This window comes from Escherichia sp. KTE172 (assembly GCF_000408845.1).
Classification (GTDB): domain Bacteria; phylum Pseudomonadota; class Gammaproteobacteria; order Enterobacterales; family Enterobacteriaceae; genus Escherichia; species Escherichia coli.
Genome location: NZ_KE137316.1, coordinates 555,151 through 670,493, shown reverse-complemented (window position 1 = coordinate 670,493; position 115,343 = coordinate 555,151). Strand labels below are relative to the sequence as shown.

Below are 115,343 nucleotides of genomic sequence, written 5' to 3'. Positions count from 1 at the left end.
TACCGACCAGGGCGCGTGCTGGTTCGATGGCAGGCACACCCTGCGGCTTTTACAACCGCAGGGTAAACTGTTGTTCAGTGAAATCAACTGGCTTGCTGGTCATTCGCCGGATCAAGTTCAGTAATTTCATAGTTACCGGAAAGCAGCGGCTTACAAAGAATTTTATAACCGTCGTGATCAAACCCGGCGGGTGTCCGAATTAACGTTGTCGCTTCTTCCAGCGAATTAACCGCCCCCAGCCACAGCCAGTTTTGAATAATATGATATTGAGTCATTTCCGGGTGCTGTTCTTTCAGCGCCACCGCCCCTTGCCAAGGCCAACACACCACCCGCAAACGCTCCAGAGACTGGCGCAAGCGTAGCGCATGTTCCTCATGGCTCTCTTTACCGCAACACGCCCCGGCGCAACGTTTTAATGCAGAACGAAAACAAGCACGCCCGCGGCTTAACGGTTCCAGTCCCAGCAGGCCATAGCAAAGTTTTTGTTCATCAGCGATGGTCTGCAATGCTTGCAAAGCTGCGCGCCTATTGGCAAACAGGCCAAACAGGTTGGGGGCTCGTGAAAAATCCACCTCTTTGGCATACACCACATCGACGCGCTTTTCATTTAATTGCAGGGCACAGAGCTGGCGATTGCGGCGCAACCGTTTATTAAACAGCGGCTGTTGTTCTTTGATTAATCGCGCTTCAAGGAGCAGAGCGCCGATTTCGCCTGCGGTGCAGATCCAGCTAATTCGCCGGGATTGCCGTAGCATGGCGGCTTCATCCGGGGTGCGTAAATGAGAAAGGACGCGGCTGCGGATGTTAATGCTTTTGCCGATATAGAGCGGCATGGTGTCGCTTTCGCCATGAAACAGATACACCCCTGGTCGGGTGGGTAAGTCATTAAGGAATGAACGTAAATGTTCGGGATATTCATAAATTGCCGCAGCTTCAAATTCGAGCCGCGGAGAAGTTAAACGCCGTACCACTGTTGACTCCGAATGCTGGTTATCTATCCAGTGTAACAGGCGGGGAGCGATTAAAAAAGAGGCGGGTTGATGACAAAGGTTACACCGTGAGACGTGCTACGCCTGTCAGGCCTATTCGACTCCTGCAATGTATTGAATTTGCATAGTTTTGTAGGTCGAATAAGGCGTTCACGCCGCATCCGGCGTGAACAAAGTACTCTTTTTCGCACAAACCAATATGTGCAAATTATTACTTTTTCCAGAAATCATCGAAAACGGTAATTGGCGGACGGCGTTTATGTTCGGTTTTCAGATACCAGTTCTCTATTGTTCTGGCGACCTGTTCAGGTAGGTTTTTCCCTTCCAGATAGTCGTCGATATTGTCATAGGTCACGCCGAGTGCCACTTCATCTGGCAGAGAAGGGCGATCATCTTCCAGATCGGCCGTTGGGGCTTTCTTATAAAGGTGTTCCGGGCAACCTAATGCCGCCAGTAACTGTTTACCCTGGCGTTTGTTGAGACGATACAGCGGATTAATATCCGTACCGCCGTCACCATATTTAGTGAAGAATCCGGTAATGGCTTCTGCTGCATGATCGGTGCCCACCACGACACCGCTGGTCATACCCGCAATGCTATATTGTGCTTTCATCCGCTCACGCGCTTTTTCATTGCCACGAACAAAATCGCTCAGTTCAATGCCCGCTTCGCGCAGCGCCTGTTCGCTGGCCAATACCGCGCCCTTGATATTAACGGTTAATACGCGATCCGGTTGAATAAAGGCAATGGCATCCTGGCAATCTTGTTCGTCAGCCTGAACACCATAGGGCAGGCGTACGGCAATAAATTGCAGTGATTCGTTGCCAGTTTCCTGGCGCAGCTCATTAATCGCCATCTGGCACAGCTTTCCGGCAAGCGTGGAGTCCTGACCGCCGCTGATCCCTAGCACCAGTGATTTAATGAACGGATAAGTTTGCAGGTAGCTTTTCAGAAAATCGACACTACGACGAATTTCCTCTTCAGCATTAATCTGCGGTTTTGCGCCCAGCGCCTTTATTATTTGTTGTTGCAATGTCATTGAACCCCTCCAGACAGAAAAGACAAAACTTCCTTAAAGCTAACCCGTTGCTACTGAAACGACAAGCGACAGCGGGCTGAATGGTGGTTAAAACGTCATACAGGAATCCTCTGAAAGCGGAGCCGTTTCGTTCACGGGCTTGAAAAAGCGCCCAATGTATTCCAGGCTTATCTAACACGCTGATAAACAAGAGGACGGAATATGAACAAGAATATGGCAGGAATTCTGAGTGCAGCGGCGGTATTAACCATGCTGGCGGGTTGTACGGCTTATGATCGTACCAAAGACCAGTTTGTACAGCCTGTGGTGAAAGACGTCAAAAAAGGCATGAGCCGGGCGCAGGTTGCACAAATTGCGGGTAAACCTTCGTCTGAAGTGAGCATGATCCATGCTCGTGGTACTTGCCAGACCTACATCCTGGGTCAACGTGATGGTAAAGCAGAAACCTACTTTGTCGCGTTAGATGATACCGGACATGTCATCAACTCCGGTTATCAGACCTGTGCTGAATACGACACTGATCCACAGGCTGCGAAGTAATCACTTCGCCTGAAAGCTTGAGTTACAACGGAAACCGGCCATTGCGCCGGTTTTTTTTGGCCTGAGTTCTTAATTATCTTCGCGAATTATTTGCCCGAAATGTGAAGAGGGTCATAACCGCAGGTCAAGGAGAGACAATTTATAAGGTCAAAGAAATACTATTGCTCAGGTCTATACCGTATACTCCTTTCAGCCACAAAAAAAGTCATGTTGGTTTCGCAAGTTACCCAGAGCATGGAAGCAGGTTAAGGCTTGCGGAGTGTCTGGCTGACAGATAATCGTCGATGAGGGCAGTTTTATGGAAAAGAAACACATTTATCTGTTTTGTTCTGCGGGCATGTCTACCTCTTTACTGGTATCAAAAATGCGCGCACAGGCAGAAAAATATGAAGTTCCGGTCATTATTGAAGCATTTCCGGAAACACTGGCTGGTGAAAAAGGTCAGAATGCCGATGTCGTGTTATTAGGGCCGCAGATTGCTTATATGTTGCCCGAAATCCAGCGTTTGTTACCCAACAAACCGGTTGAAGTAATTGACTCGCTGCTTTATGGCAAAGTCGATGGTTTAGGCGTGCTTAAGGCTGCGGTTGCAGCGATTAAAAAAGCCGCAGCAAATTAATTTATTTTAAATTTTCCCGTCAAAGAGTTATTTCATAAATCAATACCGTAATATTTAAATTGCGGTTTTTAAGGGTATTTTTCTATGAGTAATGTTATTGCATCGCTTGAAAAGGTACTCCTCCCTTTTGCAGTTAAAATAGGAAAGCAGCCACACGTTAATGCAATCAAAAATGGCTTTATTCGCTTAATGCCGTTAACCCTTGCGGGGGCCATGTTTGTATTAATTAACAACGTTTTTCTAAGCTTTGGGGAGGGGTCGTTTTTTTATTCCTTAGGTATTCGCCTGGATGCCTCAACCATTGAAACACTTAATGGTCTGAAAGGTATTGGCGGCAACGTATATAACGGAACATTAGGGATAATGTCTTTAATGGCACCGTTCTTTATTGGCATGGCGCTGGCAGAAGAGCGTAAAGTCGATGCGCTGGCGGCTGGGTTGTTATCCGTTGCAGCATTTATGACCGTCACCCCATACAGTGTCGGTGAGGCCTATGCGGTTGGCGCAAACTGGTTAGGTGGGGCGAATATCATCTCCGGGATTATTATTGGCCTGGTGGTGGCAGAAATGTTTACCTTTATTGTCCGCCGCAATTGGGTCATTAAATTGCCCGATAGCGTACCTGCTTCAGTATCGCGTTCCTTCTCGGCTTTAATTCCCGGCTTTATTATTCTTTCCGTGATGGGGATTATTGCCTGGGCGTTGAATACCTGGGGCACCAACTTCCATCAGATCATTATGGATACCATCTCAACCCCACTGGCATCGTTGGGTAGCGTGGTGGGCTGGGCCTATGTGATCTTTGTTCCACTGCTCTGGTTCTTCGGTATTCATGGTGCGCTGGCGCTGACCGCACTGGACAACGGCATTATGACGCCTTGGGCGCTGGAAAATATCGCGACCTATCAGCAATATGGTTCCGTCGAAGCGGCGCTGGCAGCCGGTAAGACCTTCCATATCTGGGCCAAGCCGATGCTGGACTCCTTTATTTTCCTTGGGGGCAGTGGTGCGACTTTAGGTCTGATCCTGGCTATCTTTATCGCCTCTCGCCGTGCTGATTATCGTCAGGTGGCAAAACTGGCGCTGCCGTCCGGCATCTTCCAGATTAACGAACCGATTCTGTTTGGTCTGCCAATTATCATGAACCCGGTGATGTTTATCCCGTTTGTACTGGTACAACCGATTCTGGCGGCAATCACCCTGGCAGCGTACTACATGGGCATTATTCCTCCGGTGACCAATATTGCACCGTGGACCATGCCAACCGGTCTGGGAGCCTTCTTTAACACCAACGGTAGCGTCGCCGCATTGCTGGTCGCACTCTTCAACCTTGGTATCGCAACGTTAATTTATCTGCCCTTTGTTGTGGTGGCTAACAAAGCACAAAATGCGATTGATAAAGAAGAGAGCGAAGAAGATATCGCTAACGCCCTGAAATTTTAATCGATGCCGGTACGGGTAATCGTGCCGGTAAGAATAGAGAGGAACGATGTATGATGGATCTCGATAATATTCCCGATACGCAAACGGAAGCTGAAGAGCTGGAAGAAGTGGTGATGGGGCTTATCATCAACTCCGGACAAGCGCGCAGCCTGGCGTATGCGGCACTGAAACAGGCGAAGCAGGGCGATTTTGCCGCAGCAAAAGCCATGATGGATCAGTCACGGATAGCATTGAATGAAGCGCATCTGGTACAGACGAAACTGATTGAAGGCGATGCGGGCGAAGGTAAGATGAAAGTGAGTCTGGTGCTGGTCCACGCTCAGGATCATTTAATGACGTCCATGCTTGCGCGTGAACTGATTACCGAATTAATTGAGCTTCATGAAAAACTGAAGGCATAAGGAGTCGATGATGCAGCCAGTGATTAACGCGCCGGAAATTGCCACTGCCCGAGAACAGCAGTTGTTTAATGGCAAAAATTTCCATGTGTTTATCTATAACAAAACTGAGAGTATCAGCGGACTGCATCAGCACGACTATTATGAATTTACTCTGGTATTAACCGGGCGTTATTTCCAGGAGATTAACGGTAAGCGCGTGTTACTGGAACGGGGCGATTTTGTTTTTATTCCGTTAGGTTCGCACCATCAAAGTTTTTATGAGTTTGGTGCCACGCGCATATTGAACGTTGGGATCAGTAAACGCTTTTTTGAGCAGCATTACCTGCCGTTGTTGCCTTATTGCTTTGTAGCTTCGCAGGTATACCGAACCAATAACGCTTTTCTCACCTATGTGGAAACAGTGATTTCTTCATTGAATTTCCGCGAAACAGGGCTGGAAGAGTTTGTTGAGATGGTTACTTTTTATGTCATTAACCGTTTACGTCATTACCGCGAAGAACAGGTGATTGATGATGTACCGCAGTGGCTGAAAAGTACGGTAGAAAAGATGCATGATAAAGAGCAGTTTAGTGAATCGGCGCTGGAGAATATGGTGACGTTGTCAGCCAAATCACAGGAATATTTGACGCGAGCGACTCAACGATATTATGGCAAAACACCAATGCAGATTATTAATGAGATCCGTATTAATTTTGCCAAAAAACAACTGGAAATGACCAACTATTCCGTGACGGATATTGCGTTTGAGGCCGGTTATAGTAGCCCGAGTTTGTTTATTAAAACGTTTAAGAAATTAACGTCCTTTACGCCTAAGAGCTATCGTAAGAAATTGACTGAATTTAATCAGTAAGTCGTTATACCTGACAATTCACATATCTGTCCTGTTGCTGGATTATTTATGTCCGGGGGGGCAGATATGCCAGATATCAGTATTCTGTACTGAAGGGAGAAATTATGAGCCAGAAATTAAAAGTCGTCACTATTGGTGGCGGGAGCAGCTATACCCCGGAGTTACTGGAAGGATTTATTAAGCGTTATCACGAATTGCCGGTCAGCGAATTATGGCTGGTGGATGTCGAAGGTGGTAAAGCTAAACTGGATATTATTTTTGATCTCTGCCAACGGATGATTGATAACGCTGGCGTCCCGATGAAGCTTTATAAAACGCTGGATCGCCGCGAAGCATTGAAAGATGCTGATTTCGTTACTACCCAACTGCGCGTAGGCCAATTACCGGCGCGCGAACTGGATGAACGTATTCCATTAAGTCATGGTTATCTTGGTCAGGAAACTAACGGCGCGGGCGGTCTGTTTAAAGGTCTGCGTACCATTCCGGTGATTTTTAACATCGTAAAAGATGTCGAAGAACTTTGTCCGAATGCATGGGTGATTAACTTCACTAACCCGGCGGGAATGGTCACTGAAGCCGTTTATCGTCATACCGGATTTAAACGCTTTATCGGCGTGTGTAATATTCCGATCGGCATGAAGATGTTTATTCGCGATGTTCTGATGCTGAAAGACAGCGATGATTTATCTATCGATCTGTTCGGCCTCAACCATATGGTGTTCATTAAAGATGTGCTGGTAAATGGCAAATCACGCTTTGCCGAATTGCTTGATGGTGTGGCATCCGGGCAGTTAAAAGCATCTGGCGTTAAAAATATTTTCGATCTGCCATTTAGCGAAGGTTTAATTCGTTCTCTAAATCTGTTGCCGTGTTCTTATTTGCTTTATTACTTCAAGCAAAAAGAGATGCTGGCTATTGAAATGGGCGAATACTACAAAGGCGGCGCACGAGCACAGGTAGTACAGAAAGTCGAGAAACAACTTTTTGAGCTGTATAAAAACCCGGAGTTGAAAGTTAAGCCGAAAGAACTGGAACAGCGCGGTGGGGCTTATTACTCTGATGCAGCGTGCGAAGTGATCAACGCTATCTACAACGACAAGCAAGCTGAACATTACGTTAATATCCCGCATCATGGGCATATTGATAATATTCCGGCAGACTGGGCGGTAGAAATGACCTGTACGCTGGGGCGCGATGGCGCGACGCCACATCCGCGCATTACGCATTTCGATGATAAAGTGATGGGGCTGATTCACACCATTAAAGGCTTCGAGATTGCTGCCAGCAACGCTGCACTTAGCGGAGAATTTAACGATGTGTTACTGGCGCTAAACCTTAGTCCGTTGGTGCATTCCGATCGCGATGCTGAGCTGCTGGCACGCGAGATGATTCTGGCGCACGAGAAATGGCTGCCAAATTTTGCCGACTGCATCGCAGAGCTTAAAAAAGCACATTAACCGAGGCTGATTATGGAACGCTTATTGATTGTTAATGCCGATGATTTTGGCTTAAGCAAAGGTCAGAACTACGGCATTATCGAGGCCTGTCGCAATGGGATTGTCACATCGACGACGGCGCTGGTGAATGGGCAGGCTATTGACCATGCGGTGCAGTTGAGTCGTGATGAACCGAGTCTGGCCATAGGGATGCACTTTGTCCTTACTATGGGCAAGCCACTGACAGCTATGCCGGGGTTAACCCGCGATGGTGTGCTGGGAAAATGGATCTGGCAGTTGGCAGAAGAAGATGCTTTACCGCTGGAAGAAATTACTCAGGAGCTTGCCAGTCAGTATTTGCGTTTCATTGAGCTATTTGGACGCAAACCTACGCATCTTGATAGCCATCATCATGTGCATATGTTCCCGCAGATTTTCCCGATTGTTGCCAGGTTTGCGGCTGAAGAGGGGATTGCGTTGCGGGCGGATCGTCAGATGGTGTTTGATTTGCCGGTCAACCTGCGCACTACCCAGGGATTCAGCAGTGCATTCTACGGTGAAGAGATCAGTGAGTCGCTGTTCCTGCAAGTGCTTGATGACTCCAGTCATCGCGGCGAGCGCTCTCTGGAAGTGATGTGTCATCCGGCGTTTATCGATAATACGATTCGCCAGAGTGCTTATTGCTTACCTCGGTTAACGGAACTGGATGTGCTGACTTCAGCGTCGTTGAAATATGCGATTGCTGAGCGTGGTTATCGGTTGGGTAGTTATCTTGATGTGTAAGTAAGGTGGTAAGGTCACTCCCCAGGGGGCGTGACCTTATCCATATTTACGCCGGAATTTTGTCAATCTTAGGAATGCGTGACCACATGCGGTGTGCTGCCATCAGCGTTAACAGTTCATCCATAAAACTACCATCGGCGCTGTCAGCTTCCACAATCCCTTCTTCACCCTGGTCAGCGACCTTGATTGTTGCTTTAAACTTGCGCGCGTCTCCCGCCAGCGCAATCGGTTTAAGGTGTTTGTAGGCTTCCATCAGGTAGTAGTTGGCATCGCCGTTGTCAGCGATATCCGCGATATTGCCGCAAGGGACAATAACCGCATCGACCGTCAGCGAAGGTGCACCGGCAAAGGTAGCGGCTATAGGCAACACCGTACCGTCATCCGCAGTCACTTCACCCATTCGGGAGTAGAGCAGTTTGGCATGAACGCCTTTGGCCTTCAGCGCCTTGAGAATGGCCAGAAGGTCTGCCGATCTCACTTCATCATTAAGTAAAATCGCTACCACGCGACCTTTCACATCACCGTCAGGAATGGCGTACAAACTTAAGGATGGATCCTTTTTCAGACCGTTGACGTCCGGAGGCGGGGTGATATTCAGCTGGTCGTCCGTCAGCTCGATACCGAGATTTTTCGCCACCGCCTGGGCCAGAGTGAGATCAATATGCGCCAGCTGGTCAACAACGCGCTCACGAATATACGGACGAACTACTTTGCTTAACTCAAAACTGAAACCATCGACAATATGGCGCTGCTCGAATGGCGTCTGACTTAGCCAGAACAGACGCGGATGGGAATAATATTCGCCAAACGATGGACTGCGCTCGCGAACTTTATTTCCTTCCACGCGTTCCTGGTATGATTCAAAACCGCCACGTTTCGGCCCCGGCGGTGTTTCGCGCGGCCAGTTATCGTTGATCGAGTTCGGTTCATAATTCGCCGGGTTAGTGTCGATCCCCATACGATGCATGCCGTCACGCTGGAAATTATGGTAAGGGCAGGTCGGGCGGTTAATCGGAATCTCATGGAAATTCGGCCCACCAAGACGACTGATTTGTGTATCGGTATAGGAGAACAAACGTCCCTGCAACAGGGGATCGTTGGTGAAGTCCAGACCAGGAACAATATGACCTGGATGGAATGCTGCTTGTTCGTTTTCGGCAAAGAAGTTATCCGGATTGCGATTGAGCATCATTTTGCCAACACGCTGAACGGGTACCAGTTCTTCCGGGATGAGTTTGGTTGGATCGAGAAGATCGAAGTCAAACTTGAATTCATCTTCTTCAGGAATCAACTGGAAGCCCAGTTCGTATTCCGGAAAATCGCCTGCTTCGATGGCTTCCCACAACTCGCGGCGGTGGAAGTCCGGGTCACGTCCGGTTAGTTTTTGTGCTTCATCCCAAACGAGTGAGGCTTTACCTGCCAGTGGTTTCCAGTGGAAACGTACGAACGTTGCCTTCCCTTCGGCATTAATCAGGCGGAAGGTGTGAATACCGAAGCCTTCCATGGTGCGGTAACTGCGTGGGATCCCGCGATCCGACATCGCCCACATCACGTTGTGCAGAGTTTCAGGTTGCAGAGAAACATAATCCCAGAAAGTATCGTGGGCGCTTTGCCCTTGTGGGATTGCCCAGTGCGGTTCTGGTTTTACCGCATGAACAAAATCGGGGAATTTATGCGCATCCTGGATAAAGAAGATTGGCGTGTTATTGCCAACGAGGTCAAAAATACCCTCTTCGGTATAGAACTTGGTGGCAAAGCCACGGATATCACGCACGGTATCGGCAGAGCCAGCACCACCCTGAACGGTAGAGAACCTAACAAATACTGGGGTGATTTTGTTCGGATCTGAGAGGAAATCCGCTTTGGTGATATCGCTTAAGCTTTTATATGGCTGGAAATAACCGTGAGCTGCTGATCCACGTGCATGAACAATACGTTCCGGGATGCGCTCATGGTCAAAGTGGGTGATTTTCTCGCGCAGAATAAAATCTTCCAGCAGCGTTGGACCACGGCTACCGGCACGCAGTGAGTTTTGATCGTCGGCGATGCGCACGCCCTGATTAGTGGTCAGCGCATAATTTTCACTGCCTTTGCGTACGTCTTCCAGAGAATTAAGTTTTTCGTTACGCGTATCAGGGGCTTTCAGGCTCCCTGGGGCGGTAGGTTGTGCACCTGGCGGTGTCGGTTCAGCCGCTGGACGATGAGATCCGTCCTCAGGTGCCAGTGAGTCCATCCCCGGTTTCGCTTCGCTGGAATCGTGTTGTGGTGACTGGTGCTGATGTGGGTTCTTTTCGTTATGTTGCGACATTGAACTCGTCTCCTTAATTTATTACTGAAAGGGCCGCTGTTTTGGTCAAAAAACTCTCTAACTATAGACCACCAGCCAGATCCCGCTTCGGAGGCTATTCTGGAAACGGTGTTATGAAATACACGCAAAGCGGGACGTACAGGGGCTAAATCGGCTAAACTACAGTTTTTCTGATTTTTAATATGCGTTTAGTGAAGCCAGTAATGAAGAAACCGCTCCGCCAGCAAAACCGCCAGATTATTAGCTATGTCCCACGCACGGAACCCGCGCCGCCAGAACATGCGATAAAGATGGATTCGTTTCGTGATGTCTGGATGCTGCGTGGCAAATATGTTGCGTTTGTACTGATGGGAGAGTCATTTCTGCGCTCACCGGCGTTTACTGTGCCTGAATCCGCCCAGCGTTGGGCAAATCAGATCCGCCAGGAAGGGGAAGTGACTGAGTAAAGATTACGTACCTCCCGGTTTTGCCGGGAGTTACATGGCCTGAAATTCTGTATTTCATTGCTACATTCATTCAAACCACCTGTAACAAAAAGCTGCCTTTGACGATCTATTGCTATAAATAAGTGATCTTTTTTCTTTAATTGTTTATTTATTTTATAATAGTTAAGTTTAGCTAATCAGGATGAGCTATTTTTGATAGTTCATCCTGTGGCGTTGCCATTAAACTTATATTGTAAATTGCTTAGATTCAAATGAGATAATAATTTTGTTGATAATATGAGGTGGGAGATGTTTTCTACAAACTTAATACAGAGTGATTATGGTAATTTAAATATTAAAAACCTTGCCTTCGACTCTTTTAAAGAAAGACTGCAGTCTACCATGACAGCACTCACTTTCTTTATATCAACGGGTCAATGTGCCTGCGATGAAATAGCAGAATCAAACTTCAATTATATGATTGCCTATATGTCTAACATTAACTATGATGCCTCAAAGCCAGGAGCGCCAGCACTTAGTTTTGATACATATCTGCAGGACAATGTTAAATATAGAGTGATAATTAATAATCTTTATGGTAGTGAAATTAGGATAAGAGGTATTAATGAGAATTTTGTTGGGATGGATTTTACTTGTGAATTCCGACCAGAAAAAATGACCAATTTGATCAATATAAAAAACAGGTTGGTTATTCACTATTTAAAAACGATATACTATGAACAAAATTATATACATCCTGTTGGGAGCATTTTTGCTGCGATTCAAAAAAATGAGAGTCTCCTAAAGTTTCCTTCGGTAATATCAATACTTAATGTCAATCTTCTTTTTAATCCACTGAATCTTCCGGGAATGGGAAGTGGTGTGCTTGAAGAGATTATGAGTATTTCAGATAGTTCACTTAGAAAACGTCTTGGGTATGAGGTTTTAAGCTTTTCGCTACAGGCACATTCATTGAGTCAGGAATGTATCGATAAGTTAGCCATTTTTTTCGCTGACGATCTGTTTAAATATGAGTCAGTATGCATCGCCGCGATGGAACATTTAAAAAGTAAGGCAACGGCTCCTATACAAAACGGACCGTTGCCAGCATAAGAATTAACGGTGTGCCAGTTCGGCGTCGTCTTCGCTATCCAGAATGGCTTTATCGGTTTGCTTCAGCCACTGGCTGGTCAGCGTGCCAGCGGTCATCGAGCCACTAACGTTTAGCGCCGTACGCCCCATGTCGATAAGCGGTTCAACGGAGATTAACAGCGCCACCAGGGTAACTGGCAGGCCCATCGCAGGCAGCACAATCAGTGCGGCGAAAGTTGCACCACCACCGACACCGGCAACGCCTGCGGAACTAACGGTAACAATACCGACCAGCGTCGCAATCCACATCGGGTCCATCGGGTTAATGCCAACCGTAGGCGCAACCATCACCGCCAGCATCGCCGGATACAAACCGGCACAGCCGTTCTGACCAATGGTTGCACCGAAAGAGGCGGCGAAACTGGCGATGGATTCAGGAACACCCAGACGACGCGTTTGTGCTTCCACATTCAGTGGGATAGACGCAGCACTGGAACGGCTGGTAAAGGCAAACGTCAGTACTGGCCATACCTTACGGAAGTACTTCAGCGGGCTCACGCCATTAATACCCAGCAGAAGGCCATGCACTGCAAACATAATCAGAAGACCGAGGTAGGACGCGACAACGAAACTTCCCAGTTTGATGATGTCTTGCAGGTTAGAACCTGCAACCACTTTGGTCATCAGCGCCAGAACGCCGTAAGGGGTCAACTGCATGACCAGGCGAACCAGCTTCATTACCCAGCTTTGCAGGGTATCGATAGCGGTTAAGACGCGTTCACCTTTCGGCGCATCATCCTTCAGCAGTTTCAGCGCAGCTACACCGAGGAATGCGGCAAAAATTACCACGCTGATAATTGACGTCGGATTGGCTCCGGTCAGATCGGCAAACGGGTTTTTCGGGATAAAGGACAAGACCAGCTGCGGAACGCTCAGGTCAGAGACTTTACCAACATAGTTACTTTCAATGGCGTTCAGACGTGCAGTTTCTGCACCACCCTGAACCAGACCTTCAGCCGTCAAACCAAACAGGTTGGTGACCAGCACACCGACCAGCGCCGCAATCAGCGTGGTAAACAAAAGCGTACCGATGGTCAGAAAACTGATTTTGCCTAACTGAGATGCGTTATGCAGACGGGCAACCGCGCTCAGAATAGAGGCGAAGACTAACGGCATAACGATCATTTGCAGCAGTTGAACATAGCCGTTACCAACAATGTTAAACCACTGTACAGAATCTTTAAGTACCTGGCTGTCAGAACCATAAATGGTATGCAGGGCAAGGCCAAAAACCACACCCATCACCAGACCCACCAGCACTTTTTTCGCCAGACTCCACTGTTTATGGCGGGTCTGAGCCAGCGCAAACAGCAGTACAACGAACACCACGATGTTCGCAATTAATGGAAAGTTCATCCCCGTTCTCCTGATCTTATTATTTCTATCACTGCGTAGCAGTCATAGTGTTGGCGCAAGATTAACAGAACTGTGAGCTGGCTCTTATATTCAAATGGAATTGCTTATTCCAGAAAGGTGATTTTTGCCTTTTTAGTATTCAACCTGATGCTTAATAAGCCGATGAAACTGGATCTGCAAAGTATTGATCATTTGCGATGACCAACGAACAGCGCTGTTTTCGGGTAATGAATGGGGCATCCATACCGACCAGACAAATAATGCCATGCAGATAAAACGTTCCAGTTGGTTGCCCTTTTGGGGAACCAGGATAGGCAAGCGGAAACGCCAGCGGCATGGCCAGAGCAGGGGAACACCGGCGGGTGTCAGCATATCGGCAAGTATGTGGCTCAAATAACCCAGCACCATTCCTTGTAGCGCATCAGCCGGAATGAACCAGCTTTCAGGAACCTTAAGGTAAAAGGTTGCCAGCAGCGCAAATACCGCCAGCAGACTGTGGGTAAAACCACGATGCCCAAAAGCGCGGGCGATCGGTTTTGATATCCACTTTAATCGCTGCCCAAGAAACGACTTTGGGTGATCGATGTCCGGTAACAAACACGTCAGGATTGCGGAAGGGACAATATGCCACCAGTCACCCTGTGCCAGCACGGGCGTCAGCTCGGCATTTTTGGCAAATACCGCACAAGCAATAGAAAAGAGAAGGTGACCTTCCGCCGTCATGATAAAACTCACTAAACTGTCGATACGTACAGTATAGGATTTTTATACAGTGCGCGGAAGTGGTGACGGTGTAACTCTTTCTCTTAAATTGACGATTAATCCGTCAGTTGAATGCAAATTCAGATAAAGAACCAGGGGCAGCGTGATCACTGCCCCTGGTCATTAACCGAGAAGGTCTTTTGCGGTGAGTTCTGTCAGTGATGAGAGTTTGACGTTTGCTAATACAAAACGTGGATCATTTTGCGCTTCTGGCGCAGGAACGACGATGGAACGCATGCGGGCTGCTTTAGAGGCGATCATGCCATTTACTGAATCTTCCAGCGCTACGCAGGTCAGTGGGTCAACGCCCAGTTTTGCTGCGCAGTCGAGATATACTTGCGGATGCGGCTTGCTGTAAGGCAGTTTTTCAGCCGAGGCGAGGGCATCGAAACTGTCGCGTAAGTCAAACATGGTCAACACTTTTTCCAGCATATGTAGTGGTGACGCGGAGGCCAGTCCCACCAATAAACCTTGTTCTTTGCATAACGCAACGGCTTCGCGCACGCCTGGTAATAATGGACGTGTCTCTTCAACCAGTGAAATGGCACGGGCAATAACCCGTTCTACTACTTCCTGACGGCTTGGCCCATTCCACGGTTGCCGGGCGTACCAAAGATCGACCACCATATCGATACGTAAACCTAAGGTGTCCGGCAGCTCGTTACGACGGGAGATATCCACCCCCAGGCTTGCCATCACATCCAGTTCGGCTCGATCCCATAAAGGTTCTGAGTCGATAAGTAATCCATCCATATCAAAAATTGCAGCAAGAATCTGACGCGGGGTTGACATTACAACCTCTCCTTTAGAGCATTATGTGTAAGGTATTAAGCCGTGCTTATGATTAAGCGCCTATCATATCGCCTTTAAAGAATGGGCGAAAACAGATATCTACAGGTAAACTAAGTGAAACGACGCGTCTTAATCAAGGAGAACTCATGACGTATCAACAAGCTGGACGCATTGCTGTTTTGAAAAGGATTTTGGGTTGGGTGATTTTTATACCTGCATTGATCTCTACACTGATTTCTTTGCTGAAATTTATGAATACCCGGCAGGAAAACCAGGAAGGCATTAATGCGGTCATGCTCGACTTTACTCATGTCATGATCGATATGATGCAGGCGAATACGCCTTTTTTGAATCTGTTCTGGTATAACTCCCCGACGCCCAATTTTAATGGTGGCGTGAACGTTATGTTCTGGGTGATTTTCATCCTGATTTTTGTCGGACTGGCGTTGCAGGATTCCGGTGCCCGGATGAGTCGCCAGGCGCGCTTCTTGCGGGAAGGTGTTGAAGATCAACTCATTCTGGAAAAAGCCAAAGGGGAAGAGGGGCTAACGCGTGAACAAATTGAGTCACGTATTGTTGTGCCGCACCATACTATTTTCCTGCAGTTTTTCTCGCTGTATATCCTGCCGGTTATTTGTATTGCTGCAGGTTATGTGTTCTTTTCTCTGCTGGGGTTTATTTAATCAAAAGGCCGCACGGAGCGGCCATTATCCTCAACCCGTATCATGCTGCTAATAATCTATCCAGTGACTGCTGAGCAATAACCAAATGCTGACCGCCAAATAACCTTGCACGATTTAACAGCGTGTAGAGTTGGTAAACCGGTTGACGTTCAAGGAAATCGGCAGGTAGCGGGGATACTGACTGATAGCCGTCATAGATTTGTGGCGGCTGTTCAGTATGCAGCGGTAACATCGCCAGGTCGCACTCTCGGTCACCCCAGTAGCAGGCCGGGTCGAAAATGTACGGGCCATCCGGACCCAGCGCACAGTTGCCGGACCATAAATCGCCGTGCAACAGAGAAGGCTGCGGTTGATGCGAGGCCAGACGCTGCTGAATATGCTCGACGATGGCATCGATATTGCCGAAAGCGATCCCTTTTTCTGCCGCCAGTTCCAGCTGCCAGCCAATCCGTTGTTCAGCAAAAAAAGTTGACCAGCGACGTTGCCAGGTGTTGGGCTGGGGAGTTGTGGAGAGCGCGTTATCGAAATCGAGGCCAAATTGCGGTTGGTCGCTCCATTGATGTAAACGCGCAATTTGCTGACCAAGAATAAATGCGCTATGCGCATCCAGCGGGCGAGGTGGGAGATAGTCCATCACCAGAAAACTGTAGTCACGGTCAGCGCCAACTGCCCAAACCTTAGGCACGGTGACGGTTTTACTACGCGACAGTAACTCCAGTTGGTCGGCTTCGGCGGTAAAACCGGGAAGCAGTTCCCTTTCATCACATTTGACGAAAAAGTCACGTCCTGCATAGCGCAAATGCCATGCGGCATGGACTTCTCCGCCAGGCAGTTCATTACGCAGTTCGATTTCGCCTTCACCTAACTGCTCGCTCAAAAGACGACTGATTGCCTGCCACATGATGTCTCTCCCATGTTGTCTGCCAGATCATAAGGTTAGCGCAAGAATGCGGTGTAAAAACACGAGCTAACGCACACCACAGACTGATTATTGCCCAAAAACCATTTATTTTCTGTTGCTATTCCATTCCTCCCAGGTCGTGATGGTGATTTCAGGATCTTTGCCGGTTGCACTTTGGGTAAGCCCCGAAACCAGTTCTCTAATTTCTTCTTCACTTTGGGTACTGATAAGTCCAAAAGTGTTAGTCCCCAGCTCATGGATATTTCCATCATCATCCGTCATGGTGAGCAAAAAACCGTCGCGAGTCAGGTAATTATTCAACTCGTTAATTTCAGTCAATGTATCCTCGTGCAACATGACGGTTATGACATAACGGACAAGATCGCCACTGGCCATAGTTCACCCCTTTGTTATCACATGACTTTTGAGCATAGTCGGAGAAACGCGTTGCCGACAGGTTGGTGGTGATTCCCCCAATGCAGGGGGAATGTTTCAGTTAGCGGGAAAGGTAAGCGTAAATTTTTTGTGTATCGTCTTGGGAGCACAGGCGTGTTCCCTGATTGAGTGTGGCTGCACTCCCCGCAGCTACGCCAAAACGGACCATCTCTTCAAGAGAGGCATTTTCTGCCAGTTTCAGTGTCATCGCGCCGACCATGCTGTCACCAGCGCCAACGGTGCTCTGGCTTTTCACCGGTGGTGGCACAACCTGAATGCAGTTTTCACTATCAACGCCCAGCGCCCCTTGTGGACCCAGGGAAACGACAACTCGTTTGGCCTTGCCGCTATTAACGATTTCCTGCGCGGCTTTGCGGACATCGTCTGGCTGGGTGAGTTCGCGATTCACTAGCGCACTGAGTTCTTTTTGGTTAGGCTTAACCAACTCGATATTACCAATCGCCAGTGCTGCACTTAACGCTTCGCCAGAACTGTCGACGATGCAGCGAATCCCTTGTTTTTGCGCAGCGGAAATCAGTTGGGTTAATTTTTCCAGCTTCACACCTGGCGGCAGGCTTCCGCTTATGACCAGAATGGCCCCGGATTCAATTTCCAGAACTTGCTCTTCAAGCTGGCGAAACTCATCTTCATTTAATGCCGCGCCTGGCATAACAAAACGATACTGCTCACCGCTTGCTTCCACATGTACGTGTAAATTCTGCCGGGTCCAGTCTTTGGCTTCTACAGTAGCGACGGGGACATTTTCATCTGCCAACAGTGAAACCAGATGTTCGCCGGTCGCACCACCCGCCGGGAAGATCGCTGTGGCACTGCCTCCAAGATGGGCAATGGCGCGGGCGACGTTGATGCCGCCGCCTCCGGGTTCGAATACTGGTGCGGTACAGCGCAGCTTTCCTTCGGGATAAATTTGCGGGGTAATTGTTGCGCTATCGAGAGAGGGCGCAAGTGTCAACGTATAGATACGTACCATCATTTCCTCCTATAGGCTGATTTCAGTCTGGCACCGAATCAGCGGAAAGTGAAGAAATTAACAATATGATTTATTAGAGCTTTATTTAAAATTTTGCAGATAAATATATATAAATAAAAATTTGTTTTCGCCACATGCTTATTCAAAAAATGAAATAAGAATACATTGCTAAGTTATTCGCGCCTTTTTATAATTCGTTACCTTTCCAGGGACGCTAATCTTTGATCCTTAAGAAAGTTTCCGGGACCGCGAAGGTCTCTTTTTTTGTTGTACGGACTCTTGATAAATGAAGCTTTTGAAGACAGTTCCTGCCATCGTTATGTTGGCGGGGGGCATGTTTGCGTCACTGAATGCAGCTGCCGATGATTCCGTTTTTACTGTCATGGACGATCCTGCCAGCGCTAAAAAACCTTTCGAAGGTAATCTGAACGCAGGATATCTTGCACAATCAGGCAATACGAAAAGCTCCTCACTTACGGCTGACACCACCATGACCTGGTATGGACAAACCACTGCCTGGTCGCTGTGGGGGAACGCCAGTAATACTTCTTCTAATGATGAGCGTTCTTCAGAAAAATATGCGGCGGGCGGGCGTAGCCGTTTTAATTTAACTGATTATGACTATTTATTTGGGCAGGCAAGCTGGCTGACAGACCGTTATAACGGCTATCGAGAGCGCGATGTGTTGACCGCGGGTTATGGTCGCCAGTTTTTGAATGGCCCGGTACACAGTTTCCGCTTTGAATTCGGTCCAGGTGTGCGTTACGACAAATATACCGATAATGCCAGTGAAACCCAGCCGCTGGGTTATGCCTCCGGGGCTTATGCATGGCAGTTGACTGACAACGCTAAATTTACGCAGGGTGTTTCCGTCTTTGGCGCGGAAGACACAACGCTGAACTCCGAAAGCGCATTAAATGTTGCTATTAATGAACATTTTGGACTGAAGGTGGCTTACAACGTCACATGGAACTCTGAACCTCCAGAGTCTGCACCGGAACATACCGATCGTCGGACAACCTTATCGCTGGGCTACAGCATGTAAAATTATCTGCCGGACCGTGTTATGCGGTCTGGCTGTCTTCGTTTGTCACTGCTCAGCCCCAAATCATTGCTGCCCAACGTAGCAACAACATAGCGCCACAGATTGCCAGTAGCACCACCACCATCTTCCAGTGTTTTTTATCAAAGCGTTTAGTCGGCATACCAGTGTCCTGCATATCTCTTGTGCGTGATAACGGAGTGTAACAAAAGGGACAGGCATCAAGGGATTTTTTGTTATTACAGCCGTCGGGTGGCGTTGTACACCTGATCACTGTTTTTGCGGTTTATGAAAAAAATAAAATTATGTATCGATATATAAATGTCTGGTTATAAATACGTCTTTAGTTCATCAGCACTAAAACTCAGGCTTTGGCTGATTACGTTTATAGCAGCATAATATGTTTCTACAGTTTTATAATGATTATGATGAATGGCTATATGAACAGCTGACATGTTGTCATGATTTTTAGCGGCCAACAATGTGAATAACTGACATTGACTAAAAGAATATTTTTTTGCAAAAGTACCCAGCGTTGATATATAAGATAACACGACGTCTTTATTACCCTTGCTCATGGCGATGTATAAAGCAGGGGTTCCATGTGCTGTTGCGCCTTTTAATAAATCCATGATGTTAATTTTGCTGAGGTTATATTTAACAGCGATTCCATAAACTTTAGAGAGGAACCGTGTGACACACAAAGGGTGATTATTTTCCATTGCGGCATATAATCCTGGCTCACCATCACGTGTTTTCATTGCTAAAATATCCATCACCATTTTTTTGCTTAAAAGCTCTTGTGTTATTGGAGTGGTTAATGCATTCAGAAAGATATCGATTATTTCATCGAATCCATACAACATGGAGATATAGAGTCCAGGTGTTTCGTTAGCACTTTTAGTTTGCAGTAATTTAACTAGATTATCTTCATGAATGATATGATTATCTACCAGTGACTGAATTTCTTGCATAAATATTTTTACGTTGTCAGTATGTCCGTTCATCATAGCCAGAAATAAAGCAGGTGTACCAACGCTATTCTGCGCAGTTATTATTTCAATGATTTCTTTTTCAGGGAGTATGGGTAACTGTTTGAATAATGTAATAAGCTGTTGAGTCTGGCCTGTGGCCATTATTAACAACATTGCCGATGGATGTATAGGGGCAAATGGCATTCGTGATGCAATACCCGCGAAAATAGCCCCTGGAACTCCCTCAGGTAATAGGGGCAGAAAAGCAATTGCACAGTTGCGAACATACCTATCAGCCCAGGTCTGAGCATCGGGACCTGAACTGATGAACTTATCGAGCGAGAGAAAGCCCCGTGCTGTCCTGTGGGTGCCTCTGACGGCAACGTTGGTATCGTTCGGGTCGTAAACGGACACAACATAATTTAATTGCCCATACGCTGACTGCTTTATTCGTAGCCTTACTGACAAAGTATGATTGTCTATATATAAAATCGCGGACATATGACTGACATTGTTTGCCATCATTCGACAGAAGAAAATATCTAAAGCGAAGCCAAAATCCTTACTCGCGATAACGCGACTCCCTGCAGGAGGATGGCGAAGTAATGATCTGAACTCCGCGTCCCGGACTAAGGGAACATGCTGCTGTATGGATTCAACGGAGGAGTAATGTTTAATCAGATTGACTTTGCCTTTTCCATTTCTCAGTGAATCAAGTGCGTATTGCAATGACAGATGGCGACAAAAAATAGCGTCAGAAGGAGATTGCGAAAAAAATGCACTACCATTGAGATTTACTGTTGGTTGTATAGTTTTTTCTCTATGGATTTTTTTAGACAGTTTCATACAATGGTTACGATTTTCGGCAGTTAACTGTTCCTGTTCAATATAATCCAGTATGCTTCGCAAATGGTTAGCTTTAATAGGCGTGGTTTCCAGTAATAAGGAAATGATTTCTTTTTTATAGTGTAATGTAATGAGTATATTTTCTGCATGGATGGGTGAAGTGGCAAAGTTAATGGTAAAAAGGGCAGTGGAATAACAATTTTGTGATATTTTTCGACAGTTTGCGGTAAATTCCTGAGTAACACAGTATGACAGCATCGAACTTAAGTCAGAGGTATCAAGTAGGGTGATGAGTTGGCGCGCAAATTGATTAATAGGCTCTGATGAAGGCGTTGGTATGTCGCTATCGATGTGCATTCTATGAGGAGACTTATAATGAGTTCTGATAATAATGTCGTTTTGACTCATAATCTATTCGCCTTATATATGTCTGGAGGTTTTGAGGATGATGATTAATTATTATCGCCAGAACGAAATGTGCACGAAAAATTGCTATAAGAATTGTGTCACTTTTATCATTGTGATATGACCACTTCGTCATTAATCTTATGATCGTTTAAATAGTACCGCCAAATCACGCAACGAACTTTGCTGGATTCAGTTTATGCTGCTGCAAATCCGCTCGCAGTAAACCTTTCAGACGCTCCGTGATGTTATCAGTGGTTCTTTAAGCGTTTTGCTGGTGTACTCACTACAAACGAATTGCGAATCGAATCAATGTGAAACGGAAAGGTACAATCTCCCTTTTTTTAGTGTTAACATCGTTCAACCGGGTGGAAGGTGAGAGGTTAATGTCTTTCATTTGTGTACCTGATTGCGAACCAATTTAGCATTTGTTGGCTAGATGGTTTCGCAATGAACTGTTAATAAACAAATTTTTCTTTGTATGTGATCTTTCGTGTGGGTCACCACTGCAAATAAGGATATAAAATGCCTGTTATAACTCTTCCTGATGGCAGCCAACGCCATTACGACCACGCTGTAAGCCCCATGGATGTTGCGCTGGACATTGGTCCAGGTCTGGCGAAAGCCTGTATCGCAGGGCGCGTTAATGGCGAACTGGTTGATGCTTGCGATCTGATTGAAAACGACGCACAACTGTCGATCATTACCGCCAAAGACGAAGAAGGTCTGGAGATCATTCGTCACTCCTGTGCGCACCTGTTAGGGCACGCGATTAAACAACTTTGGCCGCATACCAAAATGGCAATCGGCCCGGTTATTGACAACGGTTTTTATTACGACGTTGATCTTGACCGCACGTTAACCCAGGAAGATGTCGAAGCACTCGAGAAGCGGATGCATGAGCTTGCTGAGAAAAACTACGACGTCATTAAGAAGAAAGTCAGCTGGCACGAAGCGCGTGAAACTTTCGCCAACCGTGGGGAGAGCTACAAAGTCTCCATTCTTGACGAAAACATCGCCCATGATGACAAGCCAGGTCTGTACTTCCATGAAGAATATGTCGATATGTGCCGCGGTCCGCACGTACCGAACATGCGTTTCTGCCATCATTTCAAACTAATGAAAACGGCAGGGGCTTACTGGCGTGGCGACAGCAACAACAAAATGTTGCAACGTATTTACGGTACGGCGTGGGCAGACAAAAAAGCGCTTAACGCTTACCTGCAGCGCCTGGAAGAAGCCGCGAAACGCGACCACCGTAAAATCGGTAAACAGCTCGACCTGTACCATATGCAGGAAGAAGCACCGGGTATGGTCTTCTGGCACAACGATGGCTGGACCATCTTCCGTGAACTGGAAGTGTTTGTTCGTTCTAAACTGAAAGAGTACCAGTATCAGGAAGTTAAAGGTCCGTTCATGATGGACCGTGTTCTGTGGGAAAAAACCGGTCACTGGGACAACTACAAAGATGCAATGTTCACCACGTCTTCTGAGAACCGTGAATACTGCATTAAGCCGATGAACTGCCCGGGTCACGTACAAATTTTCAACCAGGGGCTGAAGTCTTATCGCGATCTGCCGCTGCGTATGGCCGAGTTTGGTAGCTGCCACCGTAACGAGCCGTCAGGTTCGCTGCATGGCCTGATGCGTGTACGTGGTTTTACCCAGGATGACGCGCATATCTTCTGTACTGAAGAACAAATTCGCGATGAAGTTAACGGATGTATCCGTTTAGTCTATGATATGTACAGCACTTTTGGCTTCGAGAAGATCGTCGTCAAACTCTCCACTCGTCCTGAAAAACGTATTGGCAGCGACGAAATGTGGGATCGTGCTGAGGCGGACCTGGCGGTTGCGCTGGAAGAAAACAACATCCCGTTTGAATATCAACTGGGTGAAGGCGCTTTCTACGGTCCGAAAATTGAATTTACCCTGTATGACTGCCTCGATCGTGCATGGCAGTGCGGTACAGTACAGCTGGACTTCTCCTTGCCGTCTCGTCTGAGCGCCTCCTATGTGGGCGAAGACAACGAGCGTAAGGTACCGGTTATGATTCACCGCGCAATTCTGGGGTCGATGGAACGTTTCATCGGTATCCTGACCGAAGAATTCGCTGGTTTCTTCCCGACCTGGCTTGCGCCGGTTCAGGTTGTTATCATGAATATTACCGATTCACAGTCTGAATACGTTAACGAATTGACGCAAAAACTATCAAATGCGGGCATTCGTGTTAAAGCAGACTTGAGAAATGAGAAGATTGGCTTTAAAATCCGCGAGCACACTTTGCGTCGCGTCCCGTATATGCTGGTCTGTGGTGATAAAGAGGTGGAATCAGGCAAAGTTGCCGTTCGCACCCGCCGTGGTAAAGACCTGGGAAGCATGGACGTAAATGAAGTGATCGAGAAGCTGCAACAAGAGATTCGCAGCCGCAGTCTTAAACAATTGGAGGAATAAGGTATTAAAGGCGGAAAACGAGTTCAAACGGCGCGCCCTAACCGTATCAATGGCGAAATTCGCGCCCAGGAAGTTCGCTTAACAGGTCTGGAAGGCGAGCAGCTTGGTATTGTGAGTCTGAGAGAAGCTCTGGAGAAAGCAGAAGAAGCCGGAGTAGACTTAGTCGAGATCAGCCCTAACGCCGAGCCGCCGGTTTGTCGTATAATGGATTACGGCAAATTCCTCTATGAAAAGAGCAAGTCTTCTAAGGAACAGAAGAAAAAGCAAAAAGTTATCCAGGTTAAGGAAATTAAATTCCGTCCTGGTACAGATGAAGGCGACTATCAGGTAAAACTCCGCAGCCTGATTCGCTTTCTCGAAGAGGGTGATAAAGCCAAAATCACGCTGCGTTTCCGTGGTCGTGAGATGGCGCACCAGCAAATCGGTATGGAAGTGCTTAATCGCGTGAAAGACGATTTGCAAGAACTGGCAGTGGTCGAATCCTTCCCAACGAAGATCGAAGGCCGCCAGATGATCATGGTGCTCGCTCCTAAGAAGAAACAGTAAGGCCTTCAAGTAGCACTGTCTGTGGAGCCTTTGGGCTTCACAGGCATTGTTCGCCTTTGTTTCGTTTATTAACAATGCGAAGTGGAAGTTATTAAAATGCCAAAAATTAAGACCGTACGCGGTGCTGCTAAGCGCTTCAAAAAAACCGGTAAAGGTGGTTTTAAGCACAAGCACGCTAACCTGCGTCACATTCTGACCAAAAAAGCGACCAAACGTAAACGTCACCTGCGTCCGAAAGCCATGGTTTCCAAAGGCGATCTGGGCCTGGTAATCGCGTGCCTGCCGTACGCATAAGCCGTTAACGTTTTTAACTTTTTAATTAGAATATAGATACAGGAGAGCACATATGGCTCGCGTAAAACGTGGTGTTATTGCACGCGCACGTCACAAGAAAATTTTGAAACAAGCTAAAGGCTACTACGGTGCGCGTTCTCGCGTATACCGCGTTGCCTTCCAGGCTGTTATCAAAGCTGGTCAGTATGCTTACCGTGACCGTCGTCAACGTAAGCGTCAGTTCCGTCAACTGTGGATTGCGCGTATCAACGCAGCAGCACGTCAGAACGGTATTTCTTACAGCAAATTCATCAATGGCCTGAAAAAAGCCTCTGTTGAAATCGACCGTAAGATCCTGGCTGATATCGCAGTATTCGACAAAGTAGCGTTCACCGCTCTGGTTGAAAAAGCGAAAGCAGCTCTGGCATAAGCCAGTTGAAAGAGGGAGCTAGTCTCCCTCTTTTCGTTTCAACGCCATCAAAACATTGACTTTTATCGCCGTAGCCTTTTCAATAAAGGTCTTTTGAAAAGTACCAAAAGGTAACGCAAGCAATGAATGCTGCTATTTTCCGCTTCTTTTTTTACTTTAGCTCCTGACTCCAGGAGGCTAGCGCGTGAGAAGAGAAACGGAAAACAGCGCCTGAAAGCCTCCCAGTGGAGGCTTTTTTTGTATGCGCGTTTTGAAAAAATTAAGTCCAACGAACCAGTGTCACCACTGACACAATGAGGAAAACCATGTCACATCTCGCAGAACTGGTTGCCAGTGCGAAGGCGGCCATTAGCCAGGCGTCAGATGTTGCCGCGTTAGACAATGTGCGCGTCGAATATTTGGGTAAAAAAGGGCACTTAACCCTTCAGATGACGACCCTGCGTGAGCTGCCGCCAGAAGAACGCCCGGCAGCCGGTGCGGTTATCAACGAAGCGAAAGAGCAGGTTCAGCAGGCGCTGAATGCACGTAAAGCGGAACTGGAAAGCGCAGCGCTGAATGCGCGTCTGGCGGCGGAAACGATTGATGTCTCCCTGCCGGGGCGTCGTATTGAAAACGGCGGTCTGCATCCGGTGACCCGTACCATCGACCGTATCGAAAGTTTCTTCGGTGAGCTTGGCTTTACCGTGGCAACCGGGCCGGAAATCGAAGACGATTATCATAACTTCGATGCTCTGAACATTCCTGGTCACCACCCGGCGCGTGCTGACCACGACACTTTCTGGTTTGACGCTACCCGCCTGCTGCGTACCCAGACCTCTGGCGTGCAGATCCGCACCATGAAAGCTCAGCAGCCACCGATTCGTATCATCGCGCCTGGCCGCGTTTATCGTAACGACTACGACCAGACTCACACGCCGATGTTCCATCAGATGGAAGGTCTGATTGTTGATACCAACATCAGCTTTACCAACCTGAAAGGCACGCTGCACGACTTCCTGCGTAACTTCTTTGAGGAAGATTTGCAGATCCGCTTCCGTCCTTCCTACTTCCCGTTTACCGAACCTTCTGCAGAAGTGGACGTCATGGGTAAAAACGGTAAATGGCTGGAAGTACTGGGCTGCGGAATGGTACATCCGAACGTACTGCGTAACGTTGGCATCGACCCGGAAGTTTACTCTGGTTTCGCCTTCGGGATGGGGATGGAGCGTCTGACCATGTTGCGTTACGGCGTCACCGACCTGCGTTCATTCTTCGAAAACGATCTGCGTTTCCTCAAACAGTTTAAATAAGGCAGGAATAGATTATGAAATTCAGTGAACTGTGGTTACGCGAATGGGTGAACCCGGCGATTGATAGCGATGCGCTGGCAAATCAAATCACTATGGCGGGCCTGGAAGTTGACGGTGTAGAACCGGTTGCCGGTAGCTTCCACGGCGTGGTCGTTGGTGAAGTGGTTGAGTGTGCGCAGCATCCGAACGCTGACAAACTGCGTGTGACAAAAGTGAATGTCGGCGGCGATCGCCTGCTGGACATCGTCTGCGGTGCGCCAAACTGCCGTCAGGGCCTGCGTGTGGCGGTAGCGACCATTGGTGCTGTTTTGCCGGGCGATTTCAAAATTAAAGCGGCGAAACTTCGTGGCGAACCGTCTGAAGGGATGCTGTGCTCCTTTTCTGAGCTGGGAATTTCTGACGATCATAACGGCATAATCGAGCTGCCTGCAGATGCGCCGATTGGCACCGACATCCGCGAATACCTGAAACTCGATGACAACACCATCGAAATCAGCGTGACACCAAACCGTGCCGACTGCTTAGGTATCATTGGTGTTGCGCGTGACGTTGCCGTGCTGAACCAGCTGCCGCTGGTTGAACCGGAAATCGTTCCGGTTGGTGCGACCATCGACGACACGCTGCCGATTACAGTCGAAGCGCCGGAAGCCTGCCCGCGTTATCTTGGCCGTGTGGTAAAAGGCATTAATGTTAAAGCGCCAACTCCGCTGTGGATGAAAGAAAAACTGCGTCGTTGCGGGATCCGTTCTATCGATGCAGTTGTTGACGTCACCAACTATGTGCTGCTCGAACTGGGCCAGCCGATGCACGCTTTCGATAAAGATCGCATTGAAGGCGGCATTGTGGTGCGGATGGCGAAAGAGGGCGAAACGCTGGTACTGCTCGACGGTACCGAAGCGAAGCTGAACGCTGACACCCTGGTCATCGCCGACCACAACAAGGCGCTGGCGATGGGCGGCATCTTTGGTGGCGAACATTCTGGCGTAAATGAAGAAACGCAAAACGTCCTGTTGGAATGTGCTTTCTTCAGCCCACTATCTATCACCGGTCGTGCTCGTCGTCATGGCCTGCATACCGATGCGTCTCACCGTTATGAGCGTGGCGTTGATCCGGCACTGCAGCACAAAGCGATGGAACGTGCGACCCGTCTGCTGATCGACATCTGTGGTGGTGAGGCTGGTCCGGTAATTGATATCACCAACGAAGCAACGCTGCCGAAACGTGCAACCATCACTTTGCGTCGCAGCAAACTGGATCGCCTGATTGGCCATCATATTGCCGATGAGCAGGTCACTGACATTCTGCGTCGTCTCGGCTGCGAAGTGACCGAAGGCAAAGACGAGTGGCAGGCAGTTGCGCCGAGCTGGCGTTTCGACATGGAGATTGAAGAAGATCTGGTCGAAGAAGTCGCGCGTGTTTACGGCTACAACAACATCCCGGATGAGCCGGTACAGGCAAGCCTGATTATGGGTACTCACCGTGAAGCTGACCTGTCGCTCAAGCGCGTGAAAACGCTGCTCAACGACAAAGGCTATCAGGAAGTGATCACCTACAGCTTCGTTGATCCGAAAGTGCAGCAGATGATCCATCCAGGCGTTGAAGCCTTACTGCTGCCAAGCCCTATTTCCGTTGAAATGTCAGCAATGCGTCTTTCCCTGTGGACCGGCCTGCTGGCAACCGTGGTGTACAACCAGAACCGTCAGCAGAACCGTGTGCGCATTTTCGAAAGTGGTCTGCGTTTCGTACCAGATACTCAGGCACCGTTGGGCATTCGTCAGGATCTGATGTTAGCCGGTGTGATTTGCGGTAACCGTTACGAAGAGCACTGGAACCTGGCAAAAGAGACCGTTGATTTCTATGATTTGAAAGGCGATCTTGAATCCGTTCTCGACCTGACCGGTAAACTGAATGAGGTTGAGTTCCGTGCAGAAGCGAATCCGGCACTGCATCCGGGGCAATCCGCAGCGATTTATCTGAAAGGTGAACGTATTGGTTTTGTTGGGGTTGTTCATCCTGAACTGGAACGTAAACTGGATCTTAACGGTCGCACTCTGGTGTTCGAACTGGAGTGGAACAAGCTCGCAGACCGCGTGGTGCCTCAGGCGCGCGAAATTTCTCGCTTTCCGGCGAACCGTCGTGACATCGCGGTGGTGGTCGCAGAAAACGTTCCCGCAGCGGATATTTTATCCGAATGTAAGAAAGTTGGCGTAAATCAGGTAGTTGGCGTAAACTTATTTGACGTGTACCGCGGTAAGGGTGTTGCGGAGGGGTATAAGAGCCTCGCCATAAGCCTGATCCTGCAAGATACCAGCCGTACACTCGAAGAAGAGGAGATTGCCGCTACCGTCGCCAAATGTGTAGAGGCATTAAAAGAGCGATTCCAGGCATCATTGAGGGATTGAACCTATGGCGCTTACAAAAGCTGAAATGTCAGAATATCTGTTTGATAAGCTTGGGCTTAGCAAGCGGGATGCCAAAGAACTGGTTGAACTGTTTTTCGAAGAGATCCGTCGCGCTCTGGAAAACGGCGAACAGGTGAAACTCTCTGGTTTTGGTAACTTCGATCTGCGTGATAAGAATCAACGCCCGGGACGTAACCCGAAAACGGGCGAGGATATTCCCATTACAGCACGGCGCGTGGTGACCTTCAGACCCGGGCAGAAGTTAAAAAGCCGGGTCGAAAACGCTTCGCCCAAAGACGAGTAATCTGATCTAACTAAAAAGGCCGCTCTGCGGCCTTTTTTCTTTTCACTGTCGAAGAGTCACCGTAAAATCAACGCCATGACACTTCAGCAGAACGGATACCATGCTGACACTTGCCCGCCAACAACAGCGACAAAATATTCGCTGGTTATTATGCCTGTCAGTTTTGATGCTGCTGGCGCTTCTCTTAAGCCTTTGCGCCGGTGAACAATGGATTTCGCCCGGTGACTGGTCTACTCCTCGTGGCGAACTGTTCGTCTGGCAAATTCGCCTGCCACGTACGCTGGCTGTATTGCTGGTTGGTGCGGCGCTGGCTATATCCGGCGCAGTAATGCAGGCGTTGTTTGAAAATCCTCTGGCAGAACCTGGACTACTTGGCGTCTCTAACGGCGCAGGCGTAGGGCTTATCGCCGCGGTGTTGCTTGGGCAAGGGCAACTCCCAAACTGGGCACTAGGGCTGTGTGCGATTGCTGGCGCGCTTATCATCACTTTAATACTCTTACGTTTCGCCCGTCGTCATCTTTCGACCAGTCGGTTATTGCTGGCTGGCGTTGCATTAGGGATTATCTGTAGCGCACTAATGACGTGGGCTATCTACTTTTCCACCTCTGTTGATTTACGTCAGCTGATGTACTGGATGATGGGCGGTTTTGGCGGCGTAGACTGGCGGCAAAGCTGGCTGATGCTGGCATTGATCCCCGTGTTGTTGTGGATCTGTTGTCAGTCCAGGCCGATGAATATGTTAGCACTTGGCGAGATCTCGGCGCGGCAACTGGGTTTACCCCTGTGGTTCTGGCGCAATGTGCTGGTGGCAGCGACCGGCTGGATGGTTGGCGTCAGTGTGGCGCTGGCGGGTGCTATCGGCTTTATTGGTCTGGTGATCCCCCATATTCTCCGGTTATGTGGTTTAACCGATCATCGCGTATTACTTCCCGGCTGCGCGCTGGCAGGGGCGAGCGCATTGCTGCTGGCTGATGTTGTAGCGCGCCTGGCATTAGCTGCCGCAGAGCTGCCTATTGGCGTGGTCACCGCAACGTTGGGTGCGCCGGTGTTTATCTGGTTATTGTTAAAAGCAGGACGTTAGCCGCAAAAAGACGGTCTATGATTAAAAGCTAAGATTTTTACTGACCACACCCAGGAGAAACGATGCAAGATTCCATTCTGACGACCGTAGTGAAAGATATCGACGGTGAAGTGACCACGCTGGAGAAGTACGCCGGTAATGTGCTGTTGATTGTCAATGTCGCCTCAAAGTGTGGCTTAACGCCGCAATATGAGCAGTTGGAGAATATTCAGAAAGCCTGGGCCGATCGTGGTTTTGTGGTGCTGGGATTCCCGTGCAACCAGTTTCTGGAGCAAGAACCGGGCAGCGATGAAGAGATTAAAACTTACTGCACCACTACATGGGGGGTGACGTTCCCGATGTTCAGTAAGATTGAAGTTAATGGCGAAGGACGCCATCCGCTGTATCAAAAATTGATTGCCGCAGCGCCGACCGCAGTCGCGCCGGAAGAGAGCGGATTCTATGCCCGTATGGTCAGCAAAGGTCGTGCACCGCTGTACCCTGATGATATTTTATGGAATTTTGAGAAATTTTTAGTTGGCAGGGACGGATTGGTAATCCAGCGTTTTTCCCCGGATATGACGCCGGAAGATCCCATTGTGATGGAAAGCATTAAACTGGCGTTGGCGAAATAATGTCTATTGTGATGCAGCTACAGGATGTTGCGGAATCAACCCGCCTTGGGCCGCTTTCTGGCGAGGTTCGGGCAGGGGAGATCCTGCATCTGGTGGGGCCGAATGGCGCGGGTAAGAGTACCTTACTGGCGCGAATGGCCGGAATGACCAGCGGTAAGGGAAGCATTCAGTTCGCGGGGCAACCACTGGAAGCATGGTCCGCAACAAAACTCGCGCTGCATCGCGCCTATCTTTCACAACAGCAGACGCCGCCGTTTGCAATGCCGGTCTGGCACTACCTGACACTGCATCAGCACGATAAAACGCGTACCGAACTACTGAATGATGTCGCAGGGGCGCTGGCTCTTGATGACAAACTCGGACGGAGCACCAATCAACTTTCCGGCGGTGAATGGCAACGCGTACGTCTTGCTGCGGTGGTGTTGCAAATCACACCACAAGCCAATCCCGCAGGCCAATTGCTGCTTCTTGATGAGCCGATGAACAGTCTTGATGTTGCGCAACAAAGTGCGTTAGACAAAATTCTGAGCGCGCTGTGTCAGCAAGGACTGGCGATTGTGATGAGCAGTCACGATCTCAACCACACATTGCGTCATGCGCATCGGGCATGGTTGCTAAAAGGTGGAAAAATGCTGGCCAGTGGACGCAGGGAAGAGGTGCTCACGCCGCCAAATCTGGCGCAGGCCTATGGGATGAATTTTCGCCGTCTGGATATCGAAGGTCACCGAATGCTGATTTCGACCATTTGATTTCATTAGTATCTTGAAAATCGGGTAATTACGACGCTAAATTAATGCAAGAATAAAAAACAGAGGAACCGTACGGAATGCGTTTCTGCCTTATTTTGATCACAGCACTGTTTCTGGCCGGGTGTAGCCACCATAAAGCACCGCCGCCAAATGCCAGACTTTCTGATTCGATTACCGTTATTGCCGGTTTGAACGACCAGCTACAGAGCTGGCATGGCACGCCGTATCGTTATGGTGGCATGACGCGGCGCGGTGTGGACTGTTCGGGATTTGTGGTTGTGACGATGCGCGATCGTTTCGATTTGCAGCTGCCCCGAGAAACCAAAGAACAAGCCTCTATCGGCACGCAAATTGATAAAGACGAGTTGCTGCCTGGTGACCTGGTCTTTTTCAAAACGGGCTCCGGACAAAATGGTTTGCATGTAGGTATTTACGATACCAACAACCAATTTATCCACGCCTCTACCAGCAAGGGAGTGATGCGTTCCTCACTTGATAATGTCTATTGGCAGAAAAATTTCTGGCAGGCGAGACGAATCTAGTATGTCGAAAAATGGACGGCGATGATACATCGCCGTCCATTTACTCCAGAATACAGTAGTATTTTGCAGACAAAAATTCCGTAAATGGATTATTCGTTTATAATCAGGATAATCTAAAAAAAGGACCCCTGAAAAAGTGGTTAACATGGAACAAATGAAAGTTACTCCTTCTGTAATTGTTATGTCTTATGGCCTCATCCCTTTTAGCCGGATACTGAAAAACATCCTTCGAGAGGGACGGTTACCATGAAGATTTTTTTGGAGAATCTTTATCATTCTGATTGCTATTTCCTGCCGATAAGAGATAACCAGCAAGACCTTGTCGGCGTTGAGTTAATTACCCATTTCTCCAGTGAAGATGGTACGGTTCGTATCCCGACGAGTCGGGTTATAGCGCAACTTACCGCGGAGCAACATTGGCAATTATTTTCAGAGCAGTTGGAATTACTAAAATCATGCCAACACTTTTTTATTCAACATAAACTCTTTGCCTGGCTTAATTTAACGCCACAAGTGGCTACTTTATTATTAGACAGGGATAATTACGCAGGCGAACTATTAAAATATCCGTTTATTGAACTGTTGATTAATGAGAATTACCCGCATCTCGATGAAGGAAAAGATAATCGCGATCTTTTGTCCTTATCGCAAATGTATCCCCTTGTGTTAGGTAATTTGGGCGCAGGCAATAGCACAATGAAAGCGGTTTTTGATGGTCTTTTCACCCGCGTCATGCTGGATAAAAGTTTTATTCAGCAACAAATCACGCACCGCTCCTTCGAACCGTTTATTCGTGCGATCCAGGCGCAAATTTCCCCATGTTGCAATTGCATCATCGCGGGGGGCATTGATACGCCAGAAATAATGGCACAGATTACCCCCTTCGATTTCCATGCTCTCCAGGGATGCCTGTGGCCTGCCGTTCCCATAAATCAGATAACGACGTTGGTTCAGCGATAACCCTCCTGTTTGCTGGTGTTTAAGACGAGAGTAACCGTCTACACTATCAAACAGGAGGATCTATGACCCTGTCTTTTGTTACCCGCTGGCGCGATGAATTGCCAGGAACCTATACAGCACTTTCCCCTACGCCTTTAAATAATGCCCGGCTGATTTGGCATAATACCGAACTCGCTAACACGCTGAGTATTCCATCGTCGCTGTTTAAAAATGACGCAGGTGTCTGGGGCGGCGAAACCCTACTGCCTGGTATGTCACCACTGGCGCAGGTTTACAGTGGTCATCAGTTCGGCGTCTGGGCGGGCCAACTGGGTGATGGGCGCGGCATTTTACTCGGCGAACAACGGCTTGCTGATGGCACTACAATGGACTGGCATCTGAAAGGTGCTGGCCTGACGCCTTATTCGCGAATGGGTGATGGACGGGCGGTTTTACGTTCGACGATACGAGAAAGTCTCGCCAGTGAGGCGATGCATTATCTGGGCATTCCGACGACCCGCGCGTTAAGTATCGTCACCAGCGATTCGCCAGTGTATCGGGAAACGGTGGAGCCAGGCGCGATGCTGATGCGTGTGGCACCAAGTCATCTGCGCTTTGGTCATTTCGAACATTTTTACTATCGCCGCGAGCCGGAAAAGGTTCGTCAGTTGGCTGACTTTGCCATTCGTCATTACTGGTCACATCTTGAAGATGATGAGGACAAATACCGTCTCTGGTTTAGCGATGTTGTCGCACGTACCGCATCGCTAATTGCCCAATGGCAGACGGTCGGCTTTGCTCATGGGGTGATGAATACCGACAACATGTCGCTGCTGGGGCTGACGCTTGATTACGGGCCGTTTGGTTTTCTTGATGATTACGAACCCGGTTTTATTTGTAATCACTCGGATCATCAAGGGCGTTATAGCTTTGATAATCAACCTGCTGTCGCGTTGTGGAATTTACAGCGTCTGGCGCAGACATTGTCACCATTTGTTGCCGTAGATGCCCTGAATGAGGCCCTGGACAGCTATCAGCAGGTTTTGTTGACGCATTATGGACAACGGATGCGGCAGAAACTGGGCTTCATGACGGAGCAAAAAGAGGATAACGCGCTACTGAATGAATTATTCAGTCTGATGGCGCGAGAGCGCAGCGATTATACCCGCACATTCCGCATGCTGAGTCTGACCGAGCAGTACAGCGCGGCGTCACCGCTACGTGATGAGTTTATCGATCGTGCGGCATTTGATGACTGGTTTGCCCGTTATCGGGTACGTTTGCAACAAGACGAGGTTACCGATAGTGAGCGTCAGCAGCTGATGCAAAGCGTTAACCCAGCTCTGGTGTTGCGCAACTGGTTGGCGCAACGGGCGATTGAAGCGGCAGAAAAGGGTGATATGACGGAATTGCACCGCCTGCATGAGGCGTTGCGAAATCCTTTCAGCGACAGAGATGATGACTACGTCAGTCGTCCACCTGACTGGGGTAAACGGCTGGAAGTCAGCTGCTCGAGTTAAAGGCTACTTGGTCAACAGCAGCTTGCCAGCCTGAGTTTTACGGAGCAGATATTCTTGCCCGTCATGATCGATAATCAGTTTGCCATCCGGACCTAACAGTGTCTGGCTGGTAATTCGCCGGATGGGCTGCGGGGAAGCGGTCTTGTGATTGGCATCCGTTTCAGGCGTGAGTTTTCTGCTATCCGTATAACGCATAAAAATTAATAATAATTGATATAACAATGATTCTTATTATCAATATTATAGCGGGCCAGAGCAAGCAGTAATGTGTTGAGAAGACAACAAGTTGCGCAGAAATGCCCATTCCGTCAGGAATGGGCACGCATTCAGAAGCGGGTATCTACCGCAGAGGCGAGTTTTTCGACCAGGCGTTCGGTATCTTCCCAGCCCAGACACGGGTCGGTAATCGATTGACCGTAAGTGAGCGGCTGACCGCCGACGATTTTTTGCGTTCCTTCGCGCAGGAAACTTTCCGCCATAATTCCAGCAATCGCCGTAGAGCCATTGCGGATTTGCTGACAAATATCCTCACAAACTTCTAACTGGCGACGGTGCTGCTTCTGGCAGTTACCGTGGCTGAAATCCACCACCAGATGTTCAGGTAAATCAAACTCGTGCAGCGTATCGCAGGCTGCGGCGATATCATCGGCATGGTAATTCGGTTTTTTGCCGCCACGCATAATAATGTGGCCATACGGGTTGCCGCTGGTCTGATAGATGGTCATCTGACCATTTTTGTCTGGTGAGAGGAACATATGGCTGGCGCGGGCAGCGCGGATAGCATCCACAGCAATCCGCGTGTTGCCATCGGTACCATTTTTAAAACCTACCGGACAGGAGAGTGCCGAAGCCATTTCACGGTGGATCTGACTTTCGGTAGTACGTGCGCCAATCGCACCCCAACTGATTAAATCAGCAATAAACTGACCGGTCACCATATCGAGGAACTCAGTCGCGGTAGGGACGCCCAGCTCATTTACCTGTAAAAGTAATTTGCGCGCCAGCTCCAGACCGTGATTTACCCGATAGCTGCCGTTTAAATCCGGATCGGAGATTAGTCCTTTCCAGCCGACAACAGTTCGTGGTTTTTCAAAATAGGTGCGCATTACGATTTCCAGCCGTGACTGGTACTGGTTGCGCAGCGACTGCAGACGGGTGGCGTACTCCATTGCAGCGGTGAGATCGTGGATCGAGCAGGGGCCAATAATGACCAACAGTCGCTTATCTTCACCATTCAGTATTTTTTCAATTCTGCGGCGGGAGTCGGTGACATGGGTGGCGACGCCAGGCGTTACGGGATACCGTAGCGCGAGTTCGGCGGGCGTTACCAGGCTCTCAATACGCGCAGTACGGAGTTCGTCAGTTCTGTTCATTACAAGTCTCAGAAATTTGTTGCTTCTACGGCAGGACTACCGGGAAGTGATGCGCATCACGATAAACCAATCGCAGCTGATTTCAAGTGCGAGGTGTGTCACACCTCGCCGGGTGGTTAGCATGATAACAAAAAAATAAGCTAATGCACTAGTTCTCTAGTACATTCGGCGGCTAAGGCCCATGATATCGAGGATCTTGGTGGCAATCTCTTCTACCGAATAATTGGTACTGTTAATCCACGGGATCTGATTTTTACGGTACAAGGCTTCTACTTCCGCGACTTCCATCCTGCACTGACGAAGCGAGGCATAGCGACTGTTCTCCCGACGTTCTTCGCGAATCGCCGCCAGACGTTCCGGGTCGATAGTCAGGCCGAACAATTTATGCTGAAGCGGTTTGAGCGACGCGGGTAGCACCAGATTATCCATATCGTCGGCAATAAAGGGGTAGTTTGCCGCGCGGATACCAAACTGCATTGCCAGATACAGACTGGTGGGGGTTTTACCACAGCGAGAAACGCCGAGCAGGATCACCTGAGCCTGGTCCAGATTGCGCAACGAAATGCCGTCATCGTGGGCGAGGGTGTAATCAATCGCCGCAATGCGCGCATCATATTTATTGAGATTATTAGGGTTAAGGCCGTGGGTTCGGTGAGCAATCGGCGTTGGATCCAGTTTCATCTCTTGTTGTAGCGGGGCAACCAGCGCCTGAACGATATCCTGGCAAAAGCCCTCACTTTCCAAGATGATGGCGCGAATCTCCGGCAACACGATGGAGTAGAAGACCAGCGGGCGCACACCTGTCTGGTGATAAATTGCGTCAATCTGATCCTTCACTGCCCGTGCACGGCTCTCATTTTCGACAAACGGCAGCGTAATGCTGCTGATAGTGACGGGAAATTGTGACATTACTGCGTGTCCTAATACCTCCGCAGTTATTGCCGTACCATCAGAAATATAAAAAACGTGGCGATCAACAGCATTATCCATTTTGTTCTTCCCGTGATGCAGACATAATTCTATGAAAGCATAAATTAAAAACGCACAGAAGCGTAGAATGTTATGTCTGGTTTATAAAATGAACCTTCAATTTTATTATTTATGAAAACAGCATTTCATTTTTATGGTTTCGTTTATACCGATGGTTTATGTGGAAATTGTCGAATAGAGCAGGTTTGCGCAACGCTGGGATCAGTCTTAAAAAGTAAAAAAATATATTTGCTTGAACGATTCACCGTTTTTTTCATCCGGTTAAATATGCAAAGATAAATGCGCAGAAATGTGTTTCTCAAACCGTTCATTTATCACAAAAGGATTGTTCGATGTCCAACAATGGCTCGTCACCGCTGGTGCTTTGGTATAACCAACTCGGCATGAATGATGTAGACAGGGTTGGGGGCAAAAATGCCTCCCTGGGTGAAATGATTACTAACCTTTCCGGAATGGGTGTTTCCGTTCCGAATGGTTTTGCCACAACCGCCGACGCGTTTAACCAGTTTCTGGACCAAAGCGGCGTAAACCAGCGCATTTATGAACTGCTGGATAAAACGGATATTGACGATGTTACCCAGCTTGCGAAAGCGGGCGCGCAAATCCGCCAGTGGATTATCGACACTCCCTTCCAGCCTGAGCTGGAAAACGCCATCCGCGAAGCCTATGCACAGCTTTCCGCCGATGACGAAAACGCCTCGTTTGCGGTGCGTTCCTCCGCCACCGCAGAAGATATGCCGGACGCTTCTTTTGCCGGTCAGCAGGAAACTTTCCTCAACGTTCAGGGTTTTGACGCCGTTCTCGTGGCAGTGAAACATGTATTTGCTTCTCTGTTTAACGATCGCGCCATCTCTTATCGTGTGCACCAGGGTTACGATCACCGTGGCGTGGCGCTCTCCGCCGGTGTTCAGCGGATGGTGCGCTCCGACCTCGCATCTTCTGGCGTGATGTTCTCCATTGATACCGAATCCGGCTTTGACCAGGTGGTGTTTATCACTTCCGCATGGGGCCTTGGTGAAATGGTCGTGCAGGGTGCGGTTAACCCGGATGAGTTTTACGTGCACAAACCGACACTGGCGGCGAATCGCCCGGCTATCGTGCGCCGCACCATGGGGTCGAAAAAAATCCGCATGGTTTACGCGCCGACCCAGGAGCACGGCAAGCAGGTTAAAATCGAAGACGTACCGCAGGAACAGCGTGACATCTTCTCGCTGACCAACGAAGAAGTGCAGGAACTTGCAAAACAGGCCGTACAAATTGAGAAACACTACGGTCGCCCAATGGATATTGAGTGGGCGAAAGATGGCCACACCGGTAAACTGTTCATTGTGCAGGCGCGTCCGGAAACCGTGCGCTCACGCGGTCAGATCATGGAGCGTTATACGCTGCATTCACAGGGTAAGATTATCGCCGAAGGCCGTGCTATCGGTCATCGCATCGGCGCGGGTCCGGTGAAAGTCATCCATGACATCAGCGAAATGAACCGCATCGAACCTGGCGACGTGCTGGTTACTGACATGACCGACCCGGACTGGGAACCGATCATGAAGAAGGCATCTGCCATCGTCACCAATCGTGGCGGTCGTACCTGTCACGCGGCGATCATCGCTCGTGAACTCGGCATTCCGGCGGTAGTGGGCTGTGGTGATGCAACAGAACGGATGAAAGACGGTGAGAACGTCACTGTTTCTTGTGCCGAAGGTGATACCGGTTACGTCTATGCGGAGTTGCTGGAATTTAGCGTGAAAAGCTCCAGCGTAGAAACGATGCCTGATCTGCCGTTGAAGGTGATGATGAACGTCGGTAACCCGGACCGTGCTTTCGACTTCGCCTGCCTGCCGAACGAAGGCGTGGGCCTTGCGCGTCTGGAATTTATCATCAACCGTATGATTGGCGTCCACCCACGCGCACTGCTTGAGTTTGACGATCAGGAACCGCAGTTGCAAAACGAAATCCGCGAGATGATGAAAGGTTTTGATTCTCCGCGTGAATTTTACGTTGGGCGTCTGACTGAAGGGATCGCGACGCTGGGTGCCGCGTTTTATCCGAAGCGCGTCATTGTCCGTCTCTCTGATTTTAAATCGAACGAATATGCCAACCTGGTCGGTGGTGAGCGTTACGAGCCAGATGAAGAGAACCCGATGCTCGGCTTCCGTGGCGCGGGCCGCTATGTTTCCGACAGCTTCCGCGACTGCTTTGCGCTGGAGTGTGAAGCAGTGAAACGTGTGCGCAACGACATGGGACTGACCAACGTTGAGATCATGATCCCGTTCGTGCGTACCGTAGATCAGGCGAAAGCGGTGGTTGACGAATTGGCGCGTCAGGGGCTGAAACGTGGTGAGAACGGGCTGAAAATCATCATGATGTGTGAAATTCCGTCCAACGCCTTGCTGGCAGAGCAGTTCCTCGAATATTTCGACGGCTTCTCAATTGGCTCAAACGACATGACACAGCTGGCGCTCGGTCTGGACCGTGACTCCGGAGTGGTGTCTGAACTGTTCGATGAGCGCAACGATGCGGTGAAAGCACTGCTGTCGATGGCGATTCGTGCCGCGAAGAAACAGGGCAAATATGTCGGGATTTGCGGTCAGGGCCCGTCCGACCACGAAGACTTTGCCGCATGGTTGATGGAAGAAGGGATCGATAGCCTGTCTCTGAACCCGGATACCGTGGTGCAAACCTGGTTAAGCCTGGCTGAACTGAAGAAATAAAATAAATCCCCGGCGGCGTTCAGTCGCCGGGTTTATGTGATCCCCGAAGATGAAACTTATTCAATCTCTTCACAGACATCCTGAGTTAATCTCCGCATAATATCTTTCCTTAACAAAAACTTTTGTATTTTACCTGAGGCAGTGCGCGGTAGTTTTTCGATTACCACGATATGTTCAGGATATTTATATTTCGCGACCCGTTTACGGCTAAAAAAAGCCACCACCTCTTCCAGCGATAATGAATGATGCGGTGCTTTCAGCACGACATAAGCGCATGAGCGTTCACCTAAACGTTCATCGGGCATCGCAACCACACAGGCATCGTGAATTTTAGGATGCTGCAATAAAATATCTTCTACTTCACGGCTGCTAATATTTTCGCCGCCGCGGACAATAATATCTTTCTTGCGCCCGGTTATTTTTATATAGCCGGCCTCATCCATGCAGCAGAGATCGCCGCTGTAATACCAGCCTTCTTCATCCAGGGCACGGGCGGTTAATTCAGGTTCATCAAAATACCCCATAAACACATTGGGGCCACGCGAGGCTTCTTCACCTTCGCAACCTGGCGGTAAGGTCTTGCGTGCGTCATCGACCACTTTAATCTCAACACCTGCGGCAGCGTAACCATCGGTGTGCATAAAGCGCGACAAAGGATCGTCGAGATTCACCACTGCGTGCGGCGAACTTTCTGTGGAACCATAAACACTTAATAATTTAATGCCGCGCTGCTGGCATTCACGCGCCACTTTTTTGGGGATTGTGGTCCCGCCGCAAAGAAAGAAGCGCAGCGCTGAAAGGTCAGCGGGTTGTTTCTCCAGTAAATTCAAAAGATCATAGACAAACGGCGTTGCGCCGAGCATACAGGTGCAACGCTGCTGCTCAAGCAGCGCGAGACACGCATCAGGAGTGAAAATATCTAACAACACGCTGCGAGCGCCAATTAAGAATGGTGCCGTTACGCCATGCAGAAAGCCCGTTGCATGACCAAGTGGCGCAGGCATCATAAAGACATCCTGCCAGGTCAGATTCAACCGCGCGCAATAAGCCCGCTCACTGGCGAGAATATTGTTATGCGTTAGCATCACGCCCTTTGGCAGACCCTCGGTTCCGGAGGTAAACAGCACCGCGGCTAATTCATCGCCGTGGACCGTTATCGCCGTGGTTAGAGGAGTATTGTCGGCGATAATCTGACTTAATGAGAGAGCAGAGGTGGCGGGAGCCAGTTTGTCCACGCCGACAAGTTGTTGTAGTTGTGGAAGCTGATTTTGCAGCGGCAGGATTAAATCTACCGGACGCGTTTGTTTAAACAACGTCGGAGCAAAGAACATTTTTGCCTGACACTTATTGAGCACCCATACTAGTTCTGCTTCCCGCCAGGAAGGCAACAGCGGTACGGAAACCGCACCGATTTTCAGGCAGGCAAGATAGATAACGGTAAATTCACACCAGCCAGGCAGTTGAAATGCGATGCGATCGCCTGATTCAATACCCTTCGCTAACATCCAGTTTGCCAGACAGCTCGCGGCGTGATCGAGCGCGCTATAGGTGTACGATGCTCCATGATTATCGACCACGGCAATTTTGTCTGGCATCGCACGAGCGGTCTGCTGCCAGTAATCGGCCAGCGAAGCATCGCCCCATAGCCCTTGCTGACGATACGCCGCACGACGTTGTTCGTTAAACGTTAATGTCACTTTCATTTTGGACTCTCGAGACAGAACATCAGGCCCGAGATGCGGGCCTGTGGGATGCATGATTAGCCGTAGCGAAAATCAATACCGAAGGTGCCTGCGGGATATTGCCACTGTTCGAGAATAGTGTTGCCGCACAGCACCCGACAGGTGCCGCACTCCAGACAACCGGCAGAATCAAAATGAATGTTGCCGGCGTCATCCTGCTTATAAAGTCCGGCAGGGCAGGCTTTCATTAATTTACGGAATTCATTGATATCGGGATTTGCCGCCAAAATGATATGCGGGTGGCCCTCATCAACATGGAATTTATTGACGCCTAATTTGATGTCGACGTTAACCGTAGCGTTCTGGCTCATAGCGCGGTTGCTCCCTTAATGCCATCTTTCAGCAAGTTGATCAGCCCAATTTTTTTCGCGTGTCCCATGATCATTTTGCGTACCGGCTGGTTTGGTTTGCCGTCAATGGTGAACATATCGTTCATGATGTCGGCGACCATGCGCGGATACTGACTAAACAGGCGCGGATTTTCCATCAGCGCCGGGATCTTGCGGAAATGCTGCATATCGCGCATAACACAACTTTGTTCCAGCTCACGTTTGTATTGCGCCAGACTGCTGGCGGAGAAATCCGCGCGTTCTTTGGCGGCAATCACTGTTGTGGCGGTAGCCTGAGCTGATGCAATGGCTAAATCCATGCCGCGAACTGTAAAACCCAAATTCAGGCAGAAGCCTGCGGCGTCACCAACGATCATCACGCCATCGTTAACCAGCTGCGGCACCATTGCCAGACCGCCTTCCGGCACCATATGCGCGGAATATTCAAGCAGTTTGCCGCCGCTAATCAGCGGGCGAATGGCGGGGTGTTGTTTAAAATCTTCCAGCATTTGCGGCACGCTTTTTTGCGCATGGGCGATATCACCCAATCCACAAACCAGCCCCAACGATATGGAATCCTTATTGGTATAGAGGAATCCGCCACCCATCAGGCCGTCAGAAGGGGAACCGGCAAACAGCCAGGCGGCACCTTCCTCGCCCGTAATATTAAAGCGATCGTTGATCTGTTCTGGTGTGAGGCCAATAACCTCTTTAACACCAACAGCGTAATGATGCGGATCGGAAGCGGAAACCATTCCCAGCGAGCGGCCAAGCATCGAGTTAACGCCATCAGCCAGAATCACCACATTCGCTTCAAGAACATCATCCCCGGCCTGCACGCCAGTGACCTTGTTTCCTTCACGAACCAGCGCATCGACGCGTACGCCCGGGATAAACTGCGCGCCCGCCTGCTCGGCTTGTTCCATCAACCACGGGTCCAGACGATTACGCAATACGGTATAAGACGCGTGTTGCGGAACATCTGGTTGCTCGCGGTGAAAGTCGAGGGTAACGGCGCTTTCTTCGGTTAAGAAGGAGATTTTCTCGCGTGTGACCTTGCGTTCTACCGGCGCTGATGCTGCAAAGCCTGGAATAATCGCTTCAAGTGTGTGGGCATAAAGACGCCCGCCGGTCATGTTTTTACATCCGGCACTGTCGCCGCGTTCTATCACCAGGACATCCAGCCCGGCTCGCGCCATGACCAGTGCGGCAACGCTACCGGCAACGCCCGCACCGACCACAATGGCATCAAATTTGTCATCCGACATGCGTTATGCTCCCTTCCCGCTGCGTTTACAGCGGGAGATGTGGTTGAAAGGGGAATTAGCGGCTCAACTGGCTAATCAGGGCAGGGACGACTTTGTAGATATCGCCCACCAGACCGTAGTCGGCATAGTTGAAGATTGGCGCATTTTTATCTTTATTGATGGCGACAATCACTTTTGCGCCGTTGCCGCCAACCATATGCTGGATCTGCCCGGAGATCCCCAGCGTCAGGTAGAGATCGGATTTCAGCAACACGCCGGAGACACCGATATAACGTTCACGCTCCATCCAGTTCTCGCCTTCGGCAATTGGACGTGAACAGCCGACTTCAGCATTCAGCACCGCCGCCAGTTCGTGGACCATTTTCAGGTCATCCTGCGCTGCCAGACCACGACCGACGCCAACCACACGTTTTGCTTTGCTCAGGTCCACGCTGCTTGCCGCTTTCGCACGGCGTTCGCGACAGAGAATTTCATGACGCGGGGCAACATAAGGTACCGTTTCTGTCGGGCACTGATGAGCGGTATCACTGGTGCACGGTTCCTGAACACCGGGTGCAAGGGTAATGATCGCCAGCGGGCTGTTGATCTTTTCCTGTGCGAACGCTAACCCGCCATACATCCGGTGTTCGGCGCAAATGTGACCATCGACAATATCCACCGCAGTGGCATCGTTCACCAGCGCCGCATTCAGTTGCACACTTAACCGTGCTGCCAGAGCTTTACCGCGTTTCGTCGCGGCCAGCAGCAACATAGAAGGATGTTTATCTTTCAGCAGGGCAGCAATGCTTTCGGCGTAATTTTCAGTACGTTGCAGCGCATCATTTTGCTCAAGAACATAAATACATTTTGGACCATAAGGCATAACTGCCTGCGCCTGGTCGGTATTTTGTACAATGGCATACACCTGTTGGCCCCATTGCTGCGCGCCGCCAAACAGTTCAGCATAACGTTCAGGATTATCGCTAAAGACCCAGACGCTGTTTAATTGACTCATCGTTTCTTCTCCGTAGGCTTCAGTTCAGGGCTTTCTTCAGATATTCCGCCAGCTCGGCAATGGCCTCCGGCGAATCGTTATCGAGAATGATGTGCTTACGTTCTGTTTGCGGCGGTACGCGAATGCCGGTCAGCTCAGCAAGTGGCGCGCTCTGGCTCCAGCCAATGTCACTTGCCTGCCACTGATTTATCGGTTTTTTACCCGCGCCGAGAATGGCTTTCATCGAAGGAATGCGTGGCATATTAATATCGGAGGTGACGCAGAGCACGGCTGGAACAGAGAGCTCAATAACTTCAACATCATCTTCAAGCGTGCGTTCAATCACCAGTGTATTGCCCTGACGCTGAATAGCACTCACTGCATTAATCACCGGAAGTTGCAGAATTTCTCCGACCAGCAAGCCAACCTGCTGGGCATAAAGGTCGCCGGAACCTTCACCAAAGATCAGTAAATCGAAGCCGATCTTTTCAACTGCTGCCGCCAGCGCCTTTGCGGTATCGAGAGGCAGTGCATGTTCAAGTTGCGCATCCTGCACCAAATACAGGCTATGCGGCCCGCGGGATAGCACGTCTTTACGCACTTTCGAGTTCTGCAACAATGAGCCGCCAATGGTCAGCGCGGCTATCTCATCGTCATCTGTTGCAATCTGGCTTGCAGCTTCAATGGCATTGAGATCGAACTGGCTGATTTTGGCGTCGGCATTGTCGAAATTCAGGGTATATTCTGGAGTGACAACAATGTCCTGTTCTTCAGGCACCAGCTTAAAGCAGGTTATTATTTTCATGATTTCTCCTGTGAGTCGCATACGGAACCATCTCCGATGGAAGGTAAAAATGGTCTGAAAATAGTGTGCGATAGCGGTGCGGGGTTTTCGACGGAGCAAGCTGTTTTCCTTGCCAACAATCTTGCAAAAAAAATGCGATCGCTAAAACAAAAGTGCAATTTGCGGCAATATAGTTATTCCATGACCGTACAATCTTGCATTCAGTGTAAATAATCTTGTTTAGCTCTCGCTAAACGCGGTTGTATAACCGCAATACACGCCGTATTTTATCCGGCATATATTGTTTTTGCTTGCTCATGGAATAGGGAGGTTGTCATGTATCAACGCTGTTTTGATAACGCCAGCGAAACGCTGTTTGTCGCCGGTAAAACGCCACGGCTTTCACGTTTTGCATTTAGCGATGATCCAAAATGGGAGTCCGGACATCACGTTCATGACAATGAAACTGAGTTGATTTACGTCAAGAAAGGGGTAGCAAGGTTTACCATCGATTCTTCGTTATATGTCGCGCACGCCGATGACATTGTGGTGATAGAACGTGGCAGGCTGCATGCGGTGGCCTCTGACGTTAACGATCCGGCAACGACGTGTACTTGTGCGCTGTACGGCTTTCAGTTTCAGGGGGCTGAGGAAAATCAGCTACTGCAACCGCATTCTTGCCCGGTAATTGCCGCAGGGCAGGGAAAAGAAGTCATTAAAACCTTATTTAATGAGCTAAGTGTGATTTTGCCGCAAAGTAAAAATAGCCAAACATCTTCGTTATGGGACGCCTTTGCCTATACGTTAGCAATTCTTTACTACGAAAACTTTAAAAATGCTTATCGTTCGGAGCAGGGATATATTAAAAAAGATGTTCTGATAAAAGATATTCTTTTCTATCTGAATAATAACTATCGCGAAAAAATCACTTTAGAGCAGTTATCGAAAAAGTTTCGTGCCAGCGTCAGTTATATTTGCCATGAATTTACCAAAGAGTATCGCATTTCCCCTATTAACTATGTTATTCAACGGCGTATGACGGAAGCGAAATGGTCACTCACTAATACTGAATTATCACAGGCAGAGATCTCCTGGCGTGTGGGTTATGAAAATGTCGATCACTTTGCCAAACTGTTTTTGCGCCATGTCGGCTGTTCGCCCAGCGATTACCGCAGGCAATTTAAAAACTGTTTTGCGGAACAAGAAATCTTATCTGAATTTCCTCAACCGGTAAGTCTTGTTGGATAAATCTGGCGGCGCAGTTTGTTAAGAAGCTGCGCCGCCTGCAGATTATTTGTTCTGATAATCTTTCAGGATCTGCCGACCCGCTACGTAAATCATAATTTCGTCTGTACCGCCGCCGATACGTTCACAACGGACATCACGCCAGAAGCGAGAGACGCGCGCCTCATCGGTATAGCCCAGACCGCCCATGATTTGAATCGCATCATCAATAACTTCCATTGCGGTACGTGCGCAGTACAGTTTTGCCAGCGCCGCGCTGGTGCGCAGTGACTGATGCTGATCGGCTTGCCATGCCACTTTCAACACCATGTTGCGCATGTTGTCGATCTTAATCGCCATCAGCGCCAGTTTTTCCTGGATCATCTGGTTATGACCAATGGGTTTACCAAAAGCGATACGCTGGTTGGCATAGCGGGCGGCATCTTCAAAGGCACACTCGGCAAAGCCGGTGCTGCGCGCGGCGTTGATCAGGCGCTCCATCTCAAAGTTATACATCACATTGAGGAAACCCATTCCTTCTTCGCCCACCATGTCGCTCTCTTCAACTTCCACGTTGTCGAGATAGACTTCGCAGGTGCTGAGCATATGCCAGCCGATTTTATGCAGCGGGTTAATCTTAATGCCGGGCTTACTGGAGTCGACCCACCACAGGGTGAAGGCTTTTTTGGGATCTTTCGGTTGCGGATCGCGCGCCAGCACCAGCATATACGGGTACTCTTTCGCACCGGTAATAAAGGTTTTCTGGCCGTTGATGTAAACCTTGCCGTTTTTACGCGTGTAAGTGGTGGTGGCGCTGTTGTTATCTGAGCCTGCGCCTGGTTCCGTCAATGCCAGGGCATAGGCGGGATCACCCGTTTCCAGGGTGCTTTCCGCCGTTTTACGTAGCTGCTCTGCAGAACCGAAACGGCGCATACTGTGAATACATTGACCGTTGGTGATCAAAAATGCCGGGGCACCGCATTTTGACACTTCCATCAGCGCCAGCATTTGGGTGACGTAATCCGCAGGGATACCACCAAATTCTTCCGGCACGCCAAGCATGGAAATACCGTTATCCGCCAGTGCCCGCATAAATTCACGCGGGTATGTCCCGTTTTGATCGCAGGTGCGGAAATACTCTTCCGGAAAGTTAGTCGTAATCAGTTCGCGAATACTGGCCAGCAGCAGTTCTTGTTCTTCAGTTAAAGAAAAATCCATCGTGATACTCCTGTTAATGAGCCGCTTCAGGCAGGACAAAACCCATCGCCGCATCGATAAATAATCTTTCGTCCATCAGTTTGAGTTCTGGCGAAATCACTGGGGTGAAATCCATTTTGTCGAGAATATCTTTTTGTAAATCGACGCCAGGGGCGATTTCGATTAAATGCAGGCCGTCTTCTTTCAGCGTGAATACTGCGCGCTCAGTGATATAACGAACATCCAGCCCTCGCTCGAGAGCGATTTTTCCGCTGAAAGTAATTTCCGGTAGTTCCCGAATAAATTTCTTCACCCGTCCTTCCTGGACGATATTTAATTTGCCGTCGGTAATTTCTGTTTTTAAACTGCCCGCAGTTAATGTGCCGCAGAAAACGATTTTCTTCGAAGTGGCACTGATATCAATAAATCCACCGGTGCCCATGATTTTGCCATTGAATTTATGCACGCCGACGTTACCGTGCTGGTCGACTTCAGCAAAACTCAAATAACAAACATCCAGACCACCACCGTGATAAAAATCAAACTGGGACGTCATATCCAGAATGGCGCGGGTATTCACGTTCGCGCCAAAGGCGATACCCTGTGAAGTAATTCCGCCAATCGGACCTGTTTCTACCGTCAGAATAAAGTCATCAGCACAACCTTCTTCCCGGGCGACCAGGCCAATGCCGTCAGCAATACCGACGCCGACATTCCCCACCGCGCCTTTACGCATTTCGAATAATGCGCGCCGTGCAACTAATTTACGTTGGTTTAGGGGCAGGCTAAGTTTGGTGCTGTCATCAAGGGTGAAGTCACCAGAAATAAAGCGGTTAACCGGCGCACCGCCATACAGTTGGGTTTGATCCGGATCGACCACCACAATATCCACCAGATAACCCGGAATACGGACAGATTTAGGATGCAGCGTGGCTTTCTTAACCATTTTCTGCACCTGCATCATCACAATACCGCCGTTATTGTGCACCGCCTGGGCAATAACCAATGCGTCGAGATACATCACCTCATCTTCAAAAGTGGCGTAGCCTTCGCTGTCGCAGGTGGTAGCGCGAATGAAGGCAATATCTGGCGCTATCGCTTTGTAATAGAGATATTCTTTGTTTTCAAACTCGACCAGTTTAATCAGGTCTTCTTTAGTGACTTCATTCAGTTTGCCGCCTTGCTGGCGTGGATCGACAAATGTTCCGATGCCAATATCACTAATAATACCAGGCTGGTGGGCTGCGGCGGCGCGTAAGGTTTGTGTAAGTACACCTTGTGGATAGTTATAAGCAATAATTTTATTTTGTTCTGCGAGATCAGAAATACGCGGCGATTGTCCCCAGTGACCGCATAATGCCCATTTCACCAGACCTTCTTGCGCCAGCGGACTAATACCACGGTCGGCGCGATCGCCAAGCCCTGTCGGACTAATAATCGATAAATTACGTGGCGTTTGAGTCTGTTTATATTTATCAGCAAGAGCTGTAATTAACGTGGTGGCTTCCAGAATACCGCCGCCAGCGCCTAACACACAAAGTGTTGCTTCGTCGGGAATATAATTCACCGCTTCCTGTGCCGACAGGACCGGCACTCGTCCATTAATACGAGGTGGTTTTACAGGTTTCATTGTTAATTCCTGATTCAGGTGTGATTTTCCCTACGCCAGATGGAGAATTAGCGCACAGAGACTCACGAAATATTTTTATTAAATACGGTTAAATATATTTTTTTAGTTCGGCGGGGGAGGATGTTCCCGCCGAAATATTATTGCTTATGCCTGGTGTAAAATAGTTAATACCGTGCGCAAATCATTTACCGAGATTTGCCCTGGTGCAGAGGCCTTTTTTACCGCACCAAAAGTTGCCGCCGAGCCAAATACTTCACCAGCCAGACGAGAAATTACGCCAGTTTTTGCCATTGACATCGTGATGATTGGACGATCGGCATACTGCTCCTGCATCTCCAGGGTCGCGGCAAGCAACGTCAGCACATCGCTGGTACTTTGCGGCATCAGCGCAATCTTAGGAATATCGGCGTCGAAGGACTGCATTTTGCGCAGACGGGCAATGATTTCTTCGGCTTCCGGCGTTTTATGGAAGTCATGGTTGGACATGACAACTTTCACATCATGCGCGTGGGCGTAGGCGACGGTTTCTTTAACCTGATCATCGCCGGTAAATAACTCCAGATCGATCATATCAACCAGGCCGCTGTCGATGGCTGCACGATTGAGTGCAATATAAGCCTCGGTGGAAATCGCCTGCTCGCCGCCTTCTTTGGCACTGCGGAAGGTAAACAGCAGCGGTTTTTCTGGCATGGTTTTACGGAGAATTTTTGCCGCCGCCATGACAGAATCCACATTGGAGAGGTCGGCATAGTGGTCAACACGCCATTCCAGAATATCAAAGTCCGCTTCACGATAGGCGAGAGCTTCAGATTTCACGCTGGCGATATCTTTCGCCATCAGCGAGACGATGATTTTAGGTGCGCCCGTACCAATGACGAGATCTTTTACAGTTACGGTTTTCATTTTTTACCCTTTCTGCACGCGGTCAGCCTGTCAGGCACCGAACCCCATGACCTGTTTAACATATTCCAGAGGGAAATCTTTGCCAGTCCATAACGTGAACTGTTCAGCCCCTTGCCACAACAACATGCCGTATCCATCAATCGTTTTGCAACCAGCTTGTTGCGCCTGCTGCAATAACTTCGTCATATGCGGGTTATACACGCATTCAGTGACCAGAAGTCCCGGATGTAACAGACTGATATCATTAACCAATGATTCATTCTCAAGGGGTTTCATACCCACTTTTGTGCCATTGGTTAAAATGTCGGCGGAAGCCAGGGCTTCAGCAAAGGCTTGCTGATCGGCGAGATCGGTAACCGTGACGACACAATCGGTGTTTTCGTTAACCCGCTGCGCGAAGGCGAGGGCTTTATCGAAGAACTCATCCCGACGGTTAAAGAGTTTAATTTCTTTTAAACCTTCAATTGCCCCCTGCGCGCCAATCGCCGTTGAGGCACCTCCGGCCCCTAACAGCACCATCGTTTTGCCTTTGATATCAAAACCGCTCTCTTTAATGGCGCGAATATGGCCCGTGCCGTCGGTGTTATAGCCACGCAGATAGCCATCATCATTAACGATGGTGTTGATGGCACCCACCAGTTTGGCCGCTGGCGTTAATTCATCAACATATTCACACGCCAGTTGTTTGTTCGGCATTGATACACCAGTTCCGCGCATTTTGAGGGCTTTTAATCCTTCAATTGCTCCGGGAAAACTATCGTTATCCACTTCAAAGGCCATATAGGTAAATGACAATCCCGCTTTTTCTAAGGCTTTATTCTGCATTTCAGGCGATAAACTGTGGCGGATGGGATAGGCCATCAGCCCAATCAATTCGTATTTTGCGGTAACATCCATAATTAACTCCTTTAACCTCTATGCTTAATTGTGTTTAACCGGGTGCTAAATTTACGCTCGCCAAACCGCACATCATTTTCAGGAATAATGAAAACGCGGTAATAGCGGATAAAGACAATAATTGCGGTAATCAGGGCCAGCAGCGCGAAAGTAAAATCGAGAGCAATGATATATTGCAGGCCGATGTTCGACAGATAACCGGTAATCAGCGGAATAACAAAATTAGCCAGTCCACCCATCATCATATATATACTGGTGACTTTGGCTTTGCTTTTTGGGAAAAACTCTGACATGACCGAAACGCCGAGCTGTAAAATGCCGCCAGCTGCTGAGAAACCGATAACAAAGGCTCCGGCATTACACACCAATGGAGAAGGGTACAGGTAGATAATGGCAGCTGTTATTGTTGCCAGTGCAGAGTTAAATACATTAGCCCAGATGGGCCGGACCATTTTTTTCAGCAGTGCGGCAAAAATAAAGACACAGACCAACGAGCCCATACTGTAATAAGAGATGGTTTTTAATGCCTCAGCTTCTGACATACCAGCAAAAGCCATCGCATATTTGGGCATCCACACCACAATCACATAAAAGGTCGAGAATGCGGCTACACCGAACAGTACTGATGAAACACCTTCCAGCCAGACTAACGGTTTGCTGTTCATTTGCGGTAATTCATTAGCTACGCTGGCGTCCACCAACTGGCTGGGGAATTTGCTTTTCAACAGCATCAGTGTGATCAGTACAAACAGAATACCCGGAATAATCAGCCCATAGCCGTACCAGATGTTATTGAGCAACATATAGCTCACCAGCATTGGGTAGAACATTTGCCCGAATGACACCATCGCTTTAACCAGTATGACCGCCGAACCAGAGGCTTTCGGAAAGCATTCCATGAGCGCGGGGTAGCCACCCGTATCCAGCGCTGAATTAGCGATACCTACGCACACTGCCAGACCGTAGGCGAGAGTTAAATTCGGGCAAGCGGGAATACCAAAGAAGAATAGCAGATACATTATTACTGCCATTAATATCACCGCCCGACGACCAAACTTATCGGAGATCACACCGAAGAATAAAATACTGATCAATCGCCCCAAACCGATACCGGAAATTAAATAGGCAATGCCCGCGTTGTCAGTGGAAAACTTTTCTGCCAGAGATGACATATTTTGGGCAAGCGTAATAACACTAATGCCGTGCAGGAAATAGCTGAAGTAAATACAAAGAACAGCCAGGATAAATGGCGTGCTGAAAGCCTTATTTTGAGACATTTTCACAGCTCCTTGCTGAAAGATAATTTCGTTACCGTACGTATTGTTCTCCGACGGTTTACATAATTACTATACTGAAGATGATTTTCCCTGGGTACATGGCATAAAGTTTATGTTTCCAGGAATATTGCATGTCATAGTTTGTTTTTGATCGCGATTTTCCTTAGTTAGCGCAGAAATAGTTATTTATCCGTAAGATCTTGCATGACCTGAAAAGAATATTGCATTACCCACCCGGAGCGACATTTTCCTTTAGCGAGTGATGCCGCGTTTCTTTGCGGCTGCGTAAGCCGATAAACAGTGCCAGTAAAAAGCCGATGGCAGCGATGGCGGTATCGAACCACATAATATCGGCAATACTTCTTTGGGACAGATGAGCCGTAATCAACGGAATGGTAAATGTTGCAATACTGCCCGCACTGTAATAGATCCCTGTAGCTTTACCTTTAGCATAGGGGAAACGTTCAGCCATTAACGTCAGGCCAATTTGCACAACACCTCCAGCAGAGGTAAAACCAATGACAAAAGCAAATATTATCACCACATAAAATGTGGGATGCAGGCAGACGGTAAACAGAGCAATAAATGAGATAAAGGTGTACAGCATCAGTAATGTTGTTGGGCGAACGGTATTACGAATGAGTGGAGCGGTAATAAATACACAAAGCAGCGAACCCACGGTGTAGATACTAAGTAGTTTGATCGACATAGTGTATGACATGCCTGCAACAAATTGTCCGTACTGTGCCAGCCACTGGCTAACCAGATAAAACGTTGCCATTGAGATATAACCATATAAGGTATAACTGGCTAAATCGATAATTGAACAGCGATGTTCCGTAGATCTGGTGGTTTTCTTTATGACAGGTAAGCGACGACCCGGATGGGGTGGGAACGTACAACGGTATAAAAACAGAGCGTTAATAAACATAATGCCTGCAGCAATCATAAAGGACCAACCGAACCACAGTTCAGCCCACACTAACAGGCTAATGATTAGCGGTAACAAAAATTGTCCGCTGGAAACAAATGCTTTAATTAAAATATTGGCTGTCCCCGGTGAGCGTGGAAAAGCTTCCATCAAACTGGGATATGTGCCTGCATCGAGAAAACTGTTTGCCATTCCCGCCAGAAAGCCCAAAACATAAGCGATAATAATGTTATTGGTGTGCAGGATGCCAAAAAAGAAGGCCATATAGCAGCACATCCCGAGCATGATAAAAGGGCGGCGACCAAAGCGATCGGATAATAATCCTGCAAAAAGCAAGACACTTAATCGACCAATACCCAGCGATGAGATAACTATTGAGACGCCTGCGGCATTAGTCTGCCAAAGCGTCTCCAGCGAGGCCATATTCAGGCTCATCAAAATGACGCCCATACCATGCACCAGGTAATTAAAATACAACCCCAGTGCGGTAGGGAAATAGGGATTTTTCATAGGTTCTACTTAGCAAAGGTGCTTTAAAAAGTGAAGCGATGTTGTGTCAGCATCCGTTCATTATTGTTGTAACAACGACAATTCCTTTCTTTGGAAAATTAACAAAGGCGCTCCAGATCGTGTGCATATAATTCAGCGGCTACCGATTGATAGATCTTCCAGTCAATAAAATTGCCATCAGGGTAGACTTGTTGAAACGCGGTTAAGTCGGGGAAAAAACGCATGGTGTTGTTGCCGATGCGGTTATTTATTTTCTCTATGATGGCATGAAGATGTTTTTTTCTTTGCTGACGCATAGCCAACAGTTGCTCGACTACACGATCAGGAATGGCGTATTTGCCATTTTCCCATTGACGCCAGCTTTCACTGTCACCGGTCTGGGCAATCCAGGTCGCGCATTCATCAATAGTCATGGCAAAAATATGGCGGAGTGCCTGGAGTTCATAAGCGTTCATCGTGTAATGGCTGCATGAAATAAACAATAAAATATAAATAACATTATCAGCCTGCTGACGGCTTGAAGAGAGTCACAGTATCTTGTGCAACATTATTGGAAAGCGTGAGGGGCGAGGTAGCGAAGCGGAAAAATGTTAAAAAAAAGCCCATCGTGGGAGATGGGCAAAGACTACACACAGCAATTCGTTGTTTCACTCAGGGGATTTCCATGCTTATAAATCAATATGTTGATTTATAACCGTGAGCTAATAGTAGGCATACGGACTTTTTGCGTCGATCAGATTCGTCTCATTAGTTTAAAAACTGTAAAGAATTTGCGACAGGTACTACCAGCTGAATGGCGGTAAGCAGGAAAATATGGGGAAGAGCAAGCAAATATCAATTAGCAGGGGTTAACAATCAGGCGGCAGAGCCGCCTGATGAGAAATTACTTATTCGGTTTCTCGATTTCGCCAAGTTCTTCGAGAACTTCTTCCGGTTGGTCAGTCGGCGGTGGGACTTCTTCCACCCACGCGGCAAAAAGACGCCAGGAAACGGCTAACAGAACCGGACCAATAAACAGGCCGATCATCCCGAAAGCAATCAAACCACCAATAACGCCAGAGAGAATCAGGATCAGCGGTAAATCGGCACCCATGCGAATTAACATTGGGCGGATGACGTTATCCAGCGTGCCAACCACACCGCTCCACACTAACAATACCGTTCCCCAGGTGGTATCGCCAGTCCAGTAGAGCCAGATAATCGCCGGAATCAGTACCGGCAACGGTCCAAGCTGGACAAGGCAGGAGAGGATCATTAACACCGTGAGCAAAGTTGCATAAGGTACGCCGGATACGGCGAGGCCGATACCGCCAAGCACTGCCTGTACTAACGCTGTCACCACAACACCCAGCGCCACCGCGCGGATAGCTTGTGCCGCCAGCAGCACGGCGGCATCTCCACGAACGCCTGCCAGACGGGTTGCAAAATGGCGAATGCCTTGCGCCACTTGTTCACCGCGCCAGTACAGCAGGGCGCTGAAGAGAAGCATCAGCGCACAATGCACCATAAAGCGCCCGATATGCGCCGCCTGCCCAACGAACCAGGTGGTGGTGGTGCCAATATAAGGACGGACTTTTGCCATGATCGCCGTCCCCCCCATATCCAGCAAGTTGTGCCAGCCTGCATACAGCTTCGCGCCAATCACCGGAATGGTATTAAGCCACGCCAGATCGGGTAACGTCATGTCACCGCTGGAAATGGCTTTAATTAGCGGGCCGCTGCCGTCGACGATACTGTTAACCAGCAAGGCAATAGGGATGATAAACACCATCACTAATAACAGCGTCATCACCAGAACGGCGAGAGACCGGCGACCAAACATGATCTTTTGCAAACGTAACAATACCGGCCAGGTGGCGATAACCACCGTACCAGCCCATGCAAAGCCGAGAATAAAGGGTTGTACAATCCACAGACATGCCACAATCATGATGGCTAAAAAGAGCACCGAAAGCAGAATTTGTGCGACATCCCTGGGCTGACGAACATTTACCATAACTACTTTTCACCTTTTTTGTGCGTCAAATCGTCGACGCGACGTGAACACGCGAAACTCACCTGCATAATGATGAGCAATTTCAGCGGTTTTTAACAGGCCGATTCTGCCCTTAATTCTGATGGGCGTGTTAGAAAAAAATGTGGTACAACAACTCAGGCAACACGCAAACGATTTACTCGTCGTATTTCAAGTTGCATGTGCTGCGGCTACGTTCGTTCACCCCAGTCACTTACTATTGTAAGCTCCTGGAGTTCACTCGCTTGCCGCCTTCCTGCAACTCGAAATCCATAGAGTAAATAAACATCACCTTTCAGTGCGCTATTGCAGCCGCCTGAAAGAATAGTGTATCGACCTACATCACAGACCGCAGGAAAGGGTCAATATAATGATTCCACAGATTTCCCAGGCACCCGGCGTCGTTCAACTGGTGCTTAATTTTTTGCAAGAGCTGGAGCAACAGGGGTTTACCGGCGATACGGCGACAAGTTATGCCGATCGTCTGACAATGTCGACCGACAACAGTATTTACCAACTTCTCCCCGATGCGGTGGTATTTCCGCGTTCAACCGCAGATGTGGCGCTGATCGCCCGTCTTGCCGCGCAGGAACGCTATTCATCGCTGATCTTTACCCCCCGCGGCGGCGGCACCGGCACTAACGGTCAGGCGCTCAACCAGGGGATTATTGTTGATATGTCCCGCCATATGAACCGCATCATCGAAATTAACCCTGAAGAGGGCTGGGTGCGCGTTGAGGCCGGGGTGATAAAAGACCAACTCAATCAGTACCTGAAACCGTTCGGCTACTTTTTTGCGCCGGAGCTTTCGACCAGCAACCGGGCAACGCTCGGCGGGATGATCAATACCGATGCATCCGGTCAGGGATCGCTGGTCTATGGCAAAACGTCAGATCACGTACTTGGCGTACGCGCGGTGTTGTTGGGGGGCGATATTCTCGATACGCAATCTTTACCCGTCGAACTGGCAGAAACGCTGGGTAAAACCAATACCGCAATCGGGCGAATTTATAACACGGTTTATCAACGTTGCCGTCAGCAACGCCAGTTAATCATCGACAACTTCCCCAAACTTAACCGCTTTCTTACCGGTTACGATCTGCGTCATGTCTTTAACGATGAGATGACCGAGTTCGACCTGACGCGCATTCTGACGGGTTCAGAAGGGACGCTGGCCTTTATTACCGAAGCGCGGCTGGATATTACGCCCTTGCCTAAAGTGCGCCGTCTGGTGAACGTCAAATATGACTCTTTTGACTCCGCGCTGCGTAACGCGCCGTTTATGGTTGAGGCGCGGGCGCTTTCGGTAGAGACGGTGGACTCAAAAGTGCTGAATCTGGCGCGGGAAGATATTGTCTGGCATTCCGTCAGCGAGTTGATTACCGATGTGCCTGACAAAGAAATGCTCGGGCTGAACATTGTGGAATTTGCTGGTGATGATGAGACGCTGATTGATGAGCGAGTAAATGCACTCTGTGCGCGGCTGGATGAACTTATCGCCAGTCAGCAAGCAGGTGTGATCGGCTGGCAGGTATGCAGTGAGCTGGCAGGTGTTGAGCGTATTTATGCGATGCGCAAAAAAGCTGTCGGCCTGCTCGGTAATGCCAAAGGAGCAGCCAAGCCAATTCCGTTTGCTGAGGATACCTGCGTACCGCCGGAACATCTGGCAGATTATATTGCTGAATTTCGCGCGCTGCTCGACAGCCACGGCTTAAGCTACGGTATGTTCGGTCACGTCGACGCAGGTGTCTTGCACGTCCGTCCGGCACTGGATATGTGCGATCCACAACAAGAGATTTTGATGAAGCAAATCTCTGATGACGTGGTGGCGCTGACTGCGAAATACGGTGGCTTGTTGTGGGGCGAGCACGGCAAAGGTTTTCGCGCTGAATACAGCCCGGCGTTTTTCGGTGAGGAACTTTTTGCAGAACTGCGCAAAGTGAAAGCGGCATTTGACCCGCATAACCGACTCAACCCTGGGAAGATTTGCCCGCCAGAAGGTCTCGATGCGCCGATGATGAAAGTGGACGCGGTGAAGCGCGGTACATTCGATCGGCAGATCCCCATTGCGGTACGCCAGCAGTGGCGCGGTGCGATGGAGTGTAACGGCAACGGTTTATGCTTCAACTTTGATGTCCGTAGTCCGATGTGTCCGTCGATGAAGATCACCCAGAACCGGATTCATTCACCGAAAGGGCGCGCAACGCTGGTGCGTGAATGGCTGCGCTTGTTGGCGGATCGCGGCGTTGACCCACTCAAACTGGAACAAGAACTGCCTGAATCCGGCGTCAGTTTGCGGACGTTAATTGCCCGCACGCGCAATAGCTGGCATGCGAATAAAGGCGAATATGACTTCTCCCACGAAGTCAAAGAGGCGATGTCGGGCTGTCTGGCCTGTAAAGCTTGTTCGACCCAGTGCCCCATCAAAATTGATGTGCCGGAGTTTCGCTCTCGTTTTCTGCAGCTCTATCACACCCGTTATTTACGCCCTCTGCGCGACCACCTTGTCGCTACGGTCGAGAGCTACGCACCGCTGATGGCACGCGCGCCGAAAACCTTTAACTTCTTCATTAACCAGCCGCTGGTGCGCAAACTCTCGGAAAAACATATTGGCATGGTTGATTTGCCGCTGCTGTCGGTCCCCTCGCTGCAACAACAAATGGTGGGGCATCGCTCGGCGAATATGACGCTGGAACAGCTTGAAGCTCTCAATGCAGAGCAGAAAGCGCGCACGGTGTTGGTGGTGCAGGACCCCTTTACCAGCTATTACGATGCGCAAGTGGTGGCGGATTTTGTCCGTCTGGTCGAAAAATTAGGTTTCCAGCCTGTGTTACTGCCATTTTCGCCAAATGGCAAAGCCCAGCATATCAAAGGCTTTCTTAATCGTTTTGCGAAGACGGCGAAAAAGACGGCGGATTTCCTCAACCGTATGGCGAAGCTGGGGATGCCAATGGTGGGCGTCGATCCGGCGCTGGTACTTTGTTATCGCGATGAATATAAACTGGCGCTGGGCGAGGAACGTGGCGAGTTTAACGTCTTACTGGCGAATGAATGGCTGGCAAGCGCACTTGACTCACAGCCAGTGGCTACAGTCAGCGGTGAATCATGGTATTTCTTTGGTCACTGTACCGAAGTTACCGCTTTGCCGGGCGCGCCAGCACAATGGGCCGCGATATTTGCCCGTTTTGGCGCGAAACTGGAAAATGTCAGCGTGGGTTGCTGCGGCATGGCAGGGACTTACGGACATGAAGCGAAAAACCATAAAAATTCGCTCGGGATCTATGAGTTATCCTGGCATCAGGCGATGCAGCGACTGCCGCGTAATCGCTGTCTGGCGACCGGATATTCCTGCCGTAGCCAGGTAAAACGGGTCGAAGGCACGGGGGTACGCCATCCTGTGCAGGCTTTACTGGAGATTATTAAATGATATGGAAACGAAAAATCACCCTGGAAGCACTGAATGCCATGGGTGAAGGAAACATGGTGGGGTTGCTGGATATTCGCTTTGAACATATTGGTGATGACACCCTTGAAGCGACAATGCCAGTAGACTCGCGGACAAAGCAGCCTTTCGGGTTGCTGCATGGAGGGGCATCCGTGGTACTGGCCGAAAGTATCGGTTCCGTTGCCGGTTATTTATGTACCGAAGGTGAGCAAAAGGTGGTTGGTCTGGAAATCAATGCTAACCACGTCCGCTCGGCACGAGAAGGGCGGGTGCGCGGCGTATGCAAACCGTTGCATCTCGGTTCGCGTCACCAGGTCTGGCAGATTGAAATCTTCGATGAGAAAGGGCGTTTGTGCTGTTCGTCACGATTAACGACCGCCATTTTGTGACGTTGTCACCAGAAAAGTGTGACGCATATTGCTTTTGGTTATTATCTGCACAGTAAACGGTGGTATACTGTGCAGGTCTTGTCTAAAAGCGAGGATGCTATGTCTACTCAACTTGATCCCACCCAGCTGGCCATTGAATTTTTACGCCGTGACCAGAGCAATCTTTCACCTGCCCAATATCTCAAACGTCTGAAACAACTAGAACTTGAATTTGCTGACCTGCTTACTCTCTCTTCTGCTGAATTAAAAGAAGAAATCTACTTTGCCTGGCGTCTGGGCGTGCATTGATCCTGACTTAATGCTGCAATTTCGCCAAATCGACCTGGATTAACCTCCGTCCAGGTTCGATAACCTTCTTAATACTGCTTATCTAACCGCCTGATATTGTTCAAAAATAATACTAATCGCAGTTTGTGTTAAAACGACGGCTTAGCTTTATGAGATTATTCTTATCGCCCCTTCAAGAGCTAAGCCACTGAGAGTGCCGGAGATAAGCGCCGGATGGGGTAGAAACCCTTAAGCCTGTGTCGCACAGACTTAAGGGTTTTCTTATTTCTGAACGCTGCACTTTTTTACCTATCTCTTAAATAGTCATTTTCAATACAACTTTTTCTTTTTCATCACAGCCTTAATGCTCCTTAGATAATAATCATTATCTAACAATGAGATACCTAATTCTTAGCGTGCCTGTTAACCCACACATCAGGGTCTATGCTTATTAAAAGCAAGAAAAAAGCATGTTTTACGGTAAAGCCCCTGCGTTTGCTGGGTTGAACTGATAATCATTATCACTAACATGCTGTTATACGCTGAAAGCGATGAAGTGAGGTAAATCGATGGACATGCATTCAGGAACCTTTAATCCACAGGATTTCGCCTGGCAGGGCTTAACGCTGACACCCGCAGCCGCTGTCCACATACGCGAGCTGGTGGCAAAGCAGCCGGGTATGGTCGGCGTGCGCTTAGGCGTGAAGCAAACGGGCTGCGCGGGCTTTGGCTATGTGCTCGACAGTGTTAGCGAGCCGGACAAAGACGATCTGCTGTTTGAACACGACGGTGCGAAGCTGTTTGTCCCGCTGCAAGCGATGCCGTTTATTGATGGCACGGAAGTCGATTTCGTTCGTGAAGGACTTAATCAGATATTCAAATTTCACAACCCTAAAGCCCAGAATGAATGTGGCTGTGGCGAAAGCTTTGGGGTATAGGCGGTACTATGTCTCGTAATACTGAAGCAACTGACGATGTCAAAACCTGGACCGGCGGCCCGCTGAATTATAAAGAAGGATTCTTCACCCAGTTAGCCACCGATGAGCTGGCAAAGGGGATAAACGAAGAGGTGGTGCGCGCAATTTCGGCGAAGCGTAATGAGCCGGAGTGGATGCTGGAGTTTCGTCTCAACGCCTATCGCGCATGGCTGGAGATGGAAGAACCGCACTGGTTGAAAGCGCACTACGACAAGCTGAATTATCAGGATTACAGCTACTACTCAGCACCATCGTGCGGTAATTGTGACGACAACTGCGCGTCTGAACCCGGCGCGGTGCAGCAAACTGGCGCGAACGCCTTTTTAAGTAAAGAGGTGGAGGCGGCGTTTGAGCAGTTGGGCGTTCCCGTGCGGGAAGGCAAAGAGGTGGCGGTGGACGCCATTTTCGACTCTGTTTCGGTTGCCACCACTTATCGCGAAAAACTGGCGGAGCAGGGAATTATTTTCTGTTCCTTTGGCGAGGCGATCCACGATCACCCGGAACTGGTGCGTAAATATCTCGGCACCGTGGTGCCGGGGAATGACAACTTCTTTGCCGCACTTAATGCGGCGGTAGCCTCTGACGGTACGTTTATTTATGTGCCTAAAGGCGTGCGCTGCCCGATGGAACTTTCCACCTATTTTCGCATTAACGCGGAAAAAACCGGGCAGTTTGAGCGCACCATTCTGGTGGCCGACGAAGACAGCTACGTCAGCTACATTGAAGGCTGTTCCGCTCCGGTGCGTGACAGCTATCAGTTACACGCGGCGGTGGTGGAAGTCATCATCCATAAAAACGCCGAGGTGAAATATTCCACGGTACAAAACTGGTTCCCTGGCGATAACAACACCGGCGGTATTCTCAACTTCGTCACCAAGCGTGCTTTGTGCGAAGGCGAAAACAGCAAAATGTCATGGACGCAATCAGAAACCGGGTCAGCGATTACGTGGAAATATCCCAGCTGTATTTTGCGCGGCGATAACTCCATTGGTGAGTTTTACTCAGTGGCGCTGACCAGCGGTCATCAGCAAGCGGATACCGGCACCAAGATGATCCACATCGGTAAAAACACTAAATCGACCATTATCTCGAAAGGGATCTCTGCCGGACATAGTCAGAACAGTTATCGCGGCTTAGTGAAAATCATGCCGACGGCAACCAATGCGCGCAATTTCACTCAGTGCGACTCAATGCTGATTGGCGCTAATTGTGGGGCGCATACCTTCCCGTATGTCGAATGTCGCAATAACAGCGCACAACTGGAGCACGAGGCAACAACATCACGTATTGGTGAAGATCAACTGTTTTACTGCCTGCAACGCGGGATCAGCGAAGAAGATGCCATCTCGATGATTGTTAACGGTTTCTGCAAAGACGTGTTCTCAGAACTGCCGCTGGAATTTGCCGTTGAAGCACAAAAACTCCTCGCCATCAGTCTTGAACACAGCGTCGGATAAGGAATAAACATGTTAAGTATTAAAGATTTACACGTCAGCGTGGAAGATAAAGCTATCCTGCGTGGATTAAGCCTCGACGTTCGTCCCGGCGAAGTTCACGCCATTATGGGGCCAAACGGTTCGGGCAAAAGTACCTTATCGGCAACGCTTGCCGGGCGAGAAGATTATGAAGTGACGGGCGGCGCGGTTGAGTTCAAAGGCAAAGATTTGCTTGCGCTGTCGCCGGAAGATCGTGCAGGTGAAGGCATCTTTATGGCCTTCCAGTATCCGGTGGAAATTCCCGGCGTCAGTAACCAGTTTTTCCTGCAAACGGCACTTAATGCGGTGCGCAGCTATCGCGGCCAGGAAACGCTCGACCGCTTTGATTTTCAGGATTTGATGGAAGAGAAAATCGCTCTCCTGAAGATGCCGGAAGATTTATTAACCCGTTCGGTAAACGTTGGTTTTTCCGGCGGCGAGAAAAAGCGCAACGATATTTTGCAAATGGCGGTGCTGGAACCGGAGTTATGTATTCTTGATGAGTCGGACTCCGGGCTGGATATTGACGCATTAAAAGTGGTTGCCGATGGCGTGAACTCGCTGCGTGACGGCAAGCGTTCATTCATCATTGTTACGCACTACCAACGCATTCTCGACTACATCAAGCCTGATTACGTCCATGTGCTGTATCAGGGACGAATTGTGAAATCCGGCGATTTCACGTTGGTCAAACAACTGGAGGAGCAGGGTTATGGCTGGCTTACCGAACAGCAGTAACGCGCTGCAACAGTGGCATCACTTGTTTGAAGCCGAGGGTGCAAAACGCTCCCCGCAAGCACAGCAGCATTTACAACAATTGCTGCGTACCGGACTGCCGACACGGAAACATGAAAACTGGAAATATACGCCGCTGGAAGGGCTGACCAATAGCCAGTTTGTCTGCATTGCGGGAGAGATATCCCCACAGCAGCGAGATGCCTTAGCGTTAACGTTAGACGCTGTGCGGCTGGTATTTGTCGATGGACGTTACGTGTCAGCACTGAGCGATGCAACTGAAGGCAGCGGATATGAAGTGAGCATTAACGATGACCGCCAGGGGTTACCCGACGCTATTCAGGCGGAAGTGTTTCTGCATTTGACGGAAAGCCTGGCGCATAGCGTGACGCATATCGCCGTGAAGCGCGGTCAACGGCCGGTAAAGCCATTGCTGTTAATGCATATAACCCAGGGCGTGGCAGGTGAAGAGGTGAACACTGCCCATTACCGACATCATCTGGATCTGGCGGAAGGTGCCGAAGCAACGGTGATCGAACATTTTGTCAGCCTTAATGATGCTCGTCATTTTACTGGGGCACGGTTCACTATCAATGTCGCAGCGAACGCCCACTTGCAGCATATCAAGCTGGCGTTTGAAAACCCGCTCAGTCACCACTTTGCCCATAACGATTTGTTGCTGGCAGACGATGCCACCGCATTTAGCCACAGTTACCTGCTGGGTGGCGCAGTGTTACGACACAACACCAGTTCGCAACTCAATGGCGAAAACAGCACGCTGCGGATCAATAGCCTGGCGATGCCGGTGAAAAACGAGGTGTGTGATACCCGTACCTGGCTGGAACACAATAAAGGTTTTTGTAACAGCCGACAGTTGCACAAAACTATCGTCAGCGACAAAGGCCGCGCGGTATTTAACGGTTTGATCAACGTCGCGCAGCACGCCATCAAAACGGATGGTCAGATGACCAACAATAATCTGCTGATGGGCAAACTGGCGGAAGTGGATACGAAACCACAGCTGGAAATCTATGCAGATGATGTGAAATGCAGCCACGGCGCGACGGTGGGGCGTATTGATGACGAACAGATGTTTTATCTGCGCTCGCGCGGGATCAATCAGCAAGATGCCCAGCAGATGATCATCTACGCCTTTGCTGCTGAACTGACGGAAGCACTGCGTGATGAGGGGCTTAAACAGCAGGTGCTGGCCCGAATCGGTCAACGACTGCCAGGAGGTGCAAGATGACTTTTTCCGTCGACAAAGTGCGGGCCGACTTTCCGGTGCTTTCGCGTGAGGTAAACGGTTTGCCGCTGGCTTATCTCGACAGCGCCGCCAGTGCACAGAAACCGAGCCAGGTGATTGACGCCGAGGCCGAGTTTTATCGTCATGGCTACGCGGCGGTGCATCGCGGTATTCATACCTTAAGCGCCCAGGCGACCGAGAAAATGGAGAACGTGCGCAAGCGGGCATCGCTGTTTATTAATGCCCGTTCGGCGGAAGAGCTGGTGTTCGTCCGCGGCACGACGGAAGGGATCAATCTGGTCGCCAATAGCTGGGGTAACAGCAATGTGCGGGCGGGCGATAACATCATCATCAGTCAGATGGAGCACCACGCTAACATTGTTCCCTGGCAGATGCTTTGCGCACGCGTTGGCGCAGAGCTGCGTGTGATCCCGCTCAATCCCGACGGTACGTTGCAACTGGAGACGCTACCTACGCTGTTTGATGAGAAAACTCGCCTGCTGGCAATTACTCATGTCTCCAACGTGCTGGGAACGGAAAATCCGCTGGCGGAAATGATCACGCTTGCGCATCAGCATGGCACAAAAGTACTGGTGGATGGCGCTCAGGCGGTGATGCATCATCCGGTGGACGTTCAGGCGCTGGATTGCGATTTTTACGTGTTCTCCGGGCATAAACTGTATGGCCCCACTGGGATTGGCATTCTTTATGTCAAAGAAGCCTTGTTGCAGGAGATGCCGCCGTGGGAAGGGGGCGGTTCTATGATCGCCACCGTCAGCCTGAGTGAAGGCACTACCTGGACCAAAGCACCTTGGCGGTTTGAAGCCGGTACACCCAATACCGGGGGCATCATTGGTCTTGGCGCGGCGCTGGAGTATGTGTCGGCGCTGGGGCTTAATAATATAGCCGAGTATGAACAGAATCTGATGCACTACGCGCTATCACAGCTGGAATCTGTACCGGATCTCACTCTCTATGGTCCCCAGAACAGACTTGGCGTTATTGCTTTTAATCTTGGTAAACACCACGCCTATGATGTTGGCAGTTTTCTCGATAATTACGGCATTGCTGTGCGTACCGGACATCACTGCGCTATGCCATTAATGGCCTATTACAACGTTCCTGCCATGTGTCGGGCGTCGCTGGCCATGTATAACACCCATGAAGAAGTGGATCGTCTGGTGACCGGCCTGCAACGTATTCACCGTCTGCTGGGATAACAGGGAGGCACTATGGCTTTATTGCCGGATAAAGAAAAATTGCTGCGTAATTTTTTACGCTGCGCCAACTGGGAAGAGAAATATCTCTACATTATTGAGCTGGGCCAGCGTCTGCCAGAATTACGCGACGAAGACAGAAGCTCACAAAATAGCATTCAGGGCTGCCAGAGTCAGGTGTGGATTGTCATGCGCCAGAATGCGCAGGGAATTATTAAATTGCAGGGCGACAGCGATGCGGCGATTGTGAAAGGGCTTATTGCGGTCGTCTTTATTCTCTACGATCAGATGACGCCGCAGGATATTGTCAATTTCGATGTGCGTCCGTGGTTTGAAAAAATGGCGCTCACTCAACATCTCACCCCATCTCGTTCACAAGGTCTGGAAGCGATGATTCGCGCAATTCGCGCCAAAGCCGCTGCACTTAGCTAAACTAAAGGAACAGCTTTCATCCGGTTGGCTCACATTGCCGGATGGTCAATGTTTACACTGACCTGCACAGGAGTGTTTTGGTTTCAGGTGAACATAAGCGCCATCCGACGTTTCAGCGTGAGTCTCCGGCAAATACAGGAGGTTTACAATGAAACGCGCGTCTTTGCTTACACTCACGCTTATCGGCGCTTTTAGCGCCATCCAGGCTGCCTGGGCGGTTGATTATCCGCTACCTCCAACCGGAAGCCGACTGGTTGGGCAAAATCAAACGTATACGGTGCAGGAAGGGGATAAAAACCTTCAGGCCATCGCCCGACGTTTTGATACTGCGGCAATGTTGATCCTTGAAGCCAATAACACTATCGCCCCGGTGCCAAAACCTGGTACGACGATAACTATTCCTTCGCAACTGTTATTACCTGATGCGCCGCGTCAGGGGATTATCGTTAACCTTGCAGAGCTGCGCCTTTATTATTATCCGCCGGGAGAAAATATCGTGCAGGTCTATCCGATAGGTATTGGTTTGCAGGGGCTGGAAACGCCAGTGATGGAAACGCGTGTGGGGCAGAAAATCCCTAACCCAACCTGGACGCCTACGGCGGGCATTCGTCAGCGTTCTTTGGAGCGTGGCATTAAATTACCGCCAGTCGTTCCTGCCGGGCCAAATAACCCGCTAGGACGTTACGCACTGCGCCTCGCGCATGGTAATGGCGAATACCTCATTCATGGCACCAGTGCGCCGGACAGCGTCGGTTTGCGCGTCAGTTCAGGGTGTATTCGCATGAATGCACCGGATATTAAAGCCTTGTTCTCCAGCGTGCGGACGGGAACGCCGGTGAAAGTGATCAACGAACCGGTGAAATATTCCGTGGAACCGAACGGGATGCGTTATGTTGAAGTACATCGACCACTATCGGCAGAAGAACAGCAGAACGTTCAGACAATGCCATACACACTGCCAGCAGGCTTTACGCAATTTAAAGACAATAAGGGTGTAGATCAGAAATTAGTCGATAAAGCGTTGTATCGTCGGGCAGGGTATCCGGTTTCGGTGAGCAGTGGAGCAACTCCCGCAGCCAGCAATGCGCCTTCAGTAGAGTCAGCGCAGAATGGTGAACCAGAGCAAGGGAATATGTTACGCGCGACGCAGTAGCGGTAAATGGCAGGCAAAAAAAATGGCGCACAATGTGCGCCATTTTTCACTTCACAGGTACTATTACTTGCGGTATTTAGTAGCCATGTTGTCCAGACGCTGGTTAGCACGAGCTGCGTCATCTTTAGCAGCCTGAACGTCGGAACGCATTGCGTTCACGTCGTTGCTCAGCTGGTCAACTTTAGCGTTCAGAGTCTGAACGTCAGAAGACAGCTGATCGATTTTAGCGTTGCTGGAGCAACCTGCCAGCAGAGTAGAACCCAGGATTACCGCGCCCAGTACCAGTTTAGTAGCTTTCATTATTAATACCCTCTAGATTGAGTTAATCTCCATGTAGCGTTACAAGTATTACACAAAGTTTTTTATGTTGAGAATATTTTTTTGATGGGAAGGCACTTATTTTTGATCGTTCGCTCAAAGAAGCATCGAACGCTGGGTTTTAGATAAAAAAATTGAGAGAAAACAGGATGCTTCCATCGGATTCATCTTAGATAAAGTGAGATTATATAGTGAAATCCGATTTGATTTTTTATTGCTTCTGGTTATCGATTAAATAAAAAAAGCGCCCATCAGGGCGCTTCGATATACAAATTAATTCACAAAAGCAATATTACAGGACGTGAACAGATGCGGTGTTAGTAGTGCCGCTCGGTACCAGTGCACCAGAAACCATAACTACGACGTCACCTTTGTGTGCCAGACCGCTCTGCAGAGCCAGTTCTTTACCCAGACGGTAGAAATCATCAGTAGAAGTGATCTCTTTAACCAGCTGCGGCACAACGCCTTTGCTCAGTACCAACTGATGAGCCGTTTTTTCGTTGGTGGTCAGTGCCAGGATGGTGGCATCCGGGAAGTATTTACGTACTGCGCGAGCAGATTTACCGCCCTGGGTAGCAACCACGATCAGCGGGGCATCCAGTTTTTCAGCAGTTTCAACGGCACCACGGCATACCGCTTCGGTAATGCGCAGTTTACGGTTGTCATTGTTGAACTCGAGACGGCTGTTCATCACGCGGTCGGTACGTTCGCAGATGGTCGCCATGATAGAAACCGCTTCCAGCGGGTATTTACCTTTTGCGGATTCACCAGACAGCATCACTGCGTCAGTACCGTCGAGGATGGCGTTTGCAACGTCACCGGCTTCTGCGCGAGTCGGGCGTGGGTTTTTGATCATGGAATCCAGCATCTGGGTCGCAGTGATAACGACTTTACGTGCACGGATACATTTTTCGATCATCATCTTCTGGGCGAAGATAACTTCTTCTACCGGGATTTCTACACCCAGGTCGCCACGCGCAACCATGATGCCGTCAGAGGCTTCGAGGATTTCGTCGAAGTTGTTGAGGCCTTCCTGGTTTTCGATTTTGGAGATGATGTGGATGTTTTCGCCGCCGTGCGCTTTCAGGTGCTCACGGATTTCGATAACGTCAGAACGCTTACGAATAAAGGAAGCAGCGACAAAGTCTACGCCTTGTTCGCAACCAAAGATCAGGTCCTGTTTGTCTTTTTCAGCCAGTGCTGGCAGGGCAATGGAAACGCCAGGCAGGTTCACACCTTTGTTTTCACCCAGGTCGCCGTTGTTCAGCACTTTACAGATAACTTTGTTACCTTCAATGGCAGTAACTTCCATACCGATCAGACCATCGTCAACCAGTACGGTGTTGCCAACAGACAGGTCAGTTGTGAAACCTTCATACGTTACCGCAACCATTTCGCTGTTGCCGATAACAGATTTATCAGTGGTGAAAGTAAAGGTCTGACCCGCTTTCAGAGAAACGTCGTTACCGCCTTCCAGTTTCATGGTGCGGATTTCCGGACCTTTGGTATCAAGCAGGATAGCGGCGGTTTTACCAGTTTTGCTCATCACGTTGCGCAGATTCTGAATGCGCTGACCGTGTTCTGCATAGTCACCATGAGAGAAGTTCAGACGCATAACGTTCATGCCAGCGTCCAGCATTTTAGCTAACATCTCTTCAGATTCGGTTTTCGGTCCGATGGTGCAAACAATTTTGGTCTTTTTCATGACAGTCTTAGTCTTTAAGTTGAGAAGGATGGGAGAAACTTGCTTTCTGGGCGCACTGCCGGAAAGCGAATCCGGTATTACGAAAGTGGTGGTGCCTCGCTCTAAGGATAGGTGACATCGAAAAAGCGTGCAGAGGAATGTGTGCTTGTGTCTCAGCCCAACGTGAGTGCCTGTTTTTGAGTCGTTGAGTTCTACAGTCCAAAGTGCTGAAACCATTCAAGAGTCAATTGGCGCGCATTATACGCTGAAATTAATCCAAAAGGAAAACAAAAACAGCGTTTCAAAAAATATACAACTTGTAAGACAATAAATTGTTATCAAAGATTTAACGTTCCAGGGAAAAGGTTACGCAAAAACTTCGCTGTTTGCGCAACGTCTGGTGCCGGGGTTGTCACTGTGAAGATAAGTGAAAGTTCATCCGGTGTATAAATACATCATCGCTCAATTGCTACAGTTAAAATAATTTATCGCGTTATTTGTCTGATTTTGTTTGATTTTTGTCTAATTGGTTAGATTGATATATGCTGATAGTTGGCATGATAAATAGGTATAAAGAATGGGAAATCGGACAAAAGAGGATGAACTGTACCGAGAAATGTGCAGAGTTGTCGGTAAAGTTGTGCTGGAAATGCGCGATCTGGGGCAGGAACCAAAGCATATTGTTATCGCAGGCGTATTACGTACAGCATTAGCCAATAAACGCATTCAGCGCAGTGAGCTGGAAAAGCAGGCGATGGAAACCGTCATTAACGCACTGGTAAAATGACCATTCAGGATGAGGCGGTAAGCTTCATCCTGATATTCTTGCTTCAGTTGCGGTCAAGTTAATCATTCTAAATAACAACTGCTGAAATTATACGAATTTCGGTATGTATTTTAATTTATAACGATAATGTTATTTTTATTTTCTGCAATGAACGTCACAAATAATTGTCGCTTAAGTTAAATTTATTTCAAATGATAATAAATATCAGTTCACTTATAATTTCTTGCTTTGTGATTTTAATTGATAACGATCAATGTTAAGGGCCCAGAATAATCACATTATTTTTTCTCCTAACCATAAAGGATTAGTTTATCAGCGTTAAATCTTTTCTCATACACTATCGGGTTAGGGAAAATATCTGGTGTTGGGGACAGAGTCAGCAGCGTATTAGTTGAATGCTTAATATCAGTCTGCTGAATTGTCAGCACTGTGTTTGCGAAGAGGATGCGAAATAAATGAACCCGGTTGATCGTCCACTATTAGATATTGGCTTAACGCGATTAGAATTCTTGCGTATATCAGGAAAAGGCCTCGCTGGTTTAACAATTGCCCCTGCGTTACTGTCACTTTTGGGTTGCAAACAGGAAGATATTGATAGCGGCACAGTAGGGTTGATAAATACACCCAAAGGGGTGCTGGTGACCCAACGTGCTCGATGCACGGGTTGCCACCGCTGTGAAATCTCTTGTACCAACTTCAACGATGGTTCAGTAGGGACATTCTTCTCCCGTATCAAAATCCATCGCAATTATTTCTTTGGCGACAACGGGGTTGGCTCTGGCGGCGGCCTGTATGGCGATCTCAACTATACCGCGGACACCTGCCGTCAATGCAAAGAGCCGCAATGCATGAACGTCTGCCCGATTGGTGCGATTACCTGGCAGCAGAAAGAAGGCTGTATTACCGTCGATCATAAACGTTGTATTGGCTGTAGCGCCTGTACTACGGCATGCCCGTGGATGATGGCCACCGTAAATACCGAAAGTAAAAAATCCTCGAAATGTGTGTTATGCGGTGAATGCGCATACGCCTGCCCAACAGGGGCGTTAAAAATTATCGAGTGGAAAGATATTACTGTGTGAATCTTGCAAAGGAAAAAATCATGGCTAACGGTTGGACAGGTAATATATTAAGAGTCAATCTTACGACAGGAAATATTACCCTCGAAGATTCCAGTAAGTTTAAAAGTTTTGTCGGTGGTATGGGCTTCGGCTACAAAATTATGTATGACGAAGTACCGCCAGGCACGAAACCTTTCGATGAAGCGAATAAATTAGTCTTTGCTACCGGCCCATTAACTGGATCTGGTGCCCCCTGCAGTTCTCGCGTAAATATCACCTCACTTTCTACTTTTACCAAAGGAAATTTAGTCGTCGATGCCCATATGGGGGGCTTTTTTGCAGCGCAAATGAAATTCGCCGGATACGACGTCATTATTATCGAAGGGAAAGCGAAATCACCGGTATGGCTGAATATTAAAGATGACAAAGTTAGCCTGGAAAAAGCCGATTTCTTATGGGGAAAAGGTACGCGCGCAACGACGGAAGAGATTTGTCGATTGACCAGCCCTGAAACCTGTGTGGCGGCTATTGGTCAGGCTGGGGAAAACCTTGTTCCTCTCTCTGGCATGTTGAATAGCCGTAACCACAGCGGTGGTGCAGGAACTGGCGCAATAATGGGTTCGAAAAACCTTAAAGCGATTGCGATTGAGGGGACGAAAGGGGTCAACATTGCCGATCGTCAGGAGATGAAGCGTCTCAACGATTACATGATGACTGAACTTATCGGTGCGAATAACAACCATGTCGTGCCAAGTACGCCGCAATCGTGGGCAGAGTATTCAGATCCCAAGTCACGTTGGACAGCACGTAAAGGGCTGTTTTGGGGCGCGGCTGAAGGTGGTCCGATTGAAACGGGGGAAATTCCGCCAGGCAATCAGAACACGGTCGGCTTTCGTACCTATAAATCCGTTTTTGACTTAGGTCCGGCGGCAGAGAAATACACAGTAAAAATGAGCGGCTGCCATTCTTGCCCGATCCGTTGTATGACCCAAATGAATATTCCTCGAGTGAAAGAGTTTGGCGTGCCTGGCACAGGTGGTAACACTTGTGTAGCAAACTTTGTCCATACCACCATCTTCCCAAACGGGCCGAAAGATTTTGAAGATAAAGACGATGGTCGTGTGATTGGTAACCTGGTTGGTCTGAATCTATTCGATGACTACGGCCTATGGTGTAACTATGGGCAGCTGCATCGCGACTTTACTTATTGTTACAGCAAAGGGGTGTTCAAGCGTGTTCTACCAGCTGAAGAGTATGCGGAAATTCGCTGGGATCAACTGGAAGCGGGTGACGTTAACTTCATTAAAGATTTTTACTACCGTCTGGCGCATCGTGTGGGTGAGCTGAGTCACCTGGCTGATGGTTCATATGCCATCGCAGAACGCTGGAATTTGGGTGAAGAGTACTGGGGCTACGCGAAAAATAAACTCTGGTCGCCATTTGGCTATCCGGTTCACCATGCCAATGAAGCGTCAGCGCAGGTCGGTTCCATTGTTAACTGTATGTTCAACCGTGACTGCATGACGCATACCCATATCAACTTTATTGGTTCCGGCTTGCCATTGAAACTGCAACGTGAAGTGGCGAAAGAACTTTTTGGTTCTGAAGATGCTTACGATGAAACCAAAAACTACACGCCAATCAATGACGCAAAAATTAAATATGCTAAGTGGTCGCTGTTGCGGGTCTGTTTGCATAATGCCGTCACCCTGTGCAACTGGGTCTGGCCAATGACCGTTTCGCCGCTGAAAAGCCGTAATTACCGGGGCGATCTGGCGCTTGAAGCCAAATTCTTCAAAGCGATCACTGGCGAAGAGATGACTCAGGAAAAATTAGATTTAGCTGCAGAGCGTATCTTTACGTTGCATCGCGCCTACACGGTAAAACTGATGCAAACCAAAGATATGCGTAATGAACACGATCTTATCTGTTCCTGGGTATTCGACAAGGATCCTCAGATCCCGGTCTTTACTGAAGGTACGGACAAAATGGACCGTGACGATATGCATGCTTCGCTCACGATGTTCTACAAAGAAATGGGCTGGGACCCACTGCTTGGTTGTCCGACCCGTGAAACATTGCAGCGTCTGGGGCTGGAAGATATTGCCGCCGATCTGGCAGCACACAATCTACTGCCTGCGTAAGGAATGGGTGAGATGAACCATCAGGATGAATTGCCGTTAGCGGAAGTCAGCGAAATTGACGAGGCGAAGCGGCAATGGTTGCAGGGGATGCGTCACCCCGTTGATACGGTAACCGAACCAGAACCTGCTGAAATCCTGGCAGAGTTCATTCGTCAGCATTCTGCTGCTGGGCAGCTGGTGGCGCGCGCCGTGTTTCTCTCGCCACCCTATTCGGTTGCAGAAGAGGAACTGTCAGTTTTGCTGGAAAGCATTAAGCAGAACGGAGACCACGCGGATATCGCTTGTTTGACGGGAAGCCAGGATGATTACTATTACTCAACGCAGGCCATGAGTGAAAACTACGCGGCGATGTCTTTGCAAGTTGTGGAGCAGGACATTTGTCGCGCCATTGCACACGCCGTTCGTTTTGAGTGCCAGACGTATCCTCGTCCTTACAAAGTCGCCATGCTGATGCAAGCGCCATATTACTTCCAGGAAGCGCAGATCGAAGCCGCGATCGCCGCGATGGATATTGCACCTGAATATGCTGATATACGGCAGGTGGAGTCATCGACGGCGGTGTTGTACTTGTTTAGCGAGCGATTTATGACCTATGGCAAGGCGTATGGCTTATGCGAATGGTTTGAGGTAGAGCAGTTTCAGAACCCCTGAAATTTCAGGGAGATGTCATGGATAGGGTGGACAGTTGCAGCCACTGCATTAGGGGATAATCAGATGTCCTTCACTCGACGCAAATTTGTTCTGGGGATGGGAACAGTAATCTTTTTTACTGGTTCTGCGTCTTCTCTGTTAGCGAACACGAGGCAAGAAAAGAAAGTTCGGTATGCCATGATTCATGACGAGTCACGGTGCAATGGCTGTAATATTTGCGCCCGCGCATGCCGTAAAACTAACCACGTCCCCGCTCAGGGAAGCCGTTTATCGATAGCACACATTCCAGTCACCGATAACGACAACGAAACGCAGTATCACTATTTTCGCCAGTCATGCCAGCACTGTGAAGATGCTCCTTGCATCGACGTATGCCCGACAGGGGCGTCGTGGCGTGATGAGCAGGGGATCGTGCGGGTAGAAAAATCGCAGTGCATCGGCTGCAGTTATTGCATTGGCGCTTGTCCTTACCAGGTTCGCTACCTTAACCCTGTCACTAAAGTGGCAGATAAATGTGATTTCTGCGCTGAGTCCCGACTGGCAAAAGGCTTTCCGCCCATTTGCGTCAGCGCCTGTCCGGAACATGCATTGATCTTTGGTCGCGAAGATAGCCCAGAAATTCAGGCGTGGTTGCAGGAAAATAAATACTATCAATATCAGCTACCTGGTGCCGGGAAACCGCATCTGTATCGCCGATTCGGTCAACATTTGATTAAAAAGGAAAATGTATGAACCCGTCGCAACATGCTGAACAGTTTCAGAGCCAGTTGGCGAACTATGTGCCACAATTCACTCCCGAATTTTGGCCGGTGTGGTTGATCATTGCCGGACTATTGCTGGTTGGGATGTGGTTGGTGCTGGGGCTGCATGCCTTGCTTCGTGCTCGTGGCGTGAAGAAATCAGCCACCGATCATGGTGAGAAGATTTATCTTTACAGCAAAGCGGTCAGATTATGGCACTGGTCGAATGCGTTACTCTTTGTATTGTTGCTGGCAAGTGGGCTGATAAATCACTTTGCGCTGGTGGGCGCAACTGCGGTTAAAAGTCTGGTTGCGTTGCATGAAGTTTGCGGATTTTTGTTACTGGCATGCTGGCTCGGCTTTGTTCTGATCAATGCCGTTGGGGGTAATGGTCACCACTATCGCATTCGTCGTCAGGGTTGGCTGGAGCGAGCGGCAAAACAAACGCGATTTTATTTGTTTGGCATTATGCAGGGGGAAGAACATCCTTTCCCGGCAACAACCCAGTCTAAATTTAATCCCTTACAGCAGGTTGCCTATATTGGTGTCATGTTTGGATTGCTGCCGTTGTTACTATTGACGGGGCTGCTGTGTCTCTATCCGCAAGCCGTGGGAGATGTGTTTCCTGGCGTAAGATACTGGTTATTGCAGGCGCATTTTGCTCTGGCATTTATAAGCCTCTTTTTTATCTTCGGTCATCTTTATCTTTGCACCACGGGGCGTACGCCACACGAAACCTTTAAAAGCATGGTCGATGGCTATCACCGGCACTAACGAATGATCATTACACGAGCAGGCCTGCGAGAATGGCGTATCGGAGCGGTGATGTATCGCTGGTTCCTGCGCCATTTCCCACGCGGCGGTAGTTATGCCGATATTCATCATGCACTGATTGAGGAAGGATATACGGACTGGGCGGAGAGTCTGGTTGAGTATGCGTGGAAAAAATGGCTGGCGGATGAAAACTTCGCGCATCAGGAAGTTTCTTCTATGCAAAAACTGGCCACAGATCCCGGAGAGAGAGCATTTTGCAGTCAGTTTGCCCGCAGCGACGATCACGCTCGCATCGGCTGTTGTGAGGATAATGCCAGAATCGCAACCGCTGGGTATGCCGCGCAAATTGCCAGTATGGGTTATAGCGTGCGGATTGGAAGTGTCGGCTTTAACAGTCACATTGGCAGCTCCGGTGAACGCGCACGGGTTGCTGTAACCGGTAATTCTTCGCGGATAAGCAGCGCTGGAGATAGTAGTCGGATTGCGAATACTGGAATGCGAGTACGCGTTTGTACATTGGGTGAACGATGTCATGTCGCCAGTAATGGTGACCTGGTGCAAATCGCCAGCTTTGGCGCAAACGCCAGAATTGCCAACAGCGGCGACAATGTACACATCATTGCCAGCGGTGAAAATTCAACGGTAGTGAGCACGGGCGTGGTCGACTCAATTATTCTCGGGCCAGGGGGAAGCGCCGCACTGGCATATCATGACGGCGAAAGAGTTCGCTTCGCCGTCGCCATTGAAGGTGAAAACAATATTCGAACCGGAGTCCGCTATCGTCTTAATGAACAGCATCAGTTTGTTGAGTGCTGATAGCTTTACCTTTAATCAAACGAAAGACGCCGACGAGCACGGGATGCAGGCTTTACGACCGCCCGAGCCATCGCCTCACCAATTTCTGCACATGCCGTAAGTCCCTGAACGAAAGGCTGGTCGTGCATCAACCAGGGCAACGCGCCGAACGCTACGCGTCCACGAATATCTTCGGGTTGCTGTAACGTATAATCTTCGCCAACATCAGGGATTTCATCCCCTGTTTTCTGTAATTGTTCGCGTAGTCCAGGGAAAGGAATATCTTTCACTTTAAGCGGACGCTGTCCGCGGGCATCAATAAAAACGTCAAACGAGTAGCTGTTGTCTTCCGTTTTCAGGACGGTGCGCGACTCATTAATTTCCATTTTGTAGTCTTCACCGAGGGCGAGAATATGAATGATTCCCGCTTCACGTAAGGCAAGTAGGCGACGAATAGACTCTGAAGGGATTGCCGCATAATTATCGATGAAAACCCTGGCAAGGCCTTTACTGAACCGTTTATGGTCGTGTTCATTCAGATGAGGAACAATTTCCTGTACGGCTTCATGCAGGCGCAGAATGACATAACGCCAGGGAACAGTATGTTTTTCTCGTTTATTGCGTTCGACTTCCTGGAGATTTTTTTCTGCCCAGTCAAATGGGTCGCGTTGTTTGCGCTCGGCAAACCAGGCTTGAGCAAAGGAATCAACATTCAGGCTCTCTAAGGCTATGCGTTGGCTCCAGTCTGGATCAGCAAACTTGATTTCCTCTACTATCAATCTAAATACCCGATCCAAAAGGCCCTCTTCGCCTTTTTGAATCTCAGCATTTAATGCCTGATCAGTGACGATGTGTAAGGGCTCGTAGGGAATAGGGCAATAGAAATCGGCTTCGGGTAAAATACCCGTGCGCGACATTAACGTAATATTTAGCTTTTCACTTGCGTTATCGCGGTGAAAAATGACGTGTTGTTTATCATCTTCAATGAACGAACCATGCTGAATAGCCACTGCCATTGCCGCATCTAGTCCGCTCAAGGATGTTCCCATAATACCCACGTTACACGCATCGACCTTTGCTTCCATCAGGCCTGACCACGGGCTGGGAAAATACGTTCTGGTTGCTTCTTCTTCATCAGGCCAGACGTGACCCGTCGCGATCACTGCTAAATCAAACGTCTCGCTGGGTAAATCCTGATTTGTAGCGAGCATGACGCCAGCATTTATAATTTGCAGATCGGTAACCTGGCATGATTCATAAACAGCCACTGCAAATTTTTGCTGTCGTGCCTGGTCTACTAATCGTAAAAATTGATCGCGGAAATATTCGCCCAGCAGAATTCGCGGTAAAAACTGACGATCGTGCAAGGTTTCTTTTTTAACGCCATAACGCTGGAGATGGCTGGCTTCTTGCTTTTGTAGCCATTCGAGATACGTACAATAAATCGGCGGTATTTCAATACTGGCAATATTTGCCAGCATCATTTTTGAGTTTTCCTCATCACTGTATGGCATCCCGACACCGGCTTCATCAGCCTGCTCGAAGATAGAAATAGAAAGTGGAGTTTGTTGCTGTAGAAGCGAGAATAAGGTGTAGATCCCCGTAGGCCCGGCACCCACAATAGCAATTTTTTTCATTGTTACTTACCTGTACGCATTCTTTCGAATTTAGTGTTATCAGATAAGTTTGGTTGAGATTTTTAGAATTTGAGAAATTTCAGACAGGGATGAAAAGGGCGCTAACCGCCCTTGATTAAATTCTGTCAGGCGAGTTTTGCCTGATTGATTTGACTAAGTGGCTCATTGACATCGAAAACTTTGGCGACAACTTCCTCAACGCCGAGATTTTTCAGTCGGGCAGTATGTTTTTCCAGATAGGCAAGGGCGCTTTTTTCATCAGTAAAAAGGTAGATCCCACCGGCTTCGTGGTTCTTTTCACTTTCTGTCCATACCTTCCACAGAAAACCAGGTTCCTGATTAATCGACTCAGCAAGCGGTTCAAGCTGCTCAACCATTGCGTCGCCAAATGGGCCATTAAAAGCAAAATGAAGTTGTAACAAAGTTGCCATAGCGATTCTCCTTCTGATAACGCATACGAAGACAGTGTAAATCTTTTAACGTATTGGATACAGAGAAGAAACAGAGGGAAAAAGGAGAAGACCAGATTAAGAAAATCTGGTGCGTCCGAGTGGACTCGAACCACCGACCCCCACCATGTCAAGGTGGTGCTCTAACCAACTGAGCTACGGACGCAGGATGGTGCGTTCAATTGGACTCGAACCAACGACCCCCACCATGTCAAGGTGGTGCTCTAACCAACTGAGCTATGAACGCAACGTTGTAGGTGACAACGGGGACGAATATTAGCGGCAGAGTGGGAAGGTGGCAAGAGGCAAAACGTAATTTTCTGCGCTATTTCGACCGTTTGCAGAGCTTTTAAGCAAATTGGCTATATTTTGTTGATTTGCAAGGGCGATTTTTATTCAGGATCGCATTTACATCAGATACAACCCAATAATCCGTGTATCAGAGTTTAAACAGAGTTGTTTGCCACCATCTCAAAATCTGTCGTGGATAAATCCTCCGTAGCCTTTACACTTAGGTAGCAATAAAGGCACACAGATGCAGCAAAGGAATAAATCATGGGATCTGATGCGAAAAACTTGATGAGCGACGGGAACGTGCAAATTGTTAAGACCGGCGAGGTCATTGGCGCGACGCAACTTACTGAAGGTGAGTTAATTGTTGAAGCTGGCGGAAGAGCCGAAAATACCGTGGTCACGGGGGCTGGCTGGTTGAAAGTGGCAACCGGTGGGATCGCCAAATGCACACAGTACGGCAACAATGGCACGCTATCGGTCAGCGACGGTGCCATTGCCACAGATATTGTTCAGTCCGAGGGAGGCGCAATTAGTCTCTCTACGCTCGCTACGGTTAATGGCCGCCATCCCGAAGGTGAATTCAGCGTTGATAAAGGTTATGCCTGCGGTTTGTTGCTGGAAAATGGCGGTAACCTGCGTGTACTGGAAGGCCATCGCGCGGAAAAAATTATTCTCGATCAAGAGGGTGGCCTGTTGGTCAATGGGACAACCTCAGCGGTCGTGGTAGATGAAGGTGGTGAATTGTTGGTGTATCCAGGTGGGGAAGCCAGCAATTGTGAGATTAATCAGGGCGGCGTTTTTATGCTGGCGGGGAAAGCCAGTGATACATTGCTTGCTGGTGGCACCATGAATAATCTCGGTGGTGAAGACTCTGACACTATTGTTGAGAATGGATCCACTTATCGTCTGGGGACGGATGGTCTTCAGCTCTACAGTTCCGGTAAGACGCAAAACCTGTCCGTTAATGTGGGTGGTCGGGCTGAAGTGCATGCCGGTACGCTGGAAAATGCGGTAATACAAGGTGGGACAGTCATCCTGTTGTCACCCACCAGCGCGGACGAAAATTTTGTCGTAGAGGAAGATCGCGCACCGGTTGAACTGACCGGTAGTGTTGCATTACTGGACGGCGCTTCAATGATTATTGGCTATGGCGCAGATCTGCAACAATCAACGATTACTGTACAGCAGGGCGGTGTATTGATTCTCGACGGCAGTATGGTAAAAGGTGACAGTGTCACTTTCAATGTTGGTAACATCAATCTAAATGGCGGAAAACTGTGGCTAATCACTGGTGCGGCAACGCATGTGCAACTGAAAGTGAAACGCCTGCGTGGAGAGGGAGCCATTTGCCTGCAAACCAGTGCGAAAGAAATTTCACCTGACTTCATCAATGTGAAAGGGGAAGTTACTGGTGATATACACGTTGAGATAACAGATGCCAGTCGGCAAACTCTGTGTAACGCACTGAAACTACAGCCAGACGAAGACGGGATTGGCGCAACGCTCCAGCCTGCGTAAAAACACAGGCGCAACCCGTGAAGTTTGCGCCTTGTCTTTACTAGCGAGCTGCTCGTTGCAGAATGATGGCTGACGGCAGACGTTGCAGGAACCGCATACGCAGCATCATCATAATGGCTGCCGACGTCAGGCCAATAATAAAGCCTATCCAGAAGCCTGCTGGCCCCATAGGTTCAACGACCAGATCGGTCAGTGCCAGAATATAGCCGCTTGGCAAGCCCAGCACCCAGTAAGCCGTAAAGGTGATATAGAAAATGGAACGCGTATCTTTATAACCACGCAAAATCCCACTGCCAATCACCTGGATAGAGTCAGAAATCTGATATACCGCCGCCAGCAACATCAAATGCGCAGCCAGCGTTACAACCTCGGGATTGTCGTTGTACAACAGGGCGATTTGCTCCCGCAGTGAAACCGTGAAAATGGCCGTCAGGGTTGCCATACAGACACCCACCATAAGCCCGGTCCGCGCAGCGGTTTGCGCATCCAGCGTTGAGCCCTGACCCAGACGATAACCTACGCGGATAGTTACCGCTGCCGCCAGCGACATTGGAAGCACAAACATCAGTGAACTAAAGTTCAGGGCAATCTGATGTCCTGCGACATCAACAATACCGAGCGGAGACACTAACAGAGCCACGACGGCAAACAGCGTTACTTCAAAGAACAGCGCCAGCGCAATTGGCAAACCGAGTTGAATCAGTCGTTTCATAACCGCAGGATCGGGCTTCGCGGTGCCTTTTTCGTTACGAATATCGCGCATGGAGCGGGCGCGTTTAATGTAAGAAACCATGGCAAGGAACATGACCCAATACACCGCCGCAGTAGCCACGCCACAACCAACGCCACCGAGCTCAGGCATACCGAAATGACCATAAATAAAGATATAGTTCACCGGAATGTTCACCAGCAGGCCGATAAAGCCCATTACCATACCCGGCTTGGTTTTTGCCAGACCTTCACATTGGTTACGGGCAACCTGGAAGAACAGATAGCCCGGCGCGCCCCACAACAACGCACGCAGATAACCCACGGCTTTGTCCGCCAGAGCCGGATCGATGTTTTCCATGGAGCGGATAATGTAACCTGCATTCCACAGCACCAGCATAATGAGAACGGAAACAAAACCCGCCAGCCAGAAACCTTGTCGCACCTGATGCGCAATGCGCTCACGTCGACCGGAACCATTTAATTGCGCGATAACCGGCGTTAATGCCAGCAGCAGTCCGTGACCAAAGAGGATCGCCGGAAGCCAGATAGAAGTACCGATAGCGACCGCCGCCATGTCGGTGGCACTATAGCCGCCCGCCATCACGGTATCGACAAAACCCATCGCAGTTTGGGCGATTTGCGCGAGAATCACCGGGATTGCTAATGCTAATAACAGACGCGCTTCACTGATATACTTCTGCACGTGAACACCTTTTATTTGTAGTTATATGAGAGACTAAAAAGCCGCCTGAATGGGCAGCAAAAAGAAGAAGCAGGGGAAATTCAGTCTATTGTAGCGAGGATTTATTAATTCTCCAGTGAAAAAATAGTCATTCTTACCCCTTCACTGGTAAGGGCGTTTTCCACCTGCTATTGTGCTGAACAGAATGTCTTAACTGATTTCAGGAGTTGTAAGTATGTTTACGGGGATTGTACAGGGCACCGCAAAACTGGTGTCGATTGACGAGAAACCAAATTTTCGCACACATGTGGTGGAGTTACCCGACCACATGCTGGACGGTCTGGAAACCGGTGCTTCCGTGGCGCATAACGGTTGCTGCCTGACCGTGACGGAAATTAACGGCAACCATGTCAGTTTTGACCTGATGAAAGAAACGTTACGCATTACCAATCTTGGCGATTTAAAAGTGGGGGATTGGGTAAACGTTGAGCGTGCGGCGAAATTCAGTGATGAAATTGGCGGACACTTAATGTCAGGTCATATTATGACCACCGCTGAAGTGGCGAAAATATTAACCTCGGAAAATAATCGCCAGATCTGGTTTAAAGTCCAGGATAGTCAGTTGATGAAATATATTCTGTACAAAGGATTTATTGGCATCGACGGTATTAGCCTGACCGTCGGTGAAGTCACGCCAACGCGTTTTTGCGTCCATTTAATTCCGGAAACACTGGAACGCACGACTCTTGGGAAGAAAAAACTTGGCGCACGCGTCAACATTGAAATCGATCCACAAACTCAGGCAGTGGTAGATACGGTAGAACGAGTGCTGGCGGCACGAGAAAATGCCATGAATCAACCAGGTACAGAAGCCTGATCTGAAATCGCCCCCGGAGAGGGGGCGATAGAATAGCCTTTAGCGAGCCACTCGAAGGCCGTTTTCAACACCGCGTGAGAACACGACCTGCCAGAGCTGAATATCACGGGCGCGGAAAGCACCCGCACAGGCATTCAGATAATAGGTAAACATCCGTTTAAAGCGTTCACTGTAGTTATCCGCAATTTCTGGCCATGCGGCGAGGAATCGTTCATACCACGCCATCAACGTAGTATCGTAATCAGCACCGAAGTTATGCCAGTCTTCCATCACAAAGTGGGGTTCGCTGGACTGAGCAATCTGGCGTACAGAGGGCAGGCAACCGTTCGGAAAAATATATTTATTAATCCAGGGATCAACATTCAGATCGGTTTTTTTCGAACCGATAGTATGGAGCAGGAATATGCCTTCCGGTTTCAAATTACGATCCACCACCGCAAAATAGGTATCGTAATTTTTCGGTCCGACGTGCTCGAACATCCCCACAGAAACAATACGATCAAACTGGTCGTTCAGGTCACGATAATCTTGCAGCAAAATGGTGACATCCAGGCCTTCGCAGCGTTCCTGAGCCATTTTTTGCTGTTCGGCAGAAATGGTGACGCCAACCACGCTTACGTCATAATTAGATGCCATGTAGTGCGCCAGTCCGCCCCAGCCGCAGCCAATATCCAGTACGCGCATCCCTGGTTTTAACTGCAATTTTTCACAAATCATTTTGAGCTTCGCCTGCTGGGCAGATTCCAGATTATCGGCATCTTTCCAGTAAGCGCAGGAATATTGCATGAAGGGATCAAGCATGCGGCTGAACAAGTCATTACCCAAATCGTAATGCTCTTTGCCGACTATCCAGGCACGTTTTTTACTCTGCAGATTGAAGAGACGAGCGCCGGCAATACGCAGCGTGTCTTTGAAATGATGGGGGAGTTGGTTCTCGAGACCTGCGCGTAAGACTTTGCTAAAAAACATATCCAGTCGGTCACATTCCCACCAGCCATCCATATAACTTTCGCCTAACCCCAACGATCCTTCCTGCAGAACGCGTTTAAAAAAATCGGGGTTTTTCACATGAATATCCGCCGGGGCAGAACCGTTAATGGCTATACCGGCACGGCTAAGTAATTCGTTGGCGATACGGTACCAGTTGTCATCCGGTACACTGACTTCTTCTATACACGATGAACTCATAGTTTCTCCATCACTGGTCGGTGATCAGAACCTTAAAACAGCGTAGACGCTTTTTGGGCTTTGTGAGAAATCTCGCAGAAAAAACCGCGAGTCTATAATCCGACGTAGAACAGAGGGAAAGGAGGAACCCTTGCCGAAATGACCATTCATAGCGAGTCGGGAACGATCCTGTCCCCGTAAAAACATAATATTTATCGTAGCTTTAACAACTCGAAATTAGTATAGGCCGCTAATTTCAATCATACAACAAAATTTTGTTAGCAGCCTAAGTATAAGCATATCGATATAGATCAGTGTGATTCGCTATGAGCGACTTCGGCATTGCCATGATTCTGGCAGTCTACTTCTTCACAACGTTGCATCATGTAACCCAGAGCAACCAGCACTACTGTTGATAACATCACGCTGGTGGTGGTGAGCAATGGCGTGCTGATACTGATAAGCCAGGAAACTACCAGACTTGCGAGGAAGCACAGACCCAGTTGTAGAGTGTTCTGCAACGCTGCGGCGCGACCAGTTGCATGTGGGAAGGGACGCAGCGCCTGGGCGACAACAATCGGGTAGATCGCGCCATTGGCAATCGCCATCACACAGAATGGGATCAGGATTTCGACTAGCGACACATGGCTAATGAAGCCCGCAGCCCAGGTCGCAATGACGCTGACAGCAAACAGTACCAGCAACCACGGTAATAACTGCTTGCCTTGCCATTTCTGCAGTGCGGCGCGACAGCCATAACCACCAATCAGAAACGCGATAGTTTGCGGGACATAACTTAAACCAATAACTGCCGGGCTGTAGCCCATTTCACTAAGGATGAACGGTGAGCCGGTCAGCCATGCAAAAAAACTGGCTGAACAGGCCGCATATATCAGCACGTTGCCGCGATAGGTTTTAGAACGTAGCAGGTCGGTAAAGGTCAGACCATCCTGACTATTGTTACGGGCCTTCGTCGTGGGTTTGAGCCAGAAAATAGGCAGAATCAGCACCACGGTAATGGCAAACAGGGTGGCGAAAATCGCCTGCCAGGAAAAATGGACCAGCAGCCAGCTTCCTAACAGAGGAGCCAGTGCCGGAGATAGACCCACCAGCGGCATGATGGTCGCAAAAATACGGTTAACTTTCTGTGAAGGATAATAATCCGTCACTAACGCTTGCCAGATAACCGCCGCGGCGCAGACACCCACAGCCTGTACAAAACGCAATACCAGCAGCGTAGCGGCGTTTTCTACCCACAGCATCCCCAGACTACCTAACGCAAAAATTGTCAGGCCGATTAATAATACCGGTTTACGACCATAACGGTCGGAGAGCGGCCCCCACAGAAGCTGGGCTGCGGCAAAACCGGCAAGGAACAGACTAAGGCTGGCACTGACAGCAGACGCAGGCGTTTGCAGGTCGGCCTGTATGGCGGCGAAAGCAGGCAGATACATATCGGTTGCCAGAAAACCGAGTACGCTCAAACCCGCCAGCCAGACTAAAAATCTTTTCCCAGGTTGCATGTATATTCTCTAAATCTCTCAATTAAACACCGCCGCAAAGTGTAGGGAGTGAAATTAGTGTTGTGAAACGGTAATATTTGATGACTGGTTTCAAAAATTTTGCAGGCAGACTATGTGGTCAGAATATTCACTCGAAGTTGTTGATGCGGTAGCGCGTAATGGTAGTTTTAGCGCTGCGGCACAGGAGTTGCATCGCGTTCCTTCTGCGGTCAGCTATACCGTGCGTCAGCTGGAAGAGTGGCTGGCGGTGCCGCTGTTTGAACGACGTCACCGTGATGTGGAACTGACCGCTGCCGGGGCGTGGTTTCTCAAAGAAGGGCGCTCTGTTGTCAAAAAAATGCAGATCACCCGGCAGCAATGTCAGCAGATAGCGAACGGCTGGCGCGGTCAGTTAGCTATCGCAGTGGATAATATTGTCAGGCCAGAACGTACACGGCAGATGATCGTTGATTTTTATCGCCATTTTGATGATGTCGAACTTCTTGTCTTTCAGGAAGTGTTCAACGGTGTCTGGGATGCGCTTTCCGACGGGCGCGTGGAACTGGCGATTGGCGCAACACGCGCGATTCCGGTAGGCGGTCGTTATGCCTTCCGGGATATGGGGATGCTAAGCTGGAGTTGCGTTGTTGCCAGTCACCACCCGCTGGCGTTGATGGATGGCCCGTTCAGCGATGATACGTTGCGCAACTGGCCGTCGTTGGTGCGCGAAGACACCTCGCGAACGCTACCTAAACGTATTACCTGGTTGCTGGATAACCAAAAAAGACTTGTCGTGCCTGACTGGGAATCATCGGCAACCTGTATCTCGGCAGGATTATGCATAGGGATGGTGCCAACACATTTCGCCAAACCGTGGCTTAATGAGGGTAAGTGGGTAGCACTAGAACTGGAAAACCCCTTCCCGGATTCGGCATGTTGTCTGACATGGCAGCAAAATGATATGTCGCCTGCGTTAACCTGGTTGCTTGAGTATCTCGGCGATAGTGAGACGCTGAATAAGGAGTGGCTGCGGGAGCCGGAAGAGACTCCCGCAACGGGTGATTAACGACGATAGTCGCGGAACGGGCCGTCAGCCACGGAGCGGCGTTCAATCAACCGCGGATGCACTTCAATGGATTGCGGTTCTTCGCGTTTATTGACGATACGATCCAACAGCATGTTGAACGCCGTTTCGCCCAGCGAATCTTTTGGCTGATGGATCGTGGTCAGCGCCGGCGTAAAATAGCGGGCGTTGCGCACGTTATCATACCCGATCAGCGAAACATCCTGCGGGACACGCAGACCCATTTCATCAGCAGCACAAAGTGCGCCCATTGCCATGATATCGCCACCACAGAAGACGGCAGTAGGGCGATGCGGCTGCGACAGGATTTGCTGCATGGCGCGATAACCAGATTCGGGTTCAAAGTCACCCTGCACAATCCAGCTTTCCGGCACCTTGATCATCGCTTCTTCCATCGCCTTCATAAAACCGGCAAGGCGGCCTGCGCCGGTGTTACGTTCCAGCGGGCCAGGGATAACGCCGATTTCGCGGTGACCGCGTTCAATCAGATAACGCCCGGCCATGTAGCCGCCTTCGAACGCGTTATCAATGACCGCATCGGTGAAGTCAGCTTTTGCTTCACCCCAGTCCATCACCACCATTGGGATATGGCGATACTCTTCCAGCATCGCCAGCAACGGCTCTGGGTACTCAGAACACATCACCAGCAGACCATCGACGCGTTTTTGCGCCATCATCGACAGATAAGCCCGCTGTTTCTCAAGATTGTTCCACGCATTGCCCAGAATCAGGGTGTAACCTTTCTGGAAGCAATTTTTTTCAACCGCTTCAATGATCTCGGCAAAATAGGCCGCTTCGCTGCTGGTCGCCAGCAAACCGATAGACTTGGTGTGGTTAACCTTCAGACTACGCGCCACCGCGCTAGGGGAGTAGTGTAATTCTTTGATCGCTGCCCACACGGCGTTGCGCGTTTCTTCAGCGACGAAACGTGTTTTGTTGATCACGTGTGACACAGTTGTAGTGGAAACGTTTGCTCGTTTCGCTACATCTTTTATTGTTGCCATTCCATTTCACTCCAGACCCTAACTTCAGCTCCTGCAAAATCGCAAGGTAAACGTTTGCCTTTACACACCTTACGCACAACAAAAGTGTTGCGGTACGCCGGAAAAACGACACGGAGCGTCAGGAAGGGGTCAATGGCCAGTACGCAAATAGTGTAAGCGTGGAATTTTGGCCGATCTTGACGAAAAGGGGAAGTGGTAAAAACACTTATCATTATAAATGACGGGAGATTTTTTCATCACAGTGTGTAAAAATGCGTAATATCACTTTTTGTGTGGTAATAAAAAAGGAGAAAACTTGATGAGCACCGACCTTAAATTTTCACTGGTAACAACGATTATCGTCCTCGGTTTGATCGTGGCCGTGGGTTTGACTGCCGCGCTGCACTGATTTCCTCTCGAGGGAGCGCGTTCTCCCTCGCATCTCCTTCCTGTTTGTTAGCAAAATGGCAAAAGTGTTTTCTCTTTTTGTTATTTTCATTTTTTTGTGATTGCTGTCATGCTTTCGCCACTTTAATGAATATCGCGTAATGACGCGAAGAGGTGGAGATAAGGCATGAAAATTAACTATCCGTTGCTGGCGCTGGCGATTGGCGCGTTTGGTATCGGGACAACGGAGTTCTCGCCAATGGGCTTATTGCCCGTCATTGCGCGCGGTGTGGATGTCTCGATTCCCGCTGCCGGAATGTTAATCAGTGCCTATGCAGTTGGCGTAATGGTGGGCGCGCCGCTGATGACGCTTCTACTTTCTCATCGTGCCCGCCGCAGTGCGTTGATTTTCCTGATGGCGATTTTCACGCTCGGCAACGTACTTTCCGCCATCGCGCCGGATTATATGACTCTCATGCTTTCACGCATTTTGACCAGCCTGAATCACGGAGCATTTTTTGGTTTGGGTTCAGTTGTGGCCGCAAGCGTGGTGCCAAAACATAAACAGGCCAGCGCAGTTGCCACTATGTTTATGGGGTTAACCCTGGCAAATATCGGTGGCGTTCCGGCAGCGACCTGGTTGGGCGAAACCATCGGCTGGCGGATGTCATTTCTGGCAACGGCGGGGCTGGGCGTGATTTCAATGGTAAGTCTGTTCTTCTCATTACCTAAAGGTGGCGCAGGGGCGCGACCTGAAGTGAAAAAAGAGCTGGCGGTATTAATGCGTCCGCAGGTGCTGTCTGCATTGCTGACGACGGTACTGGGAGCTGGTGCAATGTTTACCCTCTACACCTATATCTCTCCGGTACTGCAAAGCATTACCCACGCAACGCCGGTGTTCGTCACGGCAATGCTGGTGCTGATTGGTGTCGGATTCTCTATCGGTAACTATCTCGGCGGCAAACTGGCAGATCGTTCAGTTAACGGCACGTTGAAAGGCTTTTTGTTGCTGCTGATGGTGATTATGCTGGCAATCCCGTTCCTGGCCCGCAATGAGTTCGGCGCAGCTATTAGCATGGTGGTGTGGGGAGCTGCAACCTTTGCGGTCGTACCGCCGTTACAGATGCGCGTGATGCGTGTCGCCAGTGAAGCGCCAGGTCTGTCTTCATCAGTCAATATTGGTGCCTTTAATCTTGGAAATGCTCTGGGAGCAGCTGCTGGTGGTGCGGTAATTTCCGCTGGGCTGGGATACAGTTTTGTGCCGGTGATGGGGGCGATTGTCGCGGGACTGGCATTATTGCTGGTGTTTATGTCAGCCAGAAAACAACCTGAAACAGTTTGCGTTGCCAACAGCTAATTAAATAAAAACGCAGAAGGATAACCTTCTGCGTTACAGTTGCTGGCAACGTGCGATTTATCTTGCCGGATGCAGTGTTAACGCTTCATCCGAGTTGGTATGGTAAGCGAAGCGCATCAGGCAATGTTGCATTTGCCATCAGTTATTATGCAGCGAGATTTTTCGCTACGAATTCCCAGTTCACCAGCGCCCAGAAGTGCTCCAGATAGCCAGGACGTGCATTGCGATAGTCGATGTAATAAGCGTGTTCCCAGACATCAACGGTCAGCAGCGGAGTTGCATCGGTGGTCAGTGGAGTACCCGCGTTAGAGGTTGAAACGATAGCCAGTTTGCCATCGCTGTTTTTCACCAGCCAGGTCCAGCCAGAACCAAAGTTTTTGATCGCTGCATCAGTAAACTGAGCTTTGAAATCGGCAAAGCTGCCAAAAGATGCGGCGATAGCTTCAGCGACTTTTCCAGTCGGTTCGCCACCCGCGTTCGGTGCCAGGCAGTTCCAGTAGAAAGTATGGTTCCAGACCTGAGCTGCGTTGTTGAATACACCACCTTCAGAGCTGCGAATAATCTCTTCCAGTGATTTACCTTCAAACGCGGTACCTTTGATCAGGTTGTTCAGGTTAGTGACATAAGTCTGATGATGCTTGCCGTAGTGATACTCGATGGTTTCCGCAGAAATGTGCGGTGCCAGAGCATCTTTAGCATATGGTAGTGCAGGTAATTCGAATGACATTGCTACTCTCCTTTATTATTAATTTGCATACGTACAATAGCCTTATTGTGCGTATGGATAGGGTAGCAAATTAAAAGGTGAGACAAAAGATGAACTTACCCTGTTGCCGTAACAACAGGGTAAAGTTTTAGCGAAGTGTTTTTGGGGTCATTACCCGACGAGCGCCAACATAGTGGCGCTGCCAGTAGTCTTCACTGAGAGAAGTGATTTGAATTTCCTGACCCGTGCGCGGTGACTGAATAAATTTGCCGTTGCCGACATACACGCCGACATGATCGGCTGTACCGCGTCCCTGAGTACGGAAAAAGACCAGGTCGCCGTTTTTCAGTTCACTACGTTCGATTGGCGCTGCATCGCGCAGGTGATACATTTCATTCGCCGTACGCGGAATACGAATTTTCACCAAATCTTTATAAGCGTAATAAACCAGGCCGCTGCAATCAAAACCGGTACGCGGTGAGCTGCCACCCCAACGATATGGCTTACCAATTTGCTGCATCAGTTTATTCATTGCCACTTTCGTGGCTTTTTGCACCTTCGCTTTGTGCGCGTCGGCAAGAGTTCCTGACGCGGCATTTTTGACTTTCACACAATGCGATTTATAGCCCTTACGTTTGGTACACTTTTCGGTAAAGCTGGCTGAGGCCGTTTTATTGACGGCGTGTTTGCTGCGAGTTTTGGCGTTTTTAGAAGCGGTAATGGAAGATTTTTTAACGGAAGAAGCGGTTTTGCTTTTGATCGTACTTTTACTGGCGGCTTTTTTCGCTGTTTTCTGGCTGGCTTTCTGGGTCTTTTTGGTGGTTGCCGTGCTTTTCTTTTTATCTGCTTTTTTGGTGATATGAGTAGTAGCAGAACTCTCCCTGGCTTGCTTTGAAGCATGGGCCATAGGCGTTAAAGGCAGGGTGGTAAAAAGTAAAGCACAGAGCGTGATCGAAATACGGTTTATCCGCGCCACTGAGCGTCCCTCTGTTAAGGCAGGTCTATCATGCCTGCGTCTGATTTACAAAACTTGATGATTCTAATGCATAGAAGAAGAGAAAGTTAATAGCTTTTATTGTTAAAAAATACGTTTCGTCGGCGAGCGCAAAAAAATGCAGCAGTGAAAGCTAAAAATGGTCATAAATACGCCAGTTTGCCTTGCGTCAGGGAAGAAACGAATATTTGAAATGCAACAAATAGAGCAAAGGGATAAAATAGCAAAAGCGTGATGAAAATGTTATTTTCCGATGCCGCACTGACCCGCTACAATGTCAGATTACTGCCGTAAAGAAGTTTGAGGAAGCAAGACAATGAGCACCACTATCGAAAAAATCCAACGCCAGATTGCTGAAAACCCGATCCTGCTGTACATGAAAGGTTCACCGAAACTGCCGAGCTGCGGTTTCTCTGCCCAGGCAGTCCAGGCGCTTGCCGCATGTGGCGAACGTTTTGCCTATGTTGATATTCTGCAGAATCCGGACATTCGTGCGGAACTGCCGAAATATGCTAACTGGCCGACCTTCCCGCAACTGTGGGTTGACGGCGAGCTGGTCGGCGGTTGTGATATCGTGATCGAAATGTATCAGCGTGGCGAACTGCAGCAGCTGATCAAAGAAACTGCCGCTAAATACAAGTCTGAAGAGCCGGACGCGGAATAATCCGTCCTGCAGTACTGACGGATGCGAACGGGCATCCGTCAGTTCTTTATCTATCCCCAATCCAGCCCTTGTGGCGAACTTGAAAATCCCGCCTCACGCAGCAGCGTAAACATCGGCGTTTGCCGGACCGGTAGATCATTCACTTCTGTTAGCGTAAAGCGCAGCCGTGGTTCGCGACGCAGTGCGGTGGTCAGCGCCTGGAAAATCTCTGGGGCGAGTAATTCATCTTTTTCCTGCCAGACCAGCATTTTTTTGCCGCCTTGCGCCAGATAGAGTAACAATTTGCCGCCAGAAACGACCACCAGCGCACCCGCCCGACGCGTTGGAACCAGCGTTGCCGGATGTGCAGGCCAGGGCAGAAGATTTCCCCACACATTAGCCGGATCGTTGGCGGAGAGCGCCACTGGTGTATAGTGGCGCGTTTGCGTGGCTTGTGTCGCCAGATCGCGCAATCGGTCAATAGTCAGACGTTCAGCGAATTGCGCACCCCCCAGACCTTCTACAAAACGACCTCGCATAATTCGCCCGGAGTCTTCCATACTTCGACAAAGCGTTTGCATCGATGGAAACCCGCCAGGGATATTTTCGGCTATCACCGCCTGACGACTGATGATGCCGTAGCGGTCGAGCATATTTTCCGCCAGCGCCAGCATCCTTTCGGTATCGTTTAGTGGCTCCACCTGCAATAACGACCAGCGTCCAGCAAGATTTGGTGTGTTGTAAGATACCCGCGGCGAGACGGGTTGTGCATAGACAGGACGCCCACGACGAGCCCGGTGACTGCGGCGAGTTGAGGTGCGTGCGTTGGAACTGCTGCGGGTGAGAGCGCGTAACGGTGCCCAAATATCGCTGGTGATGACGCCTTGCCAGACCAGCGCCCATAACGCCTCTTGCAGTGCCGAGGGATCAACCGATTCGCCGATTTTATCGCGTATCCGTTGGCTGATTTGTTGTGCAAACCAGGCTCCTCCGTCAGCCAGAACAGCGATTATCGCTTGCTGCAGCGCCGAACGATTCGCCTGATCCGCTTCGGCGGAAGTGAACGATTCTGCGGCATATTCCTGTAGATGCAGTGCCACCAGACCGTCATCTTCACCCAGCTTTTTTTGCCCCGACCAGATAACCGCACCGGTTGCCAGTAATTCATCGAGCATTTCTGGCGAATAGTCGCGTACGCGGGCAGGCAGGATCTGGCTTTCCCAGAGTGAGGCGGGTAAACCGACTCCGGCAAGCTGTTCGATCACCCGCATGACGCCATCCACGCCCTCATAAACGCCTGGTGATGTTGAGGCAAAGAGTGCCGGGCTACCATCGGTGGCGGGTAATACGCCCTGACGTTCCAGCAGCAATCGCGCATAGGTCGTGGCCGCAACGGGACGTGTCGCTTCTCTGGCGGCTTGCAGCGAGCGCAAACGCAGACGACGAAATACTTCATCGCTCACCCAGATGTCTTGTTGCAGATTCATCACCAGCCCCTGTTCGCGCAGTTGCTGAAGTTGCTCTTCGACAATGGCAATACCGAGACTAAACTCATGAGCCAGTTGTTCAGACGTGACCAGAGCATGAGCCCGGAGATAGCGCAGAAAGAGGTCGCGAAGCGGGTAACTGACTCGGTGCAAATAAATCTCTGGCAGTGACTCTGGTAGTCGTACGCCGAGGGCATCGCGCAGCCTGGCGGCATCATCCATACAGGCAAGACGCTCCTGCCCGCTAATCATCGTCGGGAAGATTCGTTTTACTGCAAGAAGATTTTCCAGATACGACGCAATCTCTCCACTGCTGCCTGTATGCCGTTGCGCCAGGTCTTCAACGGTCATTGGCCCCAGTTCGCGCAGCAGGTCGAACAATCCTTCTTCACCTTTCGCTCTTCTGCCAGGAGCCAGTCGTTGCAACTCTTCTTCCACCTGGCGAATGACCTGTGGGTCGAGTAATTCCCCCGGATCGACCTGTCCGAGTAGATTGCGCAGTAACTCGCTGTCCAGCGACAGTACGGATGCCCGGCGCTCTGCCAGCGGGGCGTCGCTCTGGTACATAAATTCCGCGACATAGCCGAACAATAAACTGGCAGCGAAAGGCGAAGGCGTAGTGGTCGTTACATCGGATATTTGAATTTCGCCACCGTTCAGGCGACGCATCAAACGTTCCAGCGCGGGAAGATCATAAACATCTTGCAGACATTCGCGTAGGGTTTCGAGAATGACCGGAAAATCTGGATATCCCTGAGCGATTTCCAGCAACTGACTGGCGCGCAGCCGTTGTTGCCAGAGCGGGGTGCGATGGCCCGGCGTGCGGCCCGGCATTAATAATGCCCGCGCGGCGCATTCGCGAAAACGGGCGGCGAAAAGTGCCGAGCTGCCTACCGCCTCGCGGACAATTTGCAGCAACTTTTCTGGTTCAAACAAAAAAATCGCGGCATCGGGCAATTTACCATCGGTGTCAGGAATGCGCGCAACAATGCCGTCATCACTGGCAACCACAGACGCGTCAGCGCCCCATAGTGCATGTATTCGCCCGGCAATCGCCAGCGCCCAGGGTTCATGCACCCGTCTTCCATAGGGAGAGTGCAAAATAATACGCCAGTCACCAATTTCATCACGGCACCGTTCGAGGACCAGATGACGACTCCCCGGAACGATGCCCGTCGCGTTGCGCTGCTCGTCAATCAACCCCTGAATATTGGCGATCGTATTTTCTTCTGCCAACCACGGGGGAATAGTCCCGGAAAAGAACGCGCCATCCGCCAGTAAATGGAGAAAATCGCCGATCATCTCGCCTAATTCTGCCGGACGTCCGTTACCTTCACCACGCCAGAAGGGGAGCCGGGCAGAACGACCCGGAGCAGGAGTCACAATCACCTGATCGCGGGTGATTTGCTGGATCCGCCATGAGGTAGCGCCGAGAGTGATAATGTCGTTCACCCGCGACTCATATACCATCTCCTCATCCAGTTCACCCACCCGCCGCGAACCGGCCTGTTCTTCACCTTCGGGTAATAACACGCTATACATGCCACGATCCGGAATGGTGCCACCGCTGGTAACCGCCAACAGCTGAGCGCCAGGTCGGGCGGTCAATATCCCGGTCTCCCGGTTCCAGACCAGTTTGGGGCGAAAAGCAGAAAAATCGCCAGAGGGATAGCGCCCGGAAAGCATATCCAGCGTGGCGTCAAAAACACGTCTTGGCAGATCTTTCCACGGTGCGGCACGGCGTACGCGGGAGTACCATTCGTCTACCTGTAATGCATCCATCGCCGCGGCGGCAACGGTTTGCTGCGCAAGGACGTCGAGTGGATTATGCGGTGGTGTCAGGTTTTCCAGCCTGCCTGCGAACATACACTCTACAATGACTGCGGAATCGACTAAGTCACGCCGGGTTCGGGGGAAAAACAGCCCTTTGGAGATACCTCCTACCTGGTGTCCGGCACGTCCAATGCGTTGTAACCCACTGGCAACAGAAAGCGGCGTTGCCACCTGAATCACCAGATCCACCGCGCCCATATCAATCCCCAGTTCGAGACTGGAGGTTGCGACCACACAGCGTAATTCACCCGATTTCAGCGCCTGTTCGGTGATTGCTCGTTGTTCTTTAGAGACGGAGCCGTGGTGTGAGCGGGCAATAAAAATGTCGCTACTTTGTACACGGTTAGAGGTTGCGCCGGAGGTCGACTCGAAATGGGCCGCATCAACGGCGATAGACGGGGAACGCTGTAAGCGTGCGGCGTAAAGCTCATTTAATCGTGCCGTCAGTTTTTCCGCCAGTCCCCGCGAATTAGTAAAGACAATGGTCGAGCGATGGCGCAACACTTCATCAAGGATACCCGTTTCAATATATGGCCAGATGGAGCCTTCCCGGCCAGCATGGCTGTCTTCGCCAGTGCCGCTGGCGACCGATGAGACATCATCCATATTGGCGACCGGTACGACAATCCGTATCTGCGGATGGCGCATTGCGGGCGGGTTGACTACCGTAACCGGGCGATCGCCGCCAAGAAATGCTGCCACATCGCTGGCTGAACGCACAGTGGCAGAAAGGCCAATTCGCTGTGCTGAGGTGTGGAGCAGCGCATCGAGCCGCTCCAGACTTAACGCCAGATGCGCACCACGTTTACTGCCTGCTACCGCGTGGACTTCATCAATAATTACCGTTTCGACGCCGCGTAGCGTTTCGCGCGCGCGGGAGGTCAGCATCAGATAGAGTGATTCGGGTGTGGTGATCAGAATATCCGGCGGATTACGGGTGAGTTTGCTGCGTTCCTGTGCAGGCGTATCGCCAGTACGGATCCCCACGCGAAGATTGACTTCCGTTTCGCCGCGCCGCCGCCGTTCATCGGCAATACCCTGTAACGGGATCTGCAAGTTGCGCTGAACGTCGGTGCCAAGGGCTTTTATCGGTGAAATATAGAGGATGCGTGAGGTTTTACGTTTATGCGCCTCGCGGGTATCTTCGCCGCCTTCGCGGAAGAGCTGATCGAGGGCGTAGAGAAATGCTGCCAGCGTTTTCCCGGAGCCAGTCGGTGCAATCACCAGCGCATGTTCGCCTCGCGCCGCCACATGCCAGGTTTGCGACTGGACAGCGGTCGGCTGTTTAAAGGCGCGAAGAAACCAGTCGCGGGTTGCCGGTGAAAACACGTCCGGCAGGGGCGATGAAAGGTTTGGATTATCTGCCATTAACGCTATTCCCCGTGAATATCATGCATGATGCGTGGAATAGCCTCACTATAGATGCCTGAATCATTGCATGTCATCAGGCATCGACTCGATTACACTTCTTCGGCGGCAGGTAGCGGCCAACCTCCCAGACGTTTCCAGCGGTTGACGATTTCACAAAACAGCACAGCAGTGCGTTCGGTGTCGTACAGCGCGGAGTGCGCCTGGGTGCTGTCGAAGTCCATGCCAGCGGTCTGGCAAGCCTTTGACAATACGGTTTGTCCGAGTGCCAGCCCGGCCAGTGCAGCAGTGTCAAAAGTGGCGAAAGGGTGGAACGGGTTACGTTTCAGTGAGGCGCGTTCTGCGGCGGCCATCATAAAGCTGTGATCGAAATTGGCGTTGTGCGCCACCATAATGGCGCGGTTACAACCGCTCGCTTTAATACCTTTACGCACAACTTTAAAAATTTCGTGCAGCGCCTCGTATTCGCTGACCGCGCCGCGATCGGGATCGTTCGGGTCAATGCCGTTGAAGGCGAGGGCCTCTGGCTGCAAATTTGCGCCGACAAATGGTTCGACGTGGAAATGTAATGTGGTGTCCGGCATCAGCCAGCCTTGTTCATCCATTTTCAGGGTGATGGCGGCAATCTCAAGCAGCGCATCGGTTTTGGCGTTAAATCCGGCTGTTTCAACATCGATCACAACAGGATAAAAACCACGAAAACGGTCGCACAGACCGGTAAGTTGAGCGTTATCGGACATCTGATTCTCTTAATACGGATAAATTGCAGCGCGCATTATGACAAATATTACTTGTCGATGCAGTAAAGATGCGGGCGCGATGAGTTCACGCCCGGCAGGAGATTAGTTGCCCAGACCGCGACCGGCGTCTTTCTCTTCGATTAATTCAATTTTGTAACCGTCCGGATCTTCCACAAACGCGATAACCGTAGTACCGCCTTTTACCGGACCCGCTTCACGGGTGACGTTACCCCCGTTTTGACGGATTTTTTCGCACGCTTCAGCGGCGTTATCAACGCTAAGCGCGATGTGACCATAAGCAGTGCCGAGTTCGTATTTATCCACGCCCCAGTTGTAGGTCAGTTCAATCACCGCTTCTTCGGTTTCCGGGCCGTAGCCAACAAACGCCAGTGAGTATTTGTATTCCGGGTTTTCGCTGGTACGCAGCAGTTTCATGCCCAGCACTTTGGTATAAAAATCGATGGAGCGTTGCAAATCGCCAACGCGCAGCATGGTATGAAGAAGACGCATCTTTATATCCTCAAAATGGCTAACAGATTCAAAATGTTGTTTTAGTATAGCGGCGGCTTTACGCCGCTCGCAATGTTGGATTACAGCGTCGGGTAATCCGTGTAGCCTTCCGCACCGCCTCCATAGAAACTTTCGGCACGCTGTGGGTTAAGCTCAGCTTTGCGTTGCAAGCGGGCGACCAGATCCGGGTTCGCAATCCAGTCACGACCAAATGCCACCGCATCAATTAACCCTTTGCCGATCAGCGTTTCGGCTTTTTCTACCGTGTATGCACCTGCGCCGATAATCGGACCGTGGAAACGGGCGCGTACTTTTTCGCGGAACGCATCAGTATACGGTTCACCCCCCGCCCAATCTGGTTCTGACATATGCAGATAAGCAATGCCGCGTTTACCCAGTTGTTCAATCAGATACAGTGCATCGGCTTCTTCATTCGGGCCGTTATCTGTGTTCTGGAAAGTACCGATTGGCGAAACGCGAATGCCAATGCGATCGGCACCCCATTCTTCAATCCCTGCATCGACCACTTCCAGCACCAGACGTGCGCGATTTTCCACGCTGCCGCCGTACTGATCGGTACGATGGTTTGAAGAAGGAGAAAGGAACTGATGCAGCAAATAACCATGAGCAGAGTGGAGCTCTACCAGATCAAAACCGGCTTCACGCGCGTTAGCAATGGCCTGACGGAAATCATTGACGATACCCGGAATCTCTTCCAGTTCAAGCGCACGCGGCATGGATGTTTCAACACGGATCGCCTGACCATTTTCATCGCGCAGAGAAGTACGTGTTCCCGCGCTAAGTGCGGAAGGCGCTACCGGTGCCTGACCGCCAGGTTGCAGGCTGGCGTGAGAAATGCGTCCGGTGTGCCACAGCTGTACGGCCATATGACCATTTTCAGCATGAACGCCAGCGGTAATTTTTTTCCATGCGGCAATTTGTTCCGGACTATGGATGCCAGGTGCACCAGCATACCCTTTTGCCTGGGCAGAAATTTGCGTGGCTTCGCTAATAATCAAACCGGCACTGGCACGTTGGCGATAGTATTCCGCCATCAACGGGGTAGGGATGTCACCCGGTTCAATACTGCGCAGACGCGTCAGCGGTGCCATAAAAATACGGTTTGCCGCCGTGATCGCGCCCACTTTCAGTGGGGAATACAGTTTTTCAGATGACATAAAGGCTCCCGGTCGTCTGGTGATAAAAAATGCCTGCTAAACGGCAGGCGTCGCAATAATGGTTTTTACATGTGCCAGCGCGTTTTCCAGTGGCTCGGAATTGCGCGAAATTTTGGCCTGCAGATTCGCACCCAGCCATAGTGCGTAAAGCACTTGTGCCTGTTGCAGCGGTTCGCCACAAAAGGTTAAACAATGGCTATCACGGCCATTTTCCAGCGCCTGCGAGAGCAGAACGATCACGCCGCGAGCGCCTTTATCCATCGCGCTACGCATATCTTCTGACAGATCGCACACTTCGGCAGAGAGTTTTACTGTCAGGCAACCACTGATGGTTCCATGTTGGCAAAACTGGTTCAGTGTTTGCTGGTAATAAGCCAGTATGCGGTCGCGGTAGTTACCTTCGCCGGATTGCAGCAACTCAGTCAGTCGCTGGTGATATGCGGCGTAATGGCGCTCAAGCATGGCAACGCCAAACGCTTCTTTAGAGCGAAAGTAGTGATAGAAGGACCCTTTCGGCACTTCAGCGGTTTTTAGTAATTCGCTTAGCCCCATCCCGGTGAATCCACGTTGCAGGCAAAGTTGCTCGCCCGTTGCCAGGAGATGTTCGCGAGTATCATGTTCGGTGTGTTTGTTCATGCGTTGGAGTGTAGTAGACCAGTCGGTCTAGTGCAAGCAAAGTTGCTACTTTGGGCATTAACAGCTTCAATAATGGTAATAATCTTATTTTGAGGAGGGCGAAGTGGCGGAGCAATTAGAGTTCTTTCCCGTCCAGAGCCCGTGCCGGGGAATTTGCCAGTCTGACGAACGCGGGTTTTGTCGCGGCTGTTTTCGTAGTCGGGATGAGCGTTTTAACTGGAATAAAATGAGCGATGGCGAAAAACAAGAGGTGCTGCGCCTTTGTCGGCAGCGATTAATGCGCAAATTACGCGCAAATAAGCCAGCGTCATCAGACGAACCGGAGCAACCATCACTCTTTTGAGCCTAATCTTGCGTATACTCCTCTCATATCTGATAAGAGGAAGCGATTATGGTTCAGCGTATTACTATTGCGCCGCAAGGCCCGGAGTTTTCCCGTTTTGTGATGGGCTACTGGCGATTGATGGACTGGAATATGTCCGCCCGCCAGCTGGTCAGTTTTATTGAAGAGCATCTGGATCTCGGCGTGACCACCGTGGACCATGCTGATATTTATGGTGGCTATCAGTGCGAAGCGGCGTTTGGCGAGGCGCTGAAACTTGCACCTCATCTGCGTGAACGGATGGAAATCGTCAGTAAATGCGGTATCGCGACGACCACGCGTGAAGAAAACGTCATTGGTCATTACATCACTGACCGCGATCACATCATTAAGAGCGCCGAACAGTCGCTAATTAATCTCGCGACCGATCATCTGGATCTGCTGTTAATCCACCGACCAGACCCGTTAATGGATGCCGATGAAGTGGCGGACGCGTTTAAACATCTGCATCAGAGCGGCAAAGTGCGCCATTTTGGCGTATCGAACTTTACGCCTGCGCAATTTGCGCTTTTGCAATCACGCCTGCCGTTTACCCTTGCCACTAATCAGGTGGAAATATCCCCGGTACATCAGCCGTTACTGCTGGATGGTACGCTCGACCAACTGCAACAACTGCGTGTTCGTCCGATGGCGTGGTCCTGCCTTGGTGGTGGTCGTCTGTTTAATGATGATTATTTCCAGCCGCTGCGTGATGAACTGGCTGTGGTGGCAGAGGAGTTAAACGCGGGCTCGATTGAACAGGTGGTTTACGCCTGGGTATTACGTTTACCGTCGCAGCCGCTGCCAATTATCGGCTCAGGTAAAATTGAGCGCGTACGGGCAGCTGTCGAAGCAGAAACACTGAAAATGACCCGTCAACAATGGTTTCGTATCCGTAAAGCGGCACTGGGTTACGACGTACCGTAAGCACTTTTAGGAATAGCCGCCGTTCAAAAATGTGTCACTGGTTTACACTTATTCAGGAATGCACAATGAACGGAGGTCCTATGAAACGTTTTAGTCTGGCCATTCTGGCGCTGGTTGTTGCGACCGGCGCACAAGCTGCCAGTGAAAAAGTCGAGATGAACCTCGTCACGTCGCAAGGGGTTGGGCAGTCAATTGGTAGCGTCACCATTACTGAAACCGATAAAGGTCTGGAGTTTTCGCCCGACCTGAAAGCATTACCCCCCGGTGAACATGGCTTCCATATTCATGCCAAAGGAAGCTGCCAGCCAGCCACCAAAGATGGCAAAGCCAGCGCCGCGGAATCCGCAGGCGGGCATCTTGATCCACAAAATACCGGTAAACATGAAGGCCCAGAAGGTGCCGGGCATTTAGGCGATCTGCCTGCACTGGTCGTCAATAATGACGGCAAAGCTACCGATGCCGTCATCGCGCCTCGTCTGAAATCACTGGATGAAATCAAAGACAAAGCGCTGATGGTCCACGTTGGCGGCGATAATATGTCCGATCAACCTAAACCGCTGGGCGGTGGCGGTGAACGCTATGCCTGTGGTGTGATTAAGTAATTAAGAGGCCAGCGTACCTTGCGGTGGTGCTTGCTCAAGTTGCGAAAGCGAGCAGTACAGCCGCCAGACAATTGCCGCCAGCTCGCGGGCGGCAGGTTGATGATGGCGGGCAAGGCTGTCGCAAATCCGCTGTAATTCTTCAAGTGTGGCCGCCAGTGATTTTTGCTGAACGCCACGCTCACTCATCACTCCGCGCAACAGTGAAATACAGTTATCCCGTACTCGTGATAACGGATCGGAACGCGATTCCCAGTCGCGTAATTGCCAGACAACATGAGAACAGTTCAGCAGCACTACACCCCAGCGTAATAACCAACGGCGAGCCAGCGCATCCTGGCTGTTACTCAACTGACTGACGTGATGATAAGTGAGCGATTCAAATTCGCTTTCACTCAGTGTTGGATGGCGGCTTAGCTGATCGACAAAATCCCGGCGCAGCGCGCGAATATGACGACGGCTTTTACGAGCACCCGACCCTGGACGCAAAATGGCGAACGCTAACCACGCCAGCGCAACGCCAACGATTTTTGCCAGATTATCGTTAAGAAAATCAGCAAAATCATACACCGGGGGATTAGTGACAGCGATAAACGAACCCATAAAAACAATCAGTTGCCCCCACAGTGCGGCAAATTTGGGCATCTGCAATTTAAGAAGCTGCATTGTCGCCAGCAGTGGAAAGAGAAACAGTAAAAATTGCCACAGATCGCTAATCTGGACCATCAGGCCAAATTTGACCACAAAGCTGAATAGCGAAAGTAACACCAGAGTGCGCATCAGTAGTGACAACGACTTAAACGGTGCTGCGACGGCGGAGTAGAGTACGCAGCTAATTGCTGCCAGCGTTAATGCATTGGCACCGGCATCCCATTGCGAAGCAATACTCCATGCGCCAATCATCATCAACGTACAAAATGTACGCAGTCCGCTCCACATAGCTTCGGCGTTATCGGTATGACGAGCCAGGCCGGATGTCCGTGGGAGTCTGGTATGATCATCCACACCGCTTTGCAGACGATGTAATTCCTGACTACTTTGCAGATAAAGGCGGCAAAAATAACGTAGTCGCTGCCAGAAGGCGACGTGCCGGTAGTCGGCGACGTTGGTCGGGCGTAGCGGGGCGATAATACGTGCGACGGTGTAAACATCTGTTTGCGAACTGGCGAGCGCCGTCAGCAGCTGTTCGAGAATTTCTCGTGTGGCACATGGCGGTGAGGGCCAGTTGAGCAACATACGTCGCAGGCTGGAGATGACACTGGTCATACGTAATTGCTGGTGGAGCAGCGCATTAAGGCGTGCGTTTTGCTGGCGAAAACGATAGTGGCTCCAGAAAGCCTGGATACGGAGCAAATTCATGGTCAGTATCTGTCCAATCACCCCCTCATGTGCTGCACGAATGGCATCGGTTGTTTCAGGCTGCCAGAGTAAACTGGCATGTTCCAGTAATCGGGCGTGCATGTTTTTCAATGCGGTTAAAAGGGCAGTAGCATCGGAACTGCTCGGCAGGATCATCATCATCATGCCGCCGCACAAAATACCGACAATCACCTCGCAAACGCGCGCCTGAGCGATATCCCACAGCTGGCTGGCCTCAGTAATATTAACCATCGGAAAGGCGATGATGGCAGCCGTGTAGCCCGCCAGTTGAAATGCATACGCGACATTATTCGTGAAGTGCGCACAGGCCCAGGTACAAAAGCCAAGCCACGCCGCCATGCTCAAAAGAAAAAACCACGGCTCATTGAGCGTATGTCCGGCAAGAAGCAGTGCCGCAATGGCTCCGAGCAAACTGCCAGCGATGCGTCCGAGGCTTTTGCTGATGACACCGCCAACGGTGGGAAAGCTAACCACGGCAGCCGAGGTCATCGCCCAATAGGGTTCATCCAGATTTAAATAATAGGCAACCGTCAGCGCCAGACACATGGCAATGGTATTGCGTAACGCATAACGCCATTGCGCCAGCGTGGCCCTGAACCAGGGCAAATTGCGCAAGGACCATGACGATGCGTTCATTATTGACCTACGGCAATGCTACAGGTGGTGCCCGACACCAGCGTGACATCGCCTGGGACTTTATCCAGCGCAAAGCGGACGGGAACGCGTTGGGCAAGTCGAACCCAGGGGACGTTAGGTTTCACATCCGGAATAAGGCTTGAGTCACTTTCAACGCTCTGATCATAAATCGCCCGACCGATACTGGAAACGTGACCCTGTAACGTTTTGTTATCACTATAGAGGGTAATTTGTGCTGGTGCACCTTCGCGGATATGGCGCAACTTGGTTTCTTCAAAATAACCAATGACGTAAAACGAGTGGCTGTCGACAAGGGCAAACAGCGGTTTCCCGGTGTCAGCGTAATCGCCGATGCGGGTAGTGAGGTTAGTCACCCATCCACTCACCGGGGCGCGAATTTCCGTTTGCGCCAGTTGCCATTGTGCCTGTTTCAGCGTCGCCTGTGCGGCATCAACACTGGCCTGCATCGCTTTAACATTGAGGTTAGCGGTATCGAGTTCTTCGGCAGAAATAAAATTTTGTGAGAGATGACGACGACGATTCGCTTCGTTATTGGCTTTTGCGAGGTCAGATTGCGCTTTCGCCAGCTGAGCCTGTGCGTTCAGCTCGGCGATCTGAAAGGGCGTTTTATCGATCGTGAGCAGAAGATCCCCCGCGTTAACCAGTTGGTTGTCTTTTATATTCAGCTCAACAATACGTCCCGACACCTGAGGGGTGATAGAAACCTGTTCAGCGCGTATTTTCCCGTCGCGTGTCCACGGAGATTGCATGTAATAATTCCACAGCCACCATCCGGCAAGAACCGCAACTACCGCTACAATGATTGTTGAGAAATACTTAATTGTTTTAATTGACATAGTTACCACGCAATCAGTATTGCCAGGGCAAGGCAAACGCAAATCGCAAACAGCGATAAATCCATTAACAAGGGATGCCAGATGTCACCGGCGTAGATCCAGCCACGAAGCAGGCGGTGTACGACAAGCCAGATGACGAATCCAAACGCGAAGGCTTTGAAAAACGGAGGAAAGTAGACGGACGCACCGAACACCAGATCTTGTAAGGGCAATCCTGTTGCATTGAGCATAAACTTCACAAAGTAGATTCCTTTACGACCGAATATATTGCGTTAGATTAATAAATATTCTTTAAGTGCGAAAAATTTACGCGCAATTTCTGAAAAATATGTCTGACGGTAACCAAATGCAGCAATACATTTGTTTTAGCAATACAATTGCTGCACACTATTCTAAAAGCCGCATAATATCTTAGCAAGCTAATTATAAGGAGATGAAATTGGAATCGCCACTAGGTTCTGATCTGGCACGGTTGGTGCGCATATGGCGTGCTCTGATAGACCATCGCCTGAAACCGCTGGAGTTAACACAAACCCATTGGGTTACGTTACACAATATCCATCAGTTACCTCCAGACCAGTCGCAAATTCAACTGGCAAAAGCGATTGGCATCGAGCAGCCATCACTGGTCCGTACTCTGGACCAACTGGAAGAAAAAGGGTTAATTTCGCGTCAAACTTGTGCCAGCGATCGTCGGGCTAAACGTATTAAACTGACGGAAAAGGCAGAGCCGCTGATCAGCGAAATGGAAGCTGTTATTAACAAAACCCGCGCGGAAATTTTACATGGCATCTCCGCAGAGGAACTGGAACAACTGATTAAGCTCATCGCAAAACTTGAGCATAATATCATTGAGTTACAGGCCAAAGGGTGAAATGAAGGGGGCGTGTGGTCAGTAACCTGACCACACGCAAACTTATTTAGCGCGGGGAAACGGTCACCTGACTGCCATTGCTGGCCAGTACGACACGTTGGCCCGGAGAGAAACGAGTGTTGCCTTGTTTCTGTACCACCATGATGGTATTACCATCGTCTTTACGAATTTCCAGCTCGACACCCTGCGTTTTGTTCATTGCACTCTGTACGCCCTGACCGGCTACGCCACCTGCAACAGCGCCTGCTGCAGTAGCCAGAGAACGCCCGGTTCCGCCACCAACAGTATTCCCAAGGAAACCACCAAGAACAGCACCGCCAATTGCGCCGATAACGTTGGAATCATCACCGCCCTGAATCTGTACCGGACGTACGTTAACGATGGTGCCATAGCTGACATTCTGTACTTGTTTCGCTTCAGAAGCGGTATAAACATCCCCTGACAGGGTGTCGTTATTAACACAACCGACAAGAGACAGACCTACCATTGAAACAACCAATACGCGTTTAATCATTGAAAAATCTCCTGTTCACCATGAAACGCCACGCAAGCATCCCTCATGGTCAAAGTATATGGCATATGTGAATCCATGGTTACATGTTCTACCAAATATGAGCAAATCATAATGAAAGTAGGATCAACCAATTATAAACAAAACATTCATGATGATTATTGATTTGAAGATAATGTTTTACTACCAACGGTAAAAATCGGTCATTCCGCATGGTATTCACGAAAAGTTTATGTTTGAGTGGTGCGCAAACGTCAGATTGAAAAAGGATGAACTATGAAATCGGGCCGCTTTATTGGCGTTATGTCAGGCACCAGCCTTGATGGTGTTGATGTTGTGTTGGCGACAATTGATGAACACCGGGTCGCACAGCTGGCAAGTTTGAGCTGGCCGATCCCGGTGTCTCTGAAACAGGCTGTACTGGATATTTGCCAGGGCCAGCAGCTTACACTTTCGCAGTTTGGACAGCTTGATACTCAACTCGGGCGACTTTTTGCTGATGCGGTCAATGCCTTGCTTAAGGAACAAAACCTGCAGGCGAGAGATATCGTTGCGATCGGCTGTCACGGTCAAACCGTCTGGCATGAACCGACGGGCGTGGCACCACACACTTTACAGATTGGCGATAACAATCAAATTGTGGCACGCACCGGAATTACGGTTGTCGGTGATTTTCGCCGTCGCGATATTGCCTTGGGAGGACAAGGCGCACCGCTGGTACCTGCGTTCCATCATGCGCTGCTGGCTCACCCAACCGAGCGACGAATGGTGCTCAATATTGGTGGCATCGCCAATCTGTCACTGCTCATTCCTGGGCAGCCGGTAGGGGGCTACGATACCGGTCCTGGTAACATGCTGATGGATGCCTGGATCTGGCGTCAGGCAGGTAAACCTTACGATAAAGATGCCGAGTGGGCACGGGCGGGTAAAGTCATTCTCCCACTGCTGCAAAATATGCTTAGCGACCCGTATTTCTCGCAACCTGCACCGAAAAGTACCGGACGCGAATACTTTAACTACGGCTGGCTGGAGCGCCATTTGCGCCATTTTCCGGGTGTTGATCCCCGAGATGTACAGGCGACACTGGCAGAACTCACCGCCGTGACCATTTCTGAACAAGTTTTGTTGAGCGGTGGCTGCGAACGATTGATGGTATGTGGTGGAGGAAGTCGTAATCCGCTACTCATGGCGCGTCTGGCGGCATTACTGCCAGGCACAGAAGTCACCACCACCGATGCCGTTGGCATTAGTGGCGATGACATGGAAGCATTGGCTTTCGCCTGGCTTGCCTGGCGGACGCTGGCGGGATTACCAGGAAATCTGCCTTCCGTCACTGGCGCAAGCCAGGAGACGGTACTCGGGGCTATTTTCCCCGCTAACCCGTGATATCAGAGTTAACTGAATTTTTCTTACCGCGTCTGCCGTTACACTTGGAACGTTAGGGAGGGCGTATTGCCCTCCAGACCAGGAAAGTCTTCGGGATATGTCTATGAAAAAACTGTTACTGATCTGTTTGCCGGTCCTTCTCACCGGCTGTAGCGCGTTCAATCAACTGGTTGAGCGCATGCAAACCGATACGCTGGAATACCAGTGTGATGAAAAACCGTTGACGGTCAAACTGAATAATCCGCGCCAGGAAGTCAGTTTTGTTTACGATAATCAACTACTGCATCTCAAACAGGGCATTTCTGCGTCTGGTGCACGTTACACCGACGGGATCTATGTTTTCTGGTCGAAAGGCGAGGAAGCGACTGTCTATAAACGCGACCGCATCGTCTTGAATAACTGTCAGTTACAAAATCCACAGCGTTGAGATTTTTCCAGGGGCGGCGCACAATAGCGTCACCCACTGACAATCCGTAAAGAAAACCATGTCTGATAACGACGAATTGCAGCAAATCGCGCATCTGCGCCGTGAATACACCAAAGGCGGATTACGCCGCCGCGATCTTCCCGCCGATCCATTAACCCTTTTTGAACGCTGGCTCTCTCAGGCGTGTGAAGCCAAACTGGCGGACCCTACCGCGATGGTGGTCGCTACCGTGGATGAACATGGTCAGCCTTATCAGCGCATCGTTTTACTCAAACATTACGACGAAAAAGGCATGGTGTTTTACACCAACCTCGGCAGCCGTAAAGCACATCAAATCGAAAATAATCCGCGCGTTAGCCTGCTGTTCCCGTGGCATACCCTTGAGCGCCAGGTGATGGTGATCGGTAAAGCGGAACGACTTTCGACTCTCGAAGTGATGAAATATTTTCATAGCCGCCCGCGTGATAGCCAGATTGGTGCATGGGTTTCGAAGCAGTCCAGTCGCATTTCTGCCCGCGGTATCCTTGAAAGTAAATTCCTGGAGCTGAAGCAGAAGTTTCAACAGGGCGAAGTGCCATTGCCGAGTTTTTGGGGCGGTTTTCGCGTCAGCCTTGAACAGATTGAGTTCTGGCAGGGCGGTGAGCATCGCCTGCATGACCGCTTTTTGTACCAGCGTGAAAATGATGCGTGGAAGATTGATCGTCTTGCCCCCTGAAAAGATGCAAAAATCTTGCTTTAATCGCTGGTACTCCTGATTCTGGCACTTTATTCTATGTCTCTTTCGCATCTGGCGAAAAGTCGTGTACCGGCAAAGGTGCAGTCGTTATATACATGGAGATTTTGATGGCAAGCAGTAACTTGATTAAACAATTGCAAGAGCGGGGGCTGGTAGCCCAGGTGACGGACGAGGAAGCGTTAGCAGAGCGACTGGCGCAAGGCCCGATCGCGCTCTATTGCGGCTTCGATCCTACCGCTGACAGCTTGCATTTGGGGCATCTTGTTCCATTGTTATGCCTGAAACGCTTCCAGCAGGCGGGCCACAAGCCGGTTGCGCTGGTAGGCGGCGCGACGGGTCTGATTGGCGACCCGAGCTTCAAAGCTGCTGAGCGTAAGCTGAACACCGAAGAAACTGTTCAGGAATGGGTGGACAAAATCCGCAAGCAGGTTGCCCCGTTCCTCGATTTCGACTGTGGAGAAAACTCTGCTATCGCGGCGAACAACTATGACTGGTTCGGCAATATGAATGTGCTGACCTTCCTGCGCGATATTGGCAAACACTTCTCCGTTAACCAGATGATCAACAAAGAAGCGGTTAAGCAGCGTCTCAACCGTGAAGATCAGGGGATTTCGTTCACTGAGTTTTCCTACAACCTGTTGCAGGGTTATGACTTCGCCTGTCTGAACAAACAGTACGGTGTGGTGCTGCAAATTGGTGGTTCTGACCAGTGGGGTAACATCACTTCTGGTATCGACCTGACCCGTCGTCTGCATCAGAATCAGGTGTTTGGCCTGACCGTTCCGCTGATCACCAAAGCAGACGGCACCAAATTTGGTAAAACTGAAGGCGGCGCAGTCTGGTTGGATCCGAAGAAAACCAGCCCGTACAAATTCTACCAGTTCTGGATCAACACTGCGGATGCCGACGTTTACCGCTTCCTGAAGTTCTTCACCTTTATGAGCATTGAAGAGATCAACGCCCTGGAAGAAGAAGATAAAAACAGCGGTAAAGCACCGCGCGCCCAGTATGTACTGGCGGAGCAGGTGACTCGTCTGGTTCACGGTGAAGAAGGTTTACAGGCGGCAAAACGTATTACCGAATGCCTGTTCAGCGGTTCCTTGAGTGCGCTGAGTGAAGCGGACTTCGAACAGCTGGCGCAGGACGGCGTACCGATGGTTGAGATGGAAAAGGGCGCAGACCTGATGCAGGCGCTGGTCGATTCTGAACTGCAACCTTCCCGTGGTCAGGCGCGTAAAACCATCGCCTCCAATGCCATCACCATTAACGGTGAAAAACAGTCCGATCCTGAATACTTCTTTAAAGAAGAAGATCGTCTGTTTGGTCGTTTTACCTTACTGCGTCGCGGCAAAAAGAATTACTGTCTGATTTGCTGGAAATAATGCATTAAGTGGAAAGGGGGAGTGAGAAATCACTCCCCCTGGTTTTTATACAGGGAACATGATGAAAAATATTCTCGCTATCCAGTCTCACGTTGTTTATGGTCATGCGGGTAACAGTGCGGCAGAGTTTCCGATGCGCCGCCTGGGCGCGAACGTCTGGCCGCTGAACACCGTTCAATTTTCTAATCACACTCAATACGGCAAATGGACTGGCTGCGTGATGCCGCCCAGCCATTTAACCGAAATTGTGCAAGGCATTGCCGCCATTGATAAATTACACACCTGTGATGCCGTATTAAGTGGCTATCTGGGTTCGGCGGAGCAGGGGGAACATATCCTCGGTATCGTTCGTCAGGTGAAAGCAGCGAATCCGCAGGCGAAATATTTTTGCGATCCGGTAATGGGTCATCCGGAAAAAGGCTGTATCGTTGCACCGGGTGTCGCAGAGTTTCATGTGCGGCACGGTTTGCCTGCCAGCGATATCATTGCGCCGAATCTGGTTGAGCTGGAGATACTCTGTGAGCATCCGGTAAATAACGTCGAAGAAGCGGTTCTGGCAGCGCGTGAACTCATTGCGCAAGGGCCACAAATTGTGTTGGTTAAACACCTGGCGCGGGCTGGCTACAGCCGTGACCGTTTTGAAATGCTGCTGGTTACCGCCGATGAAGCCTGGCATATCAGCCGTCCGCTGGTGGATTTTGGTATGCGCCAGCCGGTAGGTGTTGGTGATGTGACGAGCGGTTTACTGCTGGTGAAACTGCTTCAGGGGGCAACGCTGCAGGAGGCCCTGGAACATGTGACCGCTGCAGTATACGAAATCATGGTGACCACCAAAGCAATGCAGGAATATGAGCTGCAAGTGGTTGCTGCTCAGGATCGTATTGCCAAACCAGAACATTATTTCAGCGCAACAAAGCTCTGAAATATCTCATTTCGGCCCACAACGACCTGTGGGCCGATGGCTATTACTTTAAGCCTTCCGCTGACAGCGCGTCTTGTACTTCCGGACGTTCAGCCATACGTTGCATAAATGCCGCAATGTGCTCTAACCCTTCCAGATTCAGTTTCACCGCGTATGCCCAGCGCAGAACCGTAAACAGATAGGCATCAGCAATTGTAAATCGTTGCCCGCAGATCCAGTGCTCATCCTTCAGAGCATCGTTCACATATTGCAGTTTCTTCTCCAGCTGCGCGCGAACTGTTGGTTTGTACTCTTCCGGTGTATCAGGGCGAAACAGAGGTGTGAAGCCTTTATGCAGCTCGGTGGCGATGTAATTCAGCCATTCGATGGTTTTATAGCGGGAAATACTGTTTACCGGTGCCAGCAACTGGCGGTCGGGGACGCTGTCGGCAAGATACTGCATAATTGCTACGCCTTCCGTCAACAAAGTACCATCGTCCAGCAGCAATGCAGGCACCTGTCCCTTAGGGTTAACGGCAAAGTAATCGTCACCGTTTTCGAGACGTTTTTTCATTAAATCCACACTGACGAGCGTAAAATCCTTTCCGCTCTCACGCAGGGTGATATGGGAAGCGAGAGAGCAGGCGCCCGGTTTGTAGAACAATTTCATCGGTAACTCCTTTTGTCTGTGGTTTAAAGTATGGTAGTGCGTTGCTGAACAAAAAAAAAGCCGCTAACGAAAAGTTAGCGGCTTGTAAAAGAGTTTCCCTGAATTTTACGCTACAGCAGCTTTCGCCGCTTTGTCTGCAGCGTCATCCTGCGTCATGCGGTGCAGTTTCGGCGCAGTCAGCAGCATCAGTACTGCAATAACGGCAGTAGCGACACCAATCTGCAAGAATACGCGACCATAGACTTCCAGTGACATCAGTGGGTCGGTAACGTTATCCGGCACAGCCATCATACCCGCAACATAACCACCAATCAGGTTTGCACCGGCAGTGGTCAGGAACCAGCTACCCATAATGAAGCCCATCAGACGCTGCGGAACGAGTTGTGCAACCATTGCCAGACCCAGACCAGAGATCATAAGTTCCCCGATACTCTGCAGGCCATAGCTTGCGACCAGCCAGCTTACAGACACGATACCTGCGTCAGACGCGAATTTTGCACCCAGCGGCAGAATCAGGAACGCACCAGAACACATCACCATGCCGATTGCAAACTTGGTTGGCATCGGCAGGGTATCGCCCATCTTGTTATAGATAGCGGCCAGAATCGGACTACCGATGATGATCCAGAACGGGTTCAGTGCCTGATACTGCTCAGGTTCTACGGCCAGACCCAGAATGGAGTGCTCAACGTTACGAATCGCAAAGAAGTTCAGTGACGTTGGCATCTGGCTGTACAGCACGAAGAAGATGATTGCTTCGAGCATCAGGATGAAGGCAACGATCATTTTACGACGCGCAGCACCTTTCATCGCGAAAGCTTCTTTACCGAAGATAACCACAATACCGAATGCAACAACGCCCAGCGCCATACGCGCAACTTCCTGATTGTGCAGCAGCCAGGTGGCGATAGCGATCAGTGCCACAACACCAATAATGGTCAGCAGCAGGTTACGGTAGTTGATAGGCTCGAAGTCTGGTTTTGAACCGTACTGTTTAACCCAGCGTTGGCAGAAGGCGAAGTTAACGATAGTGATCAGCAGGCCTACAACGCTCAACGCAAACGCAACACTCCAGCCGTATTTCGCGGCCAGCCACGGGGTGGCGATCATAGAGAAGAAAGAGCCGATGTTGACGGACATGTAGTACATGGTGAATGCACCGTCCAGACGCGGGTCGTTTTTCTCATAGCATGTAGAAAGCAGAGAAGACGGGTTAGCTTTAAACAGGCCGTTACCGACCGCAATAGCCGCCATACCCATATAAACGATACCGGCGTCGTGACCAGACCAGGCAACCAGAGCATAACCAATCGCCAGCACAATAGCGCCAAGCATAATTACGCGTTTAGTACCCAGTACCTTGTCACCTAACCAGCCGCCGATAGCGACCAGACCATAAACCAGGGCACTAAAGGAAGAGAAAAGGGTGATTGAATCCGCTTCAGACATACCCAGTTGTTTAACCAGGTAAACAGCCATAATTCCTTGTAGGCCGTAATAACCAAAACGTTCCCATAACTCAATCGAGAAGATGAGATAGAACGCCTTCGGTTGTTTGAAAGCGTTCAAACTGACGCTTTCAGTTGGTTTTTGGTTTGCAGTGGACACTTTTACCTCTTTTTTTACATCCCATATTAACGGGGGTGCTTTCTCGCGTTATGCCTAAAAAACATACGCGCAATTGTTATAGTGGGAGGGGAAACGGCAGGTAATGTTCACTATCTTGCACTTTCAGACAAGTCCTTTGTAATAATCTGTTACATATAACTGAGGCGGGGAATTCAACCATTCCGGGAAATGTTATCCAGCGTTAAATTTTTCAAAAAACGTAACGGCAGATTTTTTCACTACCCTGAGAGGGGGATGATGGCTTAACGGCGATATGTTCTGCTATTTAGCGTTTTTCCTAGTGAGATAGTCCAGTTTCTGAAAAATAGCCAGTGTAATGTTTTGTAGGTCAATATTTGTTGCGTGTGTAAATTTAAATGATTTTAACCTAATTCTTGCAATGTTTTTACATTGCCACAGCATCGTGATCTTGATCACGAATGAATAGAAAATTTCGCTATTAAAAAAACAATTAACCTGCATTTTTGGTTATCCGCAAACGGATTACCTGATGATAACGCTAAGCAATGGCATCATTGACGTTAAAAAGATGTTTTAAAAGAGGATAAAGAAAGGTTATGAATGGGGTAATCGGTGTTACCCCTTTTCTTCAGATGTTAACTTTCTCTTTGTATTCACAAAGATCTTCAATAATACAAGAGCCACAGCGGGGCTTGCGGGCAATACAGGTATATCGCCCGTGGAGGATCAACCAATGGTGGCAGTCGACTTTAAACTCTGCCGGAACCACTTTCAGTAGCTTTTCTTCTACCTGTTCGACATTTTTCCCCGGCGCAAATTGAGTACGATTACAAACGCGGAAAATGTGCGTGTCGACAGCAATAGTCGGCCAGCCGAATGCAGTGTTTAATACGACGTTGGCTGTTTTACGACCTACACCAGGCAGGGCTTCAAGCGCAGCACGATCTTCCGGAACCTCGCCATTATGCTGTTCCAGTAAGATACGGCAGGTTTTGATGATATTTTCTGCTTTGCTGTTATAAAGGCCAATAGTTTTGATATAGGTTTTCACCCCTTCAACGCCCAGTTCAAGCATCGCTGTAGGCGTATTAGCCACCGGGTAGAGTTTCGCCGTCGCCTTATTAACACTGACATCGGTCGCCTGAGCGGAAAGCAGTACGGCAATCAGCAATTCAAAAGGCGAACTGAAATTAAGCTCGGTGGTGGGATGAGGATTGTTCTCACGCAGGCGAGTGAGGATCTCCAGGCGTTTTGCTTTGTTCATCAGACATTCCCTGTTTCACCGTTTGGCAATGCACGTTCGGCAGCTGCTTCAGCACGGCGCTTTTTCATTCTTTCATCAATCAGGTATTTCCCTGCCAGCATCAGTCCCAGGCCAATAAATGCACCTGGTGGCAGCATCGCCAGCAGGAAAGGGGAGTCGGTGTGGAAAATTTCCACGCGTAATACTTTTGCCCAGCTACCTAACAGCGCATCTGCACCGTCAAACAACGTGCCATTGCCGATAATTTCGCGTAGTGAACCCAGCACGAACATGGCGCAGGTTGCGCCCATACCAATTGAAAAGCCGTCCAGTGCCGAAAGCGCCGGACCTTTTTTGGCGGCGAAGGCTTCAGCGCGGCCCACAACGATACAGTTAGTGACAATCAGCGGAATAAAAATCCCTAATGATTGATACAGGCCAAAGGCGTAGGCGTTGATCAGCATCTGTACAGCGCTGACCACCGAGGCGATGATCATCACGTAAATGGGAATGCGGATCTCGGCTGGCGTCCAGTGACGCAGCGTCGAAATGGTCAAGTTGGTCAGCGTCAGTACCAGCGTAGTCGCAAGTCCTAAACCCAGAGCGTTAGTGGCAGTGGACGTGACCGCCAATAGCGGACAGAGGCCGAGCAGCTGGACTAGCGCAGAGTTGTTTTTCCACAACCCCTGAACAATAACGTCTTTAATTTCGCTCACGCTTTATTCTCCACAGGCAGGAAGTTGAGAAAGTTGTGACGGTAACGTCTGAGCGTACAATCCGGCGCGTTTTACCGCATTAACCACCGCGCGGGGAGTAATCGTCGCGCCGGTGAACTGGTCGAAATCACCACCATCTTTCTTCACCGCCCAGTGCGCATCATCCGCACCACTGATTTTTTTACCCGCAAAATGGGTGATCCAGTCAGAAAGGCGCAGTTCGATTTTATCGCCAAGCCCTGGCGTTTCGTGGTGCTCTGTCACGCGCGTGCCTAGTACCGTGCCGTTAAAATCGGCTCCCACCAGCAGCTGAATTGCACCAGAATAGCCATCTGGCGCGGTTGCTTCCAGAACGGCGGCTACAGGTTTGTCATCCTGTTTGGCGATGTAAACCCGATGCTCACCTTTACCTAACTCTGGCGCAGTGACCAGATAGCAACTCTGTGCCAGCGCATTGTTATAGCGTTCGGCTGGCAGCACCTGATCAAATAACGCCTTTTGTTGCAGACTGGCCTGTTCAGCAATTGTCGTTTTGGTCATCTGGTTGATGGCCGCAGTTAACCCTGTAGAACCCGCTGCAAATAGTGCCAGTGTAATGCCGTGTTTTCGGATAGTTTTCAGCATGGTTTACCCTTTGCGATGGCCGTAGACGCGCGGACGCGTGTAGTAATCGATCAGAGGAACCGTGATGTTCGCCAGCAGGACGGCAAAAGCCACGCCGTCAGGATAGCCGCCGAAACTGCGGATCAACCAGACTAATAAACCCGCCAGCGCGCCGAAAATAAGACGACCACGATTGGTCGTAGAAGCAGTAACCGGGTCAGTCAAAATAAAGAATGCGCCGAGCATAGTCGCACCAGACAGCAGATGAATTTGCGGTGATGCCAGTGTTTCTGGTGAGAACAACCAGCCCAACGTTGCGCATAACGCCAGCGTTACTAAGAAGCTGAGGGGAATATGCCAGCGAATCGCTTTCTGCCATAGCAACCACACGCCGCCAGCCAGCCAGGCGAGATTTACCCATTGCCAACCAGCGCCCGCCAGAATACCGCTGTAGATCGGATATTGCATAATCTGTTCAACCGAATGACCGGCACGGACAGAGGTTTTAAATGTATCCAGCGGTGTCGCCTGACTAATGCCATCAATACCTAAGCGTAGCGTGTTCATATCACCACCACTGGTGGTATGTCCGCTGAAAATAACCTGTATGGCGTCGATAAAACCAGGGATGTTGACCGCAATTTCATGTGGCGGTAACCAGCTGGTCATCTGCACCGGGAAGGAGATCAGTAAGACCACATAACCAATCATTGCCGGATTAAACGGGTTTTGCCCCAGACCGCCATACAACTGTTTAGCGATGATCACCGCAAACACCGTACCCAGTACGACCATCCACCATGGCGCGAGGGGGGGAATACTTACCGCCAGCAATAAGCCTGTCAGCAATGCTGAGTTATCTTTCAACGTTGCGGCTACCGACTGCTTGCGTAGTTTGAGTACGAGAGCTTCGGCTAACAGAGCACTGACCGACGCCAACAGGATCTGAACGAGAGTACCCCAACCAAAAAACCACAGTTGCGCTGCGATTCCTGGCACGGCTGCGAGCAACACCAACAGCATAATGCGCGATGTCTGGCGCTGGTTATGGGTATAAGGGGAGCTAGCTATTCTGAATACCATTTAGTCCTCGTTTACAACCTTTTGCTGGGCGGCTTTTTTGGCCTGAACGCGGGCAATAGCCGCGGCAACTGCCGCTTTGCGCGGATCAATCTGTTCTTCTGGCTCCGCATTAGCCTGTTGCTGTTCCAGCTTGCGTGCTTTGGCACGGGCAATAGCAGCTTCGACGGCGGCTTTGCGCGGATCAACCTGTTCTTCTGGTTCTGCGTTAGCCTGTTGCTGTTCCAGCTTGCGCGCTTTGGCACGGGCAATAGCCGCTTCGACGGCAGCTTTGCGCGGATCGACCTGTTCTTCTGGTTCCGCATTAGCCTGTTGCTGTTCCAGCTTGCGTGCTTTGGCCCGGGCAATAGCGGCTTCGACGGC

Annotated in this window: 113 protein-coding genes, 2 tRNA genes, 1 other RNA gene, 1 pseudogene and 1 other annotated feature (1 of these 118 running past the window's edge); of the genes and pseudogenes, 60 read left to right on the top strand and 57 right to left on the bottom strand. The window is 49.7% G+C overall.

Annotated elements, in window-relative coordinates:
* Positions 1-124: the final stretch of an environmental stress-induced protein Ves gene (gene ves, locus G434_RS20390; RefSeq protein ID WP_000455601.1), read on the top strand. The gene continues 452 nt to the left of window position 1, outside the view; only the last 124 of its 576 coding nucleotides appear in the window; its start codon lies off the left edge, out of view; its stop codon occupies positions 122-124.
* On the opposite strand, the gene cho is transcribed toward ves, so the two are convergent.
* Together cho and nadE are read right to left on the bottom strand one after the other, a co-directional pair.
* Positions 84-971 (bottom strand): excinuclease Cho, encoded by an 888-nt coding sequence (gene cho / locus G434_RS20395; RefSeq protein ID WP_000252369.1) that lies wholly within the window; start codon positions 969-971, stop codon positions 84-86. The genes ves and cho overlap by 41 nt on opposite strands.
* A gap of 229 nt (positions 972-1,200) precedes the next feature.
* A complete protein-coding gene (nadE, locus tag G434_RS20400; RefSeq protein WP_000175035.1) occupies positions 1,201-2,028 on the bottom strand; it encodes an ammonia-dependent NAD(+) synthetase in 828 nt (275 codons plus the stop codon).
* A gap of 201 nt (positions 2,029-2,229) precedes the next feature.
* Between nadE and osmE the strand changes: the two genes are divergently transcribed.
* From osmE to chbG, 7 genes are all read left to right on the top strand, one after another.
* Complete coding sequence (gene osmE, locus G434_RS20405) at positions 2,230-2,568, top strand: osmotically-inducible lipoprotein OsmE (RefSeq protein ID WP_001039044.1); 339 nt, start codon at positions 2,230-2,232, stop codon at positions 2,566-2,568.
* A gap of 298 nt (positions 2,569-2,866) precedes the next feature.
* Entirely contained in the window at positions 2,867-3,187 is a 321-nt protein-coding gene (gene chbB, locus G434_RS20410) for a PTS N,N'-diacetylchitobiose transporter subunit IIB (RefSeq protein WP_000412169.1), read from the top strand.
* A gap of 84 nt (positions 3,188-3,271) precedes the next feature.
* Positions 3,272-4,630, top strand: coding sequence for a PTS N,N'-diacetylchitobiose transporter subunit IIC (chbC, locus tag G434_RS20415; protein ID WP_000073041.1), 1,359 nt, complete (start codon positions 3,272-3,274; stop codon positions 4,628-4,630).
* A 50-nt stretch (positions 4,631-4,680) separates the two neighbouring features.
* Positions 4,681-5,031 (top strand): PTS N,N'-diacetylchitobiose transporter subunit IIA, encoded by a 351-nt coding sequence (gene chbA, locus G434_RS20420; protein WP_000968913.1) that lies wholly within the window; start codon positions 4,681-4,683, stop codon positions 5,029-5,031.
* Between the two features lie 7 nt (positions 5,032-5,038).
* Positions 5,039-5,881 (top strand): transcriptional regulator ChbR, encoded by an 843-nt coding sequence (chbR, locus tag G434_RS20425; RefSeq protein ID WP_000983653.1) that lies wholly within the window; start codon positions 5,039-5,041, stop codon positions 5,879-5,881.
* Positions 5,882-5,985: 104 nt separating this feature from the next.
* Positions 5,986-7,338, top strand: a complete 1,353-nt coding sequence (gene celF / locus G434_RS20430; RefSeq protein ID WP_000078760.1) for a 6-phospho-beta-glucosidase — start codon at positions 5,986-5,988, stop codon at positions 7,336-7,338.
* 12 nt (positions 7,339-7,350) lie between these two features.
* Positions 7,351-8,100 (top strand): chitin disaccharide deacetylase, encoded by a 750-nt coding sequence (chbG, locus tag G434_RS20435; RefSeq protein WP_000440439.1) that lies wholly within the window; start codon positions 7,351-7,353, stop codon positions 8,098-8,100.
* A gap of 46 nt (positions 8,101-8,146) precedes the next feature.
* On the opposite strand, the gene katE is transcribed toward chbG, so the two are convergent.
* Positions 8,147-10,408, bottom strand: a complete 2,262-nt coding sequence (gene katE, locus G434_RS20440) for a catalase HPII (RefSeq protein WP_000077898.1) — start codon at positions 10,406-10,408, stop codon at positions 8,147-8,149.
* A 182-nt stretch (positions 10,409-10,590) separates the two neighbouring features.
* Here katE and cedA point away from each other — a divergent pair, with 182 nt between their 5' ends.
* Together cedA and G434_RS20450 are read left to right on the top strand one after the other, a co-directional pair.
* Entirely contained in the window at positions 10,591-10,854 is a 264-nt protein-coding gene (gene cedA / locus G434_RS20445; RefSeq protein ID WP_001241561.1) for a cell division activator CedA, read from the top strand.
* 288 nt (positions 10,855-11,142) lie between these two features.
* A complete protein-coding gene (locus tag G434_RS20450) occupies positions 11,143-11,946 on the top strand; it encodes a hypothetical protein (RefSeq protein WP_001376887.1) in 804 nt (267 codons plus the stop codon).
* Between the two features lie 3 nt (positions 11,947-11,949).
* Here the strand turns inward: G434_RS20450 and tcyP are convergent, their stop codons facing one another.
* From tcyP to hxpB, 3 genes are all read right to left on the bottom strand, one after another.
* On the bottom strand, positions 11,950-13,341 hold the full coding sequence (tcyP, locus tag G434_RS20455; protein ID WP_001010716.1) for a cystine/sulfocysteine:cation symporter: 1,392 nt from the start codon (positions 13,339-13,341) through the stop codon (positions 11,950-11,952).
* 132 nt (positions 13,342-13,473) lie between these two features.
* Positions 13,474-14,064: a metal-dependent hydrolase gene (locus G434_RS20460; RefSeq protein WP_001295408.1), complete on the bottom strand. Its 591-nt coding sequence runs from the start codon at positions 14,062-14,064 to the stop codon at positions 13,474-13,476.
* Positions 14,065-14,226: 162 nt separating this feature from the next.
* Positions 14,227-14,895 (bottom strand): hexitol phosphatase HxpB, encoded by a 669-nt coding sequence (gene hxpB, locus G434_RS20465; protein WP_000106834.1) that lies wholly within the window; start codon positions 14,893-14,895, stop codon positions 14,227-14,229.
* Positions 14,896-15,041: 146 nt separating this feature from the next.
* Between hxpB and G434_RS20470 the strand changes: the two genes are divergently transcribed.
* Positions 15,042-15,578, top strand: coding sequence for a YniB family protein (locus G434_RS20470; protein WP_000222172.1), 537 nt, complete (start codon positions 15,042-15,044; stop codon positions 15,576-15,578).
* Positions 15,579-15,618: 40 nt separating this feature from the next.
* On the opposite strand, the gene G434_RS20475 is transcribed toward G434_RS20470, so the two are convergent.
* The 3 genes from G434_RS20475 to pfkB all read right to left on the bottom strand — a co-directional run bounded on the left by G434_RS20475 (position 15,619) and on the right by pfkB (position 17,905).
* Entirely contained in the window at positions 15,619-16,479 is an 861-nt protein-coding gene (locus tag G434_RS20475; protein ID WP_000267670.1) for a fructosamine kinase family protein, read from the bottom strand.
* A 105-nt stretch (positions 16,480-16,584) separates the two neighbouring features.
* Positions 16,585-16,875 carry a type V toxin-antitoxin system endoribonuclease antitoxin GhoS gene (ghoS, locus tag G434_RS20480; protein WP_000146149.1) on the bottom strand — a complete coding sequence of 97 codons (291 nt, stop codon included), beginning with the start codon at positions 16,873-16,875 and terminating at the stop codon, positions 16,585-16,587.
* 100 nt (positions 16,876-16,975) lie between these two features.
* The gene (pfkB, locus tag G434_RS20485; protein ID WP_000251728.1) at positions 16,976-17,905 is read right to left on the bottom strand and encodes a 6-phosphofructokinase II; all 930 of its coding nucleotides are present in this window, start codon (positions 17,903-17,905) and stop codon (positions 16,976-16,978) included.
* Positions 17,906-18,191: 286 nt separating this feature from the next.
* Here pfkB and G434_RS20490 point away from each other — a divergent pair, with 286 nt between their 5' ends.
* Positions 18,192-18,950 (top strand): DUF481 domain-containing protein, encoded by a 759-nt coding sequence (locus G434_RS20490; RefSeq protein ID WP_000771396.1) that lies wholly within the window; start codon positions 18,192-18,194, stop codon positions 18,948-18,950.
* 52 nt (positions 18,951-19,002) lie between these two features.
* On the opposite strand, the gene yniD is transcribed toward G434_RS20490, so the two are convergent.
* Both yniD and espL1 read right to left on the bottom strand, forming a co-directional pair.
* Entirely contained in the window at positions 19,003-19,110 is a 108-nt protein-coding gene (gene yniD, locus G434_RS20495) for a small membrane protein YniD (RefSeq protein WP_001142445.1), read from the bottom strand.
* A 166-nt stretch (positions 19,111-19,276) separates the two neighbouring features.
* Positions 19,277-21,175, bottom strand: coding sequence for a type III secretion system effector EspL1 (gene espL1, locus G434_RS20500; RefSeq protein ID WP_000081143.1), 1,899 nt, complete (start codon positions 21,173-21,175; stop codon positions 19,277-19,279).
* A gap of 522 nt (positions 21,176-21,697) precedes the next feature.
* Here espL1 and thrS point away from each other — a divergent pair.
* The 14 genes from thrS (at position 21,698) to selO (ending at position 34,315) form a co-directional block, all read left to right on the top strand.
* Positions 21,698-23,626 (top strand): threonine--tRNA ligase, encoded by a 1,929-nt coding sequence (gene thrS / locus G434_RS20505; RefSeq protein WP_001144202.1) that lies wholly within the window; start codon positions 21,698-21,700, stop codon positions 23,624-23,626.
* A 3-nt stretch (positions 23,627-23,629) separates the two neighbouring features.
* Positions 23,630-24,172 (top strand): translation initiation factor IF-3, encoded by a 543-nt coding sequence (gene infC / locus G434_RS0124815; RefSeq protein WP_001700733.1) that lies wholly within the window; start codon positions 23,630-23,632, stop codon positions 24,170-24,172.
* A 96-nt stretch (positions 24,173-24,268) separates the two neighbouring features.
* Positions 24,269-24,466: a 50S ribosomal protein L35 gene (rpmI, locus tag G434_RS20510; RefSeq protein ID WP_001124225.1), complete on the top strand. Its 198-nt coding sequence runs from the start codon at positions 24,269-24,271 to the stop codon at positions 24,464-24,466.
* Positions 24,467-24,518: 52 nt separating this feature from the next.
* The gene (gene rplT, locus G434_RS20515) at positions 24,519-24,875 is read left to right on the top strand and encodes a 50S ribosomal protein L20 (RefSeq protein WP_000124850.1); all 357 of its coding nucleotides are present in this window, start codon (positions 24,519-24,521) and stop codon (positions 24,873-24,875) included.
* A 116-nt stretch (positions 24,876-24,991) separates the two neighbouring features.
* Positions 24,992-25,116, top strand: a sequence feature (Phe leader region).
* Positions 24,998-25,042 carry a pheST operon leader peptide PheM gene (gene pheM / locus G434_RS29640; RefSeq protein WP_012602797.1) on the top strand — a complete coding sequence of 15 codons (45 nt, stop codon included), beginning with the start codon at positions 24,998-25,000 and terminating at the stop codon, positions 25,040-25,042. It overlaps the preceding feature by 45 nt.
* Positions 25,117-25,180: 64 nt before the next feature.
* Positions 25,181-26,164 (top strand): phenylalanine--tRNA ligase subunit alpha, encoded by a 984-nt coding sequence (pheS, locus tag G434_RS20520; RefSeq protein WP_000018588.1) that lies wholly within the window; start codon positions 25,181-25,183, stop codon positions 26,162-26,164.
* 14 nt (positions 26,165-26,178) lie between these two features.
* Positions 26,179-28,566, top strand: coding sequence for a phenylalanine--tRNA ligase subunit beta (gene pheT / locus G434_RS20525; protein ID WP_000672332.1), 2,388 nt, complete (start codon positions 26,179-26,181; stop codon positions 28,564-28,566).
* Between the two features lie 4 nt (positions 28,567-28,570).
* The gene (gene ihfA, locus G434_RS20530) at positions 28,571-28,870 is read left to right on the top strand and encodes an integration host factor subunit alpha (protein ID WP_001229265.1); all 300 of its coding nucleotides are present in this window, start codon (positions 28,571-28,573) and stop codon (positions 28,868-28,870) included.
* 100 nt (positions 28,871-28,970) lie between these two features.
* Entirely contained in the window at positions 28,971-29,951 is a 981-nt protein-coding gene (btuC, locus tag G434_RS20535; RefSeq protein ID WP_000956538.1) for a vitamin B12 ABC transporter permease BtuC, read from the top strand.
* A gap of 62 nt (positions 29,952-30,013) precedes the next feature.
* On the top strand, positions 30,014-30,565 hold the full coding sequence (gene btuE, locus G434_RS20540; RefSeq protein ID WP_001154187.1) for a bifunctional thioredoxin/glutathione peroxidase: 552 nt from the start codon (positions 30,014-30,016) through the stop codon (positions 30,563-30,565).
* Positions 30,565-31,314: a vitamin B12 ABC transporter ATP-binding protein BtuD gene (gene btuD, locus G434_RS20545; RefSeq protein ID WP_000029466.1), complete on the top strand. Its 750-nt coding sequence runs from the start codon at positions 30,565-30,567 to the stop codon at positions 31,312-31,314. Before btuE ends, btuD begins: the two co-directional genes overlap by 1 nt.
* Before the next feature lie 77 nt (positions 31,315-31,391).
* A complete protein-coding gene (locus G434_RS20550; protein WP_001209780.1) occupies positions 31,392-31,856 on the top strand; it encodes an NlpC/P60 family protein in 465 nt (154 codons plus the stop codon).
* 246 nt (positions 31,857-32,102) lie between these two features.
* Complete coding sequence (gene ydiV, locus G434_RS20555) at positions 32,103-32,816, top strand: anti-FlhDC factor (RefSeq protein WP_001309535.1); 714 nt, start codon at positions 32,103-32,105, stop codon at positions 32,814-32,816.
* A 62-nt stretch (positions 32,817-32,878) separates the two neighbouring features.
* Positions 32,879-34,315 (top strand): protein adenylyltransferase SelO, encoded by a 1,437-nt coding sequence (gene selO, locus G434_RS20560; protein WP_000175719.1) that lies wholly within the window; start codon positions 32,879-32,881, stop codon positions 34,313-34,315.
* A 3-nt stretch (positions 34,316-34,318) separates the two neighbouring features.
* Here the strand turns inward: selO and hemP are convergent, their stop codons facing one another.
* The 3 genes from hemP to ppsR form a co-directional block, all read right to left on the bottom strand.
* Positions 34,319-34,510, bottom strand: a complete 192-nt coding sequence (gene hemP, locus G434_RS20565) for a hemin uptake protein HemP (RefSeq protein ID WP_001270810.1) — start codon at positions 34,508-34,510, stop codon at positions 34,319-34,321.
* 131 nt (positions 34,511-34,641) lie between these two features.
* Entirely contained in the window at positions 34,642-35,688 is a 1,047-nt protein-coding gene (gene aroH, locus G434_RS20570; RefSeq protein ID WP_001082226.1) for a 3-deoxy-7-phosphoheptulonate synthase AroH, read from the bottom strand.
* Positions 35,689-35,844: 156 nt separating this feature from the next.
* Positions 35,845-36,678: a posphoenolpyruvate synthetase regulatory kinase/phosphorylase PpsR gene (gene ppsR, locus G434_RS20575; protein WP_000368041.1), complete on the bottom strand. Its 834-nt coding sequence runs from the start codon at positions 36,676-36,678 to the stop codon at positions 35,845-35,847.
* A 332-nt stretch (positions 36,679-37,010) separates the two neighbouring features.
* Here ppsR and ppsA point away from each other — a divergent pair, with 332 nt between their 5' ends.
* A complete protein-coding gene (ppsA, locus tag G434_RS20580) occupies positions 37,011-39,389 on the top strand; it encodes a phosphoenolpyruvate synthase (RefSeq protein ID WP_000069361.1) in 2,379 nt (792 codons plus the stop codon).
* A gap of 56 nt (positions 39,390-39,445) precedes the next feature.
* Here ppsA and fadK read toward each other — a convergent pair whose 3' ends face one another.
* The 5 genes from fadK to G434_RS20605 are packed head-to-tail and all read right to left on the bottom strand — an operon-like array spanning position 39,446 to position 44,506.
* Complete coding sequence (gene fadK, locus G434_RS20585) at positions 39,446-41,092, bottom strand: medium-chain fatty-acid--CoA ligase (RefSeq protein WP_001309534.1); 1,647 nt, start codon at positions 41,090-41,092, stop codon at positions 39,446-39,448.
* A 56-nt stretch (positions 41,093-41,148) separates the two neighbouring features.
* Positions 41,149-41,442, bottom strand: coding sequence for a ferredoxin family protein (locus G434_RS20590; protein WP_000081071.1), 294 nt, complete (start codon positions 41,440-41,442; stop codon positions 41,149-41,151).
* Complete coding sequence (locus G434_RS20595; RefSeq protein ID WP_001278514.1) at positions 41,439-42,728, bottom strand: FAD-dependent oxidoreductase; 1,290 nt, start codon at positions 42,726-42,728, stop codon at positions 41,439-41,441. The genes G434_RS20590 and G434_RS20595 overlap by 4 nt, the downstream gene beginning before the upstream one ends.
* A 55-nt stretch (positions 42,729-42,783) precedes the next feature.
* On the bottom strand, positions 42,784-43,722 hold the full coding sequence (locus G434_RS20600; protein ID WP_000080713.1) for an electron transfer flavoprotein subunit alpha: 939 nt from the start codon (positions 43,720-43,722) through the stop codon (positions 42,784-42,786).
* Between the two features lie 19 nt (positions 43,723-43,741).
* Complete coding sequence (locus G434_RS20605) at positions 43,742-44,506, bottom strand: electron transfer flavoprotein (protein WP_000692115.1); 765 nt, start codon at positions 44,504-44,506, stop codon at positions 43,742-43,744.
* 315 nt (positions 44,507-44,821) lie between these two features.
* Here G434_RS20605 and G434_RS20615 point away from each other — a divergent pair, with 315 nt between their 5' ends.
* On the top strand, positions 44,822-45,733 hold the full coding sequence (locus G434_RS20615; RefSeq protein WP_000284799.1) for an AraC family transcriptional regulator: 912 nt from the start codon (positions 44,822-44,824) through the stop codon (positions 45,731-45,733).
* A gap of 42 nt (positions 45,734-45,775) precedes the next feature.
* On the opposite strand, the gene G434_RS20620 is transcribed toward G434_RS20615, so the two are convergent.
* The 9 genes from G434_RS20620 to ydiK form a co-directional block, all read right to left on the bottom strand.
* Positions 45,776-46,927, bottom strand: a complete 1,152-nt coding sequence (locus G434_RS20620) for an acyl-CoA dehydrogenase (RefSeq protein ID WP_000347850.1) — start codon at positions 46,925-46,927, stop codon at positions 45,776-45,778.
* A 13-nt stretch (positions 46,928-46,940) separates the two neighbouring features.
* Complete coding sequence (locus tag G434_RS20625) at positions 46,941-48,536, bottom strand: acyl CoA:acetate/3-ketoacid CoA transferase (RefSeq protein ID WP_000805673.1); 1,596 nt, start codon at positions 48,534-48,536, stop codon at positions 46,941-46,943.
* 144 nt (positions 48,537-48,680) lie between these two features.
* Complete coding sequence (gene aroD, locus G434_RS20630) at positions 48,681-49,439, bottom strand: type I 3-dehydroquinate dehydratase (protein ID WP_000860193.1); 759 nt, start codon at positions 49,437-49,439, stop codon at positions 48,681-48,683.
* Positions 49,440-49,469: 30 nt separating this feature from the next.
* Entirely contained in the window at positions 49,470-50,336 is an 867-nt protein-coding gene (gene ydiB, locus G434_RS20635; RefSeq protein WP_000383491.1) for a quinate/shikimate dehydrogenase, read from the bottom strand.
* Positions 50,337-50,347: 11 nt separating this feature from the next.
* The gene (locus tag G434_RS20640; RefSeq protein WP_001306133.1) at positions 50,348-51,613 is read right to left on the bottom strand and encodes an MFS transporter; all 1,266 of its coding nucleotides are present in this window, start codon (positions 51,611-51,613) and stop codon (positions 50,348-50,350) included.
* Between the two features lie 226 nt (positions 51,614-51,839).
* Positions 51,840-53,054, bottom strand: a complete 1,215-nt coding sequence (locus tag G434_RS20645; protein WP_000795534.1) for an MFS transporter — start codon at positions 53,052-53,054, stop codon at positions 51,840-51,842.
* Between the two features lie 98 nt (positions 53,055-53,152).
* Entirely contained in the window at positions 53,153-53,509 is a 357-nt protein-coding gene (locus tag G434_RS20650; RefSeq protein WP_001308680.1) for a YdiL family protein, read from the bottom strand.
* 135 nt (positions 53,510-53,644) lie between these two features.
* Positions 53,645-53,752, bottom strand: an RNA gene (gene rprA / locus G434_RS27020) — antisense sRNA RprA.
* A 185-nt stretch (positions 53,753-53,937) separates the two neighbouring features.
* Positions 53,938-55,050 carry an AI-2E family transporter YdiK gene (gene ydiK, locus G434_RS20655; RefSeq protein ID WP_000248640.1) on the bottom strand — a complete coding sequence of 371 codons (1,113 nt, stop codon included), beginning with the start codon at positions 55,048-55,050 and terminating at the stop codon, positions 53,938-53,940.
* Between the two features lie 388 nt (positions 55,051-55,438).
* Here ydiK and G434_RS20660 point away from each other — a divergent pair, with 388 nt between their 5' ends.
* The 10 genes from G434_RS20660 to ldtE all read left to right on the top strand — a co-directional run bounded on the left by G434_RS20660 (position 55,439) and on the right by ldtE (position 66,404).
* Complete coding sequence (locus tag G434_RS20660) at positions 55,439-58,495, top strand: D-2-hydroxyglutarate dehydrogenase YdiJ (RefSeq protein WP_000613027.1); 3,057 nt, start codon at positions 55,439-55,441, stop codon at positions 58,493-58,495.
* Positions 58,492-58,902, top strand: coding sequence for a 1,4-dihydroxy-2-naphthoyl-CoA hydrolase (gene menI / locus G434_RS20665; RefSeq protein WP_000637986.1), 411 nt, complete (start codon positions 58,492-58,494; stop codon positions 58,900-58,902). Before G434_RS20660 ends, menI begins: the two co-directional genes overlap by 4 nt.
* Before the next feature lie 99 nt (positions 58,903-59,001).
* The gene (locus G434_RS20670) at positions 59,002-59,190 is read left to right on the top strand and encodes a YdiH family protein (RefSeq protein ID WP_001296104.1); all 189 of its coding nucleotides are present in this window, start codon (positions 59,002-59,004) and stop codon (positions 59,188-59,190) included.
* Positions 59,191-59,738: 548 nt separating this feature from the next.
* Positions 59,739-60,107 carry a Fe-S cluster assembly scaffold SufA gene (sufA, locus tag G434_RS20675; protein WP_000367171.1) on the top strand — a complete coding sequence of 123 codons (369 nt, stop codon included), beginning with the start codon at positions 59,739-59,741 and terminating at the stop codon, positions 60,105-60,107.
* An 8-nt stretch (positions 60,108-60,115) separates the two neighbouring features.
* Positions 60,116-61,603: a Fe-S cluster assembly protein SufB gene (sufB, locus tag G434_RS20680; protein ID WP_001308677.1), complete on the top strand. Its 1,488-nt coding sequence runs from the start codon at positions 60,116-60,118 to the stop codon at positions 61,601-61,603.
* A 9-nt stretch (positions 61,604-61,612) separates the two neighbouring features.
* Positions 61,613-62,359, top strand: coding sequence for a Fe-S cluster assembly ATPase SufC (gene sufC, locus G434_RS20685; protein ID WP_000948865.1), 747 nt, complete (start codon positions 61,613-61,615; stop codon positions 62,357-62,359).
* Entirely contained in the window at positions 62,334-63,605 is a 1,272-nt protein-coding gene (sufD, locus tag G434_RS20690) for a Fe-S cluster assembly protein SufD (RefSeq protein ID WP_000907971.1), read from the top strand. Before sufC ends, sufD begins: the two co-directional genes overlap by 26 nt.
* Positions 63,602-64,822 (top strand): cysteine desulfurase SufS, encoded by a 1,221-nt coding sequence (gene sufS, locus G434_RS20695; RefSeq protein ID WP_000144587.1) that lies wholly within the window; start codon positions 63,602-63,604, stop codon positions 64,820-64,822. The genes sufD and sufS overlap by 4 nt, the downstream gene beginning before the upstream one ends.
* Before the next feature lie 12 nt (positions 64,823-64,834).
* On the top strand, positions 64,835-65,251 hold the full coding sequence (gene sufE / locus G434_RS20700; protein ID WP_001196534.1) for a cysteine desulfuration protein SufE: 417 nt from the start codon (positions 64,835-64,837) through the stop codon (positions 65,249-65,251).
* 148 nt (positions 65,252-65,399) lie between these two features.
* Complete coding sequence (gene ldtE, locus G434_RS20705; protein WP_000817111.1) at positions 65,400-66,404, top strand: L,D-transpeptidase LdtE; 1,005 nt, start codon at positions 65,400-65,402, stop codon at positions 66,402-66,404.
* A 63-nt stretch (positions 66,405-66,467) separates the two neighbouring features.
* Here the strand turns inward: ldtE and lpp are convergent, their stop codons facing one another.
* The 3 genes from lpp to G434_RS30650 all read right to left on the bottom strand — a co-directional run bounded on the left by lpp (position 66,468) and on the right by G434_RS30650 (position 68,629).
* A complete protein-coding gene (lpp, locus tag G434_RS20710; RefSeq protein ID WP_000648420.1) occupies positions 66,468-66,704 on the bottom strand; it encodes a murein lipoprotein Lpp in 237 nt (78 codons plus the stop codon).
* Between the two features lie 310 nt (positions 66,705-67,014).
* Positions 67,015-68,427 (bottom strand): pyruvate kinase PykF, encoded by a 1,413-nt coding sequence (gene pykF, locus G434_RS20715; RefSeq protein ID WP_001295403.1) that lies wholly within the window; start codon positions 68,425-68,427, stop codon positions 67,015-67,017.
* A gap of 7 nt (positions 68,428-68,434) precedes the next feature.
* Positions 68,435-68,629: a protein YnhH gene (locus G434_RS30650; RefSeq protein ID WP_240806354.1), complete on the bottom strand. Its 195-nt coding sequence runs from the start codon at positions 68,627-68,629 to the stop codon at positions 68,435-68,437.
* Between the two features lie 354 nt (positions 68,630-68,983).
* On the opposite strand from G434_RS30650, the gene fumD reads away from it, so the two are divergent.
* From fumD to ydhT, 7 genes are all read left to right on the top strand, one after another.
* Complete coding sequence (gene fumD, locus G434_RS20720) at positions 68,984-69,193, top strand: fumarate hydratase FumD (RefSeq protein WP_000528342.1); 210 nt, start codon at positions 68,984-68,986, stop codon at positions 69,191-69,193.
* Between the two features lie 455 nt (positions 69,194-69,648).
* Positions 69,649-70,275 (top strand): ferredoxin-like protein, encoded by a 627-nt coding sequence (locus G434_RS20725; RefSeq protein WP_001070234.1) that lies wholly within the window; start codon positions 69,649-69,651, stop codon positions 70,273-70,275.
* A gap of 20 nt (positions 70,276-70,295) precedes the next feature.
* Entirely contained in the window at positions 70,296-72,398 is a 2,103-nt protein-coding gene (locus tag G434_RS20730) for an aldehyde ferredoxin oxidoreductase (protein WP_001273554.1), read from the top strand.
* A gap of 12 nt (positions 72,399-72,410) precedes the next feature.
* The gene (locus tag G434_RS20735) at positions 72,411-73,049 is read left to right on the top strand and encodes a YdhW family putative oxidoreductase system protein (protein ID WP_001376879.1); all 639 of its coding nucleotides are present in this window, start codon (positions 72,411-72,413) and stop codon (positions 73,047-73,049) included.
* Positions 73,050-73,112: 63 nt separating this feature from the next.
* On the top strand, positions 73,113-73,781 hold the full coding sequence (locus G434_RS20740) for a 4Fe-4S dicluster domain-containing protein (RefSeq protein WP_001309532.1): 669 nt from the start codon (positions 73,113-73,115) through the stop codon (positions 73,779-73,781).
* Positions 73,778-74,563: a thiosulfate reductase cytochrome B subunit gene (phsC, locus tag G434_RS20745; protein ID WP_001069969.1), complete on the top strand. Its 786-nt coding sequence runs from the start codon at positions 73,778-73,780 to the stop codon at positions 74,561-74,563. Before G434_RS20740 ends, phsC begins: the two co-directional genes overlap by 4 nt.
* A 3-nt stretch (positions 74,564-74,566) precedes the next feature.
* Entirely contained in the window at positions 74,567-75,379 is an 813-nt protein-coding gene (ydhT, locus tag G434_RS20750; RefSeq protein WP_000587604.1) for a protein YdhT, read from the top strand.
* Positions 75,380-75,390: 11 nt separating this feature from the next.
* On the opposite strand, the gene G434_RS20755 is transcribed toward ydhT, so the two are convergent.
* The 4 genes from G434_RS20755 to G434_RS20770 all read right to left on the bottom strand — a co-directional run bounded on the left by G434_RS20755 (position 75,391) and on the right by G434_RS20770 (position 77,691).
* Positions 75,391-76,995: an FAD-NAD(P)-binding protein gene (locus G434_RS20755; RefSeq protein WP_000716942.1), complete on the bottom strand. Its 1,605-nt coding sequence runs from the start codon at positions 76,993-76,995 to the stop codon at positions 75,391-75,393.
* A gap of 125 nt (positions 76,996-77,120) precedes the next feature.
* Positions 77,121-77,426, bottom strand: coding sequence for a monooxygenase (locus G434_RS20760; protein ID WP_000212668.1), 306 nt, complete (start codon positions 77,424-77,426; stop codon positions 77,121-77,123).
* Between the two features lie 107 nt (positions 77,427-77,533).
* Positions 77,534-77,610, bottom strand: a tRNA-Val gene (locus G434_RS20765).
* Positions 77,611-77,614: 4 nt separating this feature from the next.
* Positions 77,615-77,691: transfer RNA gene (locus G434_RS20770), tRNA-Val, on the bottom strand.
* A gap of 308 nt (positions 77,692-77,999) precedes the next feature.
* Between G434_RS20770 and G434_RS20775 the strand changes: the two genes are divergently transcribed.
* Positions 78,000-79,256: an AIDA repeat-containing protein gene (locus tag G434_RS20775; protein ID WP_000534275.1), complete on the top strand. Its 1,257-nt coding sequence runs from the start codon at positions 78,000-78,002 to the stop codon at positions 79,254-79,256.
* A gap of 40 nt (positions 79,257-79,296) precedes the next feature.
* Here G434_RS20775 and mdtK read toward each other — a convergent pair whose 3' ends face one another.
* On the bottom strand, positions 79,297-80,670 hold the full coding sequence (gene mdtK, locus G434_RS20780) for a multidrug efflux MATE transporter MdtK (protein WP_001174939.1): 1,374 nt from the start codon (positions 80,668-80,670) through the stop codon (positions 79,297-79,299).
* A gap of 214 nt (positions 80,671-80,884) precedes the next feature.
* On the opposite strand from mdtK, the gene ribE reads away from it, so the two are divergent.
* Positions 80,885-81,526 carry a riboflavin synthase gene (gene ribE, locus G434_RS20785; RefSeq protein WP_000493947.1) on the top strand — a complete coding sequence of 214 codons (642 nt, stop codon included), beginning with the start codon at positions 80,885-80,887 and terminating at the stop codon, positions 81,524-81,526.
* A 39-nt stretch (positions 81,527-81,565) separates the two neighbouring features.
* Here ribE and cfa read toward each other — a convergent pair whose 3' ends face one another.
* Positions 81,566-82,714, bottom strand: a complete 1,149-nt coding sequence (cfa, locus tag G434_RS20790; protein WP_000098886.1) for a cyclopropane fatty acyl phospholipid synthase — start codon at positions 82,712-82,714, stop codon at positions 81,566-81,568.
* 290 nt (positions 82,715-83,004) lie between these two features.
* Positions 83,005-84,216: a purine nucleoside transporter PunC gene (gene punC, locus G434_RS20795; RefSeq protein ID WP_001182362.1), complete on the bottom strand. Its 1,212-nt coding sequence runs from the start codon at positions 84,214-84,216 to the stop codon at positions 83,005-83,007.
* Between the two features lie 112 nt (positions 84,217-84,328).
* Here punC and punR point away from each other — a divergent pair, with 112 nt between their 5' ends.
* Positions 84,329-85,261, top strand: a complete 933-nt coding sequence (gene punR, locus G434_RS20800) for a DNA-binding transcriptional activator PunR (RefSeq protein ID WP_000269493.1) — start codon at positions 84,329-84,331, stop codon at positions 85,259-85,261.
* Here punR and purR read toward each other — a convergent pair.
* Positions 85,258-86,283, bottom strand: a complete 1,026-nt coding sequence (gene purR / locus G434_RS20805) for an HTH-type transcriptional repressor PurR (RefSeq protein ID WP_000190982.1) — start codon at positions 86,281-86,283, stop codon at positions 85,258-85,260. The two genes, punR and purR, sit on opposite strands and share 4 nt — an antisense overlap.
* 298 nt (positions 86,284-86,581) lie before the next feature.
* Between purR and cydH the strand changes: the two genes are divergently transcribed.
* Both cydH and G434_RS20815 read left to right on the top strand, forming a co-directional pair.
* Positions 86,582-86,671, top strand: a complete 90-nt coding sequence (gene cydH, locus G434_RS20810; RefSeq protein ID WP_000102278.1) for a cytochrome bd-I accessory subunit CydH — start codon at positions 86,582-86,584, stop codon at positions 86,669-86,671.
* Positions 86,672-86,836: 165 nt separating this feature from the next.
* Positions 86,837-88,006, top strand: a complete 1,170-nt coding sequence (locus tag G434_RS20815) for an MFS transporter (protein WP_000701040.1) — start codon at positions 86,837-86,839, stop codon at positions 88,004-88,006.
* 145 nt (positions 88,007-88,151) lie between these two features.
* Here G434_RS20815 and sodB read toward each other — a convergent pair whose 3' ends face one another.
* Together sodB and mepH are read right to left on the bottom strand one after the other, a co-directional pair.
* Positions 88,152-88,733 (bottom strand): superoxide dismutase [Fe], encoded by a 582-nt coding sequence (gene sodB, locus G434_RS20820; RefSeq protein ID WP_000007283.1) that lies wholly within the window; start codon positions 88,731-88,733, stop codon positions 88,152-88,154.
* A gap of 127 nt (positions 88,734-88,860) precedes the next feature.
* Positions 88,861-89,688 carry a peptidoglycan DD-endopeptidase MepH gene (gene mepH / locus G434_RS20825; protein WP_000101181.1) on the bottom strand — a complete coding sequence of 276 codons (828 nt, stop codon included), beginning with the start codon at positions 89,686-89,688 and terminating at the stop codon, positions 88,861-88,863.
* Between the two features lie 334 nt (positions 89,689-90,022).
* Here mepH and grxD point away from each other — a divergent pair, with 334 nt between their 5' ends.
* Positions 90,023-90,370: a monothiol glutaredoxin 4 gene (gene grxD / locus G434_RS20830; RefSeq protein ID WP_000108172.1), complete on the top strand. Its 348-nt coding sequence runs from the start codon at positions 90,023-90,025 to the stop codon at positions 90,368-90,370.
* Between the two features lie 50 nt (positions 90,371-90,420).
* On the opposite strand, the gene G434_RS20835 is transcribed toward grxD, so the two are convergent.
* The 5 genes from G434_RS20835 to nemR all read right to left on the bottom strand — a co-directional run bounded on the left by G434_RS20835 (position 90,421) and on the right by nemR (position 98,101).
* Entirely contained in the window at positions 90,421-95,037 is a 4,617-nt protein-coding gene (locus tag G434_RS20835; protein ID WP_001310034.1) for an ATP-dependent helicase, read from the bottom strand.
* Positions 95,038-95,129: 92 nt separating this feature from the next.
* On the bottom strand, positions 95,130-95,777 hold the full coding sequence (rnt, locus tag G434_RS20840; protein WP_001282281.1) for a ribonuclease T: 648 nt from the start codon (positions 95,775-95,777) through the stop codon (positions 95,130-95,132).
* Between the two features lie 102 nt (positions 95,778-95,879).
* Positions 95,880-96,287: a lactoylglutathione lyase gene (gloA, locus tag G434_RS20845; RefSeq protein ID WP_001237796.1), complete on the bottom strand. Its 408-nt coding sequence runs from the start codon at positions 96,285-96,287 to the stop codon at positions 95,880-95,882.
* Between the two features lie 80 nt (positions 96,288-96,367).
* Positions 96,368-97,465 carry an N-ethylmaleimide reductase gene (nemA, locus tag G434_RS20850; RefSeq protein WP_000093589.1) on the bottom strand — a complete coding sequence of 366 codons (1,098 nt, stop codon included), beginning with the start codon at positions 97,463-97,465 and terminating at the stop codon, positions 96,368-96,370.
* 36 nt (positions 97,466-97,501) lie between these two features.
* Positions 97,502-98,101: a DNA-binding transcriptional regulator NemR gene (nemR, locus tag G434_RS20855; protein ID WP_001032943.1), complete on the bottom strand. Its 600-nt coding sequence runs from the start codon at positions 98,099-98,101 to the stop codon at positions 97,502-97,504.
* A gap of 103 nt (positions 98,102-98,204) precedes the next feature.
* Here nemR and G434_RS20860 point away from each other — a divergent pair, with 103 nt between their 5' ends.
* The 3 genes from G434_RS20860 to sodC all read left to right on the top strand — a co-directional run bounded on the left by G434_RS20860 (position 98,205) and on the right by sodC (position 99,991).
* The gene (locus G434_RS20860; protein ID WP_000840481.1) at positions 98,205-98,444 is read left to right on the top strand and encodes a DUF1289 domain-containing protein; all 240 of its coding nucleotides are present in this window, start codon (positions 98,205-98,207) and stop codon (positions 98,442-98,444) included.
* Positions 98,445-98,492: 48 nt separating this feature from the next.
* The gene (locus tag G434_RS20865; RefSeq protein ID WP_000250671.1) at positions 98,493-99,389 is read left to right on the top strand and encodes an aldo/keto reductase; all 897 of its coding nucleotides are present in this window, start codon (positions 98,493-98,495) and stop codon (positions 99,387-99,389) included.
* Between the two features lie 80 nt (positions 99,390-99,469).
* Positions 99,470-99,991: a superoxide dismutase [Cu-Zn] SodC gene (sodC, locus tag G434_RS20870; protein ID WP_001296937.1), complete on the top strand. Its 522-nt coding sequence runs from the start codon at positions 99,470-99,472 to the stop codon at positions 99,989-99,991.
* Here the strand turns inward: sodC and G434_RS20875 are convergent, their stop codons facing one another.
* From G434_RS20875 to G434_RS20885, 3 genes are read right to left on the bottom strand one after another with little or no spacing between them, the layout of a single operon-like run.
* A complete protein-coding gene (locus tag G434_RS20875; RefSeq protein ID WP_000994309.1) occupies positions 99,992-102,004 on the bottom strand; it encodes an FUSC family protein in 2,013 nt (670 codons plus the stop codon).
* The gene (locus tag G434_RS20880; RefSeq protein WP_001300356.1) at positions 102,004-102,861 is read right to left on the bottom strand and encodes an efflux RND transporter periplasmic adaptor subunit; all 858 of its coding nucleotides are present in this window, start codon (positions 102,859-102,861) and stop codon (positions 102,004-102,006) included. The genes G434_RS20875 and G434_RS20880 overlap by 1 nt, the downstream gene beginning before the upstream one ends.
* A gap of 2 nt (positions 102,862-102,863) precedes the next feature.
* Positions 102,864-103,100, bottom strand: a complete 237-nt coding sequence (locus G434_RS20885) for a DUF1656 domain-containing protein (RefSeq protein ID WP_000670998.1) — start codon at positions 103,098-103,100, stop codon at positions 102,864-102,866.
* A 200-nt stretch (positions 103,101-103,300) separates the two neighbouring features.
* Here G434_RS20885 and slyA point away from each other — a divergent pair, with 200 nt between their 5' ends.
* On the top strand, positions 103,301-103,735 hold the full coding sequence (gene slyA / locus G434_RS20890) for a transcriptional regulator SlyA (protein ID WP_000445640.1): 435 nt from the start codon (positions 103,301-103,303) through the stop codon (positions 103,733-103,735).
* A gap of 46 nt (positions 103,736-103,781) precedes the next feature.
* Here slyA and slyB read toward each other — a convergent pair whose 3' ends face one another.
* Entirely contained in the window at positions 103,782-104,249 is a 468-nt protein-coding gene (gene slyB / locus G434_RS20895; RefSeq protein ID WP_000597196.1) for an outer membrane lipoprotein SlyB, read from the bottom strand.
* 273 nt (positions 104,250-104,522) lie between these two features.
* On the opposite strand from slyB, the gene anmK reads away from it, so the two are divergent.
* From anmK to pdxY, 5 genes are all read left to right on the top strand, one after another.
* A complete protein-coding gene (gene anmK / locus G434_RS20900) occupies positions 104,523-105,632 on the top strand; it encodes an anhydro-N-acetylmuramic acid kinase (protein WP_000835077.1) in 1,110 nt (369 codons plus the stop codon).
* A gap of 97 nt (positions 105,633-105,729) precedes the next feature.
* Positions 105,730-106,059, top strand: coding sequence for a C-type lysozyme inhibitor (gene mliC / locus G434_RS20905; RefSeq protein WP_000061974.1), 330 nt, complete (start codon positions 105,730-105,732; stop codon positions 106,057-106,059).
* Between the two features lie 58 nt (positions 106,060-106,117).
* Entirely contained in the window at positions 106,118-106,774 is a 657-nt protein-coding gene (gene pdxH, locus G434_RS20910) for a pyridoxamine 5'-phosphate oxidase (protein ID WP_001282319.1), read from the top strand.
* A 128-nt stretch (positions 106,775-106,902) separates the two neighbouring features.
* Positions 106,903-108,177 carry a tyrosine--tRNA ligase gene (tyrS, locus tag G434_RS20915; protein ID WP_001295400.1) on the top strand — a complete coding sequence of 425 codons (1,275 nt, stop codon included), beginning with the start codon at positions 106,903-106,905 and terminating at the stop codon, positions 108,175-108,177.
* A gap of 61 nt (positions 108,178-108,238) precedes the next feature.
* Positions 108,239-109,099 (top strand): pyridoxal kinase PdxY, encoded by an 861-nt coding sequence (gene pdxY, locus G434_RS20920; protein WP_001302086.1) that lies wholly within the window; start codon positions 108,239-108,241, stop codon positions 109,097-109,099.
* Positions 109,100-109,142: 43 nt separating this feature from the next.
* On the opposite strand, the gene gstA is transcribed toward pdxY, so the two are convergent.
* From gstA to G434_RS20960, 7 genes and pseudogenes are all read right to left on the bottom strand, one after another.
* Positions 109,143-109,748, bottom strand: coding sequence for a glutathione transferase GstA (gene gstA / locus G434_RS20925; protein WP_000765742.1), 606 nt, complete (start codon positions 109,746-109,748; stop codon positions 109,143-109,145).
* A 105-nt stretch (positions 109,749-109,853) separates the two neighbouring features.
* Positions 109,854-111,356, bottom strand: coding sequence for a dipeptide/tripeptide permease DtpA (gene dtpA / locus G434_RS20930; protein ID WP_000100932.1), 1,503 nt, complete (start codon positions 111,354-111,356; stop codon positions 109,854-109,856).
* 610 nt (positions 111,357-111,966) lie between these two features.
* Positions 111,967-112,602 (bottom strand): endonuclease III, encoded by a 636-nt coding sequence (gene nth / locus G434_RS20940; protein WP_001030354.1) that lies wholly within the window; start codon positions 112,600-112,602, stop codon positions 111,967-111,969.
* The gene (rsxE, locus tag G434_RS20945; RefSeq protein ID WP_001289652.1) at positions 112,602-113,297 is read right to left on the bottom strand and encodes an electron transport complex subunit RsxE; all 696 of its coding nucleotides are present in this window, start codon (positions 113,295-113,297) and stop codon (positions 112,602-112,604) included. Before rsxE ends, nth begins: the two co-directional genes overlap by 1 nt.
* 3 nt (positions 113,298-113,300) lie before the next feature.
* On the bottom strand, positions 113,301-113,921 hold the full coding sequence (gene rsxG, locus G434_RS20950; RefSeq protein ID WP_000920785.1) for an electron transport complex subunit RsxG: 621 nt from the start codon (positions 113,919-113,921) through the stop codon (positions 113,301-113,303).
* A 3-nt stretch (positions 113,922-113,924) separates the two neighbouring features.
* Positions 113,925-114,983, bottom strand: a complete 1,059-nt coding sequence (rsxD, locus tag G434_RS20955) for an electron transport complex subunit RsxD (protein ID WP_000231941.1) — start codon at positions 114,981-114,983, stop codon at positions 113,925-113,927.
* A pseudogene (locus tag G434_RS20960) lies at positions 114,984-115,343 on the bottom strand (electron transport complex subunit RsxC); the annotation flags it as partial. It abuts the gene before it with no gap.

What these genes read in the sequence shown, in the direction of transcription:
- nadE (WP_000175035.1), bottom strand. Translation starts at nt 2,028, where the DNA reads ATGACATTGCAACAACAAATAATAAAGGCGCTGGGCGCAAAACCGCAG.
- osmE (WP_001039044.1), top strand. Translation starts at nt 2,230, where the DNA reads ATGAACAAGAATATGGCAGGAATTCTGAGTGCAGCGGCGGTATTAACC.
- chbB (WP_000412169.1), top strand. Translation starts at nt 2,867, where the DNA reads ATGGAAAAGAAACACATTTATCTGTTTTGTTCTGCGGGCATGTCTACC.
- chbC (WP_000073041.1), top strand. Translation starts at nt 3,272, where the DNA reads ATGAGTAATGTTATTGCATCGCTTGAAAAGGTACTCCTCCCTTTTGCA.
- chbA (WP_000968913.1), top strand. Translation starts at nt 4,681, where the DNA reads ATGATGGATCTCGATAATATTCCCGATACGCAAACGGAAGCTGAAGAG.
- chbR (WP_000983653.1), top strand. Translation starts at nt 5,039, where the DNA reads ATGATGCAGCCAGTGATTAACGCGCCGGAAATTGCCACTGCCCGAGAA.
- celF (WP_000078760.1), top strand. Translation starts at nt 5,986, where the DNA reads ATGAGCCAGAAATTAAAAGTCGTCACTATTGGTGGCGGGAGCAGCTAT.
- chbG (WP_000440439.1), top strand. Translation starts at nt 7,351, where the DNA reads ATGGAACGCTTATTGATTGTTAATGCCGATGATTTTGGCTTAAGCAAA.
- katE (WP_000077898.1), bottom strand. Translation starts at nt 10,408, where the DNA reads ATGTCGCAACATAACGAAAAGAACCCACATCAGCACCAGTCACCACAA.
- cedA (WP_001241561.1), top strand. Translation starts at nt 10,591, where the DNA reads ATGCGTTTAGTGAAGCCAGTAATGAAGAAACCGCTCCGCCAGCAAAAC.
- G434_RS20450 (WP_001376887.1), top strand. Translation starts at nt 11,143, where the DNA reads ATGTTTTCTACAAACTTAATACAGAGTGATTATGGTAATTTAAATATT.
- tcyP (WP_001010716.1), bottom strand. Translation starts at nt 13,341, where the DNA reads ATGAACTTTCCATTAATTGCGAACATCGTGGTGTTCGTTGTACTGCTG.
- G434_RS20460 (WP_001295408.1), bottom strand. Translation starts at nt 14,064, where the DNA reads ATGACGGCGGAAGGTCACCTTCTCTTTTCTATTGCTTGTGCGGTATTT.
- hxpB (WP_000106834.1), bottom strand. Translation starts at nt 14,895, where the DNA reads ATGTCAACCCCGCGTCAGATTCTTGCTGCAATTTTTGATATGGATGGA.
- G434_RS20470 (WP_000222172.1), top strand. Translation starts at nt 15,042, where the DNA reads ATGACGTATCAACAAGCTGGACGCATTGCTGTTTTGAAAAGGATTTTG.
- G434_RS20475 (WP_000267670.1), bottom strand. Translation starts at nt 16,479, where the DNA reads ATGTGGCAGGCAATCAGTCGTCTTTTGAGCGAGCAGTTAGGTGAAGGC.
- ghoS (WP_000146149.1), bottom strand. Translation starts at nt 16,875, where the DNA reads ATGGCCAGTGGCGATCTTGTCCGTTATGTCATAACCGTCATGTTGCAC.
- pfkB (WP_000251728.1), bottom strand. Translation starts at nt 17,905, where the DNA reads ATGGTACGTATCTATACGTTGACACTTGCGCCCTCTCTCGATAGCGCA.
- G434_RS20490 (WP_000771396.1), top strand. Translation starts at nt 18,192, where the DNA reads ATGAAGCTTTTGAAGACAGTTCCTGCCATCGTTATGTTGGCGGGGGGC.
- yniD (WP_001142445.1), bottom strand. Translation starts at nt 19,110, where the DNA reads ATGCCGACTAAACGCTTTGATAAAAAACACTGGAAGATGGTGGTGGTG.
- espL1 (WP_000081143.1), bottom strand. Translation starts at nt 21,175, where the DNA reads ATGAGTCAAAACGACATTATTATCAGAACTCATTATAAGTCTCCTCAT.
- thrS (WP_001144202.1), top strand. Translation starts at nt 21,698, where the DNA reads ATGCCTGTTATAACTCTTCCTGATGGCAGCCAACGCCATTACGACCAC.
- rpmI (WP_001124225.1), top strand. Translation starts at nt 24,269, where the DNA reads ATGCCAAAAATTAAGACCGTACGCGGTGCTGCTAAGCGCTTCAAAAAA.
- rplT (WP_000124850.1), top strand. Translation starts at nt 24,519, where the DNA reads ATGGCTCGCGTAAAACGTGGTGTTATTGCACGCGCACGTCACAAGAAA.
- pheS (WP_000018588.1), top strand. Translation starts at nt 25,181, where the DNA reads ATGTCACATCTCGCAGAACTGGTTGCCAGTGCGAAGGCGGCCATTAGC.
- pheT (WP_000672332.1), top strand. Translation starts at nt 26,179, where the DNA reads ATGAAATTCAGTGAACTGTGGTTACGCGAATGGGTGAACCCGGCGATT.
- ihfA (WP_001229265.1), top strand. Translation starts at nt 28,571, where the DNA reads ATGGCGCTTACAAAAGCTGAAATGTCAGAATATCTGTTTGATAAGCTT.
- btuC (WP_000956538.1), top strand. Translation starts at nt 28,971, where the DNA reads ATGCTGACACTTGCCCGCCAACAACAGCGACAAAATATTCGCTGGTTA.
- btuE (WP_001154187.1), top strand. Translation starts at nt 30,014, where the DNA reads ATGCAAGATTCCATTCTGACGACCGTAGTGAAAGATATCGACGGTGAA.
- btuD (WP_000029466.1), top strand. Translation starts at nt 30,565, where the DNA reads ATGTCTATTGTGATGCAGCTACAGGATGTTGCGGAATCAACCCGCCTT.
- G434_RS20550 (WP_001209780.1), top strand. Translation starts at nt 31,392, where the DNA reads ATGCGTTTCTGCCTTATTTTGATCACAGCACTGTTTCTGGCCGGGTGT.
- ydiV (WP_001309535.1), top strand. Translation starts at nt 32,103, where the DNA reads ATGAAGATTTTTTTGGAGAATCTTTATCATTCTGATTGCTATTTCCTG.
- selO (WP_000175719.1), top strand. Translation starts at nt 32,879, where the DNA reads ATGACCCTGTCTTTTGTTACCCGCTGGCGCGATGAATTGCCAGGAACC.
- hemP (WP_001270810.1), bottom strand. Translation starts at nt 34,510, where the DNA reads ATGCGTTATACGGATAGCAGAAAACTCACGCCTGAAACGGATGCCAAT.
- aroH (WP_001082226.1), bottom strand. Translation starts at nt 35,688, where the DNA reads ATGAACAGAACTGACGAACTCCGTACTGCGCGTATTGAGAGCCTGGTA.
- ppsR (WP_000368041.1), bottom strand. Translation starts at nt 36,678, where the DNA reads ATGGATAATGCTGTTGATCGCCACGTTTTTTATATTTCTGATGGTACG.
- ppsA (WP_000069361.1), top strand. Translation starts at nt 37,011, where the DNA reads ATGTCCAACAATGGCTCGTCACCGCTGGTGCTTTGGTATAACCAACTC.
- fadK (WP_001309534.1), bottom strand. Translation starts at nt 41,092, where the DNA reads ATGAAAGTGACATTAACGTTTAACGAACAACGTCGTGCGGCGTATCGT.
- G434_RS20590 (WP_000081071.1), bottom strand. Translation starts at nt 41,442, where the DNA reads ATGAGCCAGAACGCTACGGTTAACGTCGACATCAAATTAGGCGTCAAT.
- G434_RS20595 (WP_001278514.1), bottom strand. Translation starts at nt 42,728, where the DNA reads ATGTCGGATGACAAATTTGATGCCATTGTGGTCGGTGCGGGCGTTGCC.
- G434_RS20600 (WP_000080713.1), bottom strand. Translation starts at nt 43,722, where the DNA reads ATGAGTCAATTAAACAGCGTCTGGGTCTTTAGCGATAATCCTGAACGT.
- G434_RS20605 (WP_000692115.1), bottom strand. Translation starts at nt 44,506, where the DNA reads ATGAAAATAATAACCTGCTTTAAGCTGGTGCCTGAAGAACAGGACATT.
- G434_RS20615 (WP_000284799.1), top strand. Translation starts at nt 44,822, where the DNA reads ATGTATCAACGCTGTTTTGATAACGCCAGCGAAACGCTGTTTGTCGCC.
- G434_RS20620 (WP_000347850.1), bottom strand. Translation starts at nt 46,927, where the DNA reads ATGGATTTTTCTTTAACTGAAGAACAAGAACTGCTGCTGGCCAGTATT.
- G434_RS20625 (WP_000805673.1), bottom strand. Translation starts at nt 48,536, where the DNA reads ATGAAACCTGTAAAACCACCTCGTATTAATGGACGAGTGCCGGTCCTG.
- aroD (WP_000860193.1), bottom strand. Translation starts at nt 49,439, where the DNA reads ATGAAAACCGTAACTGTAAAAGATCTCGTCATTGGTACGGGCGCACCT.
- ydiB (WP_000383491.1), bottom strand. Translation starts at nt 50,336, where the DNA reads ATGGATGTTACCGCAAAATACGAATTGATTGGGCTGATGGCCTATCCC.
- G434_RS20640 (WP_001306133.1), bottom strand. Translation starts at nt 51,613, where the DNA reads ATGTCTCAAAATAAGGCTTTCAGCACGCCATTTATCCTGGCTGTTCTT.
- G434_RS20645 (WP_000795534.1), bottom strand. Translation starts at nt 53,054, where the DNA reads ATGAAAAATCCCTATTTCCCTACCGCACTGGGGTTGTATTTTAATTAC.
- G434_RS20650 (WP_001308680.1), bottom strand. Translation starts at nt 53,509, where the DNA reads ATGAACGCTTATGAACTCCAGGCACTCCGCCATATTTTTGCCATGACT.
- ydiK (WP_000248640.1), bottom strand. Translation starts at nt 55,050, where the DNA reads ATGGTAAATGTTCGTCAGCCCAGGGATGTCGCACAAATTCTGCTTTCG.
- G434_RS20660 (WP_000613027.1), top strand. Translation starts at nt 55,439, where the DNA reads ATGATTCCACAGATTTCCCAGGCACCCGGCGTCGTTCAACTGGTGCTT.
- menI (WP_000637986.1), top strand. Translation starts at nt 58,492, where the DNA reads ATGATATGGAAACGAAAAATCACCCTGGAAGCACTGAATGCCATGGGT.
- G434_RS20670 (WP_001296104.1), top strand. Translation starts at nt 59,002, where the DNA reads ATGTCTACTCAACTTGATCCCACCCAGCTGGCCATTGAATTTTTACGC.
- sufA (WP_000367171.1), top strand. Translation starts at nt 59,739, where the DNA reads ATGGACATGCATTCAGGAACCTTTAATCCACAGGATTTCGCCTGGCAG.
- sufB (WP_001308677.1), top strand. Translation starts at nt 60,116, where the DNA reads ATGTCTCGTAATACTGAAGCAACTGACGATGTCAAAACCTGGACCGGC.
- sufC (WP_000948865.1), top strand. Translation starts at nt 61,613, where the DNA reads ATGTTAAGTATTAAAGATTTACACGTCAGCGTGGAAGATAAAGCTATC.
- sufD (WP_000907971.1), top strand. Translation starts at nt 62,334, where the DNA reads ATGGCTGGCTTACCGAACAGCAGTAACGCGCTGCAACAGTGGCATCAC.
- sufS (WP_000144587.1), top strand. Translation starts at nt 63,602, where the DNA reads ATGACTTTTTCCGTCGACAAAGTGCGGGCCGACTTTCCGGTGCTTTCG.
- sufE (WP_001196534.1), top strand. Translation starts at nt 64,835, where the DNA reads ATGGCTTTATTGCCGGATAAAGAAAAATTGCTGCGTAATTTTTTACGC.
- ldtE (WP_000817111.1), top strand. Translation starts at nt 65,400, where the DNA reads ATGAAACGCGCGTCTTTGCTTACACTCACGCTTATCGGCGCTTTTAGC.
- lpp (WP_000648420.1), bottom strand. Translation starts at nt 66,704, where the DNA reads ATGAAAGCTACTAAACTGGTACTGGGCGCGGTAATCCTGGGTTCTACT.
- pykF (WP_001295403.1), bottom strand. Translation starts at nt 68,427, where the DNA reads ATGAAAAAGACCAAAATTGTTTGCACCATCGGACCGAAAACCGAATCT.
- fumD (WP_000528342.1), top strand. Translation starts at nt 68,984, where the DNA reads ATGGGAAATCGGACAAAAGAGGATGAACTGTACCGAGAAATGTGCAGA.
- G434_RS20725 (WP_001070234.1), top strand. Translation starts at nt 69,649, where the DNA reads ATGAACCCGGTTGATCGTCCACTATTAGATATTGGCTTAACGCGATTA.
- G434_RS20730 (WP_001273554.1), top strand. Translation starts at nt 70,296, where the DNA reads ATGGCTAACGGTTGGACAGGTAATATATTAAGAGTCAATCTTACGACA.
- G434_RS20735 (WP_001376879.1), top strand. Translation starts at nt 72,411, where the DNA reads ATGAACCATCAGGATGAATTGCCGTTAGCGGAAGTCAGCGAAATTGAC.
- G434_RS20740 (WP_001309532.1), top strand. Translation starts at nt 73,113, where the DNA reads ATGTCCTTCACTCGACGCAAATTTGTTCTGGGGATGGGAACAGTAATC.
- phsC (WP_001069969.1), top strand. Translation starts at nt 73,778, where the DNA reads ATGAACCCGTCGCAACATGCTGAACAGTTTCAGAGCCAGTTGGCGAAC.
- ydhT (WP_000587604.1), top strand. Translation starts at nt 74,567, where the DNA reads ATGATCATTACACGAGCAGGCCTGCGAGAATGGCGTATCGGAGCGGTG.
- G434_RS20755 (WP_000716942.1), bottom strand. Translation starts at nt 76,995, where the DNA reads ATGAAAAAAATTGCTATTGTGGGTGCCGGGCCTACGGGGATCTACACC.
- G434_RS20760 (WP_000212668.1), bottom strand. Translation starts at nt 77,426, where the DNA reads ATGGCAACTTTGTTACAACTTCATTTTGCTTTTAATGGCCCATTTGGC.
- G434_RS20775 (WP_000534275.1), top strand. Translation starts at nt 78,000, where the DNA reads ATGGGATCTGATGCGAAAAACTTGATGAGCGACGGGAACGTGCAAATT.
- ribE (WP_000493947.1), top strand. Translation starts at nt 80,885, where the DNA reads ATGTTTACGGGGATTGTACAGGGCACCGCAAAACTGGTGTCGATTGAC.
- cfa (WP_000098886.1), bottom strand. Translation starts at nt 82,714, where the DNA reads ATGAGTTCATCGTGTATAGAAGAAGTCAGTGTACCGGATGACAACTGG.
- punC (WP_001182362.1), bottom strand. Translation starts at nt 84,216, where the DNA reads ATGCAACCTGGGAAAAGATTTTTAGTCTGGCTGGCGGGTTTGAGCGTA.
- punR (WP_000269493.1), top strand. Translation starts at nt 84,329, where the DNA reads ATGTGGTCAGAATATTCACTCGAAGTTGTTGATGCGGTAGCGCGTAAT.
- purR (WP_000190982.1), bottom strand. Translation starts at nt 86,283, where the DNA reads ATGGCAACAATAAAAGATGTAGCGAAACGAGCAAACGTTTCCACTACA.
- cydH (WP_000102278.1), top strand. Translation starts at nt 86,582, where the DNA reads ATGAGCACCGACCTTAAATTTTCACTGGTAACAACGATTATCGTCCTC.
- G434_RS20815 (WP_000701040.1), top strand. Translation starts at nt 86,837, where the DNA reads ATGAAAATTAACTATCCGTTGCTGGCGCTGGCGATTGGCGCGTTTGGT.
- sodB (WP_000007283.1), bottom strand. Translation starts at nt 88,733, where the DNA reads ATGTCATTCGAATTACCTGCACTACCATATGCTAAAGATGCTCTGGCA.
- grxD (WP_000108172.1), top strand. Translation starts at nt 90,023, where the DNA reads ATGAGCACCACTATCGAAAAAATCCAACGCCAGATTGCTGAAAACCCG.
- G434_RS20835 (WP_001310034.1), bottom strand. Translation starts at nt 95,037, where the DNA reads ATGGCAGATAATCCAAACCTTTCATCGCCCCTGCCGGACGTGTTTTCA.
- rnt (WP_001282281.1), bottom strand. Translation starts at nt 95,777, where the DNA reads ATGTCCGATAACGCTCAACTTACCGGTCTGTGCGACCGTTTTCGTGGT.
- gloA (WP_001237796.1), bottom strand. Translation starts at nt 96,287, where the DNA reads ATGCGTCTTCTTCATACCATGCTGCGCGTTGGCGATTTGCAACGCTCC.
- nemA (WP_000093589.1), bottom strand. Translation starts at nt 97,465, where the DNA reads ATGTCATCTGAAAAACTGTATTCCCCACTGAAAGTGGGCGCGATCACG.
- nemR (WP_001032943.1), bottom strand. Translation starts at nt 98,101, where the DNA reads ATGAACAAACACACCGAACATGATACTCGCGAACATCTCCTGGCAACG.
- G434_RS20865 (WP_000250671.1), top strand. Translation starts at nt 98,493, where the DNA reads ATGGTTCAGCGTATTACTATTGCGCCGCAAGGCCCGGAGTTTTCCCGT.
- sodC (WP_001296937.1), top strand. Translation starts at nt 99,470, where the DNA reads ATGAAACGTTTTAGTCTGGCCATTCTGGCGCTGGTTGTTGCGACCGGC.
- G434_RS20875 (WP_000994309.1), bottom strand. Translation starts at nt 102,004, where the DNA reads ATGAACGCATCGTCATGGTCCTTGCGCAATTTGCCCTGGTTCAGGGCC.
- G434_RS20880 (WP_001300356.1), bottom strand. Translation starts at nt 102,861, where the DNA reads ATGTCAATTAAAACAATTAAGTATTTCTCAACAATCATTGTAGCGGTA.
- slyB (WP_000597196.1), bottom strand. Translation starts at nt 104,249, where the DNA reads ATGATTAAACGCGTATTGGTTGTTTCAATGGTAGGTCTGTCTCTTGTC.
- anmK (WP_000835077.1), top strand. Translation starts at nt 104,523, where the DNA reads ATGAAATCGGGCCGCTTTATTGGCGTTATGTCAGGCACCAGCCTTGAT.
- mliC (WP_000061974.1), top strand. Translation starts at nt 105,730, where the DNA reads ATGTCTATGAAAAAACTGTTACTGATCTGTTTGCCGGTCCTTCTCACC.
- pdxH (WP_001282319.1), top strand. Translation starts at nt 106,118, where the DNA reads ATGTCTGATAACGACGAATTGCAGCAAATCGCGCATCTGCGCCGTGAA.
- tyrS (WP_001295400.1), top strand. Translation starts at nt 106,903, where the DNA reads ATGGCAAGCAGTAACTTGATTAAACAATTGCAAGAGCGGGGGCTGGTA.
- pdxY (WP_001302086.1), top strand. Translation starts at nt 108,239, where the DNA reads ATGAAAAATATTCTCGCTATCCAGTCTCACGTTGTTTATGGTCATGCG.
- gstA (WP_000765742.1), bottom strand. Translation starts at nt 109,748, where the DNA reads ATGAAATTGTTCTACAAACCGGGCGCCTGCTCTCTCGCTTCCCATATC.
- nth (WP_001030354.1), bottom strand. Translation starts at nt 112,602, where the DNA reads ATGAACAAAGCAAAACGCCTGGAGATCCTCACTCGCCTGCGTGAGAAC.
- rsxG (WP_000920785.1), bottom strand. Translation starts at nt 113,921, where the DNA reads ATGCTGAAAACTATCCGAAAACACGGCATTACACTGGCACTATTTGCA.
- rsxD (WP_000231941.1), bottom strand. Translation starts at nt 114,983, where the DNA reads ATGGTATTCAGAATAGCTAGCTCCCCTTATACCCATAACCAGCGCCAG.